A 115343-nucleotide genomic window follows, 5' to 3' on the forward strand; every position below is an offset into this window, starting at 1 on the left:
GCATCCGCCGCATCCCTCTCCTCCCGCATCGGACAGCTCAACGACCTCGTCGCAGCCTTCAGGACAGGGCAGGAGGGGGTGGGAAGCGGCGGCACGAGCCATCACAGCGTCGACGCTCATCAGTATGGCAGCGTCCGCCGCGCTGCGTGAACACAAGCGAATTCCCCACCGCGGCACCGATAGCCGCGGCGGGCTCCTTCCGCTTCGCACAACGAAAATCAAACGATAGCCAACAAATCGCTCCGGGGGCGTTGACAGTACCGCGGCGCCTCCGTAAACGAACCGCCGTTGCCCAGGTGGCGGAATTGGTAGACGCACCAGCTTCAGGTGCTGGCGCTCGCAAGGGCGTGGAGGTTCGAGTCCTCTCCTGGGCACCACTCATCTACCAGAGTGGTGGTTTGTCAGCGCCTTAGCTGATATCAAGGGTCATGCACGACGGCCGGCGCCGCGAGCGCCGATCCCGCCTCAACTGGCCGCGATCGCGGCGAGCGGTATCGCCGTTCGCACGAGCTTCGCCATCGGATCCGCCCAGCCCCGCTTCTCACGCTGAACCGGATATCGAGAAGCATGCCGGCGGCGCTGCATCGCGGCCGACGCGCTCGCCTGCTATGATGAAGTCGTCAGGGAGACTTGCAGCTTGGCCCGGGTCGATACGCGCAACAGCTCACGCTACTGGAAGGACGCCCATGTCCCGGGGCTGAGCTGTCTCGCCGCCGATTTCACCAGCCATGACTATGCACCCCACAGCCACGACGCCCTCGTCGTCGCGGTGACGGAAGACGGCGGTTCTCAATTCAAGAGCCGCGGTTCGACGGAAGAGGCAAGTACCTCCGCGCTGCTGGTGTTCAATCCGGCCGAACCGCATTCCGGCCGCATGGGCTGGAGCCGGCGCTGGCGCTATCGCGGGCTCTATCTCGACCAGCCCGCCATCGATGCGGTGGGGGCTGCGCTGGGCATCTCGGCGACACCCTACTTCACCGCCAACGCCTTCCGGGACAGGGTGCTGGTGGCGTCCTTCCTGTCGCTGCATCGCGCCCTCGACGAAGGCCGCGACCCGTTCGAGGAACGTGAGCTTCTGGTGGGCAGCTTCGGCGTGCTTTTCGGGCGCCATGGCAGCGGCGGGGAGCGAATCCTGGCAGCACCACGCGACCGTGTCCTCGCGGGCAAGGTCCAGGCGCTGATGATCGACCGGCATGCGGAGGAGCTGACGCTCGACGGCATGGGCGCGACTGTGGGCCTGACGCCGTTCCAGCTCATCGGGCTGTTCAAGCGGGCGACTGGGCTGACACCGCATGCCTATCTGACGCAAATCCGCCTGAAGGCGGCGCTGCGGGACCTGAAGGCGGGCACGCCGATCGTCGAAGCGGCCCTGGCTGCCGGATTCTGCGACCAGAGCGCGTTGAACCGGCATTTCAAGCGCTGTTTCGGGATCACGCCGCTGCAATGGCTGCGCGCGACGCAGAGCTGACAGCCGGGCTCTCGGCTTTTTGCAATTCCAGCCAATAGCGGCCGGCACCACTCTGCCATTTCTTCCTGAGAACCGCGCCGGCCTCGGCTTCGCGGTGTTTCCCCCTGTTGCAAGCCTCAGGATGACTCCGGCATGAGCCGCTACTACTGCCTCGACAACCCCGACACGCTGACGCTTTCCACCGCGATAACCGCCTCCGCGCCGGGTCGGCTGCTGCTCGCAGAGAGCCCGTTCTACCCCGGCGGCGGGGGACAACTGCCTGATCGCGGTCTTCTGCGCTGGGCGGGTGGCGAGAACATGATCACCGGCTTCGAGCTGAGGGGCGGCGAAGTTTGGCACCTGCTGGCCGAAACGGTCCAACCGCCCACAGGGCCGGTCGAGGCCGTGGTCGATCCCACGTTCCGGCAGTTGATGCGCGAACTCCATACGAGCCTGCATATCGTCAACGCGCTGGTCTACCAGTCCTTCGACGGCGCGCTCGTTACCGGCGTCCAGATGAACGAGGACGGCACCGCGCGGATCGATTTCGATCTGCCCGAGGCCGACAACGACCGCCTGAAGGCGCTCGAGCCGGCGATCAATGACGCCATCCACCAGGACCTCCCCGTCCGCGAGACCTTCGTGACGCAAGCGCAGGCCAGTGCGGAGCCCGGCCTGATCCGGTCGCGCTCCGTCGCGCCGCCTGCGACGCCCGACGGGCAGGTACGGATCGTCGAGATCGTTGGGCTCGATCGCCAGGCCTGCGGCGGGACCCATCTCGCCTCGACCGGCGCATCGCGCCCGCTGAGGATCATGAAGATCGACAACAAGGGCCGTCACAACCGTCGCCTGCGCATCGGCCTCGAAGGCCTGTGATGCGGCCGCTTCTGACGGCGCTATGGGCGCGGCCAGCGCTGCTGCTCTGGCTGCCGCCGCTGTTCTGGGCCGGCAACCTCGTGCTCGGCCGCGCGCTCGGCCCGAGCTTTCCGCCGGTATCACTTGCCGTCGGGCGCTGGCTGGTGGCGCTGTCCGTGCTTGCGCCGTTCGTCGCGCGGCAAGCTCATGAGCAGCGTCGCCTGCTGCGGCAGCATGCCATGCTCGTCTTCGGCTGCGGCGCCTTCGGCATCGCCGGCTACAATGCGCTCGGCTACCTCGCCTTGCAGACCGTCCCTGCCGCGAGCGTCGCCTTCCTGAACTCGACCCTGCCGTTGATGGTGCCGCTCGCCGCGTTCGCGCTCGGCGTCGAGCGGGTCGCGCCGCGGACGCTGTGCGGCATCGCGCTCTCCTTCGTCGGCGTCGCCTGGATCGTGTCGCGTGGCGATGTCGGCCATCTCGGGCAGCTTTCGCTCGGCGGCGGCGAGCTTCTCGTTCTCGTCGCCGTCGCCAACTACGCACTCTACTCGGTACTGCTTCGGCGCAAGCCCGCCGCACTCGACCCGCTCGTCTTCCTGGCGGCGACGATGGCGGCCGGCCTGATCGTGCTGACGCCGTTCTGGCTCGCGGAGCTAGCCCATGGCGCGACGATCCCGCACGACGCAGGCTCGCTCGCGGCCGTCGCCTATATCGGGCTCTTCGCCTCGCTGCTCGCCTTCGTGCTCTGGAACCGCTGCGTCGCCACCCTCGGCGCAACCGTCACGGGCGCCTCCTTCCATCTCGTGGCTCTGTTTACGGCCACGCTCGCCTTCCTCGTGCTCGGCGAGCCGGTCCGGCCGTTCCACCTCGTCGGCATCGCGCTGATCCTGACGGGCTTCGCGCTCGCGACCATAAGGCGAAACGCACCGCGCCCCTGAGCCGCCGACGGGAGCGCCGCGCGCATGTCTGTCCGGCACGACGATGACTGTTTTTTGTGCGCCGCGAGGGCTAGAACGCGGCACGATGTCCGATATCGCGCTTCAGACCCGAGCGGCGAGCCCCTGGTTCGTCGAGGCCAAGGCCATGCTCTCGCTGAGCTGGCCGATGGTGCTGACCAACATCGCCCAGACGGCGATGACGGCGACCGACGTGGTGATGATGGGGCATCTCAGCCCCGAGGCTCTGGCTGCCGGTGCACTCGGCGCCAATCTCTACATGGCCGTGCTCATCTTCGGCATCGGCGTGATGGCGGCGGTTTCGCCGATGATCTCGATCGAACTCGGGCGCAACCGGCACGCCGTGCGCGAGGTCCGCCGCACCGTACGGCAGGGGTTCTGGGCGGCAGCGGTCATCGTCGGGCCGATGTGGCTGTTCCTGTGGCAGGCGGAGGCGATCCTGGTCGCCATGGGTCAGGATCCGGCGCTGTCGCGCGCGGCGGCCTCCTACATGCACACGCTGCAATGGGGGCTGCTGCCGTTCTTCTGCTATCTCGTGCTGCGCGGCTTCGTCGCGGCGCTCCAGCGTCCCTTCGCGGCTTCGGTCGTCGTCGTGGTCGCGGTCGCCTTCAATGCGCTGGCAAATTGGTGCCTGATGTTCGGCGCGATGGGCTTTCCGGCGCTGGGCCTGCCCGGCTCGGGGCTGGCGACGGCGCTGTCCTCGCTCTTCATGTTCCTGGGCATGGCCGTGGTGGTGACACGTGACCGGCGGTTCCGGCGCTTTCGCCTGTTCGGACGGTTCTGGGTGGCGGACTGGCCGCGCTTCCGCGCCTTCTGGCGGCTCGGGCTGCCGATCGGCACGACGCTGGCCTTCGAGGTGGTGATCTTCAATGGCGCAGCCCTCCTGATGGGGCTGCTCGGCCCGACATCGCTGGCCGCCCACGCGATCGCGATCCAGATCGCTTCGCTGACCTTCATGGTTCCGATGGGCATCGGCCAGGCTGCGACGGTGCGGGTCGGGCGGGCCTTCGGCGCCGGAGACAAGGACGGCATCACGCGGGCCGGGGGCGTCGCGATCATGCTGGGCTTAACCTTCATGGCGCTGACGGCGCTGGTGATGCTGTTTGCGCCACAGATCCTGGTCGGCCCCTTCCTCGACCTCACCAAGCCGGGCGCGCCCGAGGTCGCGGCGCTCGCCATGTCCTTCCTGCTCTATGCCGCGATCTTCCAGATCGCCGACGGAGCGCAGGTCGTCGGCTCCAGCATCCTGCGCGGGCTCGGCGATACGCGCGTCCCGATGATCTTCGCCGGTCTCGGCTACTGGGGGATCGGCCTGCCGCTCGCGGCCGCGCTCGGCTTCTGGACACCGCTCGCCGGCATCGGCATCTGGATCGGGCTCGCGGTCGCCCTGACGATCGTCGCCATGTTGATGCTCGGGCGTTGGCGGGTCCGCGACAGGCTGGGGCTGATTGGCGCGGCCCGCTGACAAAGGCTCGATCGACGGCAATCCGCCTTGCGCGCGCCATGGCGCCATGCAAGGGGACGCCGCCTGAAACAGAAGCGCCGCTTCCCGGAGAGCACCATGTCCAACAGCAAGTACGTCTGGTCTCGCATCGACGAGAAGGCGCCTGCCTATTTCGCGCTGTCGGACCGGATCTGGGGCATGCCGGAGCTGAACTATGAGGAGGTCCGCTCCGCCGCCGAGCACCGCGCCATGCTTGAAGCCGAGGGCTTTCGCGTCACCATGGGCGCCGCCGGCCTGCCCACGGCCGTGATCGGCGAGGCCGGCGAGGATGGCCCCATCATCGCGATCATGGGCGAATACGACGCCCTGCCCGGCCTCAGCCAGGCCGAAGGCGTCGCCAAGCCCCAGCCGCTGGAATCGAGCGACAACGGCCATGGCTGCGGCCACAACATGCTGGGCTCGGCTTCGCTGCTCGCAGCCGCCGCCGTCAAGGACTGGCTCGCCGCCCAGGGGCTCAAGGGTCGCGTGCGCTACTACGGCTGCCCGGCGGAGGAAGGCGGCTCGTCGAAGGGCTTCATGGTCCGCGCCGGGCTGTTCGACGATGTCGACGTCGCGCTGTGCTGGCACCCTGCTTCCTTCAACGGCGTCAACCGTGCCTTCTCACTCGCCTGCGTCGAGGTCGAGTTCACCTTCACGGGCCGCGCCTCGCATGCCGCCGCCGCACCGCATCTCGGACGCAGCGCGCTCGACGCCGTCGAGCTGATGAATATCGGCGTCAATTACATGCGCGAGCACATGCCTTCGACGGCCCGCGTGCACTACGCGATCATCGATGCCGGCGGCATCGCGCCCAATGTCGTGCAGGCCAAGGCGACGGTACGGCACCTGATCCGCGCCCGCAATCTGGCCGAGATGTGGGAACTCGTCGGGCGCGTGAAGAAGATTGCGGAAGGCGCCGCCCTGATGAGCGAGACGCAGGTCGTCGCCCGGCAGCTCAGCGGCGATGCGAACCTCGTCGGCAACCTGCCGCTCGAACAGGCGATGCAGGCCAATCTGGAGGCGCTCGGCGGGCCCGGCTTCGACGCGGCCGACCACGCTTTCGCCGCCAAGTTCCAGGCGACGCTCAGCCAGGAGGACATCGCCTCCTCCTACGCTCGCTTCGACCTCGAGCCCAAGCCCGGCGAGGCGCTCAGCGACATCATCTACCCGCTCGGCGCCGGCAACGACAATTCGGTCGGCTCGACCGATGTCGGCACGGTCAGCTGGGTGGTTCCCACCGTGCAGTGCCGCACTGCCTGCTATGCCGTCGGCACGCCCGGCCACTCCTGGCAGCTCGTCGCGCAGGGCCGCGCGCCGGCGGCCCATAAGGGGCTGGCGCTCGCGGCGAAGGCCATGGCCGGCGTCGCCGCCGACGTCATCGAGAACCCGGCCCTGCTCCAGGCCGCGCGGGCCGAATTCGAGGCGTTCCGGGCGAAGAACCCCTTCGTCAACCCGATCACGGACGACATCGAACCACCGCTCGACATGGCCGCTCACTAGCCACCGTGACATCCCGGGCTTGCCCCGGGATCCATCGGAGGGCCCCGGAGCTCTAGGATGGATTCCGGAACTGCACCGCTTCGCGGCTTGTCGGGGATGACGGAAAGGTTCGGTGCAGAATCAGCCGCCCCTAACTCTCGCGGAAGGCGCGGGCCATGCTGTCCCTGAGAGGTTGCATCAGATACTCGAAGAAGGTCCGTTCCGTCGTACGGATATAGACCTCGGCCGGCATGCCGGGTGTCGGCTCGAAGCCACGGATCTTGTCAACGCTGGCGCCGTCCAGCCTGACGCGGACGACATAGATGTCGGGCGCGGCCGGCAACGAGCGGGTCTTGTCGTCGGGCAGGGCATCGGCGGAGATATAGATCACCTGCCCGTCGACCATCGGCGTCGTGCGCTGGTTGAGCGCGGTCAGCCTGACCATCGCCGTCTGGCTGTGCTTGATCTTGTCGATGTCCTGCGGGCGCACCCGCGCCTCGATGACAACTTCGTCCTGCAGCGAGACGATCTCCATGATGGCCTTGCCGGGCTCGATGACGCCGCCCGTCGTGTGGTAGCGCATCTTCACAACCGTTCCCTTGACCGGGGCGGTGATGCGCATGCGGTCGAGCTGGTTGCGGATGCTGCGGCCACGCTCGCGCACATCGTTCAGCTCGGCGCCGATCTCCTGGAGTTGCTCGGAGGCCGTCTTGGCCGCCAGCTTGCGGACGCCCTCGATCTGTTCGAGCGAACGCGCGATCCGCTCGCGGGAATCGCCGATGTCGCCGGTGATGCGCCCGACCTCGCCCTGGAGATTGGCAGAGGCGCGTTGCAGCGCCAGAACCTCGGGCTTGCGGATGTAACCGCGCGCGAGCAGCGCCGTCTTGGCCTCGAGCTCCTCCTTCAGCAGCTTGGACTGCTCATGGATCGCGGCGAGTTGCGTGCGACTGCCCGCGATCCGTTCCTCGAGCCCGTCGATGCTCTTCTGATAGGTGATGATGTCGCTGGTAATGCTCGCCTGCCGGGCCGCGAAGGTGGAACGCTGGCTCGACAGCAGCGTCGCGATGTCGGGATCACCCTCGGCCGCCAGAAGATGCATCGGGAACTCCAGACGCGGCTTGCTGGCAGCCTCGGCCCGCAGCCTCGTCTCGATCGCCTCGGCGCGCATCTGCCGCAGCAGGAGCCGGCGCAGTTCAGCGCGGGGCGCCACGTCGTCGAGCGTCATCAGGAGCTGCCCGCTCTCCACGACATCGCCCTCGCGCACCATGATCTTGTTGATCACGCCGCCTTCCAGATGCTGGATCGTCTTGTTCTGCCCGGTCGTCACGAAGACGCCCGTCGCGATGACCGCACCGGAAATCGGCGCGGTGTTGCCCCAGACGCCGAAGCCCATCACCGTCGCCACCACGACGACCGAGCCGAAGAGCTTGGCCTTGGCCGTGCTGCGAGGGATGCCCTCGTACCAGGGCTGGATCTTGGCGATTGAACTGGACATCGCAGGCGCCTCCGGCAGCTGGAGCATCGACCCGAAAAGTGGATTGCGGCATTTCGGAAGACGTCGATGCAAACTCGAAAATCTACGGCATCGCACCGACGCCGCAGGGCCTTCATGCGGGCTGGACACCGCCGTCGATGCTGCGCTGCCCCGTGATCAGCGGCAGGATCTCGTCGCGCAGGCCCATGACCTGCACGGCGCCGTCCTTGATCATCATGATCTTATCGACGCTGCGCAGCAGGGTCGGGCGTTGGGTCACGGCGACCACAGTCATGCCGCGCTCCTTCGCCCGCTGCAGGGCGACGGCCAGCGCCCTCTCACCGAGCACGTCGAGGTTGGAGTTCGGCTCGTCGAGCACGACCAGCTTCGGATTGCCGAAGAAGGCGCGCGCGAGCCCGATGCGCTGCTTCTGCCCGCCGGACAGGGGGCTGCCATCCATGCCGATCTGCGTCTCGTAGCCTTGCGAGAACTGCGAGATCATCTCGTGGATATCGGCGATCTCGGCCGCCTCGAAGACCTCGGCGTCGGAGGCGTCCTCGCGCATGCGTGCGATGTTGGCCTTGATCGAGGCCGGGAAGAGCTGCATGTCCTGCGGCAGATAGCCGACGTTCTCGCCGAACTGACGCGGATCCCAGTTGCGCAGATCCATCAGATCGAGCCTGACGTTCCCCGCCGTCGGATTGATCGAACCGACGAGCATGCGCGCGAGCGTCGACTTGCCGCAGCCCGAGGCGCCCACGATCGCCAGCGAGTCGCCCGGTTCCAGGGTGAAGCTGATGCCGTTGAGGATGACCTTCTTGTTGGGCGGCGGCACGTAGAGGATGCGCTCGACATCGAGCCGGCCGCTCGGGCGCGGCAGGCGCAACCGGTCGAGATTGAGCGGCGAGCTCTGCAGCAGGGCCTGCACGCGGGAATAGGCCGCGCGGGCATGGATGAAGCTGCGCCAACCCTCGATCGTGCCCTCCAGAGGTGCCAGCGCCCGTCCGGCAACGACCGACGACGCGATAACCATGCCGCCGGTGAGCTGCCCGGACAGCGACAGCCAGGCGCCCCAGCCCAACATGGCGATCTGCGTTCCCAGCCGGAAGAACTTCGACAGGCCGGTCATCATGATATTGCGGTCCTGGGCGCTGACCTGCGCCTTCAGCGACTCGGCCGTCTCGCGCCCCCAGATCATGACGCCTTCAGGGATCATGCCCATGGCGTTGATCACCTGCGCGTTGCGCGACATCGCCTCCGACTGGAGGTTGGCGCGCGTCGAATAGGCGCTTGCGCGGGCGAAGGGCACCGCCGTGACCTGCTGGTTGAGATAGGCGATCAGCACCAGGACGAGTGCTGCAACCGTGACGATGTAGCCGAGATCCGGATGGATCAGGAACACGGCGAGGAGGTAGATCGGCGCAGTCGGCGCATCGAGCATGGTCAGGATGACCGGCCCGGTCAGGAAGCTGCGAATCTGCTGGAGATCGGCAAGCACCTGGAACTCACGGCCGGAGCCCGCCTGGGCCGCCTTGGCGGCGGCGGCCAGCACCGGCGCGCCGAGCCTGCTTTCGACATCGACGGCGATACGCATGAGGATGAAGCGCCGCATCATGTCGAGCAGGACATGGGCGAGGATCGCGACCATCACGATGATCGAGAGCATGACCAGCGTGTCGAGGCTGCGGCTGGTCAGCACGCGGTCGGACATCTGGAAGAGATAGATCGGCACCGCCAGCACGAGCGTGTTCACGACGATCGAGAACACCGCGACGACGACGAGGTTGTGGCGCGCGTCCGACAGCCCCTTTCCGAGGACCTGCTTGAACTCACGATCACCGAGGCGCTGCTCGATCGGCGACCCGCCGCCACTGCCGCCGCCACCGCCGCCGTTGCCGCCGTTGCGGGGCGGCGCCGCGCCGCCGGCCTGCATGGACGGTATCTTTGGCCGAACGGTGCCGGACGCCTGCCGCGGCGCAGCGGCGGGTGTGGGGGCGACCGGCGACTCCGCATGCAGCGGCCTCACGGCCTCGACCGGCTCATTGGTGTTGGCGCTCGGCAAGCGCGCCACGCCCTGCAACCCCGGCGCACGCGGCATGGCAATGCCCGAGCGAACAGGTGGTGGCTCCTCCGTCACCGGCGGTTTGGGATTGTCCTGTGTCATGACCGCGCCGGCGCCCCTCAGCTCAGCATCTGTGACATGATGTGGTCACTCGCGCCGGAGGTTTCGGCTGGACGAGTGTCCGGCTGGCAGTTCGGCTCGAGATCCTGCTCGCCGGCGAAAGCGACGAGTTCCGGCACGAGCGTGGTCGTGTCGTGAACGACGACAGTGTCTTTCTCGGTGATGATGTTCGTCTGGATCAGGATGCTCTCCTCATAGACGTCGCCGCCGACATATTTCGACGTGGAGAGCGTACCGGGGTCGATGATGCGTGCGTCGTTCACGGCCGAATTGCCGCCACCCGAAACACCCTGGATGCTGTTGTCGGTAGCGCTCGCCTGAATGCTCTGGTCGACATCCGAGAGGACGTTCATCTGGGTGATCATGTTGACGTCGTAATAGTCGCCGTCGACATAGAGGATATTCAGCGTGCCTGTGATGCTGCCTGTCAGGTTCCAGGCGGCATCGGGCCTCAGCGCGGTGACCTGCTGGTCGAGCCCCTCGAGCAGCGACCGCTGCGCATCGTTCAGCGCCTGGAAGTCGGCGCTGTCATAGGTCGTGACGCTCGCCTCGTTGAGGAGATGGTTGAACCCGGTCGAAACCTCGGCCCCCTTGCCGTCCTCGGCATCACCGGAAAGCAGCTTCGCGACGTCGCTGTCCAGCACGATATTGTACTGGAATATCCAATCGACGCGGTGGTAGTCGCCACGGATGATGATGATGTCGTATTCGTCGAACCCGTAGACCTGCGCGAGATTGCTTTGGCCGTTGGCGCCGGCCTTTGCATCGAACAGGGTATTTTCCGTCGTCTGCACAGTCCGATCGTTGTCATCGAGTCCGTTGAACTGGACGACCGTCTTGACGTCGTAGAAGTCGCCCCTGAAGACGTCGACATGCCATTTGGGCGTCCCGGCCGCGCCGCGATGGCCTATGGTGATGTCATAGGTCACGAACTCGGCGACGTTATGCAGTTGGTTGCCGTCCGTCCTGATGTCGGGCTCCGTCCCATCCGGACGCGCGATGTCGACATGGTCGGAATCAGTGAGAATATTCACCTGGACGATGCCGCGGCTGAAGAAGTAGTCGCCGCCGACGATCAGTGAGCCGCTCGCTTCATTGGCATCGACGATGACGGCGGCGTTGACCTGCGTGTTCCGTCCTGTCTCGACCAGCGTCCCAACGCCCTGCGTGGGGGCCGGCGTGTCGATGCGGCTCTCGGCCGTGATCGCCGGCTGAGCTGCAGGAATGTACCAGGGGACGGTGTCATAGGGATCAATCACCGGCAGTGGATCTTCCGTCGCCACGCCATCGACGATGCGACCGGAAGGCGGCTGCGATGTCGCTTCGGCCTCCAGCGACTGGCCCTCGGCGCGCCAGCCGGCATCCCGGTCATGCACGAACCCGATGATCGAGGCCGAGTCACCGGTCCCGAAGCGCGGCAGGGAATCGGGGGTTTCGGCGAGGGCCCGCGCGACCATGCTCGCCATGGCTTGCGAGGTGTCGATTGCCTCGGGAACGACGATCGTTCCGTCCTGTGCCTGCTCGCCCTGGAGCACGAGCGTGTCGGACGTGAGCGTATCGCGATCCTCCATCTGGTTGACCTGTTTGATGGCGATCAGGGTCTCATAGCCGCCATCGGCATAGTCGACGGTGATGTTCTGCTGGAGGTGCAACACGATGGAGCGATGCGACAGCTCGGGCTCGGGAACGAGAGCCGTCCTGGCGGAGGCCACATGGGCCGGCGCCGCGGAGGCCTGAGGCATCGCCGTTGCCGGCATCGTCGCGCGCGAAAGATGATGCGACGGGTCGGTGAACGACGGCTCGGGCAAAAGGAGGGGGCGCGACGCCCATTCATCGAATTCGGGTCGTAAGCCGGTCTCCCGGAAAGATGCGTAGAAATCGTCCGGGCGGCGGGGGTCAAGGCCGCCATCATAGATCTCGGTCGAACGAGCGAGGGCATCTGCGATGTGAAGATAGCCTGCGAAATGCCAGATGGTTTCGGTGAAGCCAACGGCGGTCATGGCACGATCCTGCCTTCTACGACGGTCGCGTTGGGCCGTTCAGGAACTGAAGATGGTGTGAGGGCGGAAGGCCGCGCGGAAGGCCAAGCCTTCCGCGCGGTTCGATCCGGCCGTCCGGTCCGCGGACCGGAGTATCTTCAGACGCCGTCGTTGATATCGCCGCCAACCGCCTGCAGATCGATGGAGTTGAACTGGATGTTCGCGCCCATCGCGATGTGCTGGGTGAAGGCCTCCTGTGTGATCGAAGCCGCAGCGCTGGCCGCACCGATGCCGGTGAAGGTGCCGTCATCGCCAGTGATGGTGCCGACATTCGAGGTGGCGGTGCCGCCCCAGGCCGTAGCCGTCATCGAGAAGTCGCCGGCGGAACTGGCCTCGTCACAGCGACTCCAGCAGTCCGGATCGAGTCCAGCCGAATACGACACGGAGGCCCCGTTCAGCGTGTCGTTGTCCGTCAGGTTGCTGACCTGATCGATATTGAAGTTCGAGCCCGTGGTGGTCAGCTGGCTGACGGCATCGGGCATCACGATCGACTGGGTGATGTCGTCGATCTTCTCGATGTCGATCACGTCGTCGTCGTCCGGCAGGCCGCAGGCGCTCAGGTCGAGACCGAGATTGACCTCGACGTTCACGATCGAGTCGACGGTGTTGGTGACGTGGTTGTCGATCGTGTTGGTGTTCGTATTCGTGTTGGTGTTGTCGTTGGTGTTTTCGTTGCCGTTGCCGTTCAGATTGAGATTGCCGTTCAGGTTCCCGTTGCCATTCAGGTTGCCGTTGGCGTTCCCGTTGAGCGAGCTGTTCCAGACGCTCGTGTCAACGGCCTGACCGGCATACTGATACTGCCCCTGGCCTTGCCCCTGCCCCTGACCCTGGCCTTGTCCCTGACCCTGGCCCTGACCTTGTCCCTGGAGCTGCGCCTGCAGTTCCGCCTGCGCCTGAGCCTGAGCCTCGGCCTGGCCCTGAGTCTGGTCCTGATCCTGGCTCGGATCATAGGGCTTATAGTGCTTGTACGACTGACTCATGATACTCAACCTATCGACTGAGGGAGCATCGGAGAGCTGGCGCAATCGCATCTCTTCTGTGCTGCGACTGCCTTGGCGTCCGATCTCGCAATGGATATTCGTGAATTCAGGCGCGCCCTACCGCAATGTCCGCAAGCAAAAATGCGCCTCACCCCGCCGTGGCGGCGGCAATTACAATCCATCCTAAGTCATTGGGCGAACCTCCCCGCTAGCGCCATGAGAGACGGCACGAGACTTCGCTATAGAAGTCAATTCGGGACAGAAATGAAAAAGTATAGATTTAGAATAGAACGATAAAATATTAACTATAAACTATCTTCACTCACAATATATGCTTATTCCGCGAGTCAATAAGACGACGCGCAGTTATTTTCATTGACAGGGTTGGACCGAAAATTTCGATTTTCCCGTCTTATTGAAACGATAATTTAATTATGCTACCCATCCGTCAACTTTAATAAGTGCTACCCAGTATGCGTTGGCCATAGCCTTTTTCTTACCCAACGCGGGTCGGCAGCCGGGAGGGCGCGCAAATGCCGGGCTCGAGCATGTTCCGCAACGAGACTGCGGCCTATCTCTTCGTGGAGAGGCTCGCCTGGGAAGGCCGCCCGCGGTGTTCCCATTGTGGGGAACGGGCACGGCTCGGACGGCTTCAGGGCAGCAGCACCGCGATTGGCACCTGGAAATGCTATCGATGCAGGAAGCCGTTCTCCGTCCGGATCGGGACAGCCTTCCACCACAGCCATGTGCCACTGCATGTCTGGCTTCAGGCAACGTATCTGCTCGCGGACACAGACGGCGCGACCAGCGTGCTCGCGCTCGTTCAAACACTCGCGGTGTCGCAGCGCACGGCTTGGCACCTGAAGCAGAAGATCGTCGCGGCGCTGGCCGCGGTCCCCCCGGATCCGATCCCGCTCGACGAGGGGCTCGACGGCGACGGCATCGAAGCGGACGAAAGCGAGCGGGCAGGCGCCTCATTTGCGAACGCCAGTCGCTATGAGCGCTTCCTGTCCGTGGTCGGGCCGCGCAGGCGCCCGGAAACGTGGCAGCGTTTTCTGTCGGGACTGTATGGCCTGCTCGGGCGCCGGCCGCCTGCCTGCGACGGAGATCCGAACGCAGATCGAGACGAGGAATTCCAACTCGAGCTTGCGCTCGATGCCTACGAAGTCGGCCCGATTTCGCACAGGCCCGATGCGTGGTTGGGCGAAGCTGTCAACGACGTGCGCCAGCAAGCGGCTGCGTCACATGCTGATCCCACAAAGCCTGAAGATAGCGGCGCTGTTGATCTTCAGCAACCGCGTCGAATTCCGCAACGTCAGCTGGCTGCACGAAGCTCGGATCCCAGATTTGCGCCTCACTAGGAGCGGAGGCAACGTCGATGGCCTCCAGTGCATGGAAGAAGCCCAGGCCGGCCGCCGCTCCGTCGAGGAAGTCGGCATCGTCGCTGCTCGACAGCAGGCAGAGTTCCGCGCCGATCAGTTCGCCTCCCGCCCCGGTGATGGCGTTGAGCACCGATGCCTGCACGGAAGCGAGCGCATGGTCGGGCAGATGCGCCGCCCGGCGCTCGGCCATCAGCGTCACGACCGTCGACAGGAAGCCGAGCACCCGCGGATGCAGCCACTCGCCGGGAGGAACCGCAGGGGAAGGCAGGGGGGCGCCGAGTTGCACGGAAATGGCGAGGTCCTCGCGCTGGAAGGGCGCAAGCGCTGCCGCAATCGAGCGGCTCACCGATCTGGCTCTGACGAGACCGAACATGATCTGGCCCGTGGCGAGAGAGTGTCGGCTAACATCATAGAGGAAGGCGTTGGCGATGAAACGATCATCCTTGCCGCTCGCGCCGGATTTTGTCGCATTGGAGGCGGCTGCCCAGGCCGGAAATGAGGAGCGCCAGAAATTCCTGGCGCTGGTCGGGGATCTCAACTTCTCATGGTCGAACAACGAGAGCCTGTTCATCTATGTGCTGATGCTTCTCGCCGGCACCGATGAGGTCAAGGCGGCGATCATCCATGCGACGCTGAACACGACGCGGGCGCGGCTGGACCTCGTCCAGCGCCTGTCCAAGGTCGTCCTTCGCGACGGCATCGTTCGCCGGGAACTCGACGACATCGTCAATGCGTTCTCCAACAGTACGAGGCTGCGCAACGACCTCACCCATGCGACCTTCGTGCCGGCCGCGGATGGGGGGGTTTCGCATACCCAGAGCATGAAGCTGCAGGAAGGCGGCCGGAAACTGCGCTTCGGCGCGACACGCTCGCTCGACGAGGAGAGGCTCGCGGAAATCCGCGACGCGGTCCAAGAGCTAAAGACGCTCAACCGACGCATCTGGGCGTTCCTCCCGGTCCTGGAGCAGGCGATCTCCAATCCTCCCGCGCCTGCGCTGGCGAGCTGAACCCGCAGGCGCTCCGCGTTCCCGCCCCGGCGCGCCATCATGGCCACGCGCACTTCACGGCCACGCCCAAACGGCGCTAAGTCAGGCACTCTCGCGCTTGGTGCGCGTAGCTGAAGTGGCATGGCGTGAACCTCAAATTTCTCGAAACCTTCGTCTGGGTCGCCAGGCTGCGGAATTTCTCGGTCGCGGCCGACAAGCTCTGCACCACGCAGGCCGCGGTCTCGAACCGCATCGCGACGCTGGAGCGCGAGCTCGGCGTGCGTCTGTTCGAGCGTGACCTGCGCAATGTCGGGCTGACGCCGCATGGCCAGCGCGCGCTACCCCAGGCAGAGGCGATCATGCGCATGGTGGCCGAGCTCGAGCGCTCGATCGCCGATGCCGGCCAGGTTCGAGGGACGGTGCTCATCGGCACGGTCGATTCAGTCGTCTATGCCTGGCTGCCGCGCCTGATCGAGCGGGTGAAGGAGACCTATCCGAACGTCGCGATCGATCTCAACGTCGACACCAGCCTGAACCTCGCCCGCCAGATCCAGGACGGGCAGATCGATCTCGGGCTGATCATGGGGCCGGTGGTCGCGCCCCATATCCGCAACATCGAGCTCTGCGTCTTCGACTGCCTCTGGATCGGCTCGCCGAAGCTCGCACTCAAATCCGGACGGCTCGCCATCGCCGATCTCGCGGCTTATCCGATCTTCGCCTACTCGAAAGGCTCGCAGCCGCATCATTCGGTGCTGCGCGCGATCGAGTCGTCCGGTATCGATCCCGAGACGGTGAGGGTGTTCAACTCGAACTCGCTCGCCACCATCACCCGGCTGATCCGGGACGGCGTCGGCGTCGCCGTGCTGCCGCGCGCGGTGGTGCAGGAGTTCCTCGATACGGGCGAGCTGCATGTGCTCGATGTCGAGGCAAAGCTGCCGCCGCTGCATTTCCACGCCGTCTTCAACGACAATCCGGGCAACACCCTGCCGGCCCTGATCGCCGATATGGCGGCGGAAATCGCGGCGTCCTGAGCCGGCTGCCAAGACCATGACGCTCTGCCTCGCCAACAGGCAGGCCGTGGTCACGGCGCTGTCATAAGCAATTCTTGTCGGCGCGAACAAGAATTTCGCGTTTGCCGGCCCGTCGCGCCTTTGCTCTCCTGCCGCACCGACAGCGGGGAGAACGCCGATGAAGGTCTCACTCATCCAGATGAACTCGCAGGACGACAAGTCCGCGAACCTGAAGACGGCGCGGACCATGGTCGAGAAGGTCGTCGCCGAGGACCGGCCCGACCTCATCGTCCTGCCCGAGTACTACGCCTTCCTCGATGGCAGCGCGGCGGCGATGCGCGGGAGCGCCGAGACCTTCCCCAACGGCGAGAGCTACCGCCTGATGTCGGGGCTGGCGGAGAAGCACGGCGTCACCATCCATGCCGGCAGCGTCGCCGAGCGCGACGGCGACGACTACTTCAACGCGACGATCGTCTTCGGTCCCGACGGCAAACAGATCGCGCATTACCGCAAGATCCATCTCTTCGACGTCGATGCTCCCGGCGGCGTCAGCTACCGCGAGTCCAACATGGTGTCGCGCGGGCGGGAGGTCGTCACCTACAAGGTCGGCGAGACCACGGTCGGCTGTGCGATCTGCTACGACATCCGCTTCCCGGAACTGTTCAGAAAACTGCGCGACGCCGGCGCTGACGTCATCGTCCTGCCCGCCGCCTTCACGCTGATGACGGGCAAGGACCATTGGGAATTGCTCGCAAGGGCGCGAGCCTGCGAGACGCAGACCTGGTTCCTCGCCACTGGCCAGACCGGCACGCACGCCCAGGGCAAGAACGCCTGCTACGGCCATTCGATGGTGATCAACCCCTGGGGCCACATCACCGCCCAGGCCTCGGACGGCGTCGGCACGACCAGCGGCCGGCTCGATTTCGACTACACGACGAAGGTCCGCGCGGCGGTGCCGGTCGCCAACCACCACGTCATCGCCTGAGCGGAAAGCACGTCCATGTTCATCGTCAATCCCATGCCGGCCCAGATCCCGGGCGATCTCGTCTCCCTGCTGCAGCAATGCGAGGTGGCGACCATCGGCCATGTCCTGCATTCGGGCTTCGTCGATCGCGAGATCCGGGCCGTGCTGCCGACCAAGCGCATCGCCGGCACGGCCGTCACCATCCGCATTCCCCACGCGGATTCGACCGCGCTGCACTACCTGACGAAGATGGTGCGCCCGGGCGACATCGTCGTGATCGACCGTTGCGGTGACAGCAAGCATGCCTGCTGGGGCGGCGTCGTCACCCATGCGATGAAGAATGCCGGCGTCGCGGCCGGCGTGATCGACGGCCCGGCTACGGACTTCTCCGAGATCGTCAAGACCGACATGCCGATGTGGTGCCGCGGTCCCTCGCCGATCACGACCAAGATCCTTGGCACGGAAGGTGCGATCAACGTCCCCGTCAGCGTCGGCGGCCAGACGATCGAGCCCGGCGACGCGGTGCTCTGCGACGAGAGCGGCGTCGTGGTGCTGAAGGCGGCGACGGCGGAGACCTATGCGCGCAAGGCGATCGAGATGCAGCAGAACGAGCTCGTGCTGCTGGAACGTCTGCGCAAGGGCGAGAAGCTGCCCGACATCTCCGGCGCGACCGCACTCGTGGAAGGCAAGCTCGCCAAATCCTAATTGACGGAATCAATCGACCAGGCCTGACGACGGGCGGAGCACCGCCCGCGCAACAACAGAGGGGATAGACCATGCAGACATCCACCAAGCTCGCCGTCGCCTTGGCGCTGGCCACGGGCCTCACCACGCAGGGCGCGTTCGCGCAGCAGCAGACCGTCACCGTCATGGCCTATTCCGGCCTGTTCCAGGAGCGCTACACCAAGGCCGTGATCGAGCCCTTCATGAAGGCCAATCCCGGCATCAAGATCGAGTACTTCCCGATGCCGAACTCGGCCCAGATGCTCGGCAATCTGCGCGCCCAGAAGGCTGCGCCCCAGGCCGACGTCGTCATCATGGACGTGTCGGTCTCGAAGGCCGCCACCGACGAGAAGCTGCTCGTCAAGATCGACGACAAGGTCTCGAAACACGTCGCCGACCTCTATCCGAACGCCCGCATCCCCGATGTCGACGGCGTCGCCGTGACCTTCGACAACCTCGTGATGCTCTACAACACCGACGCGGTGAAGGAGGCTCCCAAGAGCTGGATGGATTTCACCAAGCCGGAGTTTAAGGGCAAGGTCGCGATCCCCGGCATGCCCGATATCCAGGGCTTGTCGCTCGTGCTGATCATGGACAAGGCGCGCGGCGGCACCGACTACCTCAAGAGCGTCGACAAGGGCATCGCGGCATTGGGCGAGATCGCGCCCAACGTGCAGACCTGGGAGCCCAAGCCCGAGGTCTACGTCACCATCATCTCCGGTCAGGCAACCGTCGGCGCCGGCTGGAACGCCCGCGCTCAGGTCAACACCGACATCTCGAACGGCAAGCTCAAGGCCGTGCTGCCGGCGGAGGGCTCGGCCTTCCAGATCAACACGATCAACTATGTCGCGGGCGGCCCCGGCAAGGATGCCGGCGCCAAGTTCATCGACTACGCGTTGTCGCCCGAGGCCCAGAAGGCCTTCACCGAGAGCATGTTCTACGCCCCGACGAACGCCAAGGCGCAGATTTCGGAGGCCGCGATCGCACGCACCGCGGTGAAGTCGATGGACAAGGTCATCCCGATCGACTGGATCGCCCTCGCCAAGGTCCGCGAGCCGATCATGGAGCAGTGGCGCCGCAAGGTGATCCCGCTGAGCCGCTGAGCCGGGAAGGACAGACCGTCATGAGCGATCCTAGCATGGCACGAGGCCAGGGCTTTCTCTCCATCCGGGGGCTGACCAAGCGCTATGCCGGCTTCACGGCGGTCGACAACTTCGATCTCGATGTTCCCAAGGGCGAGCTCGTCGCGTTTCTTGGGCCTTCGGGCTGCGGCAAGACCACCTCGCTTCGCATGATCGCCGGCCTCGTGCCGGCGACTTCGGGGCGCATCGTCGTCGGCGGGCAGGACCTCACCACGGTCCAGACCCACCGACGCGACATGGGCCTGGTGTTCCAGAGCTATGCGCTGTTCCCGCATATGAGCGTGGCGAAGAACGTCGCCTTCGGTCTCGAGATGCGCAAGGTTCCGAAGGACGAGATCGCCAGGCGCGTCAAGGAAGCGATCGCGCTGGTGCATCTGACCGGCAAGGAGGAACACCGGCCGGCGCAGCTTTCGGGCGGGCAGCAGCAGCGCGTGGCGCTGGCGCGCGCGCTCGTGATCCGGCCCTCGATCCTGCTCTTCGACGAGCCGCTCTCCAATCTCGACGCCAAGCTGCGCGACGAGATGCGCAACGAGATCCGCGACATCCAGCAGCGGCTCGGCATCACCGCGATCTTCGTGACGCATGACCAGAGCGAGGCGCTGACGATGTGCGACAAGGTCGTGGTCATGAACCAGGGCCGGCTCGAACAGTTGGGCACGCCGGTCGATCTCTATGAGCGTCCGAAGACCGCCTTCGTCGCAAGCTTCGTCGGCCGCACCAACCGCCTGAAGGCCATGGCGAAGGACGGCTTCGCCGATTTCGCCGGCCAGCGTGTCGCAGCCCCCGCCGGCCTGTCCGGCCCGGTCGAGGTGATGGTCCGGCCGCATCGCGTCGCCCTGGCCCCGGCCGGCGGCGAGGGCGTCGCTGGGACGGTCGCACGCGCGATCTTCGCGGGCGACATCCTGCAATACGACATCGACGTCGCCGGGCAGACCGTCTCGGTCGAGCTCGCGACGCGCGGCGGCGAGACCGTGCTCGCACCGGGAACGGCGGTCGCCCTGTCGTGGCGGCCGCAGGACGTCTTCGTCTATGGGGCGGCGGCGTGAGCGCGGCCATCACCATGCCGGCGCCCGTTGCCCTGCCACGCTCGAGCGGGCTTGCGCTGGTCGTCGCCCTGATCGCGCCGATCGCGCTGGTCAACGCCTTCGGCTTCCTCGCGCCGGTGCTCAATCTCGCGCGGATGTCCTTCTACGAGGTCGAGCCCACGGGTGCGATGCGCGAGGCCTTCTCGCTGGCGACCTGGGCCAAGGTCGTCGCGGACACCTTCTATGCCGAACTGATCGTCAACAGCATCACGGTCAGCCTCGGGATTACCCTGCTGACGCTGGTCTGCTCCTATCCGATCGCGCTCTATCTGCACCGCTCCAGCGGCACCTGGAAGACGATCCTGCTCGTGCTGGTGATCTCGCCGCTGCTGACCTCGGCGGTGGTGCGGACCTATGGCTGGATCGCGATCCTCTCGGAGAACGGCCTCGTCAATAACCTGGTCTCCGGCTTCGGCCTCGAGCGCCTGCGGCTGATGTTCAACAAGACCGGCGTGGTCATCGGCCTCACCGAGATCCTGATGCCCTACATGATCCTGGCGCTGCTCGCCGGCTTCGGGCGGCTCGATCCGCGCGTCGAGGAGGCGGCCTCGACGCTCGGCGCCCCGCCCCTGACCGTTTTCCGCCGCATCATCCTGCCGCTGACGCTGCCGGGTATCGCGCTCGGCTGCCTGCTCTGCTTCGTGCTGGCGGTGTCATCCTTCATCACCCCCAAGCTGCTCGGCGGCGGGCGCGTCTTCCTGCTCGCGACCGAAATCTACGACCAGGCGATCGTGACGCTGAACTGGCCGCTGGCCGCCTCGCTCTCGATCCTCGTGCTCGTGATCTTCGGCGCCGCGCTGGTGCTCTACACCCGCGCGCTGCGCGCGATCCTTTGAGGGAGGCCGATCATGGATGAACGTCCCGTCTCCCCTGCCCTGAAGCTGCTGGCGTTCCTGATGTTCGCCTTCCTGCTGGCGCCGCTGATCGTCGTCGTTCCGATCTCGTTCTCCGGCGACAGCTACATGATGTTCCCGCCTTCGAGCTGGAGCGTGAAATGGTATCCGGCGATCTTCGACGATGGGAAGATGACCGCCGCCTTCTGGACGAGCCTGCTGCTGGCCTGCGTCGTCACGGGCTTGAGCCTCGTCATCGCCTTGCCAGCGGCCTTCGCGCTGGTGCGGCTGAAGCCGCGCGGGGCGGAGGCGCTCTCCAGCCTCTTCACCGCGCCGCTGCTGCTGCCGACGATCGTGCTGGGCCTCGCCATCCTGATCGTCTTCGCCCGCTTCGGCCTGCTCGCGACCTTCCCCGGCCTCGTCGCCGCACATCTCGTGGTGACGCTGCCCTATGCGCTGCGCGTGCTGGCCACCGCCCTGTCGACGCTGCCGATCGCGGTCGAGGAGGCCGCGTCGACGCTCGGCGCCTCGCCCTTCACCGTCTTCCGCCGGATCACGCTGCCGATGATGAAGTCGGGATTGATCGGCACGACGGCGCTGTGCTTCCTCGTCTCCTTCGACGAGGTCGTGCTGTCGCTGTTCATGACCGGCCCGCGAATCCAGACGCTGCCGGTTGCGATGTATCACCATGTCGAGCAGCAGGCGGACCCGCTGGTGGCGGCGCTCTCCGTGCTCCTCGTCGTGCTCACCCTTCTCGTCGTGCTCGTGGTCGACCGGACCTCGGGCCTGGCCAAGACCTTCGTGAAATGAGCAGGCCGGACAAGCACTAGCTCGAACTGAATACTGCCTTCTGACCAACCCGACCCGCTCGCCACGCGCGAGCGGGAACACTGGAGCCTTGCCTGATGGATCAGGACATCCGCATCGCCGTCGACATCGGCGGCACCTTCACCGACATCGAGATCCTCGATGCGACCTCCGGCGCGATTCACCAGATCAAGACGCCGAGCACGCCGGCCGATCCCTCGATCGGCCTGCTGACCGGCATCAGGCAGGCCTCGGAGCGGTTCGGCTTCCCGCTGGAGGCGGTGCAGTACCTGCCGCACGGCACGACCATCGCGACCAATGCCGTGCTCGAGCGCAAGCTGCCGCTCGCCGCCATCGTGACCACGGCCGGCTTCGAGGACGTCATGCAGATCGGCCGCCATGGCCGCACCGATGTCTATGCGATCACGCTCGCCCAGCCGGAACCGCTGGTAGCGCGGCGCTTCTGCTTCGGCGTGAAGGAGCGCGTCAATGCCGCCGGCGAGATCACCGTGCCGCTCGACGAGGCCGGTGTGCGCCGCATCGCGGGCGAACTCGCCAAGGCCGGCGTGAAATCGGTCGCGGTCTGCCTGCTGCACGCCTATGCCAACCCGTCGCATGAGCGGCGGGTCGGCGCGATCCTCTCCGAGCTGCTGCCGAATGTGGCGATCACGCTCGCCTCCGATATCTCGCCGGAGATCCGCGAATATGAGCGGATGTCGACGACCGCGCTCAACGCCATGCTGGTGCCGATCGTCCAGCGCTACACCGACCGGCTCGCCGGACGGATGAAGGAGGAATTGCCGGAGGCGCAGGTCTATCTGGTCCAGTCGAATGGCGGCGTCTCCGGCCTCGCCAAGGCCGGGCGCGAGCCGGCGCGGCTCCTCCTGTCGGGCCCGAGCGGCGGCGCCGCGGCGGCGAAGCGTCTTTCGGCCGAACTCGACGAGCCCAATCTTGTTGCTGTCGACATGGGCGGCACCTCCTTTGACGTCTCGGTCGTGCATGACGGCGCGGTCTCGATGGTGAACGAAGGCGAGGTCGACGGGCTGCCCGTGCGCCTGCCGATGATCGAGATGCGGACGATCGGCGCCGGCGGCGGCTCGATCGCCTGGGTCGACGAAGGCGGACGCCTGCGCATCGGCCCGCATTCGGCCGGCGCCGATCCGGGCCCGGCCTGCTATGGCAAGGGTGGAACCAAACTCACCGTCACCGACGCCAACCTCCTGCTCGGTCGCCTCGACGGGGCGAGCTTCATGGGCGGCGCGATGCCGCTCGACCGACAAGCGGCGCAGAAGGCCGCCGAGGAGATCGCGAGCCGGCTCAACCTCTCGGTCGATCAGGTCGCGGCGGGCGTCGTCGATGTCGCCAATTCGGCGCTGGCGACAGCGACGCGGCTCTCGCTTTTCGAGAAGGGCATGGATCCCGAGGATTTCGCTCTGCTCTCCTTCGGCGGCGCCGGCGGCGTCCATGCCTGCGAGGTCGCGGAGGAGCTCGGCATCCGCCGCGTGATCTTCCCGGCCCATGCCTCGACGCTCTCGGCCTGGGGCATCCTCTGGTCCGACATCGCCCATGACCTCAGCGCCACGCAGATCGGCCTTTTCGCCGATCTCGCTCCCCGCCTCGGCGACATCGCCGCGCGCCTCGTCGCGGAAGCCCGGCAATTGCTGACCGAGGACGGCGTCGCGGAAGCCGCGCAGGGCTTCGAATGGGCGGTGGACCTGCGCTATGCCGGCCAGGCCTTCGACCTGCGCGTCGCGCTCGACGATGCCGACTTCTCGCCGGCCGGCGTCGCCAAGGCGACCGTCGGCTTCCATGCCCTGCACCGCCAGCGTTTTTCCTATGACGAGCCGGAGGTCCCGGTTGAGATCGTGGCGCTGAGGCTGAAAGCGGTCGGCCGCCTCGCCAAGCCGGTGCCGGCGCAGGACATCGAGGTTAAGGCCAATGAGACCGCGCCGACCCGGCCTGTCCATGGCCGTCATGGCGCGGTCGCCACCCCGGTGCGCGAGCGCGACGCGATCAGCCGCACGACATCTGTCGCGGGACCGGCCATCGTCGAGGAGCCCTACACCTCGATCTATCTCCCCGCCGGCTGGACGATCCTGACCCATGCGTCGGGCGCCCTCATCGCCGACCGCGCCGACAGCCACTGAGGTTTAAAGACCATGACGAAACACATGACCGATCTTCAGCCGGCCATCGACCCGATCCGCCTCGAGGTCATCCGCAACGCGCTGGTCGCGGCCTCCGAGGAGATGAGCATCACCATCTGGCGCACCAGCCGCTCGACCGTGGTGCGCGAGATCCTCGACTTCTCGACCGCCGTCTTCGACGCGGAAGGCAACAACATTGCCCAGTCGGCGCGCATCCCGGTCCATCTCAACTCGATGTCGGACTGCCTGCGCACGATCCTCGACCGGTTCATTCCGCTGGAACAGTGGAACGATGGCGACGTGATCGTCACCAACGATCCCTATTCCGGCGGCCAGCATCTGCCGGACATCCAGACCTTCCGGCCGGTGTTCGTGGATGGTCGGCGCGTCGGCATCGTCGGCACGCTCTGCCACCATGTCGATGTCGGCGGCGCGGCTGCCGGCAGCTACTACGCCGCCGCGACCGAGGTCTTCCAGGAGGGCATCCGCATCCCGCCGCTGCGCCTCGTCGACAAAGGCGTGCTCAACACCGGCGTCTTCGAGATGCTGCTGCACAATGTCCGCCAGCCCGACGAGACGCGCGGCGACCTCAATGCGCAGATCGCCGCGCTCGGCATCGGCGAGCGCGCGGTTGCGCGCATGGCCCGCAAATACGGCACGGATTCGCTGGCCGCCGCGATGGCTGCGATCCTCGACGGCTCCGAGGCGATGATGCGCACCGGGCTGAAGGCGCTGCCGGACGGCGAGGCCTCCTTCGTCGAGCTCGTCGACGATGACGGCCAGTCCGACGAGCCGATCAGGCTGGCGGTGAAGATCACCAAGACCGGCGACCGCATCGCGCTCGATTTCGAAGGCTCGAGCCGCCAAGTCAGCGGCCCGGTCAACAACACCCGCGCCATGACCTGCTCGGCGGTCTATTACGCGCTGCTCGCCGCGCTCGGCGGCGACATCCCCGCCAATTCCGGCTGCTATCGGCCAGTCACCGTGACCTTGCCCGAGGGTAGCGTCGTCGACGCGGAGTTCCCGGCTCCGGTGGCAGGCCGCATGGTGATCAACCACCGCATCGCGATCGCCGTCTTCGGGGCGCTGGCCGAGATCGCGCCGGCTCGCATCCCCGCGGCCTATTACGCGATCTCCTATGTCTATGCGCTTCAGACGGTCGGCCGGAAGGGCAAGGGCCAGGTCTATTTCGACATCGAGGTCGGCGGCTGGGGCGGCCATGCCGGCGGCGACGGCGCGAGCGCGCTCTCCTGCGGCCTGCACAACAACACCAATGCGCCGATCGAGATGGTCGAGGCGAAATATCCGGTGACCTTCACGAAGTACGGGCTGATTCCGGATTCGGGCGGAGCCGGGCAGTTCCGCGGCGGCCTCGGCCTCGTCAGGGCATGGCGGCTGGAATCGGATGCCGGCAAGCTCGGCGCGCATTTCGAGCGCTTCAAGTTCCCGCCGCATGGCGTCCATGGCGGCCAGCCGGGCTCGCTCAGCAGCATGACGATCACGCGCTCCGACGGCTCGCGGACGCCGCTACGCTCGAAGATCTCCGGTATTCCGCTGAAGCGCGGCGACGTCGTCACCATCGAGACCTCGGGCGGCGGCGGCTTCGGCGACCCGCTGAAGCGCGATCCGCAGCGCATCGCCAAGGACCTCGCCGACGGCATGATCAGCCCCGAAAAGGCCGTCTCGCTCTATGGCTACTCGGACCAGATGGGAGCCCTCGCATGAGCGATCATCGCCCAGTGGACGGCGTGCATCTGAGCCTCGCGGAGGTCGAGGCGCTGACCCGGCGGGCGCTCACCGCCTGCGGCGTCGATGCGCGCAACGAGCCCGCGATCACCGCCTCGGTGGTCGCGGCAGAAGCCGAAGGCATCCACAGCCACGGCCTCGCGAGGCTGCCGACCTATTGCGAACATGCCAAGGTCGGCAAGATCGACGGCAAGGCACGGCCGGTGCTCGACAGCCCCCGACCCGGCCTTGTCCGCGTCGACGCCAAGGGCGGCTTTGCCCATCCGGCGATCGATTTCGGGCTGCCAGCCCTGTGCGAGGCGGCCAAGGCGCAGGGGATCGCGGCGCTCGCGGTGACCAATTCCTATAATTGCGGCGTCGTCGGCTACCATGTCGAGCGGCTGGCCCGCGAAAGGCTGCTGGCGCTCGCCTTCGTCAATGCGCCGGCCTCGATCGCACCGATGGGCGGCACGAAGCCGGTCTTCGGCACGAACCCGATCGCGCTCGCGGTGCCGCGCGCCGGGGCCGATCCGCTGGTGCTCGACCAGTCGTCGAGCGTCGTCGCCAAGAGCGAGATCGTCGTCCACCAGCAGCGCGGCGAGCCGATCCCGCTCGGCTGGGCGCTGGACCGCGCCGGCAACCCGACCACCGATCCGCAAGCGGCTTTGGCGGGCGGCACGATGGTTCCCGCCGGCGGCTACAAGGGCGCGGGGCTGGCGCTGATCGTCGAGATCTTCGCGGCCTGGCTGACCGGTGCCAATCTCTCGATCGACGCCTCGTCCTTCGCCGACAATCTCGGCGGCTCGCCGCGCACGGGCCAGTTCTTCATCGCGATCGATACCGGCGCGATCGCAGGTCCGGACGCGGCCGAGCGGCTGGAGCGGCTGTTCGGCGCCATCACGGCTCAGGACGGCGCGCGCCTGCCGGGCGGGCGGCGCAGCCAGGCGAGGCAGCGAACGGCGACGGAGGGCATCACCATCCCCAAAGCCCTGCACGAAAAGCTGCTGCGCTACGCCGCCTGAGCAACGAGCGGACATGACCGTCACAAGACGGTCATCAGCCGGCCTGTATGCCACGCGGATGGCATCCTCCCCGGCTCATCGCAGCGACGGCACCCTGCCGCGCGGCCTGGCGACAGGCATCGGCGCATCCGCAAGCCCCTTGCTGGCTCTGCGGGATTTCAGCGTGGCCTTTCGGGGCCGGGACGGCCTGGTGCCGATCGTGCGCGGCATCGACCTTTCTCTCGCGCCGGGCGAGGCGCTCGGCATCGTCGGCGAATCCGGCTGCGGCAAGAGCGTGACATGGCTGGCGGCGCTGCGCCTACTCGGGCGCGGCGTGACGACGAGCGGCGAGGCGCTGCTGTCGGGGCGAGACATCACCCGCCTCTCCGAACGCGAGATCGCCGGCATCCGCGGCGGGCGCATCGGGCTGATCTTTCAGGACCCTACCAGCTCGCTGAACCCGGTGCAGCGGATCGGAACGCAGCTCGCCGAAGTGCTGCGGCTGCATCGCGGTCTGCGCGGCGAGGCGGCTCGCACCGAGTCGCTGCGCCTGCTCGATCGCGTCGGCATCGCCGATGCGCCGCGCCGGCTGAAGCAGTATCCGCACGAATTCTCCGGCGGCATGAACCAGCGCGTGATGATCGCGCTCGCGCTCGCGGGCGAGCCCGACGTCCTCGTCGCGGATGAGCCGACCACCGCGCTCGACGCGACGATCCAGGCGCAGATCCTCGACCTGATCCGCGAGATCCGCCGCGACACCGGCATGGGGCTCGTCCTGATCTCGCACGACATCGGCGTCGTCGCCGATCTCTGCGATCGCGTCTGCGTGATGTATGCCGGCCGCGTCGTCGAGACGGCGGCGACGCAGGACCTGCTGACGCGCCCGCGCCACCCCTATACGCAAGGCCTGCTCGCCGCCCTTCCGACACTCGACGGACCTCGCGTCCGGCTGACGCCGATCCCTGGCACCGTGCCAGCCCCCGACGCGATGCCCCCCGGTTGCGCCTTCGCGCCGCGCTGCCCGAACGCCCTCGAAGGCTGCGGCGCCGAAATCCCCTCGCTCGTTCTCGCCGCGCAGGACCAGCGGGCCGCCTGCCTGCGGCTCGGCGAGACCATTGCGACCTCTGGCAAGCTGTCGCCGGCTGTCCCCGCAAACTCATTCGCGGAGGCCCCAAGGTGAGCAACCTACTCGAAGTCAGCGATCTCGTGCGGCACTACCCCGTCGCGACAGCCGGCGGCCAGCGCCGCCTGCTGCATGCCGTCGACGGGGTGAGCTTCCGCCTCGCGACTGGGCGCACGCTCGGCATCGTCGGCGAATCCGGCTGCGGCAAATCCACCACCGCCAAGCTCGTGCTCGGCCTTCTGCCAGCGACGCACGGGCGGATCGAACTCGCCGGAGAGCCCGTGACCGCGACCCGCGACCGGGCCTGGCGGGCTATGCGCAAGCGGATGCAGATGGTGCATCAGGACCCGCTGGCCGCGCTCGACCGGCGCCTGCCCGTCGGCGAACAGGTGATCGAGCCCTTGACCATCCACGACATCGAGGCCGATCCAGCCACCCGCCGAGAAAAAGCACTCGCCCTGTTCGAGGCGGTCGGCCTGCGGCCCGATCTTTTCCAGCGCTATCCGCATGAGCTTTCCGGCGGCCAACGCCAGCGCGTAGTCCTGGCCCGCGCCCTCGTGCTCGGCCCTGAACTGCTCGTCTGCGACGAGCCGATCTCGGCGCTCGACGTCTCGGTCGCGGCACAGGTCATCAACCTCTTGCAGGATTTGCAGGCCCGCTTCGGCATGGCCTATCTCTTCATCAGTCACGATCTCAAGGTCGTCCGACAGATCGCCGACGAGGTCGCGGTGATGTATCTCGGGCGCATCGTCGAACAGGGGCCGCCCGAGGCGCTGTTCCATGCGCCGGCGCATCCCTACACGCAGGCGCTCGTGTCGGCCGTGTCGACGCCGCTCCGCGGCACGCGCGAGCGCATCATCCTGCAAGGCGACCCGCCCAATCCGGTCGACCGCCCGGCCGGCTGCGCCTTCCATCCGCGCTGCCCGCGCGCCATCGCGCGCTGCCGCGAGGAAGCGCCGACCTTACGCCCGACGATGGACGGACGTCTCGCCGCCTGTCATTTCGTGCCTTCGGCTGCTCCCACTGTCGCGGCCGCCGCCTGACCTTCTCTCACCGCTGGATAAAATCCCATGGCACATGACGACAAGCCCACGGCCGACCGCGTCATCGTCGCGGTCTTCGACGGCTTACGCCCCGATCTGCTGACGCCCGAGCTGACGCCGAACATCCTCCGGCTCGCCGCGCGCGGCACCTGGTTCCGGCAGGCCCGCAGCGTCTTCCCCTCGGTGACGCGCGTCGCGACGACCTCGATCGCGACCGGCGCCCCGCCCGGCGTCCACGGCATCGTCGGCAACGCCTTCTACCACCGCGCCGCCATCGCGGACCGAATCTTCGACACCAGCGACGCCTCACAGATACGCCGGGCCGAGGCCCATCACGACGGCCGACTCGTCGCGGTCGACACGCTCGGCGATGTGCTCGCGCGGGCCGGGAAGCGCCTCGCCGTGGTCCATACCGGCTCGGCAGGCTCGGCGCATTTCATCAACCCGCGCGCCCGCGCCAACGGACACTGGACCTTCTCCATGCATGGCGCAGAGGCGACGCAGACGCCCGAAGCCGTGCAAGCCGCGCTCGCCCTGCTCGGCCCGCTGCCTGAGCGCGAACTGCCGCGCATCGCCGAGCTAGGCTATGGCGGGCGGCTGATGACCGAGCATGTGCTGCCGAAGCTTGCGCCCGATGTCGCGCTGATCTGGTTCAACGAGCCCGACACCACCTTCCACTACAAGGGTCTGGGCTCGCCCGAGGCGAAGGCTGGGCTCCAAGAGGCGGACCGCGCCTTCGGGACGATCCTCGACTGGGTCGAGGCCCAGCCCGATGCCGAGCGCATAGCGGTGATCGCGGCCTCCGACCATGGCCAGATCTCGACGGGATCGATCGAGCCGCTGTTCGACGCGGCCCGGCAGGCCGCCTTCGATGTCGGCACGAGCAAGGAAATCGGCGATGCCGCCTTCATCGCGACGGGCGGAATCAGCGGCGAAATCCGGCTGCGCGAGGGCGACGGGGCCGCGATTGCCCGCATCGCGCAATGGCTGATGGAGCAGCCTTCGGTCGGCCATGTCTTCTCGCACGCAGCCAACGAGGTCGAGGGCGAGGTCGAGGGAACGCTGTCGCTCGGGCTGATGGGCAATGGCCATGCCGAGCGCCAGCCGGACCTGATGTTCATCCTCAGATCGGAGCTCGCGGCGGACCAGTACGGGCTGCCGGGCCTGGGCGCTATGACGCCGGGAGACGTGCCGCTCGGCGGCGGGATGCATGGCGGCATCAACCCGCATGAGCTGAACACGGTGCTGATCGTCGCCGATGGCGAAGGCAGTGGCGCCGTCTCGCAGGAGCCGGCCGGCATCATCGACATCACACCGACGGTACTGGGGCTGCTCGGCCTCGCCCCGGCCGCGTCGATGGTCGGCCGCAATCTGATGCACCCTGCGCGCGAGGAAGCGCGCACCAGCCGCCACTCGACCGGCGCGGGCGGCTTCACCCAGCATGTCGACATGGTCGAGCAGGACGGCCGCCGCTTCATTCTCGGAGGCGGGCAGTAGCCTCGGGCGAGGCAACCGCGGAACAGCCCTTCTCCCCTCGTGGGAGAAGGTGGCAGCGCGCAGCGCTGACGGTTGAGGGGGCGCTGTGACCTCTCCGCCGAACGCGACGCCAACGGGAAAGCGCAGCGCGCCCCCTCATCCGCCCCTGCCGGGGCACCTTCTCCCGCGAGGGGAGAAGGGAAGGCGCGGGCCGCCCTCAACCCTTCGCGAACGTCAGGTTATCCGGGCGCAGGTCCATGAAATAGAAGGTCGTCGGGCGCCAGGCGATCGACTTCTTGATCGCATAGGCCTCGCTCGGCTGGTAGAGGATCGTGGCCGGGGCCTCGTCCTCGAAGATGTCGAGCATCTGCGTGAACAGCGCCTTGCGCCTGGCCGGGTCGGTTTCGGCTTCGAGCGCAGTGCCTGCGGAGTTGAAGGCGGCAGTGGAGGTCCAGAACTTCGAGACCTGGATTTCGCCGGCCGGTCCCCAGGCCACCCAGATCGCGCCGAGCGGATCGGGCAGGCGCGTCGAGTTCGACCAGTTGAAGATCTGCACGCCCGGCCCGCGCAGCTGGGCCGAGTTTTCGACCACCTGCAGCGAGGCGTTAATGCCGACGGCCTTCCACTGCTCGACCAGGATCTGCGCGGCTTCCAGCGCATTGGTGTAGTAGTTCGCCATCGTGCGGTAGACGATCGGCTCGCCCTTGTAGCCGGCTTCCTTGAGCAGCGCCTTCGCGCGCGCCGGATCGTAGGGCAGCTTGCGACCCTCGACGAACATCTGGCCGTATTCGGGATAGTTGTGGCCCTGCGGCACCTGGGCCGTGCCCTGCCAGAGGGAGTCGACCAGCTTCTGGCGGTCGATCGCGCAGGAGAGCGCCTGGCGCACGCGCTTGTCGGCGAGCACCTTGTCCTGCTCGTTGAAGGCCAGCACATGGACGTTCGCCAGCACGACCGAACGCACGTCGATGTCCTTGTAGTCGCCGACGACGCCCATCTGGTCGGGCGGGACGTTGGTGATCAGGTCGTAGTCGCCTGCGACGAGGCCGGCGACGCGGGCGGCGAGTTCCGGCACGCGCTTGAAGGTGACGCGCCTCGCTGTCGGCTTGCCCATGAAGTAGTCTTCGAAGGCTTCGAGCACGGTCGCCTCGGCGGCGGAGTGCGAGACGACGCGATAGGGGCCGGTCGCAACGGGCTTGCGCGAATAGGCCTCGAAGCCCATCGCCTCATAGGCGCGCTTGTTGACGATCCAGGCGCACCAGGAGGCAAGGCGCTGCTCGAGCAGCACATCGGCCACTTTCGTCTTGAAGCGGACGGTATAGCGGTCGATCGGCTCGACGCTGGCGAGCACGCCGAAATAGGCCTTGCCGCCGGGGATCTGCGCCTTGTCGCCCCAGAGGCGGCCGTCGCGGAAGGTGTAGGCGACGTCCTCGGAGGTCAGCTCGTCGCCATTGTGGAACTTGACGCCCTCGCGCAGCGTGACGACGAGTTCCTGCGGCGAGACGCGCTCCCACTTCGTCGCGAGATGCGGCTTGAGTTCCGAGCCGCCGCCATCGGCGCTGCCGAGGAAGTCGCGCCGGATCAGCGTGTCGAAGATCGAGTAGGTGACGCGGGTGCCGACATTGGAGAGCTCGCGCGCCGGCTCCAGCGTCGCCGGCAGGTCGGCGACCGCGACGGTGAAGTTCGGGCGGTTCGCTTGCGCTGAGGCCTGCGGCGCCTGGGCGAAGGCCTGCGGCGCCGCGAGCAGGGCGGAGACGGCTGCGGCGCCTTCCAAGAGTTGGCGGCGGGAGATGACGGTCATGGCTGTCCTCGCAAAAGGCGGCGAACGGAGCCGGCCAAGGACCGCCCCGCGATCGTGCTGCCTTGCCTCAGCTTGACGACAGGGCCGTGACAGGGCGCGCCGCCAACAGCAGGCGCGGATCGTCGAGCATCACGGCGTCGGGACCCAGCGCCACGACCCGCTCCATCCCGTCGGCATCGATCCGGCCAACCGGGAATGGCGGATAGCCCGGCTCGGCAACGGAACGCGGCTGGCCAACCATGATCGCGACCCGTAGTCCGGCAGCGCGGGCGGCGGCGACCCGCTGGGGCGTCGCCACGCCCTGCCAGAGCCGGAACCAGCCGGCGCCGGCGGCGCGGGCCGCCTCGGCGCAATCGGGATCCGGCACCAAGGCTAGAATGGCGATGTCGGGGTTCAATGCACGCGCCGCCGCGATCAACGCGATCTCTCGCAGGCCGAGCAGGCTGCGCCCCATCGCGCCGCCTGCCTCGAAGGCTGCGAAAATCCGCGGCAGCAAGGCCGGTTCGTCAAGCTTGACGTCGAGCAGCAGGCCGAGCGGCGCCGAGGCCGCAATCGCCTCGTCGAGCGTCATCATGGCCGGAACCAGGGCCTGCAAGGTCGCAAGATCGGTCTCGGCAACGCGGCGCGGATCGCCGGCGATGCGGGCGAGATCGGCATCGTGCAGGCAAACGAGCGCTCCATCCGCACTCAGGCGCAAATCGGTCTCGACGAGGTCCGCGCCGATCGCTGCGGCGGCGCGGAAGGCTTCCGCCGTGTTCTCAGGCGCCAGCAGCGCGCCGCCGCGATGGGCGATGGCGAGGGGCAGCCGACCGATCGGCGCGCGCGGGTCGAAGGCCATCGCTTAGTTCCGCTCGCTCGTCGGGTCGAAGCGATCGCGCAGCCAGTCACCGAACAGGCTCATCGACAGCGTCGTCAGGAAGATCGCGAGGCCGGGGAAGACCGCGATCCACCAGGCGTTGAGGAGATAGCGCCGCCCCTCCCCCAGCATCAGGCCGAGCGAGGTGCCGGGCGGCTGCACGCCGAGCCCGAGGAAGGAGAGCGAGGTTTCCAGCAGGATCGTGCCAGGGAAGTTCAGCGTCGCCTGCACCACCAGCGCCGCGACGATATTGGGCAGCAGATGGCGCAGAATGACGCGCGAGGTCGATGCGCCCAAAGCCTCGACGGCGTTGATGTAGTCGCTTTCCTGCTCGGAAACGACGAGGCCGCGCGCCAGCCGCGTATAGCGGTCCCAGCCGTCGATGCTGACGAGGACGATGAAGAGCAGGATGTTGTTGCCGAAGAAGGCCAGCATGGTCAGCGCCAGGAACAGCGCCGGGATCGCCGCCTGGGCATCGACCGCCATCATGATGGTCTGATCCGTGATACCCCGGAAACGCGCCGCGACGAAGCCGAGCAGCGTGCCGAAGACCGCGCCGATCAGCGTTCCCAGCACCGCGATCAGGATCGAGGTCCGAATCGCGAAGATCAGCCGGCTCAGGATATCGCGGCCGAGCTGGTCGGTGCCGAGCCAATAGGTCGTGCCGCCGCCTTCGAACAGCGGCGGCTTCAGCCGGGCGGCCAGGTTCTGGGTGGTGTAGTGGATCGGGGCGAGCCAGTCGGCGAGCAATGCGACGAGCACGACGAAGACCAGAAAGCCGGCCGAAAGCTTCACCACGGGCGACATTGTGCCAGCGCGGTTGCGCGCCTTCGGCGCCGGCACAGAGAGAGCGTCGAGACTCGCCATCACGCGCTCTTTCCCGAAGCGCGCGCGAAGCCGCCTAGGCGCGGATCGATCAGGATATGGAGGATGTCGACCAGCAGATTGGCGCAGACCATGATCACCGTGATCGTCAGGATCACCGCCTGGACGACCGCGAGATCGCGCGTCGAAACCGAATCCACCAGAAGCCGGCCGACGCCCGGCCAGGCGAAGATCGTCTCGACCACGGCGCTGCCGGCGAGGATGCCGCCGATCTCGATGCCCAGGAACATGAGCAGCGGCACCGAGGCGTTGGGCAAGGCGTGCCGCAGGATGACCGCGAGCGGCAGCACGCCACGACCGCGTGCCGCCCGGATGAAGGGCTTGCCCAATACCTCTAGCGTCGAGGTGCGGGCGAAGCGTGCCAGACGCCCCGCCAGCGGCAGGCCGAGCGTGACCATGGGCAGGATCAGATGCCACGGCGTCTCGGAGCCGGCGGAGGGCAGGACGCGCAGCTTCAGCGCGAAGAGCAGGATCAGCAGGATGCCGAGGAAAAAAATCGGGATGGCGTAACCGAACACGGCGGAGGCCATGGCGAGCCGGTCGATCGCGCTGTTGTGGCGCAAGGCCGCGAGCACGCCGAGCGGCAGGCCGATCAGGAGCGCGAGCATCAGCGCGCTGGAGCCGAGCAGGAAGGTCTTGGGCAGCGCCTCGACAACAGCGTCGAAGGCCGGCCGGTCGTCGGCGAAGGAGAGGCCGAAATCGCCGCGGGCGACGCTGGCGAGATAGCGCCCATATTGCTCGATGAGTGGCCGGTCGAGCCCCCAGAGTTCGCGGTAATAGGCGCGCACATCCGGCGGCGTATCGATCGAGAGCATGATGTCGGCGGGATCGCCCGCCATGCGCAGCGCGACGAAGACGGCCGAGACGCAGATCAGCACGGTCAGCAAGGCGCGCGCGAAGCGAAAGGCCAGGAACTGAAACATCGACGGTCGGAATCCGCTTTGCCGTGAAAGGCTCCGCTTTTGCGGACGGATTCATGACAGGTTGATGACTTCTACCTCTTGCCGATCTGCACCGTGCCGACGGCGGGCCGGGCAGCGGCGTCGGGCTGGCCCCAGGACGGCGGCACCTCATGCGGCACATGGACCTCGCTGGTCGCGGCCCCGCTCCAGAGCGACTGCAACTGCGCGACCACGTGGCAACCGAAACTCTCATAGGGAATTCGGATCGAGGTGAGCCAGGGTGCGATCCAGGCGTTGATGGCATTGCCGTCGATGCCAACGAGCCGGCAGCGCTGCGGGATCGGCACGCCGTGCTCCACCGCCAGCCGATAGGCGCCATAGGCGATCATGTCGCTGACGCAGAGCGCGCCGCGCGGCCAGCCGCCCTCGCGCACCAGCATGCCGGCGGCGGCATAGCCGACCTCGATATGCGAGAGGCCGGGGCCGATCGCCCGCCGGATCGCATCGTCGGGTACGCCGCGCGCCGCCAGCCGCTCGATGAAGCCGGCCGCACGCTCCGCGGTGCTCGAGACGTTCTGCTGCGCCATCAGAACGGCCGGACGATCGATGCCGCAGCCGAGCAGGAAATCGGCGACATCGGCACCGGCCTTGCGGTTGTCGATGCCGACATAGGCGCCGCCGCCGAGGGGGTTGCGCCGCGCCACGAAGACGGTCGGGTCGCCGCGCCGCAGCGTCTCCTCCAGCCCCTTGCTGCTGACCGCGCTGACCATGACATAGCCGGCAACGAGTTGCGCCCGCATCGCCCGCAGATAGTCGTCCTGCAGTTCCGCCCGGTCATGGGTGTCGCAGAGGATCATGACGAAGCCGGCATCGCGCAGCGCGGACTCGACGGAGACGGCGATCGCGGCCATGGCTGGATTGTCGAGATTGGGCGCGAGCATCGCGACGACGCGGCTGGCGCGATGGCGCAACGCCCGGCCCACGGAGTTCGGCCGGTAGCTCAGCCGCGCGATCGCCTCCTCGACGCGCGCGATGGTTTCGGCCGAGGCACGCCCGGTCTTACCGTTGACGATGCGCGAGACGGTCGCGACCGAGACGCCGGCGTCCCGCGCCACCGTCGCCAGCGACGCCGCGTGCTTGCGCGATGCTCCCGATGGCGGCCTCGCCGCTTGAGGTCTTGCCGATTTGCCCGTCATCGCCGTGCCGGTTCTCCCCGGGCGCCCCTGCGGCCTGTCCGCACAAAAAGCCGGGCACCCCAGCAATGCTACCGAATGGGGGCGTTGACAAGTTAGGCAAACGTTTGCCTTAGTGCCGGCCAAGGCGTCCAGGAACGCCGGACAACATGCAGGGATGAACGCAGATGCAGAGCAGACACTGGATTTCCGCGCTCGTGCTCACGGCCGGCCTCTCGACGGGCCTCCTGGCCAGCAGCACGGCCTTCGCCCAGACCACGGTGCGCATCGCCTGGTATTCCGACGGCAATGAGGGCGAAGTCGTCTCCGACCTGCTGAAGCGCTTCGAGGCGCAGAACAAGGACATCAAGGTCGTCCTCGACCAGGTGCCCTACAAGGCGATCACCGAGAACCTGCCGGTCCAGCTCGCCTCGGGCCAGGGTCCCGACATCGCCCGCGTCGTCGATCTCGGCGGCATCGCGCGCTACGCGCTGGATCTGCGGCCGCATCTCAAGGACGCCGCCTATTGGGAGAAGAATTTCGGTCCCTTCCTGCCCTGGATGCGGACCGCCGGCGACGACAAAGCCATCACCGGCTTCATGACGCAGCTCACCGTGACCGGGCCGCTCGTCAACAAGACTCTGTTCGAGCAGGCCGGCATCGCGATGCCCGGCGCCAAGGCGAGCTGGGAAGACTGGGCGAAAGCCGTGAAGGAGGTCGCCACCAAGACGCAGGCGCCCTTCCCGCTCGCGATGGACCGCTCCGGCCACCGCTTCTTCTCGGTCGCGATTTCGGAAGGCGCCAAGGTCTTCGACGCCAAGGGGGAGCCGGCCGTCATCGACGACGGTTTCAAGCGCGGGGCGCAGCTCGTCTACGATTGGCACAAATCAGGCGTGATGGCCAAGGAGCTCTGGGGCTCGGTCTCGGGTGCGGCCTATCGCGGCGCCAATGACGAGTTCAAGAACGCCCAGGTGGTGATGTACCAGTCGGGTTCGTGGCAGATCGCCCAGTTCGACAAGACGGTCGGCAACGCGTTCGACTGGGTCGCGGTGCCCTCGCCCTGCGGCGTCGCCGCCTGCACCGGCATGCCGGGCGGCGCCGGTCTCGTCGCGATCAAGGCGACGAAGAACCCCGAAGCCGTCGCCAAGGTGATGGAATATCTCGCGAGCGAGCCCGTTCTGAGTGAGTTCTATGCCCGCTCGCTGTTCGTGCCCGGCCATCTCGGCATCGCCGCCAAGGGCGTCGACTACAAGGATGCGAGCCCGCAGGCGCGCGCAGCCCTCAAGGTCTTCTCCGACCAGGTCGCGAACCTCTCGCCGGTCGCTTTCAAGCTGCAGGGCTATGTCAACAACCGCATCATCTTCAATGCGGTGATCAGCCGCGTCGGCCAGGCGATTTCGGGCGAAACCAGCCTCGACGAGGCCTATAAGCGCATCGCCTCGGACATCGAGCAGCAGATCGCCGAGCGTAACAAGAAGTAAGGACGCATGGCTTCCGCCGAACCAGCCGCCCGGCAGGGCGAGAACGCCGGCGTCGCACGCTTCGCCGCCGCGCCGCTCGCCCTGCTGATGCGGGCCCTCGACTGGCCGATGAGCGCGCTGCAGCGCCTCATCGGCGAGCGGCGGATGGCCTATGCCTTCCTGCTGCCGAACATCGCCTTCTTCGGCCTCTTCGTCTTCCTGCCGCTGATCATCAACGTGGTCTTCTCGGTGACCGGCGGGGCGGAGCTGTTCCCGTCGCAGCGGCCGTTCGTCGGCGGCCAGCAATACGGTTACCTGTTCGACTGCGGCTCCTTCCTCGATCCCGGCTCCTGCCGCGAGGACCATTTCTGGCGCGGCGTCTACAACACCGCCCGCTTCACCCTGTTCCAGGTCACGGCGATGGTGCTGTTCTCGCTGGTGACTGCGGTGGTGCTGAACATGCGCATCAGGGCGCGCGGCTTCTTCCGCGCGGTCTACTTCTTCCCGGTGCTGCTCTCGCCGGTCGTGGTGGCGCTGACCTGGAAGTGGATCCTGCAGCGCGACGGCCTGCTCAATGCTGCGATCACCGGCCTGGGCGGCGAGCGCATCCTGTTTCTGGTCGACCCGTCATGGGCGATGTTCTGGATCGTCTTCGTCTCGATCTGGGCCCATATGGGCTTCTACACGCTGATCCTGCTCGCGGGGCTCCAGGCGATCCCCGCCGATCTCTACGAGGCCGCCGAGATGGATGCGACGCCGCGCTGGCGCGTGTTCTGGCGCATCACCCTGCCGCTGCTCTGGCCCAACATGATCGTCGTGATCGTGCTGGCGCTGATCAAGGGCGTGCAGACCTTCGACGAGGTGTTCGTGCTGACCGGCGGCGGACCGGGCACGGCCACGCTGATGGTCGTCCACTACATCTATGAGACGGCGTTCTCGAACCAGGTCCAGAATTTCGGACTGGCGGCGGCGGCCTCCGTCGTGCTCGGCATCGTGCTCTTCGCGCTGACGTTGGCGCAGCTGGCGGCCAGCAGCCGGAAGGGGTCGGCATGAGCCTCGTGACCAAGCTCGCCACCGCCCGCCGCAACCCAGGCCGCTGGCATTGGACCGACATCGCGGCCTATGCCTATCTCGCCTTCGGCGTCATTCTGATGTTCGGGCCGGTGCTGTGGCTGGCGCTGTCCTCGTTCAAGACGCAGGCGGGGCTGCTCGAGTTTCCGCCCTCGCTTTTGCCGATGTCTCAGAAGGAGGTCGTGGTTCCCGGCCATCCGCAGCCGCTGCCGCTGTTCGAGGTGACGATGCCGGACGGAACGACGCGCGTGCTCGCGCAGGTCCGGCGCATCGGCATCCAGGCGCAGATGGTCGATCCCGCCAACCCGGCGGAGACGGTTCGCGTGCCGATCGACAAGCGGACGCCCGTGCGCGGCTTCAAGCTCGCCACCGAGAACTATACCGAGCCGCTGGAGCGCTTCGCCTTCACGCGCTTCCTGTGGAACTCGGTCTTCGTCACGGTGATGGCGACGATCATCACGCTGATCATCAACTCGATGGCGGCCTATGCGCTGTCGATCTACGAATTCCGCGGCAAGAACACCGTCATGCTGATGGTGATCGGCACGCTGATGATCCCGATCACGATCATCCTCGTGCCCGTCTATCTGGTCGTCACCGAGCTCGGGCTGGTGAATTCGCTCTGGGCGGTCATCCTGCCGGGCGCTGCGACGCCGACCGGCGTCTTCCTGCTCAGGCAGTACATGCTGACGCTGCCGCGCGACCTGATCGAGGCGGCGCGCATGGACAAGGCCTCGGAGTGGCAGATCTACTGGCGCATCGTGATGCCGCTCGCCATGCCGGCGCTCGCCGTGCTCGCGATCTTCTCGGTGATGTGGCGCTGGAACGAGTTCCTCTGGCCGCTCGCCGTCCTGACCAAGACCGAATCCTACACGCTGCAGATCGGCCTCAACGCCTTCCAGGGCGAGCTCCAGACGCAGTGGCACTACCTGCTCGCGATGACGGTGGTGACGCTGCTGCCGGTCGCCCTCGTCTTCGTCTTCCTGCAGCGCTTCATCACCACCGGCATCGCCAATACGGGCATGAAATGAGCGAACTCAGCCTTTCCGGCGTCCGCAAATCCTTCGGCGGGACGCATGTCCTGCATGGCATCGACCTCACCGTCGCGGACGGCGAATTCGTCGTCTTCGTCGGCCCCTCGGGCTGCGGCAAGTCGACCCTGCTGCGGGTCATTGCCGGCCTCGAGGAGGTGACGGACGGCACGGTCGCGATCGACGGCACGGACGTGACCGGCCTGCCGGCTTCCGAGCGCGGCCTCGCCATGGTGTTCCAGTCCTATGCGCTCTATCCGCATATGAGCGTCTACAAGAACATGGCCTTCGCGCTGGAGAATATGGGCCTGGCGCGCGACGAGATCGACAAGCGGGTCCAGCGCGCGGCAGCGATGCTGCGGCTCACCGACTATCTCGAACGCAAGCCCAGGGCGCTCTCGGGCGGCCAGCGCCAGCGCGTCGCGATTGGCCGCGCCATCGTGCGCGACCCCAAGATCTTCCTGTTCGACGAGCCGCTCTCCAATCTCGATGCCGAGCTGCGCGTCGCCACACGCAAGGAACTTGCCGCGCTGCATGCCGAGCTCGGCGGCACGATGATCTACGTCACCCACGACCAGGTCGAGGCGATGACGCTGGCCGACCGGATCGTCGTGCTGCAGGGCGGCAAGATCGAGCAGATCGGGACGCCGCTCGACCTCTACAACCGGCCGGACAACCTCTTCGTCGCCGGCTTCATCGGCTCGCCGCGGATGAACCTGCTGCCGGGAACGGTGGCACGCGTCGGCTTCGTGAGGCTCGGCGAGGGCGGCCACGAGGTCGCCTGCGAAACAGGGGCGCTGGCGTCCGGCGCCGCTGTGACGCTCGGCGTCCGGCCCGAACACCTGTCGCTTTCGGAGGGCCAGGGACTGCCGCTGTCGATCGACCTCGTCGAGCGCCTCGGCGGCGAGAGCTATCTCTACGGCGCCTCGCCGGGCCTGCCGCAGGTCACGCTCAAGCTCGACGGCCAGAGCGGTCATCAGCGGGGCGAGACCGTTCCGCTCGCCTTCCCGCGGCAGAGCCTGCACCTCTTCGACGCGGCGGGCAAAGCGGTCAGGGTTTGAACATGCGCGCGGCCAGCCCGGGCGATTGAAATCTAGGCATTCGGAGACGACGTTATGAAAGCCCTCACGCAAGGCCGTTATCTCGGCCGCGATGGCGAAGCCGCCCTGTTCGATGTCGGCCTCGGCGCGACGATCGCGGTGCGCATCCTCGAAGGCGATATCGGCCGGGTGACGCTGAAGCCGCAGGACGGCTACCGGCTCGACCGCGGCTGGTCGATCGCGCCCGGCGGGCTGGAGCCCAGCTACGAAGGCCGCCCGCGCGACGATCTCTCCGGCTTCGCCGTTCCGAAAGCGGCCGTGACGGAGACGGATGGCAAGGTCGCGCTCTCGGCCGGCGATCTCACAGCCGAGGTGACGCTCTCGCCCTTCGGCATCGCCTGGCGCCGCGCCGGCGAGCACAAGCCCTTCCTGCAGGATCGCACCACCCAGGCCTACCTGATCTCGCCACACACCGGCGCGGTCGCGCATTTCATGGCCCGCGACTACACCGAGCGGCATTACGGCCTCGGCGACAAGGCCGGCCCGCTCGACCGCACCGGTCGGCGCTTCGCCATCGACGCCGTCGACCCCTGCGGCTTCGACGCGGAACTGTCCGACCCGCTCTACAAGATGCTGCCCTTCTTCATCGTCGACGGTCCGGCCGGCGCACATGGCGTCTTCTACGACAACCTCTCGACCGGCAGCGTCGATTTCGGCTGCACGCTCGACAATTACCATGGCCTGTTCCGCTCCTGGAAAGGCGATGACGGCGATCTCGACTATTACGTCATGGCCGGCCCGAGCGTGCCGGACGTGGTCAAGCGCTTCTCCTGGCTAACCGGCGGGCAGGCCTTCGCGCCGCTCTGGTCCTATGGTTTCGGCGTGACCTCGATGGCGATCGCCGACGCTCCCGATGCCGATGCGCGGATCAGCGACTTCATCGGCAAGCTCGCGACCCATCGCATCCCCTGCGACAGTTTCCATTTCGGCTCGGGCTATACGCAGATCGGCCATCGGCGCTACGCCTTCAATTGGAACCGCGACAAGTTTCCGGATCCGAAGGCGACGATGAAGCGTCTGAACGACGCCGGCATCTTCACCGTCGCCAATCTCAAGCCCTGCCTGCTCGACGACCATCCACGCCTGAAGGAGACGCTCGATGGCGGCTTCCTGGTGAAGGACGGGCAGACCGGGGAGCCGGCCGTCGCCCAGTTCTGGGACGGTCTCGGTTTCCACCTCGACTACACCAACCCGAAGGGCCGGGCCTGGTGGCGCAACGGCATCGAGACGGCGCTGCTCGACTATGGCTTCACCACCGTCTGGAACGACAACAACGAATACGAGATCTGGGACGAGGACGCGGTCTGCGACGGCGACGGCCGCCCCTTCCGGCAGGCGCTGGCGCGCCCGGCGCAGGCGCTGCTGATGACGAAGCTCTCCTATGAGGCCCAAGCCGCGCGCGAGCCCGGCAAGCGCCAGTATTCGATCACGCGCGGCGGCTGCGCCGGCATCTCGCGCTATGCCCAGACCTGGTCCGGCGACAACGAGACCGCCTGGAAGACGCTGCGCTACAACCTGACGCAAGGTCTCAATATGAGCCTGTCGGGGATGTTCAGCATCGGCCACGATGTCGGCGGCTTCCATGGCCCGACGCCCGGCCCCGAACTGTTCGTCCGCTTCAACGAGTTCTGCGCGCTCTGGCCGCGCATGGTGATGAACTCCTGGAACGACGACGGCGTCGTCAACCTGCCCTGGATGTATCCGGAGATGGTGCCGCTGGTGCGCGCCGCGCTGTCGCTGCGCTACCGGCTGATGCCCTATCTCTACACGCAGATGTGGCGTGCCAGCCGCGACGGCATCCCGGCGGTGCGCCCGCTGCTCTACGACTTTCCGCAGGATGCGACCGCGGTGAAGATCGACGACGCCTTCATGCTCGGGCCGGACGTGCTGGTCGCGCCGGTGCTGGAGGAAGGCGCGCTGGAGCGAAGCGTCTACCTGCCCGCCCATCCCGGCGGCTGGTATGACTGGCATGAGAAGAAGCATCATGCCGGCGGCGCCTTCGTGACGGTCGCTGCTCCGCTCGGGCGCCTGCCGCTCTTCGTCAGGGCCGGCGCGCTGATCCCGCTCGGTGACGAGGCCGGCATCAGCGAGTTGCGCGAACTCCTGGTCTGCGGGCTTGTCGAGGGCGCGAGCGGCGAGCTCTACGAGGACGACGGCGAGACCGCCGACTGGCGTGGCGATGGTGCGACACTCATCCGGTTCAAGGTGCTAGGCGGCGAGATCGAGATGGCGCAGGAGGGCGGCCAGCCCCTGCCCTTCGACAGGATCGCGATCCGGCAGATCCAGGACTGACGGCCGGCGAGCGCGAAAGTCGGCGGCAGCGCGCCGCCGACCACTCCGGAACAGAACCGCCGCTCAGAACCGCAGCAGGCACTCTCGCAGCGTCGTGGGTGTCTCCGGATCGGCTTCAGCCGCTTTGATCCGGAGCGTCTGGCCCGCCACGGCCGCCGCGCGGACATCGCGCGGGTTCAGCCCGAATTCCTGCTTGAAGGCACGGCTGAAGCTCGACGCGTCCTCGAAGCACAGGCCATCGGCGATGGCGTTGATGCTGGCGTTGTTGCCCGTGTCGGACAGGTCGGCATAGCCGCGCAGCAGGCGCCGGTGGCGGATATAGCGGGCGACGCCACCATCGTCATGGAAGAGCCGGTAGAGCTGCGTCCGCGACATCCCGACCTGACGGCAGAGGAGCGTGGCGTCGAGACCGGGCTCGCGCAGGTTCATGTCGATGTATTGCCGGACCTTCTCGCGCCGCGTCAGGTTGATCTGGCTGGAGGCGAGGTCGAGACGGTCCGACGACGGGCCGGCGCAGGCCAGCACCATCGCGCGGACCGCATTGGTCAGGCGCGGCATATCGGCGGCTTCGAGCTCGACGAAGCTGCGCTGAAGCAGCCCGATATAGTCGCCGAGCAAGCGGCCGAGCGGCGTGTTCAGCGCCTGGGCCTGTGCCGCGTCGAGAAGCGGGGCCAGCTCCCGGAAGCTGTCCCGCGGCAGATAAAGCTGCAGCCGCTCGTCATGGGAGCGCTGGCTGACCAGTTCGCGCCCCAGCGAGGCGACATAGGGCACCGAGGCCGGCACATCGAGCGGAATGCCCGCACCGCTCGAGCCGATCGTCCGGCGCTGGCCGAGCGTGATCACCCAATGGTCGATCGGGTTCGCGCGCAGCAGCGCCGTGTTGCGCACCGCGGTCAGTGCCGGGGCCTTGACGTGGCTCAGCCCGAATTCGTCGAGCGTCCAGACCACGCTGCTGGCCGGAAAGCCGGCTTCGCCATCGCCCAGCGTGACGTTGAAAACGCCTTCGAACCAGCCCTGCCACGCGTCGAATTGCTCCCGGATCGGAAGGTCATTCGTCGTGAAGCGAACTGGAATCATCACGCTACCGGCTGCACTGGGTGCCGCACGGTAACACGCCAGGCGGGCGCGTTGATACAAGGCAGAGCAATTGCAGCAAAACGCCCCCTCCCCGCGAGACGCATAGCGAACTCGCAGGATAGGGCCTCACTTCGCGCCGTTTTAGCCGCTCAGGCTAGGGCCGGCGCCCCACCATCCCCTCACCAGCGACGGCAGACCTGAACGCGGCGCGTCTGCCAGCGACCGCGATGGTCTCGGAAACGCCGCGTCTCCCACCAGCAGCGGCGGCGCGGACCCCACTGGGCCTGCTCGATATCGCTTTGCAACGCGATACCGGGGGTCGCTCCAACAGGAGCAGCGACGGCGCCTTCGGTCGCCAGGGTGGCGAGGGCGAGGCCGGCGGCCAGAGTGAATGCTCGAACCAGCATCTTTCGTTTTCCTTCCCTTGAACGGGACGAGACGATCGCCCCGTTCAGAAGCGCCAGATCAGCGGCACGATGAAGACCGAGACGACGAAGAACCAGATCATCAGCGGCAGGCCGAGCTTCCAGTAGTCGCTGAACTTGTACCCGCCCGGCCCCATGACCATGAGATTGGTCGGGGTCGCGATCGGCGTCAGGAAGGAGGCGGCGGCAGCGACCGCCGTGCTCATCAGCACGGGCCGCGGCGAGATGCCCATCGAGGTGGCGGCCGCGATACCGATCGGGATGATGATCAGCGCGGTCGCGGTGTTGCTGATGAGCTGGCCCATGATCGCCGTCAGGACGAAGAGGCCGGCCAGCAGGGCCGTCGGGCCGGCGTCGCCGACCATCGTGACGAGACGATCGGCCAGCATCTTGGCGGCGCCGGTTTCGATCATGGCGGTCGAGAGCGGCATCATCGCGCCGACCAGGATGACCGTCGTCCAGCCGATCGCGCGATAGGACTGCTCGACGCTCATGATGCCGCAGAGGATGATCGCGCCGGCCGCCAGCAGGCCGGCCACGGCGGAGGGTACCGCGCCCGTCGCCAGCAGCAGGACCATCGCGAACAGGATCACCACAGCCTGCTTGGCGCCCGGCCCCATCGGCACGGCCTGACGCCTCACGAGGTCCGGCGAGCTGACGACCAGCACGTCGGGATCGTCGAGATGGGTGTCCAGCGCCTTCCAGGTGCCCTGCAGCAGCATGGTGTCGCCTGCCTGCAGGACGATGCCGCCCGCGTCCTTCGTGGCATTGGCGGCGATCTCGCTGCCCGCGCGCTGCACGGCCAGCACGATCAGGTCGCCGCTCTGCGTCACCATGCCCGGAAACACGCTCTGGCCGATCAGGCCGGAGCGCGGCGGGATGACGACCTCGGCGAGGCCGGAGCGGCGGTTGAACAGGGTCTCCTCGCCGGTACCGGCGGCGGCGCTCTCGTCCCGGAAGGCGAGATGCAGGGCCGCGGCGAAGTTGGCAGCGGCCTCGGCGTCGCCGCGTAGCAGGATATGGTCGCCCTCGGCGATCGTGCCGCGGCGCAGCGGCCCGGCGCTCTCGCCTTCCTGGATCGCCACGAACTGCAGCCCGGGATAGGCCGAAAGGTCGACTGCGGAAGCCGGCTGGCCGATATAGGGGCAGGTGGTGCGCACGCGCATCTGGTAGACGCCGCTGGCGAGGCCGTATTGCTCGACGAGTGTCCTGGCGTGGCGGCTGAAATCGGTCGGCATCGTCGCGCCGTTGCGCTGTGGCAGCAGTTTCTCGCCGAAGAGGATGATGATCGCCATCGTGCCGGCGAGCAGCGGAATCCCGGCGAGCGCGAACTCGAAGAAACCGAAGCCGGCCTTGCCGGCATCGATTGCGGCCTCCGAGACCAGCACGTTCACGGGCGTTCCGGTGAGGGCCAGCATCGACCCGGCATGGCCGGCGAAGACCAGCGGCATCAGCAGTTGCGAGGAATTGCGCCTGAGCCGAACCGCGATGACGACGACGACCGGAAGCAGCGCCGCGACCGCGCCGTTGAGGCTGATCAGCGCGACGAGGAGCGCGACGAGCCCCATCATCAGCAGCAGGAGCCGCGCCCGGCTTTCCTCGCCCGCGCCCTTGATCAGGAGCTGGCCCGCCCAGGCCGTGACGCCGGTCACCTCCAGACCCGAGCTGACAACGAAGAGCGAGGCAATGAAGATCACGGCCGGATCGCCGAAGCCGCTCAGCGCCTGCGGCAGGGTCAGCACGCCCGTCGCCCAGAGCGCCAGCGAGGTGCCGATCGCGACGATCACGACGGGCACCTTGTTGGTGACGAACAGAACGACGGCAATGGCGATGATGATGCCGGTATAGGCGATCGGGCTCACGCGTCAGCTCCTTGTTGGGCCCATATCGGCCATCGCTACTTTCCCGAGGACCTCAGTCCTCGAGCGTCGCCATCAGGATGCCGAGCCGGCAGCCCTTCTCATATTCGTCGAGCTTGACGAATTCCTTGATGGTGTGGATCTCGGCCTGGCCCGCGCCGATGGTGATCGTCGGGACACCGGCCTTGTCGAGCCAGTTGGCGTCGAGCCCGCCATTCGAGAAAATATAGGTCGGCTCCAGGCCGAGCAGCCCGAGCGCCTTGGTGGCGCGCTTCACCACCTGCGTATCCTCGCCGAGCCGGAAGGGCGGATAGGCCGCCGCGCGGCGGAAGGTGACCTCGGCGGTGTCGCCTTCATGGTCGGTCACCGCGGCCTTGGCCTTGGCAAAGGCCGCCTCGTAGCCATCGACGATCTTGGTGGCGAAGCTCAGCTCGGGGCTGCGCGCCTCGCCCTTGAGGAAGGCGTAGTCGGTGACGACGTTCGTGGCGTCGCCCGCCGGCTTGCCGTTCTTGCCGCCGAAGATGCCGATGTTGCTGGTGCCGAACTCGTCGCCCTTGACGACCTTGCCGAACCAGCCGGCCGCCTTGGCCTCGGCGAGGCCGATCGCGCCGACCAGCGTCGCCGAGATGCCCTTGTCGGGCGCAACGCCGGCATGGGAGGCGCGGCCCTTGATCTCGACTTCCCAGTTCTCCTGCCCGACCGCGCCGATGATCAGCTCGGAAGCGAGCTGGCCATCGACATTGATGCACATGGCCGGCTCCTTGAGCTCCTTGGGGTCGAGCTCGCGGGCGCCGTGCAGCCCGCTTTCCTCACGCACCGTGAACAGCAGCGTGATCGGCGGATGGGGCAGCTTGTTCTTGATCAGCGTCTCGGCCAGCACGACGAGCAGCGCCACGCCCGTGCGGGCATCGCCGCCGAGCGCGGTCGTGCCGTCGGAGACGATGCGGTTGCCCTCGCGCTTCGGCTTGGCGCCGGCGCAGAGCGGCACGGTGTCGAGATGGGTCGAGAACAGCAGGCGCGGGCCGGGCTTGGTACCCGGCAGCTCGACGATCAGGTTGCCGGTCTGCGTCGGCAGCGGAATGCGCTTGTTGGCGTCGTCGAAGCGGATCGCGGAAGCCGGCACGCCGATCTTCTTCAGTGCGTCGCTGACGGCAGCGGCGATCGCTGCCTCCTCGCCGGTGACGCCCTCGACCGAGAGGAAGTTCATCAGGTGGTCGATTGCCGCTTCGACATCGAGCGGGACATTGGCAGTGCTCATGACATCCATCCGCAGTTGGCTGCATTCGAGTCTTGGCCCGCCCGTGGCGGCAGGCCGGGTTGGCAGGATCGGCGCGGCCGCTCAAAGCCCCCAGGGCAGGCCGAGCATCTTCCAGACCGCGAAGAGCGCGGTCCACAGCACGAACATCCAGACGACATAGGGCAGCATCAGCGAGACGATGGTGCCGACGCCGGCGTTGCGGTCGTATTTCTGGGCGAAGCCGACCACGAGGGCGAAATAGGCGTTGAGCGGCGTGATCGCGTTCATCGGGGAATCGCCGACGCGATAGGCCGCCAGCACGGCCTCGGGTTCGACGCCGAGCTTCATCAGCAGCGGCACGAAGACCGGCGCGAAGATCGCCCATTTCGCAATGGCGCCGGTCAGCAGCAGATCGATGATGGCGACGACGACGATGAAGCCGAGCAGCAGCGGCAGCGCGCCGATATTGGCTGATTGCAGCACGCCCGAGAGGCTGAGCGCCATCACGGTGCCCATGTTGGTATAGGTGAAATAGGCGACGAACTGGCTGAGCACGAAGAACAGGAAGATCGTGCCGCCGAGATTCTTGATCGACTTCTCGATCGCCGCGATGACCTCGGTCAACGTCCTGAGCGTGCCCGCGCCGATGCCGTAGCACCAGCCGGTGGTCAGGAACATCAGCATGATCAGCGCGATCAACCCGTTCATGAAGGGCGAGTTGCCGATCAATTCTCCCGAAACGGGATTGCGCAGCGGGGCTCCCGACGGAAGGGTGAGCAGCAGGAAGACGGCGATGAGGCCGAGCAGGCCGAAACCCGCGAAGCGCAGGCCGCGCGATTCCTGATCGGACAGAACGGTGCTCTGCTCTGTTGTCGTGCCTTCGGCGGCGAGCTTGGGATCGTAGGGGCCGAGCCGCGGCGCGATCATCTTGTCGGTGATGAAGGCGATGATGACCGTCAGGAACAGGACCGAAGCGATCGAGAACCAGACATTCGAGGCCAGCCCGATCGAGCGGTTGGGGTCGACGAGATGGGCGGCGTCGTTGGTAAACTCGACCAGGACCGCATCGAGCGGCTTGATCAGCATGTTGACGGTGAAGGCGCCCGCCACGGCCGCGAAGCCGAGCGCGAGGCCGGCCAGCGGATTGCGACCGACCGCGAGGTAGGCGATGCCCGCCAGCGGGATCAGCACAAGGTAACCGGCATCCGCTGCGATGCTGGCGAGGATGCCGACGAAGGCGAGGATGTAGGTCAGCGCCCAGTGCGGCGAGACGATCACGAGCTTGCGGATCAGCGCCGTGACCAGCCCGGATTCCTCGGCGACGCCGGCGCCGATCATCGCGACGATCATCAGCCCGACCGCGGTGAAGCTCATGAAGTTCGGGATCAGCGACGAATAGATGAAGCGGATGCCTTCGACATTGAGCAGGCTGCGGATTGCCGTCGTCGCCGTCTCGACCTTGTGGGTGTCGGGATTGATGCGCTCGAATGTGACGGCCGCGCCAAAGATACTGAGCACGGCCGAAAGCACGATCACGATGCCGATCAGGATCAGGAAGATCACGACCGGGTGCGGCACCATGTTGCCGACCTTCTCGACACCGTCGAGGAAGCGCTGCATCGCCGTCTTCGGAGCGGTGCTTTCAATGGTGGACATCTCGGCCTCCCCTCAGGCCGGGACGACGCCCGGCGCGAAACGAACAAGCCGCCGCGAAGTGATCGCAGCGGAGATGTTCCGCCGAACTTAGTAGCCTGTGCCCGGAGAGCATCTGCACAGAATCCCAAAGCTTGGGCCGGCTGTCCCAAACTTGGCGGGAATGCGGCAGGCCCGGTGCAGCCTCCCAAGGGGTACCCCCGCGCCGTGTCTGCTTGCTGCCGAGACGGCGCTTCATTATCCTGCCAGCATCTTCGGAGGGGGCTCCGATCTGGCTGTCCCATCCGGGACGACTTCGGAGCTAGCGCTGATGCGCGCATGTGAATGCAGCAGGGTCCTACAAGGCCGCCGCGCGCCGGCTCGCGCCGTGCGTCATCGACGGGCCGGCTGATGAGGATCGGCGCGAGAGCGGCATCGCGCCTGAGCCTGCCGACAGCCTTAGCTTTGCTGCTGGCGGCCTGCGCCTCGACGCCCAGCGGATTGCTGCAGCCCGTTGCGTCGGTTCCCGGCGCCGAAAAGGTCGACATGCTTACCGCGACGACGCGCGCGGCATCCGCGGAACCGGGCGTTCTCTACAGCGGCGATCGCGGCCGAGGCGTCTCCTTCAGCAACATCGTCGTCTCGATCCCGCCCGGCCGGGACGCCGGCACGATCCAGCTGCCTCGCGCCGTTCCCGGCAATCCTGCCACGGATTTCACCGTCAGCTCGGCCAGGGCGCTGAGCCGGGCCGAGCTGCCGCGCTGGTTCGCTTCCGCCGGCGGGCGCAAGCGCCGGGCTTTCGTCTTCGTCCACGGCTTCAACACCCAGTTCGACCGCGCGGTGTTCCGCTTCGCCCAGCTCGCCCATGATGCGGATGCGAAGGCGGCGCCGGTTCTGTTCTCGTGGCCGTCCCGCGGGCAGTTGTTCGACTACAGGCTGGATCTCGACAACGCGTCGTTTTCGCGCTCCGATCTCGCCGACCTCCTGTTGATGGCGGCGAGCAGCCCCGCCGTCGGCGAGGTCGTCGTCCTCGCGCATTCGATGGGCGCCTGGGTCGCGGTCGAGGCGCTGAAGCATGTCGCCCTGAAGAAGGGAGGCATCCCGCCCAAGATCGGCAATCTGATCCTGGCATCGCCCGATCTCGATATCGGCGTCTTCCGGCGCCAGGTCGAGGAGATGGGGCAGCGCCGCCCGCAGATCACGATCTTCGCCTCGCAGCAGGACCGGGCGTTGCAGCTCTCGCAGTTCATTGCCCGCGGCGCGACGCGGCTGGGCGCGATCGACCTGTCCCGCGAGGAATACCAGGAACAACTGGGCGGCCTCAGCGGCATCACCGTAATCGACATCAGCGCCGTCCGCGCGAACGACCGCATCAACCACGACACCTACGCGTCCAGCCCCGAAATCGTCCGGCTGATCGGGAACAGGTTGCTCGAAGGCCAGGTCATCACCGATTCGGACGTGACAGGCACGTCGATGGCGGTGGAGACGCTCGGCTCGGCAGCCGGCCTGCTGATCTCCGCCCCGATCCGCGTCTTCGACGCGGCCACCACCGCCAGATAGGAGACGCCGTTCCGCAATTGAACCGAATACAAGAACGATATTGATCGAAATCAAGGCCGAGTATCACAACAAATACGATCTCTATTTTTGGTAACAGCAGCACGATTTTTTGATCTAGACTTGATGAGATGCAGCCGACGGAGGAGACTATGTCAACTCACGCAAGCGTCCCGCGACAACAACTATCGGGAAGTCTTTTCCCTTCGGTCACGATCCAGCAAGGCAATCCCGGCCATCGGATCGACGAGTGGATTCTCGCCACCTCCGCAATGCTCGCCCCGCGTCCTGCCCCGAGGATCGCGGACGAGCGCCCGGGGCCCCTTTCGGAATGGCGCCTCGGCGATCTCACCCTGATCCGCGAGGTGCGTCGCGCCGGGCAGTACGGACCCTGGCCGCGACAGCCACGCCACACCCGGCGCCATGGTAGCGTCGCCCTGCTTCGCACCGACGACGAGCACGGGCCATCGACACTGATCGTGTCGACGACGCGCGCTGATCTCGCGATGCCAGCGCTCGCATGGCCACACCATCACCCTGGCCAGGACTGCGAGGTGCTCACGCTGTTTCTGCCCATCGACGCATTCCACGGCAGGGCGCCGGAGGCGGCCCCGCCTGTACGCCGGATTGACACCGCTGCGGGCTCCGGCGCCCTCCTGGCGCATTTCATGCGGCAGCTCGCGACACAGCTCGACCATATTCCAGATGATCGAGCGAGCCTGCTGGCGGTCGCGGCCCGCGCGCTGGTCGCCGCCTGCACCGTCCCGGAAAGTGCGCATGTCGCGCCCTCCGTGCCCTGCAGCGCTTCCGGCGTCGTCGAGCGCACTCGCCTCGTCGTGCAGCGGCACATGGCCTCGCCCGATTTCGGCCCACCCCAGCTCGCCCGCCTGCTGGCGATGTCGCGCTCGAAGCTCTACCGCCTGCTCGACGGCGACGGCGGCGTCGCGCATTTCATCAACCGCGAAAGACTGGCCCAGGCCTGGCGCGAGCTCACGGCACCGGGAGAAGCGGTTTCGGTGCATGCGATCGCCAACCAGGTCGGCTTCCGCGATCACTCGACCTTCAGCCGGGCCTTTCGCCGGGAATATGGCTGCAGCCCGACCGAGGCACGCGAGCGGGCCTTGCGCGTCCGGCCCGACGCCGGTCGCGAGGGCCTGCGGGAGAATGGGATGAACAGCCCAGTTTTGGGATTCTGAGCTGATCCGGCTGCGGCGGAGTGTTGCTAGCCTTCCGACAGCCGCCTGAAAAATGGGCGCGATGACGCATGCCCGTTTCACCCATCCGGTGATGCAGGGCTGCGACGCCTGGGACAGCCGCGATGCGAGCGAATGATTGATGCGCAAGCCAGCACGCCATGACGGCGCCGATGGCCGGAATTCCGGCGGGAGCGGCCCGCGCTTCACGAACGGCTGTGGCGTCGCCATGCCGGCGCACTTCCGTATCGCGGGCTGCCTCGCTGCGATAATGCTCGTCGTCGGCGGCTGCCAGCGCGAAGCCGAGAAGGCCCCGGAGCCGCAGGTCCGCACCGTCCGCACGACCACAGTCGAAGCGCCGCGACAGATCGCCGACCTCGGTTTCACCGGCCATGTCGAGGCGCAGGACCAGGCGTCGCTGTCCTTCCGCATCGGGGGGCGGCTCGCCGAGCGCCTGGTCGGCGTCGGCGCCACGGTGGCCGAAGGCGAGGTCGTCGCGCGGCTCGATCCGGAGAACGAGCTCAACGATCTGCGCGCCGCCCGCGCGGCGCTGACCGCCGCCGAGGGGGCTCTGCGCAAGGCCGAGAACCAGCATCAGCGGCAGGAGCATCTGCTCGCGCGCAACGTCACCAGCCAGGCCGATTTCGAAGCCGCCGAACAGGGGCGCGTCGCGGCACGCGCGCAGGTCGAGGCGGCGCGGGCCCGCGTCCGGACGGCGCGGGACATCGTCGCCTTCACCACGCTCAAGGCCGATGCACCGGGCATCGTGACGAGGATCGGGGCCGAGCCGGCCGAGGTCGTCGCAGCCGGGCGCATGATCATCCAGCTCGCCCGGCGCGACGGGCGCGACGCCGTTTTCGAGCTGCCGGCCGAGACGATCCGCGCCATTCCCGCCGACGCCAATGTCTATGTCTCGCTCTCCAGCGATCCATCCGTGAGCGTGCGCGGCCATGTCCGCGAGGTCGCGCCGCAGGCCGATCCGGTGACGCGCACCTTCCGTGTCCGGGTGGGGCTCACAAACCCGCCACCCTCCTTCCGGCTCGGCACCGCGGTTTCCGGCAGCATCCGCGGCGGCGAGACCTCGGGCATCGCCATCCCCGCCACGGCTCTGGCCAAGAGCGGCCAAGACACCGGCGTCTGGATCGTCGATCCGAACGCGCTGACCGTCTCGTTGCGCAAGCTCGAACTTTTGTCGCGCGATCCCGCCACCGCCATCGTCGGCAAGGGACTGGCGCTGGGCGACATCGTCGTCACCGCTGGCGCGAATCTCCTGAAGGAAGGGCAGCGCGTGCGCCTGTCCGGAGCCGAGGCACGATGAGTTTCAACCTGTCTGCATGGGCCCTGAAGAGCCGCTCGGTCGTGATCTATCTCATGATCGTGGCGGTCGCGGCCGGCATCTTCGCCTTCGTCAAGCTCGGCCGCAACGAAGATCCCTCCTTCGTCATCAAGTCGATGGTCGTCGCCGCCGTATGGCCTGGCGCGACGATGGAAGACACGCTCAAGCAGGTCACCGAGCGGCTGGAGCGCCAGATCGAGGAGACGCCGGGGCTCGACTTCGTGCGCAGCTTCACGACGCCAGGCCGGACGACGATCTTCGTCAACCTGAAGCAGTCGGTGCCGGCGCGAGACGTGCAGGAGACCTGGTTCAAGGTCCGCAACCTGGTCGCAGACATCCGCCATACGCTGCCGGCCGGAACCCAAGGGCCGTTCTTCAACGACCGTTTCGGCGACACCTTCGGCATCATCTACGGCTTCACCGCCGACGGCTTCACCGGCCGTGAGCTGCGCGACCATGTCGAGGCCGCCCGCTCGCGGCTGCTGCTGGTGCCGGACGTCTCCAAGATCGAGATCATCGGCGCGCAGGACGAACACGTCTTCATCGAGTTCTCCGTGCGAGAACTCGCCAATCTCGGGATCGACCGCACGGCGCTGCTCGGCGCGCTGCAGAGCCAGAATCTGGTGCGGCCGGCCGGCGTCGTCCAGACCCAGGACGAGACCTTCTCGCTGCGGGTCTCCGGTGCCTTCCAGTCCGAGGCCGACCTGCTCGATGTCAATTTCCCGGTCGGAGACCGCATGGTCCGCCTCGCCGACATCGCGACCGTCAGGCGCGGCTTCGCCGATCCGCCGCAGCCAATGTTCCGCGTCAACGGACAGGAGGCGATCGGGCTCGGCATCGCCATGCGGGACGGCGGCGACATCCTGGCGCTCGGACGCAACCTCAAGGCCGCGATGGCCAAGATCACGGCGGACATGCCTGTCGGCATCGAATCCCGATTGGTCGCCGACCAGTCGGTGACGGTTGACGAGGCCATCGACGATTTCATGACCTCGCTCTGGCAGGCCGTGGCGATCATCCTGGTCGTCAGCTTCATCAGCCTCGGCGTGCGTCCGGGCCTCGTGGTGGCGCTCGCGATCCCGCTGACGCTCGCGGTGGTCTTCGCGATCATGAACGTCGTCAATATCGACATGCAGCGCATCTCGCTCGGCGCGTTGATCATCGCGCTGGCGCTGCTCGTCGACGATGCGATGACGACGACGGATGCGATGGTGACGCGGCTCGCGGCCGGCGATCCAAAGGAGAAGGCCGCGACCTTCGCCTTCGAGAAATACGCGGTCGCCATGTTCGCCGGCACACTGGTGACGATCGCAGGCTTCGTGCCGATCGGCTTCGCGGCGAGCTCCGCGGGCGAGTATACCTTCTCGCTCTTTGCGGTGGTGAGCATCGCGCTCGTCGTATCCTGGTTCGTCGCGGTGATCTTCGCTCCGGTCCTCGGCATGGCGCTCTTGAAGGCGCCGGCTCGCTCCACCAATGCGGCGGGACCGGGGCGTGTCGAGAAGGGCTTCCGGCAGATGCTTTTGGGCGCGATCAGGGTGCGCTGGCTGACCATTGCCGTCACCCTCGGCCTCTTCGCGGCCTCGATCCTGGCCCTGCCGCTGGTGCCGCGGCAGTTCTTCCCGGCCTCGGACCGAACCGAGCTGCTGGTCGACATGACGCTGCCGCAGAACGCCTCGATCTATGCCAGCGAGGCACTGGTGCAGCGCTTCGATGCGGCGCTGAAGGACGACCCCGACGTCGCGCGCTGGAGCACCTATGTCGGGCGCGGCGCGATCCGCTTCTACCTGCCGCTCAACGCGCAATTGCCGAACGACTTCTTCAACCAGGCGGTGATCGTCGCCAAGGACGTCGCCGCCCGCGACCGGCTGCAGAAGCGGCTGGAGGCGCGGCTCGCCACCGAGTTCCCGAATCTCGTCGCCCGCGTCTATCCGCTCGAGCTCGGCCCGCCCGTCGGCTGGCCCGTGCAGTATCGCGTCACGGGCCCAGACATCGCCGAGGTCCGCACCATCGCGATGAAGCTCGCCCAGGTCGTCGCAGGGAACGCGAACACCGATCAGGTCAATTTCGACTGGATCGAGCCCTCCCGCGAATTGCGGTTGCGCGTCGACCAGGACGAGGCGCGACGGCTCGGCTTGAGTTCGGCGGCGCTGGCCAGCATCGTCAACACGGTCGTGTCCGGCACGGTCGTGACGCAACTGCGCGACGACATCTATCTCGTCGACGTCGTGGTGCGCGCTCAAGGGTCGGACCGGATCTCGCTCGACACGCTGCGCACCATGCAGGTCGCGCTGCCCGGCGGGCGCTCGGTGCCGCTCTCGCAATTCGTCACCTTCAGCTACGATCTCGACGCGCCGCTGATCTGGCGCCGCGACCGGGTGCCGACGCTGACGGTCGCCTCCGACATCAAGCCGGGCGTGCTGCCGGAGACCGTCGTCACTGCTCTGGCGCCTGCCATCGAGGAATTGCGCAAGACGTTGCCGTCCCCCTACGACATCGCGACCGGCGGCACGGTCGAAGAGAGCGCGACCTCCCAAGCCTCGGTGATCGCGGTCGTGCCGGTGATGCTGCTGATCATGTTCACGGTGCTGATGGCGGAGCTGCGCAGCTTCAAGCTCTTCGCCATCGTGATCAGCATCGCGCCGCTCGGCATGATCGGCGTCGTTGGCGCGCTGCTGCTCTCGGGCAAGCCACTCGGCTTCGTCGCGCTGCTCGGCGTGCTCGCGCTGATCGGCATCATCACCAAGAACGCGGTGATCCTGATCGGCCAGATCGAATCCGAGCGGGCAGCCGGCAAGAGCATCACGGACGCCGCGCTCGACGCCGCCTCGACGCGCTTCCGGCCGATCATGCTGACGGCGGTCTCGACCGTGCTGGGCATGATCCCGATCGCGCCGACCGTGTTCTGGGGGCCGATGGCCTTCGCGATCATGGGCGGCCTGCTGGTCGCGACCGTGCTGACCCTGATCCTGCTGCCGGTGCTCTATGTCACGGTGTTCGGCGGCGCCTCGCCTGGCGCCGACAAGCCGCAGCCTCTCGGCAAGGGCCCGGGCACCGGCCAGGGAAGAGCCAGGGGCAAGCCCTCTCGAACCGCGGGAGCGACTGCACGATGACCGCTCGTCCCGTCCACGCCATGAGGCCGCATCGTCTGTCTCCGTTCGGCCGTGCATCCGGCCGACCTCTCTTGGGCAAACCGTTGCTCGGCCTGGCGTTCCTGCTCGCGCTCGCTGCCTGCGACCGTGCCGAGAAGGCTGCGCCAACGGCCGGCCGCCCGGTGCAGATCGTCAAGGTCGAGGCCAGCAAGCTCGCCGGCGGTCTCGATCTCAGCGGCGAGATCCAGGCCGAGAAGACCGTGTCGCTCGCCTTCCGCATCGCGGGGCGGATCACCGAGCGCCCGGTCAATGTCGGCGACAAGGTCGCGCCCGGCCAGATCGTCGCCCGGCTCGACCGAACGATCGAGACCAATGCCGTCACCGCGGCGCGGGCCGCGCTGGAGGCGGCACGCGGCGAGGTCGTGACCGCGCGCAACACCTTCGAGCGGCAGGAACGGCTGATGGGCCAGGGCTTCACCACCCGGCCGCGCTTCGACGCCGCCCTGAAGGCGCAGGAAGCCGCCCAGGCCGCGCTCGAAAATGCAGAGGCCCAGCTCGATCTGGCGCAGGACAGGCTCGGCTTCACCGATCTGCGCGCCGGTGTCGGCGGCGTGGTGACGGTGCGCAGCGCCGAGCCCGGCGAGGTTGTGCAGCCCGGGCAGGCGATCGTGCAGATCGCGCGCGAGGATGGCCGCGATGCCGTCTTCAGCGTGCCGGCCAGGCTTTTGGAAGCGAAGGCCGGCGAGCAGCTCGTCCGGGTGACGCTGGCGGAGGCGCCCGGCGTCAGCGCCGTCGGGCGGATTCGCGAGGTCTCGCCGCAGGCTGATCCGGTGACGCGAACCTTCCAGGTCAGGGTCGGGCTGCAGGACCCGCCGGAGGCGATGCGGCTGGGCTCGACGGTGGTGGGGTCGATCGAGACCGCATCCGCCGTGATCATGTCGATCCCCGCGACGGCCCTGACCCAGTCCGGCACCTCGCCGGCGGTCTGGATCGTCGATCCCGCCACATCGACCGTCAGCCTGCGCCCGATCGACATCCTGCGTTTCGACCCCGACCACGTCATCGTCTCGCAGGGCCTCGCGGCGGGCGACACCATCGTCGCGGGCGGCGTCCAGGCGCTGCATCCCGGCCAGAAGGTGGCGCCGCTGCCGGCGGCGGGGGCGCGCAGCGCGGCAGCCGCCGCGGTCAAGGCGCCGGGCTGACCGGATCAAGAAGCGGGCCAGTGCCCGCGAAGACTGCCGAAACCTCAACCGAAGGAGCCGAGAACATGAGCGATCTGGTCTTCATCGCATTCCCGACCGAGGAAACGGCCGAGGAGGTCCGCAAGAAGGTGCTCGCGATGCAGCGCGAATACCTGATCGAACTCGGCGACGCCGTCGTCGTGGTCAAGGACCAGGCCGGACACATCAAGCTGAACCAGCTGATGAACCTGACCACGACCGGCGCGGCCTCGGGCGCGCTCTGGGGCACGCTGATCGGCTTCATCTTCATGGCGCCGCTGCTCGGCACCGCGCTCGGAGCGGCGTCGGGGGCGCTCGGTGGCCGGCTGACCGATGTCGGCATCAACGATCAGTTCATGAAGGATACGGCCGAGGCGCTCCAGCCGGGCGCAGCCGGACTGTTCCTGCTGATCCGCAAGATGACGACGGACAAGGTGCTGGCCGATCTGCGGGGCAGCGGTGGCACGCTGATGAGCACCTCCTTCGACGAGACCAAGGAAGCGGCCCTGCGCGAGGCGCTGGCGGCGGCTGCGCCTGGCGGGACGGCTACCGATACTTCGCAGGCCCCTGCCGCGACATGACCGGAGCCGGGGCAGCCGGGCCCTTGGGGGAGCGGGCGCAATGGGCGCTCGCGACCGCCCGGCTCGACGACTTCCAGCCGCTGTTGCCGGCGGAAGCGGAGGTCGTCGCCCGGCTGCTCAGTGGCAACTATGACCGGCTCGGCGACGGCACGAGGCCCGAAAGTCCTGATCCGAGCCGCGTCATCCGCGCCGCCTTCCTGCGCTTCCTGATGCTGGGCGGGCAGGAGGGATGTCGCCCGCATGAGAAGGGCGTCCGGATCACCGGAGCCTGGATCAGCGAGACGCTCGACCTCGAGGCCTGCCACGTCTTCCGCGACATCGGGTTGATCGACTGCCATTTCGAGGCGACGCCGGTCCTGCGCGCCGCGATCATCAACCGGCTGTTCCTGGACGGCTCGTCCCTGCCCGGCCTCGAGGCCGAGCGGCTGGAAGCGCGCGGCGGCGTCTATCTGCGCGGCGCGCAGATCCAGGGCGAGGTCAACATCGCCCAGTCCCGCCTCGGCGGGAACCTCGAATGCGACGGCGCGACGATCCGGGTGCCGAGCGGGCATACAATCGACGCCGCGGCGATCGAGCTGCGTAACCTGCTGCTGCGGGGCGCGACGCTGCGCGGTGGCGTCACAGTCGCCGGCGCCCGCATCGGGGCCGATCTCGATTGCGCCGGCGCGGTCATCGAAGGTGCCGACAGCGTCGCGATCGATGCGACAGAGGTCGAGAACGGCGGCAGCGTCGTGCTACGCAAGGCCGAGATTGCCGGCGAGGTCCGGCTCGTCGCGGCGGTAATCGGCGGCGATCTCGACCTCAGCGGCACGGAGCTGAAGCAACCGGGCGAGATGGCGCTCGATCTTAGCCGCGCCCAGATCAAGGGCGCCTTCTTCCTGCGCAACGAGGCCCGGATCGGCGGCGCGCTCGCCATGACCGGAGCCTCGGTCGGCACCATCCATGACGAAGCCGCATGCTGGCCGGCGCCCGGCGATCTCCTGCTCAACCGCTGCCGCTACGGCGCCTTCATCGCCGCTCCTGTCGATGCGCAAAGCCGGCTCGACTGGCTATCCCGTCAGGCCCCCGAGCGCTGGGGCGAGGATTTCTGGCCGCAGCCCTATGAGCAGCTCGCCTCTGTCTTCCGCGAGATGGGCCATGGCGAGGATGCGCGCAGCGTCCTGATCGTGAAGGAGAAGCTGCAGCGGCGTGCTCGGCGGCAGCGCGCTCGCAACCCGCTCTGGCGCGCCCTGCTGCGGCTGAACGACAATTTCCTCGCCGTGACCGTCCGCTATGGCCGCCAGCCGCTCCTGGCCTTTCTCTGGCTAACGCTGTTCTGGGTCACCGGCGTCGCCGTCTTCGGCGTAGCGGAGGCCGCAGGGGCCTTCAAGCCCAACAGCGCCGTCGTGCTGCGCTCGCCGGAATGGACGCTCTGCGGCGTCACGGCTGCCGAGCAACGCCTCGTCGGCGCGCCGCCGCAGCCGATGAGTGGGCGGGCCGCGCCGGGACAGACGCAACTCGACTGCTATCGCGAGCAAGGGGAGGCTTCGAGCTACCCCGCCTTCAACCCGTGGTTCTATTCGCTGGATACGCTGCTGCCCGTTCTCGATCTCGGCCAGAAGTCGTTCTGGCGCCCGAATCCGAACGGGCTGACCGGCCGGATCGCGATCAACTACTTCTACTTCCAGGCGATCGTCGGCTGGGCTCTCAGCCTGCTGGCGGTCGCGGGTTTCTCGGGGCTGGTGAAATCGACATGATGGAGCCTGCCGGCGACCATGCGAGGGGGTGAGAGTTGAGCAAGGCTCCAAAGGAACAACAGGGCGCGGCGGCTGCGACGCGCAGCGACGGCCGCACGCCGCTGATCATCGATCTCGCGCTACAGGGCGGCGGCGCGCATGGCGCCTTCACCTGGGGCGTGCTCGACCGCATCCTCGAAGAGGACTGGCTGACGATCGAGGCGATCTCGGGCACCTCGGCCGGGGCGATGAACGCCGCCGTGCTGGCCTCCGGCTTCGCCAAGGGCGGCCGGGAGGGCGCGAGGCTGGCGCTGGAGGCATTCTGGCGCAAGACCTCGGAGGCGGCGCGGTTCAGCCCGTTCCAGCGCAGCCCGCTCGACATCCTGCTCGGGCGCTGGACGCTCGACAATTCGCCGCTCTTCGTCGCGATGGACCTGATGTCCCGCGTCGTCTCGCCCTATAGCCTCAACCCCGGCGGCTCAAACCCGCTGGCCGACATCCTGACGGAGGTGATCGATTTCGAGGCGCTGGCGGCCGGCCCGATCAAGCTCTTCGTCACGGCCACCAATGTCCGCACCGGGCGCGGCCGCGTCTTCCGCAACGCCGAGATCACGCCGCAGGTGCTGCTCGCCTCGGCCTGCCTGCCGACGCTGTTCCAGGCGATCGAGATCGACGGCGAGAGCTATTGGGACGGCGGCTACTCCGGCAACCCGACGATGACGCCGCTGATCCGCGAGAGCAGTGCGCTCGACACGATCCTGGTCCAGATCAACCCGGTCGAGCGGCCGGGCACACCGACGACGGCGCGCGACATCCTCAACCGGCTGAACGAGGTGTCGTTCAATGGCGTGCTGCTCAAGGAACTCAGGATGATGGCGATGCTGCGCAACAATGCCAATCCGAAGGACGGCGAGGGCGCGCGCTGGGCCGGGATGCGGGTCCACCGCATCACCAGCGACAGGATGGCCGAGCTCGGCTACTCCTCGAAGCTCAATGCGGAATGGGAATTCCTGACGATGCTGCGGGCGGAAGGGCGGCAATCGGCCGAGCTGTTCTACCGGACGCATAAGGATCACATCGGCCAGCGCTCGACGCTCGACCTCGACGAATTGACCGAGGGCGTTTGAACGCATTGGCGCTTGATGGATTCGTGTCCAAACACGCCGTCATCCTGGGCGACCGCAGGTCGTCTCGGGATCCATCATAGAGCGCAGCGCGCGTCGATGGATCCCGGCGCTCCGCTTCGCTACGGCCGGGATGACGTGCCGGATCGTCCATCCTTCGACATATAAACCGCAGCAGCCGACAGGAATGCAGATGACGAGCGGCAAGATCCACCAAGGCGCACAGGTGCTGATCGCGATCATCCTGGTGGTCGCGGCGCTGTCGGTGGCGAGTTCCGTCTTTGCACCGGTCGCCTTCGCGCTGTTCATCATCGCGCTGGTCTGGCCGCTGCAGCGGGCCCTGCAGGGTTTCCTGCCGCGCATGCTGGCGCTGTTCATCAGCATCGTCGTGATGGTGCTCGCCTTCTTCGCCTTCGGCTCGCTGATCGTCTGGGCCTTCGGGCGGGTCGGGCGCTGGATCGCCAGCGACGCCGCGCGCTTCCAGCAGTTTTACGACCAGGCCACCATCTGGCTGGAGGGGCACGGCATCGCGGTGACCGGGCTCTGGGCCGAGAACTTCAACGTCGCGTGGATGCTGCGCATGGCGCAGACGATCAGCGGTCGTCTCAACACGACGATGAGCTTCTGGCTGGTGGTGCTGGTCTACGTCATCCTCGGCCTGCTCGAGGTCGAGGATTTCGCCCGCAAGCTGAAGAGCATGCGCAACCGCCTGATCGGCGGCGTATTGCTCGGTGGCAGCACGCAGACCGCCGCCAAGCTGCATCGCTACATGCTGGTGCGGACAGCGATGAGCCTGATCACTGGCGTCCTCGTCTGGGCCTTCGCCACGGCCGTCGGCCTGCCGCTGGCGGCGGAATGGGGCTTCATCGCCTTCTCGCTGAACTACATCCCCTTCCTCGGGCCGCTGGTCGCGACCGTCTTCCCGACGCTGTTCGCGATGACGCAGTTCGGCTCCTGGCAGGCGGTGGTGTCGGTCTTCGCCTGCCTGAACCTGATACAGTTCGTCGTCGGCAGCTATATCGAGCCGCGCGTCTCCGGCAGCGCGCTGTCGATGTCGCCGGCGCTCGTCCTGTTCTCGGTGTTCTTCTGGAGCTATCTCTGGGGCATCTTCGGCGCCTTCATCGGCGTACCGATCACCATCGCTCTGCTGACCTTCTGCGCCCAGCATCCGTCGAGCCTATGGGTGGCGGAACTGCTCGGCTCCTCGCCACGCGAGCCGGTGCCGGCGAACGACGTCGTCAGGGCGTGACGCCGTCGCGTTCCGGCATGATCTCGATCCGCTCCGGCGCCAGCAGCGCAAGCCCGCCATCGGAAGCCGCGCCGAGCTGGTGGATATAGAAGGCGGTCGGCTCGTCATTCGTCGCCTCCATGACCGGCGACGGCGCCGAGACGATCCGCAGCGGGCCGCAGCGACCGATCCAGTCGACATGGCGGTGTCCGTGCATCGCCACGAGCCGATGCGCATGCGGCTTGAGCTGGCGCACGAAGCGGCTGCCATTGATCAGCGCCGTGCCGATCCGCTCGGAAAAGGCCTTGGCGCGCTGCGGATATTCGACCGGGTGGTGATGCAGCGCGATGATCCAGCGCGCTTGCGGGTACTGCGCCAGCGCCGCCAGCATCGCCCGCATATCCTCCTCCGCGACGAGGCCGAGCGCGTTGGTGAAGGAGAAATGCGTCTCCGCATTCGAGTTCAGCAGCACGACGCCGAGCCCATCGGCTTTCGCCGGAGGCAGCACCAGCGGGAAGACCTCTTCCCAGATCGCCGAGAGCCCCCTGGAGAGGCGCAGGCCGCCCGCATCGGCGAAGGCCGCGATCGCCTGCCGATGCGGTTCGAGACGTTCCGACAGGGTCTTGCCGATCTCGCCGGCGGTCTTGTCCACGACATGGACGCGTCCGCCCTGCAGTGCCTCCATGGCCGAGAGCGTCCGCATCTGCCGCAGGCGCTTGCCCGGGCTGGTCGGCAGTTCGAGCCGGGCCGGATTGGCCCGGTCGACGATGTTGACGTCGTGATTGCCGGGCAGGATCAGCGTCAACGCGGCGAGTTCCGGATGGCGCGCGAGCGCGTCGAGGAACTCGGCCCATTCGGCCGAGCGGCCGGCATCGGTCATATCGCCGGTGATCAGCACCGCGTCGAACGGTTCGCTGGCATGGATCGCCGCCAGCCGCTCCAGCACGAGACCGAGCCGGTCGTTGCCGCGCGGACCGGCGCGCCCGCTCTCGATGCGAAAGCCATAGCGCTCACCGACGACATGGATGTCGGAAAGATGGGCGACGCGCCAGCTTTGGCCGACCGGGACGGCCTCATCGAAACCGGCCAGATCGCGCGGCTGGTCCATGGTCGCGTCGGCAATGCCCCAGATCAGCGCGGCCGCGGCGAGATAGGCGCTCATCACGGCCACCGTATTGGCCAGCGCCGGCCAGAACAGGCGCAGGGGCTGCGCGAGATCGGCGATCTCGCCCGACCAGCGCGTCGCCGGCCAGACCGAGACCGTCAGCGCGCTAGCGGCCAGCGCCGCGACGAGCCCGGCGGCCAGGGCCGTCAGCGCCCGCAGCCCAGCGCGAGCCTCCTCACTCGCGCCGGCGGGGAGGAAACGCTCCACGAAATGGCGCAAGCCTTCGCGGGCGAGCACATAGCCCGGCTGCACGGCCAGCGAATTGAGCGACCAGAAGCTGCGCTCCGCCGCACGGAACAAGGGCCGCAACCCGAACCAGCCGATGGCGCCGACGGCGACAAGGATCAGCAGCGGCCCGATGCCGGCCAAGGCCATGATGCGGCTGGAGATGTTGCCGAACCAGGCGGTGACGACGAGCGGCGCGACGCCGAGCAGGATGCCCGGCACCAAGGCGAGAATGACCCAGGCCAGGACGAGCTTCGGCAGGTTGATCTCGCCCAGAAGCGTACCGGCAATGGCGATCAGCGAATGCGTCTTGGTGCTGCTGGCGTCGTCCTCCGCGTCGCCTCCGCGCGGTTCGATCAGCATCCGAGAACTGACGCCCGGCGCGATGCGATGCCGGATCGACCGCGGCGCTCCGACAATACGGGCATGATCAGACGTCTCGCAGGAACCATCGACGCGACTCGCAACGGCCCGCCCGCAAAATGGGACGGAGGGCACAGAACTGAGACAGATGGCAGATGCCCGGCCCCAGGGCGAATGCTAGCTTGATCTTCACAAGCAAATCAAGATGACATTCGTCAATCGAAGCAGAGATTCCACTAGAGAATGAAACTGGAAAGACATCATCCTTCCAGAATGGAATTTTTTCCGAGATTGCGGATCACTTTTGCTTGTCTGCGCCTAATCAGTCCGAATGCGACCGATAGGTCGACCGACGCCAACAAGGGCATCGCTCGATGAATGCCCTCGCAACGACATTCGGAGGCGCCCCGATACCGACCCTTTTGGGGCGCGGCTTCGGCTTCTTCGCCGTCTGGCTGGCCCTGATCGGCACCGCGCCCAAGGATATGCCGTTCGGGCTTATGGCTGCCGCAGCGGCGACATGGGCGAGCGGCCAGCTCTGGCCCCCGGATAGCAGGCTGTCGCTGTCCGGCCTCATCCGCTTCGTCCTGCGCTTCCTGCCGCAATCCGTGGTCGCGGGGGTCGATGTCGCCCGGCGCGCGATGGCGCCACGCATCGTGCTCCGGCCCGGGCTGGTCGACTATCGCGCGACGCTGCCGCCGAGCCTCGCACAGGGCGCGATGTGTGCGGTGATGAGCCTCCAGCCGGGCAAGTTGCCGGTTTCCTACCAGGCCAGCGGCGACATGCTGGTCCATTGCCTCGACACCGAGGCGCCGGTGGCGGCCGAACTCGCCGCCGACGAAGCGGCCTTCCTGCGCATCCTGTACGCGGCGCACGACCCAAACGGGGCGAGGCAAGGAGGGCGCGATCTTGGCTGAAAGCCTGACCGCTGCGGCCCTGTTCGTCCTGCTGACCAGCGCAGCGGGGCTGGTGGCGGTGCTGCGCTCGCGCATCGCGATCGAGAAGATGATGGCGGTCCAACTGCTCGGTACGGGTGGCGCGGCCACGCTGCTCCTGCTCGGAGCGGCCTCCGCCGAACCGGCCCTGACCGATGTCGCGCTCCTGCTCGTGCTGCTCTCGGCCTTCTCCTGCGCCGCCTTCACGCTCGGCGAAGATGCGGCGGACGGGCCGGACGAACCGTCATGATCTCGCTGGCGAACGGCTTCACGCTGGTCTTCGTGGCGGCCGGCGCCATCCTCTTCCTGGCAGGGACACTGGGACTGCTGCGCTTTCCCGATACACTGAGCCGCCTGCATGCGCTGAGCAAGGCCGATAATCTCGGCCTCGGCCTGATCGTCATCGGCCTGCTGCCGCAGATGCCGAGCGTCGCCGCCGGGTTCAAGCTCGTCTGCATCTGGCTGCTGGCGCAATTGTCGGCGGCCACCGCGAGCCAGTTGATCGCCGGCATCGCCGCGCGGCGGAAGCCGGACGCATGAGCCTCGTCTTCGATATCGCGCTCGTGGCGGGGCTGATCGCGCTCGCGCTGCACATCGTCGTCAGCCGCGACGGCAAGGGCGCCATCATCGCCTTCATCGCCTTCGGAATGCTGCTCGGCCTCGGCTGGGCGCGCCTCTCCGCGATCGATGTCGCGCTGACGGAAGCCGCGATCGGCGGCGGTCTGACCGGCATGCTGCTGTTGAAGGCGCACTCTCATCTCGCAAGCCGGGTCTCGCGCCGCGCGCCCGCGACCGAGCCGAACTGGCATGTCCCGGCGCTGTTCTGCGGCACCGTCACGCTCGGTCTCGGCTATGTCGTGCTGGCCTTCCCGCACCCTGCCCCGAGCCTCGCGCGCGAGGCGATCGCAGCGATCGACGCCACCGGCCTCGGCAACCCGGTGACGGCCGTGCTGCTCGCCTATCGCGCCATCGACACGCTGCTGGAAAAGATCGTGCTGATCCTGGCGCTGATCGCGGTCTGGTCGCTGAGCAGTGATGCCGCCTGGGGTGGGTCCTCGCATCTGCGCCCGACGATGGTGCCGGCGCCGCTCGTCTTCCTCGCCCGCGTCCTGCCGCCCTTCGGCGTGCTGATCGCGGTCTATCAGGTCTGGGTCGGGGCCGACGCACCGGGCGGGACCTTCCAGGCCGGCACCATCCTGGCCGCGATGTGGCTGCTCGTCATGCTGGCGGGCCTACGCCCCGCGCCGCAGACGCGGCGGCAGGCGTTGCTGGTGACGCTGGCCGCCGGGCCTGCAATGTTCATACTCGTCGGCCTGCTCGGCCTCGTCATCGCCCAGGGGTTCCTGTCCTATCCGGAGGCGATCGCCAAGCCGCTGATCGTCGCGATCGAGGTGGCGCTGACGCTCTCCGTTGGCGGTACGCTCGCTTTGCTCGTCGCCGGCCCGCCCGACAGGGCATCCGAGCCATGAGCGCGATCGCCCTCACATCCGCGTCACTGTTCGGGCTCTGCGGCGCGGCGCTCGTCGGCATCGGCCTGTTCTGCGTGATCACCCATCCGGAACTGCTGCGTCGGATCGTCGGCTTCAACATCCTCGGCGCCGGCATCTTCATCGTCTTCGGCTCCGTCTCGCGCCGCGGCGCGGCGATGGGACTGGGCGGCGATCCCGTGCCGCAGGCGATGGTGATCACCGGCATCGTCGTCGCCTTTGCCGCGACGGCGCTGGCGATCGCGCTGCTGCGGCGGCTCGCATCGCTGACCGGCACAGCCACGCTCGACGCGCCCTCGCCCGAGACGCCGCCAGAGACACCATCGGGGAGCGAAGCGTGACGCCGCTCTACGCCGCGACGCCGGGCGGGCTGCTGCTGGTGCTCGCCGTCATGCTGCCGGCTGCCGCCGTGCTGGCGATGCTGGTGCTCGGCCCGCGCCACAGCCGGCGTGTCGCGCTCGCCACGATGGCGCTCGGGCTCGCCGTCGCGCTCGCCATCGGCGTCGAGCTCGTCCGCAGCGGCGCGGCGCTGATCTACATCGTCGGCAACTGGCAGCCGCCGCTCGGTATCGCGCTGCGCGCCGATGGGTTGTCGGTGATGATGCTGGCCGTGACGGCCGCCGTCATGATGGCGACAGGGCTCTTCGCCCGCGACCTGTTCGGGCTCGATAAGACGACCTGCGACGGCCGGCTGGCGACGAGCTTCTGGATGCTGCTGATGGGGCTGTGGAGCGGGCTCAACCTCGTTTTCATCTCGCAGGACCTGTTCAACCTTTATGTCGCGCTCGAACTCCTGACCTTCGCGGCGGTGCCACTGGTCTGCCTCGACGGGCGCGGCGAGACGGTCGCGGCGGCCTTGCGCTACCTGATGTTCGCGCTGCTCGGCTCGCTGCTCTATCTGCTGGGAGCGGGCCTGCTCTATGGCGCCTATGGCACGCTCGACATCCGGCTGATCGCGGGCGCCAGCCAGCATGGCCCGGCGATCCATGTCGCGCTCGCCCTGATGGTCCCGGGGCTCATCGCCAAGGCCGCTTTGTTCCCGCTGCATCTGTGGCTGCCGCCGGCCCATGCCGGGGCGCCGGCCGCAGCCAGCGCCGTGCTCTCGGCGCTGGTGATCAAGGCGCCAGTCTTCCTGATCCTGCGCCTCGTCGTAGACATCGCCCCGCCTGAGGCCGCCGCCATCGCCGGGCAGGTGCTCGCCGTGATGGGGGCCGCCTCGATCCTGCTCTGCAGCGTGATGGCGCTGCGGCAGGAGCGGCTGAAGCTGATGATCGCCTATTCAACGGTGGCGCAGATCGGCTATCTCTTCATCGTCTTCCCGCTCGCTGGCACCGGTGACGGCTCGGCACCCTTCGGCACGATCGCCTGGACCGGCGGGGCGCTGCAACTCACCTCGCATGCGCTGGCCAAGGCCGCGATGTTCATGGCGGCCGGCATCGTGGCGGAGGCGATCGGGCATGACCGCATCCGCGATCTCGGCGGCTTCGGCCGGGTGCTGCCGCTGAGCGCCACGACCTTCGGCCTCGCGGGCCTGTCGCTGATGGGCATCCCGCCGAGCGGCGGCTTCATCGCGAAATGTCTGCTGCTGACGGCCGCAGCCGTCGGCGGCCAGCTCTGGCTGGCGCTGACCATCCTCGCGGGCGGACTACTGGCCGGCGGCTACGTCTTCCGCGTGGTCGACCGGGCGCTGGCGACGCCGGCCGAACCTCTGGTACTGCGCAAGCCGATCCCACTGGGGCTCGAGATCGTGCCGCTGATCCTGGCCGTGCTGGCGGTCGCGCTCGGCTTCCTGCCGCTCGAACCCTTCGGCCTGCTGCAGATCGGCCGGCCCGACATCGCGGGTTCGCCATGAGCGTCGCGGGCCTCGTCCTTGCCGCCTGCCTGCTGGTGCCGCTGGCGATGGCGGCCGGCTGCCGTTCGCATCGCTTCCGGGCATTGGCGCCGGGGCTGCTCTGGCTCGCCCCCGTTCCAGCGATGCTGGCTGCCTGGCTGCTGCCAGCGGGCGCGGCCGCCTCCTTCCCGGTGCCGTTCCGGATGACGCTGGCGCTCGACCAGCCCGGGGCGATCCTGCTCGGCGGCGCGGCGCTTTTGTGGAGCGCGGCCGGGGCCTATGCCGCCTCCTATATGAGCGGCAAGCCCGGCCTAACGGCTTTCAGCGTCTGGTGGCTGCTGACGCTCGCGGGCAGCCTCGGCGTCTTCATCGTCTCCGACATCGCGAGCTTCTATCTGCTCTTCACGCTGGCGAGCCTCTCGGCATATGGGCTGGTCGCGCATGAGCAGACCGTGGCGGCGAAGCGTGCCGGCGTCGTCTACATGGTGCTCGCCTTGCTCGGCGAGGCCTTCATCCTCTTCGCCTTCGTGATGCTGGCCGCCGGCAATCCCGATCCGAACCCGCTGATCCGGGACGCGGTCGCGAACCTGCCGGTCTCCCCGATGCGCGACGGCGTCGTGCTGATGGTGGTCCTCGGCTTCGCGCTGAAGATGGGGCTGGTGCCGCTGCATGTCTGGCTACCGCTGGCGCATCCGGCCGCGCCGATGCCGGCCTCGGCCGTGCTCAGCGGCGTACTGGTCAAGGCCGGCGTGATCGGGCTGATCCGCTTCCTGCCCTTCGACACCGCCCTGCCGCTCTGGGGGGCCGTGCTCGCGACCGCCGGCATCCTGACCGCCTATTGCGGCGTCGCGCTCGGCCTGGCGCAGCGGCGGCCCAAGACGATCCTCGCCTATTCCACCGTCAGCCAGATGGGCCTCGTCGCCGCGATCATGGGGGCAGGGCTGGCGGCCGGCGACCCTTCCGCGCCGGGTCTCGCGGCCTATTACGGCCTGCATCACACGCTGGTCAAAGGTGGGCTCTTCCTTGCGATCGGCGTCGCCATGGCTTCAGGCGGGGCAGGCTTGCGGCCAGTACTGCTGCTGACCGGCCTGCTCGCGCTCAGCCTCGCCGGCCTGCCGCTGACCAGCGGCGCGCTGGCCAAGCTCGCGGTCAAGCCAATGCTCGGCTATGGCGTGCTCAGCTTCGCCATCTCGCTCGCGGCTGCCGGCAGCACGATGCTGATGCTGCACTTCATCGCGGTGATGCTGCGAGAAACCGCCGGCAAACCCGACGCGGCCGCGCCGCAAGGCGAGGTCATCCCCTTCCTCGCAGTCGCCATCGCCTCGCTCGCGATCCCGTGGTGGCTCTACCCAGCCCTGTCTGGCGAGGCCCTCGCGAGCGCCTGGACGATCGGCTCGCTCTGGAAGCTCGTCTGGCCGATGCTGCTGGGTGGGGCGGTCTTCGTGCTCGCGCGGCGGTTCGAAGCCTTCGCCGGGCGCGTGCCGGAAGGCGACATCCTGGTCCTGGCAGAGCGACAGGCGCCGCTCTTCGCACGCCTGCCGGCCGCGATTGCGCGGCTCGATGCGGGCTTGCGCCTCTGGCCTCTCGCCGGGCTCGTGCTCGTCGGCCTCGTGATCCTGCTTGGCGGTCGCTTCCTACTGCCCTCATAAAGCAGGGCCGGCGCCCGACTGCCGGCCCCCTCGGTCTCCTCACCTCGCAATCCTGGACGGCCCGACAGTGAACGCCATCGAAAGCACAGCCCTCGTCGTCGCCGTGACGATCGCGCTGTTCGCCTGGAACCGGCTGCCGGTGGTGGTGGTCGCGGTCGGTGCGGCGCTGTCGCTCTGGGCGCTGGGCGTCGTCACGCTGGAGCAGGCGCTGGCGGGCTTCGGCGATCGCGCCGTGATGTTCGTCGCCAGTCTGTTCATCGTCAGCGCCGCGCTGGAGAAAACCGGCGTCACCGCCTGGGCCGGCCAGGTCCTGATCGCGCGTGCCGGCGAAAGCCGCTCGCGGCTGCTCGTGATCATCATGGCGGTGGCCGGCTGCCTGAGCGCGCTGATCAGTGGCGGCGGCGCGGTCGCCGCGCTGATGCCGGTGGTGGTCATCGCCGCGATCCGGCTCCGGCAATCGCCCTCGCTGCTGCTGATGCCGCTGGCCTTTTCCGCCCATGCCGGCGCCAACATCCTGCTGACCGGCGCACCGAAGAACATCCTCGTCTCGGAGGCGCTGGAGGATAGCGGCCTGCCGGGTTTCGCTTTCGCCGAATTCGCGCTGGTCGGCGTGCCCCTGCTCGCCGGCACGATGCTGATCATCCTGCTGCTCGGCAAGCGCCTGCTGCCCGCGCAGGGAAATGCGCGCCTGCCCGCCGATTTCAGCCGCCACGCCCAGACGCTGGTCGAGCACTACGGGCTCACCGACGGCTTCTTCCATCTGCGCGTGCGCTCGACCTCGGACCTGATCGGCATGCTTCCTTCGGCCGTCGACCTGACGCAGCAAGAGGGCCGGATCGAGCTCGTCACCGTCCAGGCGGACGGGTCGGGCGTCTCGCGTGGGGCTCATCCGATCCGCGAGGGCGATTACCTGCTGGTCCGGGGCGAGGCCGAGGCGGTGGCACGGCTCTGCGCCTCCCGGCATCTCGCCCCGCGCGACGAAGCCGATGACGGAAATGCTGCCGACGCATTGCTGAACCGCCGCACCGGACTCGCCGAAGTCGTGATCCCGCCGCGCTCCGCCTTCATCGGGCGCGCCGTCCACCCCGGCATGACCACGCAGGGCGGCGATCTGATCGTGCTCGCGGTCCAGCGCGCCGGCGTCGACCTCGACCCGGCCAGTCCTGTCCTGCAGGCCGGCGACACGGTTCTGCTCAAGGGCAGCTGGAAGGCGCTCGACCTCAGGCTCGCCGATGCCGATGTGCTCGTCGTCAACTCACCCGATCTGGTGCGGCGCCAGGCCGTGCCGATGGGTGCCGGCGCCTCCGTCGCGATCGCCGCCCTCGCCGGACTCGTTCTCCTGCTGGCGACCGGCGTCGTGCCGCCAGCTGCGGCAGCGCTGCTCTGTGCGCTCGCGCTGATCGGCGCGGGCATCATCTCGGTCGAGGAATCCTACCGCGCCATCCACTGGACGACGATCATCCTGATCGGCGCGATGATGCCGCTGTCGATCGCGATGGTGCAGTCGGGCGCGGCCGATCTGGTCGCGCGCCATCTCGTCGCGGCTACGGGCGGCGGCGGGCCGATCGTCTTCCTCGCCGGGCTGTTCCTGCTCACCGCCTGCCTTGGCCAGATCATGAGCAATACGGCGACGACGATGCTGGTGATTCCGATCGCGATGGCGGCTGCGACGAGCATGGGCGTCTCGCCCCGGCCGATCCTGATGAGCCTGTGCATCGCGGGCTCGGCCTCCTTCATGACGCCGATCGCGACCTCGACCAACCTGATGGTGATGGGGCCGGGCGGCTACGCCTTCGGCGACTACTGGAAGCTCGGCCTGCCGCTGATGATCTGGTTCTTCATCATGGCGGTGTTCTACGTGCCGCTGATCTGGCGGTTCTGACGCTCCCGCTCCTGGCCGCAAGGAAAGGGCCTGTCATCCCGGGCGACCGAAGGGAGATCCGGGATCCATTCCGGAACCTCTCCGGCCAGCGCTCCGGCATGGATCCCGGATCTCCGCTTCGCTGCGTCCGGGATGACCCGAGTCTGGGGTGGAAAGGTTGGTCCTACCCAGGCGTTTTCTCCGCCGCCGTCCCCACCGGCGGCCCGAGCCGCTCGTCGATCCTCTCCAGCAGATAGGGATAGAACGGGTTCGAGGACATCCGCAGCAGCGCGTCGAGATTGACGATCAGCGTGCCGCGCTCGCCGCGCGCGGCGACCGAGCCCAGCTCGATGCCGAAATCGTCCTTCGGATCGGGCGTCATGCCGTAGAGCCCGTCCGTCAGCGGGAAGGGCAGTGCGACATGCGACAGTGAGAAGACGTCGCGCGGATAGGACAGGCCGAGCGCGCGCTCGCTCTCCTCGGTGGCACCGGCTTCCGTCACCCGCTCGACGACCTCGCTCGAATCCGGGCTCGCATTGGTGATGACCGAGAGCCGGAAATTGCGCGGCGCCGGGGGCAGCATCCGGGACAGCAATGTATCGGCCGAGGTGTTCAGCAGGGGGCCGAACTTGGCGCTGCGGTTGAGATCGAACAGCACGAGTTCGCTGCCATTGGCCGGCAGATGGGCATAGAGCGAGGTGATGATCGCGCGCGTCGAGACGGTGAAGTCCATCACCGACTGGAAGGTGATCAGCGGCGGCAAATCCTTCAGCCGCCCGGCGCGGGCCTGCTTCAGGATCTCCTGCTGCAAGGCGGCGGTCAGGAGATGCGACTGGCGCGCGCCATTGACCGGAAAGGAGTTGTACTTGAACGGGTTGAACTCGGGCAGGACGCTGAGCCAGGCCGCCTTGGCGAAGGCCGGCAGGACTGCCGGCAGCGCGGCGAGCCCCGCGAAGCGGGCGAAGGCGGTGATGCCGACCATCGGCGAGATCAGCACGACACGGTCGGCCCGTACGAGCCTCGTATCGTTGAGCGCTTCCAGCGCATACATCAGCGCGAGCGCGCCGCCATTCGAGAAGCCGACCAGGTGCAGCGGCGCGGACGGGCCCGCGAGGCGGCGTGCCTCGCGGACGGCGAGCCTCGTCGCGGCGAGCCAGTCTTCCCATTCGATCTCGGTCAGGCCGGCGGGCACCGTGCCGTGGCCGGGCAGGCGGATCGCCACCGACACGAAGCCGCGCTCGCGATATTGCCGCGCGATATGGCGCAGGCTGTAGGGCGAATCCGTCAGCCCGTGCAGGAAGACGGCCGCGCCCTTCGGAGGCCCGTCCGGCTGCAGCACATAGGAGCGGTTCCAGTCCTGCGCGAAGCGCGCCGGGTAGATCGGGCTGCCGTCGAAATAGCGGTTGACCGGCACGCGCTCGTCGGGGCCGAGCTTCTGCGTGACCTCGGCGCGCACGGCCGCAAAGGCCTCGCCCTCGGCCTTGAGGTAGGCCTGCCAGCCGCTGCGATCGAGCTCGGCGATCGAGAGCTCCTTGGGGATATAGGTGTGCCAGGGCTCGAGCGGCGCGCCGCGCTGGGTATCGTAGATGCGCAGGCCCAGCAGCGAGACGGTGGCGATCGCGATGACGATGGCCGTGCGCTTCAAGGCCTTCTTGAGGAATACCCGCATCTCGCAACGTCCCGCCCGGCCGCATCCATATCTCTGCGCCCGTTATGTCGCTCCGCGCCAGTGCTGGGGAGTGCGCCGCATCCCAAAATCGTTCCTGCCGTCCCCATTTTGTAGGATCGACGGGACGAAGTCTTGCCGCCGATGCGTTCAGGACAGCACCGGGTTCACTCGGAACCACGGCGTCATCCCGGGCCTGCCCCGGAATCCATCGAAGGGCGCCAGAGCTCTACGATGGATCCCGGAGCAGCGCTGCTTCGCAGCTTGTCCGGATGACGCGGCGGTTCTGCAAGAGACAAGGCAGTCCGGTCAGGTGAACATGTCGGCGGTGATGGCGGCATACCAGTCGATGTTCTCGGCCTGGGTCTGCTTGCGAAGCGCGTCGCTTTCGCCCGGCGCGGAGACGAATGTATCAGTCGCGGCGATGCGGCCGTCCTTCGGCTCGTAGCGGCCGCCGACCTTGATCGCGTCGTCGGTGTCGACCAGGCTCCAGCAGGTGTTGATGAAGCGAGCCGGGAAGGCACGGCTGCCGATCAGTTCGCTGCGGATCACCATCGCCGCGACCTTGGCCTGGCTGTTGGCCGAGAAGGCGGATTTCGGCATGTCGCCGGCGATGCAGGCATCGCCGAGCACGAAGATGTTGGGGTCCGCGACGGATTTCATCGTCGCCGGGTCGATCGTGCAGTAGTCGCCCGCCGGGGCGAGCCCCGCGCTGCGCGCGATCTCGCCAGCCATCTGGGCGGGGATGACGTTGACGAAGGCGCAGCCGCTATAGGTCTCGAAGCCGGTGACGACGCTGTTCGTCTTCGGATCGACCGATGTGACGCCGTCATGCACCTTGGGGCCGAGCCATTCGATCATGCCGCCATAGCGCTTCTCCCAATCGGCCAGGAAGGCGGCCTGCTTGGAGAAGCTCTCCTTCGCGTCGAGGATGACGATCCGGGCGTTGCTCTTGCCGGCCTTCTTCAGCGCATGGGCGAACATCGAGGCGCGCTCATAGGGCCCCGGCGGGCAGCGATAGGGATTAGGCGGCGCGATCATCACGATGACGCCGCCATCCGGCACGGCGTCGAGCCGCTGCCGGATCAGTTGCGTCTGGCGGCCGGGTTTCCAGCCATGCGGCATCGCCTCCTCCGCCTCTTTCGACCAGCCCGGGACGGAATCGTATTTCAGGTCGATGCCGGGCGAGACGACGAGCCGGTCATAGGGCAGGCGATGGCCGGTCGAGAGCGCGACCTCCCTGCGGTCGCGATCGATCGCCGTGGCGCGGGCCCGCGCCAGCGTGACGCCATGGTTCGCGGCCAGCGCATCGTAGCGATGCAGTATCTCCTCATAGCTCTTGAAGCCGCCGATAAAGAGGTTCGAATGGAAGCAGGTCTGGTAGGTCTCGTTCTCCTCGACCAGCGTGACGGCAACCGCGCCCTGGCTGTCCCGGGCGATGTATTTCGCGGCCGTCGCGCCCCCTGCCCCGCCGCCGATGACGACGACGCGCGGCCTGGCCTGGCCGAGCACGGCCGGCGCGCCGAGGGCGGGCACGGCCAGCGCGGAAGCGAGGAAACTCCGGCGATCGATCGGCATGGCGCTCTCCAGCTGTTCGCGTCTCTCAATCGGCAGGTTTGAGGCTGCCGTAATAGGCGGCGAGCGCCTCGACCTCGTCGGGCGAGAGGCGTGCGGCGATCGCCTGCATCACCGGGTTATCGCGCTGCTTGTCGCCATAGGCGCGCAGCAGCGCGACGAACTGATCGGCCGGAAGGCCCGAGATGGCGGGAATACCGCCCTGCCCCCTCGCGCCGGGCCGATGGCAGGTGGCGCATTCGGATGAGAGGTGCTGCCCCAGTTCCCGGTCGGCCGCAGTCGCCTGCGTCGCGAAAGCGAGCACGGCCGGCAGCGCTATTGCGAACAGGGCACGCATCAGCGCCTTATCCCCGGCGTCTCGATCGGCAACCCCCTGCCCCGCGCCGCGAGATAGAGTTCCAGCGCCAGATACTCCGGCGAGCCATAGTCGAACTGGGTCGCGCGCACGCCGAGCGAGCAGGCACGCAGGCGCCGTTGCAGCGAGCCGACATCGTTCCATTCGAGGCGATAGGCCGGATAGCCGGTGCCGGCGCCATGAGAGATCGTGTCGCCGCGCAGCTTCTGGCCGACGAGATCGACATGGCATTGCCGGCAGGAGAGGTTGAGCTGGCCCTGCCTGCGCTCGAAGAAGGCCTTGCCTGCTTCATAATAGGGCTTGGCCGCGCCATCCGTCCGCACATCGACAGGCAACCCTCGCGAGAGCGAGGCGACATAGGCCGTCATCGAAAGAAGCTCCGGCGTCTCATGGCCGAAGGCTGGCTCGCCCTGCCGCTCGACCCGGCACTGCTCGATGCGGCCCTCAAGGTTGAGCAGCTTGCCGGTCGCGGCATCGACCTGCGGGTAGCGCGCCGCCGCGCCGCGCAGGCTCTGCTGCGGCTCGGCATGGCAGCCATTGCAGGCCGGCTTGTCCGAAGCGGGCTTGCGGCTGAAGAGTTCGCGGCCCTGTTCGACCCAGAAGAAGGCCGGGTTGCGTGTCTCGTCCGCCTGTTGCCGACGCATCTCCGGTGAGAGGAAGTCGCTGCCGGATTTGATCTGGGCCGTGGCGGGGCCCTGCTGGACGGCGAGACATGCGAGCGCGGCGACAAGCCGGATTACCCCTGAAACACGCGGGTCATCCCGGACGGAGCGCAGCGGAGATCCGGGATCCATTCCGGAACCTTTCGGGGCAGGCGTTCCGGCATGGATCCCGGGTCTCCCTTCGGTCGCCCGGGATGACGCGCGCGTGATCATGGCCGCAAGCCCGATCGACCTCACGTCACGATCAACCTGGCCGTCCGCGTATAGGTCGCGCCGCCGTCCTCGCGCCATTCGAAGACGATGTCGCCGGTCGCGACCGCCCGCGTGGTGAATGAGACGAAGGGGTTGGCGGAGACGCCGGTATGCATGTCGAAGCGGAAGATCGGTTCGCCGGCATAGGTCGCGGTGAGCCGGTTGAGGATCTTGCGTGGCACGATGCCGCCTTTGCCGTCGGACTGGCCGCCGCGGTCCATCGGATGGCGGGTCAGCACCTTGATCTCGACGATCTCCCCGGCGCGGGCCTGGGCCGGAAGGGTAATGCGGGCATTGAAGGACATGATGCGTTCAGCCTCCGTCGATACAGGCGCTCAACGTCACGACGATGTTCGCATCCGTCATGACGAAGCGGCCGTCGCTCAACGCCGCCACCGCCGTCACCGTCTGCGATTGCGCCAGCCGCAATGTCGTCGCGACCTCGGCGCGGCCGGCCCGCGGGCCGAGATGGAAGCGCGCCATGTCAGGAAACGGGTTCTTCTCGGCGATCACATGAATCCAGCGGACATGATCGGCCTCCGTCATCGGGCTCTCGACGGCAATCTTCGTATCGACCGAATTACCGTTCTCGACGAGGGCCGGAATCTCCAGCGTGATGCGGCCGCGCTCCGCCAGCGTGCCTTCGGTGACGCGCGAAATCAGCTGCGCGAGTTCGGCCGAGGTCTCGGCGACGGCACGCCCCGGCAAGGCCGCGACCAGCAGGCCGGCCGCAGCGCCCGCGACGACGCGCCTGCGGTCGACGGGGGCCTCAGAACGTCTTGAGCGAGGCGAGATAGCTGACGACATCCTCGATCTCCTGGGCCGACAGGGCCGGCTTGCCCCGATAGGCCGGGGCGACATCACGCAGGTCTTCCGTCCTGAAATAGGGCGGCATCACGGTCTGCGGGTTCAGCAGCGAGGCATCGACCAGCCGCAGCCGAATCTGGCCGGTGTCGAGCCGAACTCCGACGCCGGCGAGCGGCGGGCCGATCGTGCCCTGGAAGGGCTCGGAGGGGTCCGCGCCCCGATGGCAGATCAGGCAGTTGCCACGCTCGCGGTCGCGCACCAGCGCCTCGCCGCGCGCGACGTTGCCGACAAGGCCGCCAAGGGGATGCACAATCGCGTCGCCGGTGACCGCATAGGCTTCGAGCGCGCTGACCGGCGCAACGCCACCGGCAGCCAGAATGGCCCCGGCGAACGCCATGCGCGACAGCATCCTTGCCCGCCTCACGCCTTCTTCAGATCGGCGTTTTTGAGCGGCAGATTGCGGATGCGCTTGCCCGTCGCGGCGAAGATCGCGTTCAGGACGGCAGGCGCCGCGACCGCGATCGTCGGCTCGCCGACGCCGCCCCAGAAGCCGCCCGAGGGCACGATCACCGTCTCGACCGCCGGCATCGCCTCGAGGCGCATCACCTCGTAGGTGTCGAAGTTCTCCTGCTCGACGCGGCCGTCCTTGATGGTGATCTCGCCATAGAGCGAGGCCGAGAGACCGTAGACGAAGGAACCCTCGACCTGGCGCTCGATCTGCGCCGGATTGACCGCATGGCCCGGATCGGTCGCAGCGACGATGCGATGGATCTTGAGCTTGCCATCGGCGCTGACCGACACCTCGGCGACCGCCGCGACATAGGAGCCGAAGCCCATGGTCTGGCAGATGCCGCGGAAGACACCGTCGGGCAAAGGCTTGCCCCAGCCGGCCTTCTCGGCGACGGCGTTGAGCACGGCGAGGTGCTTGGGATGGTTTTTCATTAAAGCGCGCCTGAATTCCAGCGGGTCCTTGCCCGCCGCATGCGCCAGCTCATCCATGAAGGATTCGAGATAGATCGTGTTCTGGTTCAGGTTGACGCCGCGCCAGAAGCCCGGCGGCACATGCGGGTTGCGCATGGCGTGGTCGATCAGCAGGTTCGGCACCGAATAGCCGATCGAGGCCTCCGGTCCCGGCGGGTTAAGGCCCTGGAAGATGGCCGGGTCGCGCCCGTTCTGGATGTTCTGCGGGAAGATGCCGGCGACGATCGACTGGCCGGAGATGCGCATGTGCAGCCCGGTCAGATTGCCGTCCTTGTCGAGCGCGCCGGTCATCTTGCACTGCGTCAGCGGGTGGAAGCGGCCATGCAGCATATCCTCCTCGCGCGACCAGATCAGCTTCACCGGTGTGCCGGGGATCTGCTTGGCGATGGCGACGACCTGGCGGACCCAGTCATGCACCGCGCCACGCCGGCCGAAGCCGCCGCCGAGGTCGATCTTGTAGGCCTCGCATTTGGCGATCGGCAGGCCCGAGGCCTCGGCCGTGGCGGCGAGCGCCGCCTCGCCATTCTGCGTCGGCGTCCAGACCTCGCATTTCTCCGGCGTGTAGAGCGCCGTCGCGTTCATCACCTCCATGCAGGCATGGTTCTGGAAGGGATAGGAATAGACCGCCTCGATCGTGCGCGCGGCACCGGCGATCGCTGCCTTGACGTCGCCGTTCTGGTTCCCGACGACGGCGGTGGGAGCGTCGAGCCCTTCCTTCAGCCAGGCCGCCAGGCTCTCGCTCGAGACCTTGGCGTGCTCGCCCTCGTCCCAGACGATCGGCAGCGCGTCGAGCGCGCTCTTTGCCTGCCACCAGGTGTCCGCGACGACTGTGACCGCGCTGTCGCCGACCGGCAGCACATGCCGGACGCCGGGCATGGCCTTGATTGCGGCAGCGTCGAAGCTCTTCACCTTGCCGCCGAAGACCGGGCAGTCCTTGATCGCGGCATTGAGCATCCCCGGCATCTTGAAGTCCATGCCGTATATCTTCTTGCCGTTGGTCTTGTCGGCCGTGTCGAGCCGCGGCAGCGGCTTGCCGGCGATGGTCCAGTCCTTCGGGTCCTTGAGCGCGATGTCCTTGGGCGCTTCCAGCTTCGCGGCGGCGGCCGCGACCTGGCCGTAGCGCAGCGAGCGGCCGGACGCCTTGTGGGTGATCACGCCCTTGTCGGCCGAGCACTCGGCAGCCGGCACCTTCCACTCGTTCGCGGCCGCCTGGATCAGCATCATCCGCGCCGCCGCGCCGCCCTTGCGGACATAGTCATGCGACTCGCGAATGCCGCGGCTGCCGCCGGTCGAGAAATTGCCCCAGATGCGATTGCGGGCGACGTTCTGGCCGGGCGTCGGGTATTCGGTCGTGACCTTCGCCCAGTCGCAGTTCAGCTCCTCGGCGACGAGCTGTGCGAGGCCGGTCAGCGTGCCCTGCCCCATCTCGGAGCGGGCGATGCGGATCACCACCTTGTCGTCGGGATGGACCACGACCCAGGCGTTGATCTCAGGGTTGGCGCCCTGCGCCTGCGCCTCGCTTGCGAAGGGGATCGCGAAGCCGAAGCTGAAGGCGCCGGCCGCGGCGGCTGAGCCTGCGAGCAGGCCGCGGCGGGACAGGCCGGCGCTGGAAGAGCGGGCCTTGGAAGAAGCAGTCGAGGCAGATGTCATGTCGTCCTCCGGATATGGCGTGAAAGCGAGGGAGGCGGCGGTACCTGAGACCAGTCGCGTTCGAACCTCGCGCAACGAATGCGAAAAAGCAGGCGTGACCTCAGCCGCGACCGAGCGTGCCGCCGGCGACGACGTCGAGGATCGCGGTCTTGACCCGGGCGTAGGTGCCGCAGCGGCAGATATTGGTGATCTCGGCGGCAATGTCGGCTTCCGTCGCCTTCGGATTGGCCTGCAGCAGCGCCGCGGTCGCCATGATCATGCCGCTCTGGCAGAAGCCGCATTGCGGCACGTCGTGCTTGATCCAGGCCTGCTGGACGGGGTGCGTGCCGTCGGGCGAGAGACCCTCGATCGTGACGATCTTCTGCTCCGCCGTCACCGCATCGAGCGGGAGCGCGCAGGAGCGCGTCGCGACGCCGTCTATATGCACCGTGCAGGCGCCGCATTGCGCGACGCCGCAGCCATATTTCGTGCCGGTCAGGCCGATCTGTTCGCGGATCACCCAGAGCAGCGGCGTATCGCCCGCCGCGTCGATGTCGATCACCCTGCCGTTCACATTGAGCTTCGCCACCGCAGACCTCCCGGTTCGGGTCAAGAAGGACGGCGAGAGAGCCCACGCGCCTCGCCGGAGTGCCGGGCAGCCGTGCAGGCGCGCCGGTCGTTTTGAATTGGAGGGGATTGAAACTCAGGCGACGCTATCCGCCAACGCCCGAAAATCGGCCGATCACGCGGCGTGAGAGACGCTCATGATGATCGTTTCCGCGCTGAAACGGGTGATTTTCGAGGATTTCCTGCCTGTTGCCACTCGATTGCCGGCATTCCCAGCCTGCCCCAATGCGAGGCCCGCTTCACAGCAAAGTGATGGCGATCGCGTCGGCGTCGTGCGCCTGTCACGCGAAGCTGCGCAAATTCCGGAGAAGAGCCCAGAGCGCCCTTGAAGAAGCGCAGTCCCAATACCTAGATTCAGCGCAGAGGGGCAGCCGAGACACGGACCGGCGCCATGGACAGAAGCCGCATAGCGACGGGCAGCCGCACGGGTGCGGGAGCGACCTTCCCCGTCGATCTTCCGCTTGATCCCGGCACTCTGAACGAACGCCTGTTCGATATCAGCGTCTGGCTGATCGAGCACGACATCCCTCATCAGGCCCGCGTCCTCATGGAGCCAAGGGACGGCCGCATTCGTGTCAGCTTCCCCGACGCGGATGACGCCAGGGCCTTTCGCGCACGGTTCGGGCAGCGCCTCCTTTCATAGCGGGAACCGCCATTCGCACGGCACCGGCCGGTTCGGCGGCATAGCCTTCCGGCGAGGCAACTCCGTGAAGGCCGCATGGCGAGTTGCCTCGGCAACTGACCAATTCTGACTTTCCCCGGCTGCTTGCGCCCAATGCTCAAATTGTGCTGATCGCGTTAGAAACCTCTTATGTCTCCGGCGGTAGCCCATTCCGCATGGGGATGTTTCTCGGACAGAAAAAGCGGTCCTCGGCTCTTCCGCCGGCCATCGAGATCGAGATCATCTCGCGGCTCTTCGGGGCGACGCCGCAGATCATCTGCATCGCGCTCGGCCTGATCATCGGCTCAGCCATCATGGCCGTGCAGACCAGCGATCCGCTGTTCACCGTCCTGACCGCCGCCGGCATCATCACCTCGGCCCTGCGGCTGCTCAACATCGCGGCTTTCCTGCGCCGCGACCCGCGTGTCCCGCTCTCGCTCGCCGAGGCGCGCAACTGGGAAAAGGGTTACGCCTTTACGGCCTTCGCCTTCACGCTTGTCCTGGCCGTGCTGGTGGTGGCGACCTTCCGCTCGGATCATCAGGGCGGCCATGTGCTGAGCATCGGCCTCGTCATGGCGCTGACGGCCGGCTCCTGTCTACGCACGCTGCGCTACTGGATCTGCGTCACGCTCTCGACCCTGGCGATCGGGACGCTGGCGGCCTCCTTCCTGCTCTTCGGGGATCCACTCTACCAGGCGCTGAGCATCCTGCTCGTGGTCTATCTCGTCTCGATCTATGAAGGCTCCGACTACATGGTCGGGCAGATCGAGGAGTTGCTTATCGCGCGGCGCGAACTCGACCTGGCCTCGCGGCACGATCCGCTGACCGGGCTGCTGAACCGGCGCGGGATCGACCGCATCCTGGCCGAGGCCTGCCAGAGCGGCGAGCCGCTCACCGTGCTGATGCTCGATCTCGACGGCTTCAAGCAAGTGAATGACAAGCTCGGCCATGCCGCGGGGGACGATCTGTTGCGACAGGTCGGCAATCGCCTCAGCAGCCTGATGCGGCCCGAGGATGTCGCCGGGCGCGTCGGCGGCGACGAGTTCACGATCGTCATCCGTGGCGAAATCGGCCCGGGCTTCGCCAACTCGGTCGCGACGCGCGCCGTCGCCGCCGTGAGCGCGCCGTTCGAGGTCATGGGCCAGCCGGTCCGCATCGGCACCAGCGTCGGCATCGCGACGCTCGACGGCCCTGTCGCGGACACGGACGATCTGGTGAGCGCCCTGCTGCGCCAGGCGGATGCAGCGCTCTATGAAGCCAAGCGCGCCGGCCGGGGACAGTTCCGCCAGGCCGGCATGCTCTACTCGGTCGGCTGAAACCGCCCGGCCGGGACCATCACGAGCCCCCTAAACATTTGGCCACAAGAGGCGTATCACTTGCAGGGTTTGGATCGCTTCCAAACGATGGAGGTGCGAGCCTTGCCTGCCAGCCACCCTCCCCTTTCCCTGCCGAACCGGATCGCGGATGCCTGCCTCGCGGCGGGCGTCGCGCGCCTGCGACCAGCTGAGGAGCGACCCCACCGATGCACCCCGCCAATCTGCAGATCGAAGGCCTTCTCGCACTCGTCTCCGAACTGACGAGCCAATTGGTCAAGGCCGGCGTGCTGACGCCGGAAGCCGTCAAGGAAATGCTCGCCCAGGCGGAAGGCGCGGTCACGACCGACAAGCAGCGCCGCGACCAGCTCGGCGACAGCCATCGCGACGCGATGCTGTTTCCCGTGCGCTATGTCGGGCGTGCGCTGGCCGCTACCGAAGGGGCGACACCCTGCGTCTCGGCGGTGACGGCGGCTGTCGGGCGCAACAAGAACCGGCACGATTCCGCGCCGCGGCCATAGCGCCGGGCGACGGCCTCAGCGTCCCGATCGCAGGCTCTGCCCGCCCCGGCCAGCGCCCTGCGCCGCCTTCGCATGGCCCGGCAGTCCCTGGGCCTCGCCCCGGTCACGCTGCTGTGTATCCTCGCCGCTGTGCCGGAAGGCCCAGATTTCCTTGGCCGTATCCCAGTGCCGCCGGTCCTGCCCCTCGGGCCTGCCTTCCTGCTCCCAGAGACCGTGAGCAATCTTCCTGATCTCGCTCAGCTCTTTCTCTTTCATCCCTTTCATCGCACGTCCTCCATTTCGTGCTTCTCGCCCACCAGCGCATCCTGAGCAGGCCACAGAACTGTGGCCGCAATGCCGGGCCCGGATATCCAACTCTCACGACGCGTCGGCGTTCCTCCCAGGGAGCTGTCGCCGCCGGACGCAGCAGGTGGCCCCGAACGCCGCGGACCTTCAGGGCCTCAGGCTGGACACGGCCTTCTCCACCGACAGGGAGACGACGCGCAGCGCCGTGTCGTCGGGATCGATCGTGATCTCGAAGCCGAGTTGGCGGCAGAGCGCCAGCATGCGGGTGTTCTCCGCCAGCACCTGGCTGCGGATCGTGCGAAGGCCCTCGGCCCTGGCCCATTCGATGATCAGGTTCATCAACGTCCAGCCGAGCCCGACGCCCTTGAGGTCGGAGCGCAGGAGGATCGCGTATTCGGCCTGGTCATGCCCGGGGTCGGCATGCAACCTGACGACGCCGGCGGCCTCGCCCGTGGCGTCCTCGAAGGCGACGAAGGCCATGGCGCGGGCATAGTCTAGCTGGGTGAGATGGGCGAGAAAGGCGTGGCTGAAAGTCTTCAGCGGCGCGAAGAAGCGCAAGCGCAGATCCTCCGGCGTCACCTTCTGCAGCATGACGCCGATCGCCGCCTCGTCCTCGGGCCGGATTGGCCGGAGCTGGAAGCGCTGCCCGCCGCGCAGCGCAACCTCGCGGCGCCAGCTCGCAGGATAGGGCCGGATCGCCGGCCGGCGGCGGCGCTCCGGCACGCGCTCCAGCATCATGCGCGCATCGACCGCGATGACGCCGGTTTCGTCCGCCAGCAGCGGGTTGAGGTCGAGTTCCCGGATTTCGGGCAGATCGACCGCCATCTGGCCGACCGCGACGAGGATGGCGGCGACCGCATCGAGCCTTGCGGCGGGCACGTCGCGATAGGCCACGAGGATGCGCGAGACGCGGGTTCTGGCGATCAGGCGGCCGGCCAGGCCGAGATCCAGCGGCGGAAGCGCAGCATGGCTGTCGCCGATCAGATCGGCGGCAATGCCGCCGCGGCCGAAGACGACGACCGGGCCGAAGCAGGGATCGGTCGCGAAGCCGACGATCAGCTCGCGCGCCTTGGCGCGCTGCGCCATCGGCTGCACGCTAAGCCCGGTGATCCGGGCCTTCGGGCGGTCGCTCCGCACCCGCGCCAGCATGCGCTCGGCCGCCTCGCGGATCGACGCCTCGGTCGCGAGATCGAGCGCGACGCCGCCGACATCGGATTTGTGGACGATGTCGGGCGAGACGATCTTGAGCGCGATGGGGCGGCCGCGCGCGAGCAGGGGCCTTGCGGCGGCCAGGGCGCCCTCAATATCGGCGGCCACCACCGGCTTCAGCTCTGGAATGCGGTAGATCGCCAGCAGCGTCGAAACCTCGTCGGGGTCGAGCCAGTCGCGCTGCTCGGCCAGGGCCCTGGCCACGATCGCGCGCGCCTGCGCGAGATCGGGCGGCGGCATCTCCTCGGCCGAGGGCGGCGTCGCCATCAGTTCGGCCTGCAGGCGGGCATGGCGCAGCAAATGCTGGAAGCCGAGCACAGCCTCGGCCCCGGTCGCAAAGGACGGCAGCCCGGCCGTCGCAAAGCGCGCGGCGATGGCGTCGTCGCCTCCGATCCAAGCCGCCAGCACTGGCTTGGAGCGGCCCGCGTCCCGGGCCGCCTCGACCACCGCATCGGCGCAAGCTCCGGCCTCGGCGAGCAAATGGGGTGCATTGACCGCCAGAACCGCATCGACGCCGGAATCCGCGAGCAGCCCGGCGACCGCCCTACCGTACTCTACCGGCGTCTGGACCTCGACAATCGCCTCCTCGCCCGAGCCCTCGCCGGCACGCGTCGCGAGCGCGCCACCGAGTTGGCGCAAGCGCCCCTCCGCGAGCGCCGCAAGGCCTGCCCCGTTGCTGACGATCGCCAACCTGCCACCGGCGAGCGGGCGCGTGCGCCCGAGCGTCTCTGCGGCCGCGAACAGTTCGTCGAGATCATTGACCCGCAGCAGGCCGGCGCGATGGAAGGCGGCGCCATGCGCGCGGTCGCCGGTGACGATCAGCCCCGCATGGGTCAGGCCGGGAGCACCTGCCGGCGTTCGCCAGGGCTTCAGCACCAGGACCGGCTTCAGCCGAGCGGCCGCACGGGCCGAGGACAGGAAGCGCGCGGCATCCTCGACCTCGTCCAGCGCCAGCAGGATCGAGCGCGTGCGACCGTCGAGGCCGAAATGATCGAGGCAGTCGGCGAGATCGACATCGGCGGCGGCGCCCAGCGCGACGGCGCCGGAGAAGCCGACATCGCGGCGCGCGGCCCAAGCCAGTATGCCGGCGGCGACCGAGCTGGATTGGGCGATCAGAGCGATAACCCCCGCCTTGGGCACGGCCGGCGCAAAGCTTGCGTTGAGACGCAGGCACGGCGCGACCAGCCCGATCGAATCAGGGCCGATGAGCCGGATGCCGGCCGCACGAGCGGCTTCACCGAGTGCCGCGGCATCGGCCGCGTCGCCATCGGCGATCAGGATTCCGGCACAGCCTCGCCGCCCGGCAGCCGTGATCGTCGCGGTCGCCTGCAAGGCAGGAGCAATCACCAGATCGACCGGCTCAGGCAGGTCATCGATCGTGTCCGGCTCGAAAAGCCGGCCGGCATATCCGCCAGCCCGAATGCCGGTCAGCAACGGTTCCGTCGAAGTGCCCGGCTGCGCCAATACGGCGACGGAGTCGGGTTCGAGCATGCGTTTCAGTCGGTCGGGCGCCATGACGGCATCGTATCAGAAAGCGACAGAGCTACGGGCATGGCTTCGGCGCCGCAGGTCGATCATCGAACGCGGCTTCGCCGTCTTTACCCGAACCGGCACATCAGGCCTGCACCGGCACGTAATAATCCATCGTCGCCCCCGGTTCAGTCGGCGGCTTTCGCCCATTGTAGCATTCGAAATCGGGGGCTCCCGTCGGCGTCAGGCCTGACTCTGGCATGAGTCGCCCCCAGACCTGCCTTAGGCCTTCAGCGATCTGCAGATGGACCGGCCCGCCATCGAAGCTCAGCCGGAACACGACGTAGGTGGCAGGTTCGATCACCCGTCGTTCAAATCCCTCCGGGAGGCTGGCATTCTCATGCACCTCGACGCCAGCCATGTAGCCGAGCGTGCATTCGTGACGATCGATACCTGACACCACGCCGTAGCTCGTCCAGCTCCTGACCTGCCCCTCGATGGGCAGCGCTCCCATCAGGCGTGACCAGAGCTGCGGAATCTCGTCCTTGTTGGTCTCGTCGAAACGCCTTGCCGGTCCGGCCACGACGAAGCGATCGCGTGTGACGAGCTCGGGCAAACGCTCGACGGCGGTTCGGGTCTCAGCGACTGAGGTCATGGGGTACTGTCCTTCCATGGGTTCGACGGCAAAACCCTCGCGGAAGCGAGCGGGAGTCGTGCCGAACATGCGCTTGAAGGCGCGCGTGAAAGCTTCCTGCGACTCGAAACGGCAGTCGAAGGCGAGATCAACGAGCCGCAGTTCCGGCTCGGCGAGCAGGCGCCTGGCCCCCTTCACCAGTCTCCTGCCGCGGACATACTCGACGACCGTGCGCCGCGTATGGGCGAGGAACATCCGGGAAAAGTAATACGGCGAATATCCCGCCTTCCCTGCGATGACTTCAAGGCTCAGATCGTCATCGAGGTGATCTTCCAGCCAGGCGATGATCTGCTTGACGGTATGCGCGGGTCCGGTCTCCATGATCCGCACTATCGGCGGAAGGGCGCCGGCCGTCTTGATCGATCTTGCGGTCAGCCCATCTCGACGTCGCCCAAAGCCATGGTATCGCAGACGCCGAAGCACCATCTGACTGCGAAGAGCGGTTTGCACCGACGCTCCAGCCCCGGACCACCCATGCCTATCGCCTTTGACAACAGCTATGCCCGGCTGCCCGAGCGCTTCTTCGCCCTGACGCCGCCCACGCCGGTCTCCGCGCCGCGTCTGGTGCGCCTGAACGATGCTCTGGCCGAGGAGCTGGGGCTCGACCGCGGCTGGCTGGCGAGCCCCGAAGGCGTCGCAATGCTCGCCGGCAACGCCGTTGCCGCGGGCTCGACGCCGATCGCCACCGCCTATGCCGGCCACCAGTTCGGGCAATTCGTGCCGCAGCTCGGCGACGGGCGGGCGATCCTGCTCGGAGAGGTCGTGGATCGTTCCGGCACGCGCCGCGACATCCAGCTCAAGGGCTCGGGGCGCACGCGCTTCTCGCGCGGCGGCGACGGGCGGGCGGCGCTCGGGCCGGTGATGCGCGAATACATCGTCAGCGAGGCGATGGTGGCGCTCGGCATCCCGACGACGCGGGCGCTCGCCTTCGTGCTGACCGGCGAGCCGGTGATGCGCGAGGAGGCCCTGCCGGGCGCGATCCTGACGCGCGTCGCCAAGAGCCATATCCGGGTCGGCACCTTCCAGTTCTTCGCCGTGCGGCAGGATGTCGAGGGGTTGCGCGCGCTCGCCGACCATGTCGTCGCCAGGCACTATCCGCAGGCGGCGCAGGCGGCCAATCCCTGTCTCGCGCTGTTCGAGGCGGTCATCGCGGCGCAGGCCGATCTCATCGTGCGCTGGCTTTCCGTCGGCTTCATCCACGGCGTGATGAATACCGACAATTGCTCGATCGCGGGCGAGACGATCGATTATGGTCCCTGCGCCTTCCTCGACGCCTACGACCCCGCGACCGTGTTCAGCTCGATCGATGTCGCGGGTCGCTATGCCTATGGCAACCAGCCAAGCATCGCGCTGTGGAACCTGACGCGGCTGGCTGAAGCGCTGCTGCCCTTGCTGGACGCAGATGCCGATGCGGCTGTCGCCCTCGCCCAGACCGCGCTCGGCGCCTTCGCGCCGCGCTTTCAGGCGGGCTATGACGCGGCCATAGCAAGCAAGCTCGGTCTGCCCGGCGACAACGAGGCGGATACCGCGCTCGGCGCCGCGTTTCTCGAAATGCTGGCCAGGCACGGAGGTGACTTCACGCTGAGCTTCCGCCACATCGCCCGGCTGCGTGCCGGGACGGCCGGAGAGGAACCATTGCGCGCGGCGCTCGGGAACGACCCTGCGCTCGATGGCTGGCTGGAGCGCTGGCGCGAACGCAGCGCCGGCACGGCGCCGGGCGCGATGCTCGCGGTCAACCCGGCCTATATTCCGCGCAACCACCGCATCGCCGCCGCGATCCAGGCGGCCGAGGATCACGACGACTTCGCACCCTTCGAAGAGCTGATGGCTGTATTGGCGCAGCCCTTCGAGGAGCGGGCGGAATTCGCGGAGTACGAAAATCCGCCAAGACCGGCGGAGCGTGTCAGAGCAACCTTCTGCGGGACGTGAGGCGTCAGAGCGAACGCAGCGAAGCCTTCCAGGGGCGTGGCGCGCTGCCGCCACTGGATTGCTTCGTCGCTTCGCTCCTCGCAATGACGGGTATCCGCCATGCGCGCAACGCCAACCGCGCTCCGCGAAATGCAGCCCTGACGCCCTGTCCCCACCGGCTCTCTCCATGCTCTGATCGCACCGGCTAACCGATGCCTGACTGCGAGGATGACCGACGATGCATGGCCGCCGCCCGACGATCTATTCCCGCCACGGCATGGTCGCCGCGGCGCATCCCCTCGCCGCCCAGGCCGGGGCGAGGCTACTGATCCAGGGCGGCAACGCTTTCGACGCGATTGCGGCGACGGCTGCGGCGCTCAACGTCGTCGAACCGTTCATGTCGAGCCTGTCGGGCATGGGCTCGGCGACGCTGTGGTCGGCTACCGAGGGCCGCGTGCGCGTGCTCGACTTCGTCCCGCCGATCCAGAAGAGCTTTCCGGCGGAACGCTTCTCGCAGCGCTCCGATCTCGAGCGCGGCCCGCATGCCGTCGCCATGCCTGGCAATCTCGCCGGCTGGTGCGAACTCGCCTCGCGCTATGGCCGCAAGCCGCTCGCCGACATTCTCGCCCCGGCGATCGCACTGGCTCAGGACGGATTCGCCCTCTCGGAATTCGGCGTCGCCGAGCTCAACGAGCAGGCGCCGCTGCTGGAAGTCTGGCCGGAGATCTATCCGGCCTTCGCCGCCACCTATCTTCCCGATGGCGGGCCGGTGAAGCTCGGCCAGGTGCTGCGCCAGTCCGATCTGGCGCGCACCCTGTCGGAGATCGCGGCGAAGGGGCCGGACCATCTCTATCGCGGCGAACTCGGCGAGCGCATCGTCGCGCATCTGCGCTCGCTGGGCGGGCTGATGACGACGGATGATCTGGCGGGGGTGGCGCCGCGCTGGCGCGAGCCCTTCACGGCTTCCTATCGCGGGCTCGAGATCCATGTGCCACCGCCGCCCTGCGAAGCCTTCCAATTCCTGCTCAGTCTCAGGATCCTCGAAGGGTTCGAGCTGGCCAGCCTGGCCAAGGACGGGCCGGAGCATCTCGACCTCGTCTATCGCACGATCCGGCTGGCCGCCGGCGTCCGCATCGCCGCGAACAACCCCTCGCCCGAGGCGCTGGCCGAGATCTTCTCGGCAGCCTCGCTCGCGAAGCTGCGCGGGCGCGTCAGCGACGGCGTGCCGGTCGAGGGGCCGACCGAGCAATGGACCCCGCAGCCAGGCGAGGACCCGGCGCACACCACCTCCTTCTCGGTGGCGGATGCCGAAGGCAACCTCGTCTGCATCACCAACAGCCTCGGCAGCCCCTTCGGCAGCGGCATCGTGGTGCCGGGCACGGGCCTCTGCCTGAACAACTTCCTGTACTGGTCGGATGTCCAGACCGGCAGCCCGAACCGCTCCAAGCCCGGCGACGAATTGCCGATGTGCATGTCGCCGAGCATCTCGACGCGCGCCGGCAAGCCGGTGCTCGCGCTCGGCACGCCCGGCAGCTACGGCATCATGCAGACGCAAGTTCAGGCCATGGTGCAGCATCTCGATTTCGGATTGCCTCTGCAGGAGGCGATCGAGGCGCCGCGCTCGCGACTCTGGGATGGGCGCCTGATCGAGGCGGAAAACCGGATCGCGCCGGAGACGCTGGCCGAATTGCGCCGGCGTGGCCACGACATCGTGCCCTTCGATGTCGGCTGGACGATGCGTTGCGGCGGCATGCAGGCGGTGGCGGTCGATCCTGCCACCGGTATCATGACTGGCGCGGCGGACCCGCGCCGGGATGGCTATGTCGTGGCGGTGTGAGAGCTGCCCGCACTTCCCAAGGGAAACGCCGTCATCCCGGACAAGCCGCGCCAGCGGCGCTGATCCGGGATGACCCGCGCTCTTTAGCAGGCGATCGCTTAGCCGCGGCTGGCCGTGACCACGACTTCGATCATCGCGCCGCCGCCGAGATCGGCGACGCCGACGGTCGCGCGGGTGGGCAGGTCGTCGCCGAAGAAGCCGGTCCAGGCGGCGTCCATCTCCTTCTTCTGGGAGAGGTCGGTGACGTAGATCTGCGCGGCGACGATCGCCTTGCGGTCGAGCCCGACCTCGCCGAGATAGCCCTCGATCTTGCCGAGGATGTTGCTGGTCTGCGGGCCCATCGACTGGGTGGTGTCGTCGGCGATGCAGCCGCCGACGAAGACGAGGTTGCCGGTCTCGACGACGCGGTTCTGGATCGGGGTCTTGATGCTGCGCTTGATGGCCATGTGGTCTTCTCCTTCGGATTGAAGTCAGTGTTGCGCCGCGAAGCGCTCGATGCCGAGGCCGTCGATCGGTACGTTCGAGCGGCCGGTGGCGATGATCTCCGCCATCACGGCGCCGGCGCCGGGGCCGAGCTGGAAGCCGTGCAGCGAGAAGCCGAACTGGTGATAGACGCCGTCATGCTTGCCGCTCTTGCCGAAAACCGGCAGGTCATCGGCGATCTTGCCCTCGATGCCCGCCCAGGCGCGCACGATTTGGGCGCCGCGCATGATCGGGAACAGCTCCCAGACGGTCTTCAGGTTCGACGCCAGCTTGGTCCAGTCGAGGATGGTGCGGTTCTCGTCGCGAATGGCGCGGCCGAGATAGCCGCCGCCGATCAGCACTGTGCCGTTTCCGAACTGCTTGAAGGAGAGCTTCCGCCCGCGCAGGATCACCACCGGCTTGATGAAGGCTGGCAGCGGCGCGGTGATGGACAGCATCGGCGCGACCGCCTCGAGCGGCACGGGCTCGCCGAGATCGGCGGCGATGCGGTCGCCCCAGGCGCCGGCCGCATTGACGATGCGGGGTGCGAGAAAAGCGCCGGCATCGGTGACGACGCGCCAGTTCGCGCCGTCGCGTTCGACGTTCGTGACGCGCACGCCCTCGCGGACATCGACGCCGAGCCGCTGCGCCTTGAGCTTGAAGGCCTGCGTCGCGCGAAGCGGGATGGCCGCGCCGTCGCGCCGCGAGATCACGCCGCCCGGGCAATCCTCGGAGACGGCGGGGACGATCTCGCGCAGCTCCTCGATGCCGATCATCTCCTCATGATGGAAACCGCGCAGATTGAGGTCCTCGACGCGGGCGCGGCACTCGGCGAGGTCGGCCTCGTTCTCCGCGACCAGCACCTGCCCGTCCGAAGTGAAGCCGCAATCGTCGTCGACCAGTTCCTCGATGCGATGCCAGATCTCCATCGAGGCGTTGGAGAGCGGGATCTCGGCGACATGGCGGGCGAGCTGACGCACGCCGCCGGCATTGACGCCCGAGGCGTGACGCCCGGCATGGTCCTTCTCGATCAGGATGACCGAGAGCCCGCGCAGCGCGCAGTGCAGGGCCGTCGAGCAGCCATGGATGCCGCCGCCGATGACGATGACATCGGCGCTGTCGCGGCCCGTCCTCACCGGGCGACCGCCTTGACCGCGGCCTCCGTCGCCGGCAGTGCCGCGAGTTCGGCCAGCGTCACCGGCTTTACCGGCGGGCGCAGGCGATAGTAGCCGGTCTCGGCCGGCGAAACGCCGCGCGCCTGCGCGATCAACTCGACGACCGTCGGCCCGCAGAGCCTGCCCTGGCAGGGGCCCATGCCGCAGCGCAGGAAGGCCTTCATCTGGTTGGGGCCGTTCACGCCGAGGCGGGTCGCGGCGTCGCGGATTTGACCGGCGGTGACCTCCTCGCAGCGGCAGACGATCGTGTCATCCTGCGGCGGGGCGAGGAATTGCGTGGCGGGCTTGTAGAGCAGGTCGAGGAAGCGGCGGCCGCGCAGGCGGCGCAACAGCTCCGTCCGGACCGGAGCGGCCTGCGCATCGCGCTGCCCCTCGCCCAGCTTGCCCAGGCGGAAGGCAGCACCGAAGGCCGCGATCTCGCCGCGCAGCGCCGCGCTCTCGGCGCCGCCGATGCCGGCACCGTCGCCCGCGATCGCGATGCCCGCGACCGAGGAGGCATACCAGTCGTCGAGACGCGGCAACCAGGCATGCTGCTCCTCGTCGAAATAGTGCTCGCAGCCGGCGGCGTTGGAGAAGTTGACGCTCGGCAGAACGCCCTGATGCAGCAGCAGGGTGTCGCAGGCGATGGTTTCGGTCCGGGAGCCGCGCTCGACGCGGATGCCTCCGAGCTGCTTCTCGCCCTGCGCGGCGAGGCCGGTGACGCCGGTGAGGAAGCGCAGCTTGCTCCGCGTCGCCGCCATCAGCTTCAGCCCCTTGGCGAGATAGGGCGATCGCAGGAAGTCCGGCAGCGCAGCCAGCGCCTTGCCCCAGTTGGACCTGGGTGTGGTGTCGAGCACCGCGACGATCTCGGTTCCGGCGGCGGCGAGTTGGCTCGCCAGCAGATAGAGCAGCGGGCCGCAGCCGGCGATCACGGTGCGGCCGGACGGCACGATGCCGGAGCCTTTCAGTGCAATCTGGGCGGCGCCGGCGGTCATCACGCCGGGCAGCGTCCAGCCGGGGATCGGGAAGGGCCGCTCCTGCGCGCCGGTCGCGAGGATGACCTGGGCGGCGCTGATCATGCGGGCCTTGCCGCCGAGCGACAGGCCGAGCTCGAAGCTGCCGGGCGCAGCCTCGTCGGGGCCGATCGACCAGACCGTGCAGCCCGGCGCATAGGTCGCCGTGCTGGCGTCGAAGCGGCCGACGATGCCGCTGCCGCGCCAGTAATCCTCGCCGAGGATGCTGCGATCGGTGACGGGCGTCGTGGTGATCGCACGGTAGATTTGCCCACCGGGGGCTGGGTTCTCGTCGGCGAGCAGCACGGCCAGACCAAGCTCGGCGGCGCGGGAGGCCGCCGAGAGGCCGGCCGGGCCGGCCCCGACGACGACGAGATCGTAGCGTTCAGCGACGGTGGCGATGTCTTTGACGGGCGTCACGAGAGCGCCTCCCCGAACTGGCGGCGGCCGTGCTGCGTCTCGATCCGCATGCCCTCGCTGAGCGGGATCAGGCAGCCCTGGCGGTTGCCGACGCCGTCGATCACGACGAGGCATTCGAAGCAGACGCCCATTAGGCAATAGGGCGCGCGGGGTGCGTCGGACACCGGCGTCTCGCGGCAGGCGACGATGCCGTTGGCGAGCAGCGAGGCGGCGACCGTGTCGCCGGCCCGGCCGGTCATCGGCCTGCCGTCGAAGGTGAAGTTGAGCGCGGCGGCAGCCGCGCGCTCACGCATGGGCCGGAACATGGAATCTCCTCGCGGTAAAGGTCGAGACCGCATCCGGCAGCGTGCCGGAGAGGATGGCGGGCGCGAGCGTCAGGACGTGGTTGGCGGCGAGCGTCACGCCGGAATGGCAGGTGACGACGAAGGCGCCGGGATGGCTCAGCGACTGGTCGTAGATCGGGAAGCCGTCCGGGCTCATCACGCGCAGCGCCGACCAGGTGCGCACGACGTTGAGCCCGGCGAGCCGGGGGAACATTCTGACCGCGCGCTCGGCCATCACCGACAGGATCGGCTGGCGCACGACGGTGTCGAAGCCGCGATCCTCCTGGCTGTCGCCGATCATGACGCCGCCCTCGTCGGTCTGGCGAACCGTGACCATCGGATTTTGCAGGAAAGCTTCCGTCTTCTCGGTGACGATGATCTGGCCCTTGCTCGGCTTGACCGGCGCATCGAGCCCGACCATCGGCGCGAGGCGGGCATTGCCGAGGCCGGCGCAGAGCACGACACGCCCGGTCCGAATCTCGCCCCAGGGGCCGCGGATCGAAAAGCCGCCCTCGCGGGGCTCGATCGTCTCGACGCCATGGCTCGGGCGGTAGTCGACGCCGCGCCGCACGCAGGCCTCGCGCAGCGCCCGGAACAGCTTGAGCGAATTCACATGGCCGTCATGGGGCGAATAGAGCGCGCCGACGACGTCCTTGCCGATCGCCGGCAGGCGGCGCCTGGTCTCGGCATGGTCGAGCACCTCGTAGGTGAAGTTCGTCATCGTCTCCTGGTTGTGGAGGCGGCGCATCATGTCGACGCGCTTCTGCAGCTCGTCGTCCGACAGGCAGAGCATGAAGCCGCCGGGCTGGCTGTGGGCGACATCGATACCACTCTCGGCCTTCAGGATGCCGGCGAGACCGTTCCAGTCATCGGCCGAACGCCGCGACCAGATGGCATATTCGGGCATGCCGAAGCCCTTGGACTGGACCCAGACGAGGGCGAAATTGCCGCGCGAGGCCCGGAAGGCATCGTCGCCCTCATCGAGAATGGCGACGCCGGCGCCGCTGCGGGCGAGCCCCAGAGCGATCGCGCCGCCGACGACTCCGCCGCCGATGACGACCGCATCGGGCTCCTTGATGACAGGGGTGGACACGGTTTTCTCAGCCTTTTCCGGTTCCGACGAACAGCCGGTCGAGCCCGAACAGCCTGTCGAGCGCGAACAGCATCACCGCGGTCAGCGCGATCAGGCAGGCCGAGATCGCGGCGATCAGCGGGTCGATATTGTCCTGGATGTAGAGGAACATCCGGACTGGAAGCGTGGTGGTCTGCGGCGAGGCGATGAACACGGTCATCGTGACCTCGTCGAAGGAGTTGATCGCCGCCAAGAGCCAGCCGGAGACGACGCCGGGCAGGATCAGCGGCAGCGTCACGCGGCGGAAGACCGTCGCCGTTCCGGCTCCGAGCGAGGTCGCCGCGTGCTCGATGCGCTGGTCGATGCCGTAGGAGGAGGCCAGCACGAGCCTGAGCGCAAAGGGCAGGATGACGATGACGTGGCTGAGCACCAGCCCGGTGAAGGTGCCGGACAGGCCGATCTGCGTGAAGAAGCGCAGGAAGGCGATGCCGAGCACGACATGCGGCACCATCAGCGGCGACATGAACAACGCCGTCATCGCCTCGCGGCCGGGGAAGCGATGGCGCGCGATGGCGAGCGCGGCGGGCACCGCGAGGGTGATCGCGATGGTCGAGGACAGCGCCGCGAGCCAGAGCGAGTCGCGGAAAGCCCGCATGAACTCGGGGTAGTCGAAGATCGCCTTGAACCAGCGCAGGCTCGGACCGCGCGTCGGAAGGGAGAGATAGCCCTCGGGCGTGAAGGCGACGATGCAGACGATCAGCAGCGGCGCCAGCATGAAGATGATGAAGAGCGCGTGGAAGACCAGCGCGAGAGGGCCGTTGCGCTTCATTCGAACGACCTCCTCATTCGAACACCTGTGCGTAGCGGCGTTCGACCAGCCGGTTCGAACCGACGATGATCAGCACCAGCGCGACCAGAAGCAGTGTCGCGACGGCAGCGCCGAGCGGCCAGTTCAGGGTGTTCAGGAATTCGTCATAGGCCAGCGTCGAGGCGACCTTGAGCCGGCGACCGCCGATGATCGCCGGCGAGGCGAAGGCGCTGGCGGCCAGCGCGAAGACGATGATCGAGCCCGAGAGGATGCCCGGCACGATCTGCGGCAGGATGACCCGGCGCCAGGTCGTGAGGGAACCGGCGCCGAGCGAGGCGGCCGCGTTCTCGACCTGAGGGTCGAGCCGCTGCAGCGAAGCCCAGACGGCGAGGATCATGAAGGGGATCAGCACATGGGTGAGCGCGATGACGACGCCGGTCTCGGTGAACATGAATTCGAGCGGCGTGGTGATCAGGCCGAGCGCGATCAGTCCCTGGTTGACGAGCCCGGTCGAGCCCAGCAGCAGGGCCCAGCCGAGCGTCCGCGCCACCACCGAGACCAGCAGCGGGCCGATGACCACGAGCAGGAAGGCGCTGCGCCAGGCCGGCGACATCCGGTTCAGGATATAGGCCTCGGGCACGCCGATCAGGATCGTCGCCAGCGTCACCAGCACGGAGATGCGGAAGGTCCGCATGAAGATCTCGAAGAAATAGGAATCCGTCGCGATCTCGAACCAGTTCTTCAGCGTGAACTCCGGCACGATGCCCTTGTACTGCCCCCAATCGTAGAAGGAGAGCAGCACGGTCATGCCGAGCGGGATGATGACGAGCCCGAGGAAGACGGCGAGCGCCGGCCCGGTCAGCGCGTAGGGTGTCGCCCGCGGCGAGACGGCGAACGTCATCGCGCCGCCTCCTCTGGCAGGATGGCGACATCGCCCGCCGCGAAGGCGAGGCGCACGCTCTCGCCTTCGGCCGGCACCGCCGCTCCGTCGTTGTTGCGGATGATGGTGAGGGCGCCTGCCGCGCTCTGCGCGCCGAGCAGCCAATGCGCACCCTGGAAGACGCGCGTGGTGATCTTCGCCTCGAAGCCCGGCTTGTCCGGCGTGGCGAAGACGAGCCGCTCCGGCCGCACGGCGATACGGATCGGGCCGCGCGGTGCTTTCGCCAGAGGCAGCGCGAGCGAATCGATAGCGATTCCGCCGGCGCCGTCTCCGTTCGCGGTCAGGACATTGGTCTTGCCGAGGAAATGCGCGACGAAGGAGGTCGAGGGCGCACCATAGACGGCATCCGGCGCGCCGATCTGCTCGACGCGGCCGTGGTTCATCAGGACGATGCGGTCGGAGAGCGCCATCGCCTCGTGCTGGTCATGGGTGACGAGGATGGTGGTGGTGCCGACCGAGCGCTGGATCTGGCGCAGTTCCCCTTGCATCTCCTCGCGCAGCTTGGCGTCGAGATTGGAGAGCGGCTCGTCGAGCAGGAGCAGCGCCGGCTTGATGACGAGCGCACGGGCCAGGGCGACGCGCTGCTGCTGGCCGCCGGACATGCGCCGGGGATAGCGGTCGGAGAAGCCCTTGAGGCCGACCAGCGCCATGGCTTCGAGCGTGCGCTTCTCGCGCTCGGCCTTGTCGATGCCGCGCATCTCGAGCCCGAAGGCGATGTTCTCGGCGACCGTCATATGCGGGAAGAGCGCGTAGCTCTGGAAGACGATGCCGAGGCCGCGCTTGCTCGGCGGCACGTGGCCGAGGTCCTGCCCGTCGAGCAGGATGCGGCCGCGATCGATCGCGACGAAGCCGGCGATCATCTGCAGCGTCGTGGTCTTGCCGCAGCCGGAGGGGCCGAGCAGCGAGACGAATTCGCCGCGCTCCACGGCGAGGTCGAGCCCGTCGACGGCGACGGCGCTGCCATAGGTCTTGCCGAGGCCTTCGAGAACGAGATGGGACATGGGCGAATGGTCTTCTTGTGCAAGCGGACGACACGCGACCGTCATCCCGGGCTTGCCCCGGGATCCATCATGGAGCGCATCGCCCTTTGATGGATCCCGGGGCTCCGCTTCGCTACGGCCGGGATGACGAGAGGTTCCCGTGGAAAGCGACCGAGGTCTTACCGCTCGACCTCGCGGTTCCAGCGCTTCGTCCATTCCTCGCGCTTGGCGTTGACGATGTCCCAGTCGACCGCCTTGAGGTTCTTCACCGCCTCGCCATAGGGCAGGCCCTTCTGCTCGTCGGGCGTCAGCGTCACGGTCGTGTTGGCGGGGCCGAAGCCGGCGCCGGTCGCCATCACCTTCTGGATCGCGGGCGAGAGCATGAACTGGATGAAGGCGTTGGCCTCGGCCGCGTTCTTCGAGCCCTCGACCGGGCAGGCGGCGACGCCGAGCGCGAAACCGCCCTCCTTCGGGTAGACGAACTCGACCGGGAAGCCGGTGTCGGCGAAGGCCTTGACGCGGCCCGAGCCCCAGACGCCGAGCACGGCCTGGCCGTTCTGGAACAGCTCCGTCATCTTGGCCGGCGAGGGCTCATAGGCGACGATGTTCGGGTTGATGTCCTTCTTGAAGGCCTCGAAGCCCGGCTCGATATTGTTCTCGCCGCCGCCGCCGAGCTGGGCGAACGCGATCAGCGCATGCAGGCCGTAGGTGTTGTTGATCGGTGGCGTGACGATCTTCTTGCCGTAGGTCTTGGACTTGAGGTCGTTCCAGGAGGTCGGGGCCGGCCACTTGTTCTCGTCGAAGACCTTCTTGTTGTAGAATAGGCCGGTGCCGACGAGGCCTAAGCCCACGCCCTTGTTGGACTTGAACTTCATCACCGGCGCCACGTCCTTGTAGACGGGCCCGTCGGTGAGCGTGCCGCAGAAGCCGAGCGCCACAGCCTGATAGGCCGGGCCGTCGTCGACGATGGCGACGTCGATCTGCTGGTTGCCCTTCTGCGCCTGCAGCTTGGCGAGGGTGTCGGTCGAGTTGCCGGCGACGTATTCGATCTTGACGTTGGCCTGCTTCTCGAAGGCCGGAATGACCTCCTTGCGCATGGTCTGCTCGTAGGAGCCACCATAGCCGGCGACGAACATCGTCTTCTGCTGGGCGGTGGCGGCGGACGCAGCGAGCGCTGTGCTGGCGACCAGAGCGAATGTGACGGCAATCTTCACGGGATCCCCTCCTCGTTTTCGAGTGATCCATGAAGGTTCTGCGACAGGCTGGAACTGGTCAAATCGAATGATTCGCGTAAGCCATGCGGGAATGTTATGTCTGGTTTTCCCGAGCCGGAAACCATGCTGAACCCCCGACAGATCGAAGCGTTTCGCACCGTCATCGTCACCGGAGGCATCACTTCGGCCGCCCGCGCGCTTCATATCAGCCAACCGGCCGTGACGCGGTTGATCCACGATCTCCAGTACACTCTCGGGCTGACGCTGTTCGAACGGCGCGGAACGAGGCTCGTGCCCACCAACGAGGCGCTTTCGTTATACCGCGAGGTCGAACGGCAATTCGTCGGGCTGGACCGCATCGAGAGTGCGGCCCGCAAACTGCGCGAGGGCGAGTCCGGCCGGCTCCGGATCGCGGCGCTGCCGACCTTCAATGTCGGCTTCCTGCCACGCATCGTCGGCGCCTTCCTGAAGGAGAAGCCGGGTCTCGAAGTCTCGATCTACGGAAGCATCTCGTCGCAGGTGATGGAATGGGTCGCCAGCGGATTCTGCGATGTCGGCTTCGCCCAGTCCCCGCTCGACTTCCCGAACATCGAGGTCGAGGCGATGGCGCCGGTTCCCGGCCTCGCGGTCGTGCCCGAAGGCCATCGACTGGCCGGAAAGGCCGTGCTGGAGCCGCAGGATTTCGCCGATGACCCCTTCGTGCTGCTCGAGCAGTCGACGCCGATGCGCTACTATACCGACGCCGTCTTCGCGGCAGCACGTATCAGCCGCCGGTCGCGCGTCGAGACGCCGCTGTCGATGATTGCCTGTTCGCTCGTCGCGGCCGGCGCCGGGCTTTCGATCGTCGATCCGTTCACGGCGGCGGAGTATCATGGCCGCGGCGTCGTCGCGCGGCGCTTCCGACCCTCGATCCATTATGATGTCGGCGTCGTCTGGGGCGCCGGACGCCTGCGTTCGACGCTGGCGCTCGGCTTCGTCGAGAAGGTGAAGGCCGCGGTCGAAGCGATGGCTGACCGCGACGCGATTGCAGCAGGGTCGTCAGGCGGCCTGCCTGTCCCATGACGGGAACGGGTCTTCTAGCGCGAGCAGTCCCTGTGTCATGCTCGTCGCAGGGCTGCCGGTCAGGCAGGCATCGAGCGCCGCGCGGATCGCAGCCTCGTCCATCTCCGCCGTGCCGATGAAGACGAGCTCCTGGCGGCGGTCGCCCCAAATCTGCGACCAGTGCTTGCGCATCAGCGCGGCGAACTCCCCCAACCTCGCCGTTATCGGCGTGAGCGCCTTCGTCAGCGACCCGACGAACAGCCGAATCCGGGAGTACAGCCTCGACAGCCTGCAGCAGGCTCTCGACCTTCCCGTCGAAGGCAAGCCGACGGTGATCGCGGGAGGCGCCTCGGGCGGCTGACTTCGGACGCTAATACGCCGCGCGCAGATGCGGGCCGGTCTTCGCATCGACCACGCGCGGCGTCTCGACGTCGACCGGCTTATCCCAGCCGCCGCCGAGCGCCTTGTTGAGCGAGACGAAATAGCTCGTCGCCAGCACGCGGCTCTGCAGCAGCGTGTCCTCGGCGCTGTAGAGCGAGCGCTCGGCGTCGAGCACGTCGAGAAAACTCGCCGAGCCCGACTGGTAGAGCGAGCGTGAGAGCCGCGTCGCCTCGCGATAGGAGCCGGCGGAAGAGGAGAGCTTGCCGGTGCGGACGCGCTCCTTGGCGAGGTTGACCAGCGCGTTCTCGACATCCTGCAGCGCCGTCAGAACCGCCAGGCGAAGCGCGGAATCGGACTGGTCGCGCTGGGCCTGCGCCACTTCGACGGCCGCCCGCAACTCGCCGCCGTTGAAGATCGGCACGCTCAGGCTCGGCCCGAACGACCAGCTGATCGAGGAATTCTTGGCGAGGTCGCCGGATTTCAGCGCCGCGGTGCCGATCTGGCCGGTGAGACTGACCGAGGGGTAGAGAGCAGCCTCCGCCTGGCCGATCTTCGCGGTCGACTGCGCGAGTTGTCGCTCGGCCTTCCGCACATCGGGGCGGTTGCGCAGGACATCGGCCGGGATCCCCGCTGGTGGCGTGCTGCGCGCGGCCGGAATCGGCCCGCCGCGGGCGAGCCGCTGGGCGAGCGCGGCCGGCGGCTGCCCGAGCAGGATGCCGAGCTGATGTAGGCTCTGCGCATAGGACGCCTCGAGGCTCGGAACGGCGGCCTCGGTCGAGCTGGCGAGCGCCGAGGCCTTGGCGACATCGACGGCAGAGGCGGTGCCGGCGTTGAACCGCGTGCGCGTCAGCCCCTCGGTCTCGCGCTGCGAGACGCCGGTGCGCTTGGCCAGCGCGATCCGCGCCTGATAGCCGCGCGCCTCGACATAGGTGGTGGTGACATCGCCGATCAGCGTGAGCAGGACCGCCCGCAGATCCTCGTCGGCGGCGTCGGCGCCGTAGGTCGCTGCCTCGACCGAGCGGTAGTTCGCGCCAAAGAGATCGAGTTCCCAGCTCGCATCCAGCCCGGCCTGATAGTTGTTGTAGGTCGTGTTGGCGGTCTCGGTCGCGGTTCCGCCGACCGAATTGGAGCTCGAACGCGAGCGGGTGAAGGAGCCCGAGCCGTCGAGTTGAGGCAGGAGCGCGCCGATCGCCTGGCGGCGGCTGGCGCGGGCCTCGCGGATGCGCGCCTTGGCCGAGGCGACGTCGAGATTGCCGGCCACCGCCTCCTCGACGAGGCCGTTCAAGGTGCCGTCGCCGAGCTTCTTCCACCATTGCGAAAGCTGGCGCGCCTCGAGCGGCTTCTTCGTCTTCGGCGCATTGCCCCAGCTTGCCGGCAGGAGTTGTCCCGAGACCGCATAGTCCGGCCCGACGGCGCAGCCGGCGAGCGCGAGCACGACGATACTGACGCCGGCCATGCGCGACAGGCGGGCAGCGGTCTCGGCGCCGAGGTTCACGAGCGCAAGGTTCTTGGCGAGAGCTGACTTCGTCATCCGCATCATGTTCTCAATGGGCCTCGACCGGGGCCGCAGCGGGAGTCGCGTCCGGCGTCTTGCGCCAACGCCGGACCGTCCGCGCCACGAGCACATAGAGCAGCGGCACGAAGAACACGCCGAGCACGGTTGCGGCGATCATGCCGCCCATCACGCCGATGCCGATCGAGTTCTGGCTGCCTGAGCCTGCGCCTGTCGCGATCGCCAGCGGCAGCACGCCGAGGATGAAGGCGAAGGAGGTCATCAGGATCGGGCGCAGGCGCTGGCGCGCCGCTTCCAGCGTCGCCTCGACCAGGTTCCTGCCGGCGGCCTCCTGCTCGATCGCGAACTCGACGATCAGGATCGCGTTCTTGGCGGCGAGACCGATCGTCGTCAGCAGCCCGACCTTGAAATAGACGTCATTGGTCTGGCCGAAGAGCGTCGCGGCGGCGAGCGCGCCGAAGATGCCGATCGGGACCGACAGCATGACCGCGAAGGGGATCGACCAGCTCTCGTAGAGCGCCGCCAGGCAAAGGAAGACCACCAGCATGGCAAGCGCGTAGAGCGCCGTCGCCTGGCTGCCCGACAGCCGCTCCTGATAGGACAGGCCCGTCCATTCATGGTTGAAGCCGGCCGGCAGCTTCTGCGCCAACGCGTCGATCTGGTTCATCGCGTCGCCCGAACTGACACCGGCGGCGGCGGCGCCCTGGATGTTGACGGCGGAGGCGCCGTTATAGCGTTCGAGCCGCGGCGAACCGAACGTCCAGTGACCCGAGGCGAAGGCCGAGAAGGGCACCATCGCGCCGCCGCCATTGCGAACGAACCAGCGGCCGATATCCTCCGGCTGCATCCGGAACGGCGCATCGGCCTGCACATAGACCGTCTTCACGCGGCCGCGGTCGATGAAGTCATTGACATAGGCCGAGCCCCAGGCCGTCGAGAGCGTCGTGTTGATGTCTCCCAGCGACAGGGTCAGCGCGCTGGCCTTCTCCTGGTCGATCTCGACGGCGAATTGTGGCGTGTCCTCCTGGCCGTTGGGGCGTGTGCCCGAGAGCACGGGACTCTGAGCCGCCATTCCGAGGAGCTGGTTGCGCACCTCCATCAGCCGGGCATGGCCCGCGCCGGCGACGTCCTGCAGGTAGAACTCGAAGCCCGCGCTGTTGCCGAAGCCCTGGATCGCCGGCGGGGCGAGCGCGAAGACCATTCCGTCCTTGATGCCGCGGAAGGAGGCCATGGCGCGGCCCGCCACGGCCTGCGCCGAAGCCTGCCTGCCGACGCGCTCCTCGAAAGGCTTGAGGCGGACGAAGGCGATGCCGACATTCTGGCCCGAGCCGCTAAAGCTGAAACCGGTGACGGTGAGCACGCCCTCGACGAGGTCCTTCTCCTGTTCCTGGTAATGCCGCCGAACCTGATCCAAAACGGCCAGAGTCCGGTCCTGCGTCGCGCCGACAGGCAACTGCACGATGGTGAAGAGAACGCCCTGGTCCTCGTCCGGCAGGAAGGAACTCGGCAGCCTTGCGAAGAGATAGGCCATGCCGCCGCCGATCAGGAGAAAGACCAGCATGAACCGCATCGGCCGCGCGATCATGCCCGCGACGCTGCCGGCATAGCCGTTCAGCGTCCGGTCGAAGCCGCGGTTGAACCAGCCGAAGGGGCCGGTTCGCGCCACATGGTCGCCAGCGGGCTTCAGCATCGTCGCGCAGAGCGCCGGCGTCAGGATCAACGCCGTGACGACAGACAACGCCATGGCCGTGACGATGGTAATGGAGAACTGCCGGTAGATGATGCCGACCGAGCCGCCGAAGAAGGCCATCGGCACGAACACGGCCGAAAGCACGGTCGCGATGCCGACCAGCGCGCCGGTGATCTCGCCCATCGACTTGATGGTCGCCTCCTTGGGGGAGAGTTTCTCCTCCTGCATCACGCGCTCGACATTCTCGACGACGACGATGGCGTCGTCGACGAGCAGGCCGATCGCGAGGACCATCGCGAACATCGTCAGCGTGTTGACGGAGTAGCCGGCGACCGCGAGCACGCCGAAGGTGCCGAGCAGCACGACGGGCACTGTGATCATCGGGATCAGGGTCGCGCGGAGGTTCTGCAGGAAGACGTACATCACGATGAAGACGAGGATGATCGCCTCGAACAGCGTGTGGACGACCTTCTCGATCGAGACCTGCACGAAGGGCGTGGTGTCGAAGGGATAGACCACGTCGACGCCCTCGGGCAGTGTCGGCTTGAGGCGGTCGATCGTCCCCTTCACCGCCGCCGCCGTGTTCAGCGCGTTGGCGCCGGTCGCGAGATTGACCGCGAGGCCGGCCGCCGGCGCGCCGTTGTAGCGGGTCGCGGTCGTGTAATCCTTCGCGCCGAGTTCGACGCGGGCGACGTCGTTCAGCCGGACGATCGAGCCGGACGAGCCGCTCTTGAGGATGATGTTCTCGAACTGGCCGACGGTCTGCAGGCGGCTGACGGCGGTCACCGTCGCGTTGAGCTGCTGCCCCTTGGCCTGCGGCAGGCCGCCGAGCTGGCCGGCCGAGACTTGGACGTTCTGCGCCTGGATCGCCGTGACGATGTCGCTCGGCATCAGCGCGTATTTCTGCAGCTTGTCGGGGTCGAGCCAGATCCGCATTGCGTAGCCCGCGCCGAAGAGCTGGGTCGAGCCGACGCCCGCAACGCGCTTCAGCGTATCGTTGAGCGTCGAGTCGACATAATCGGCGAGGTCGGTGGTGGTCATCCGCCCGTCGCGCGAGACGAAGGCTGCGACCATCAGGAAGCCGCTCGAGGCCTTGGCGACGGTGATGCCGGTGTTCTGCACCGTCTGCGGCAGCTGGGCGGTGACGAGTTGCAGCTTGTTCTGCACCTGCATCTGCGCGACGTCGGGATCGGCGGCGCTGGTGAAGGTCAGCGTGATCGTCGCCTGGCCCGAGGAGGTCGAGGTCGCCGACATGTATTGCAGGTTGTCGACGCCGGTCATGCCCTGCTCGATGACCTTGGTCACCGAGTTCTCGACCGTCTGCGCGTCCGCGCCCGGATAGCTCGCGCTGACGCTGACCGTGGTAGGGGCGATCTGCGGATATTGCGAGACCGGCAGCGTGCGCAAGGCGAGCAGGCCGGCCAGCATGATGACGATGGCCACGACCCAGGCGAAGATCGGGCGCTCGATGAAAAAACGCGACATGGCGATCAGTTCTTTACGGTCTGGCCAGGGGCCTGCCCGGGGGACGACGCGGCCTGCCGGTTGGCGGCCTTGAGCTCGCCGCTGGCCTCGTCGATCGTGACCTCGTTGCCGGTGACGGTCTGGCCTGCGCGCACGAGCTGAGCGCCCTCGACGATGACGCGGTCGCCGTCCTTGATCCCTCGCTCGACCAGCCAGTTGTTGCCGACATTGCGCGAGGTCGCCATCACGCGCTCCTCGACCTTGCCGTCAGCGCCTACGAATTTGGCGGTCGCCTCACCCTTCGTGTTGCGACCGACTGCACGCTGCGGCAGCAGGAAGCTGTTCTCGGCGACGCCTTCCTGAACCACGGCGCGCACGAACATGCCGGGCAGCAGCAGCCGCTCGGGATTGGGGAACTCGGCCCTGACCGTGAAGGTGCCGGTGGTCTCGTCGACATTGGCCTCGGCGAATTCGAGCTTGCCGGACTGGGCGTATTCCGCCCCGGTGTCGAGCTTCAGCCTGACCGCGACATTGGGGCCCGTCAGCTTCAGCCGCCCTTCCGAAACGGCGCTGCGGAACTTCAGCAGGTTGGTGCTGGACTGGATGACGTCGACATTGATCGGTTGGAGCTGGCGGATCGTGGTCAGCGCCGTGGTCTGGCTGGCCGTCACCAGCGCGCCCGGCGTCAGCGTCGAGCGGTCGACCCGGCCGCCGATCGGCGCGGTGACCTTGGTGAAGCCAAGGTTGATCCGCGCCGTCTCGAGGCTCGCCTTGGCGGAAGCGACATCGGCCAGCGCCTGCGCGAGGGCGGCGTTGGCGTCGTCGTTGTCCTGCTTGCTGATGGCGTTCTGGCGGATCAGGTCGCGATAGCGATCGACCTTGGCCTGGGCGCTGGGCACCGCCGCCTCGGCCTTGGCCAGTGCGGCGACGGCACTGTCGAGCGCCGCCTGATAGGGCGCCGGATCGATCTCGTAGAGCAGGTCGCCGGCCTTGACCTCGCTGCCCTCGCGGAACAGGCGCGACTTGACGAGGCCGCCGACCTGCGGGCGCACCTCGGCGACGAGGCTGGCCGAGACACGGCCCGGCAATTCGGCGCTGATCGCGACCGATTGCGGACGCAGCACCACGACGCTGACCTGCGCCTGCTGCTGTGGCGGGGGCGCCGCCGCCTTTTCGCTGTTGCAGCCAGCCAGAGCCACGCCGAGCAGGGCGCCTCCCGTCAGGAGAAGGCGCTGTGTCGTGTCTGCTGGTATGATCGGCATTGGCTGCCCCATTAGGAAACTATCGAGTTTCTTATCTCTTGATTTCTGCCGCTGTCAAACGCCATTATGTTTCCAGGGGTGACTGGCGATGATCGACAATCAGACTGAAGCGGCGGCGGCGACGCTGCCGCGCGTCCGCGGGCGACCGAAGCAGCGATCCGACCAGGAGGAGCGCCGGCGCATCATCGCGATCGCGCGCGAGCTGTTCCTCGATGTCGGCTATGGAGGCACGACGATGGATGCGGTGGCGGCGCGCTGCGGCGTCTCGAAGAAGACGCTCTACCGCCTCTTCCCGGCCAAGACGGACCTGTTCGGCGCCATGGTCGCGGATCATCGCCGAACGATGCTGGCACTGCCGCGGCCAGATGACGATTTGCCCCCGGCCGAGGCACTGGCCGCGATCTTCCATCTCGACATCGGCGAGGCTGAGAATCGCGAGCGACTGGCCTTCATCCGGCTCGCCACCGCCGATGCGGACCGTTTCCCGGAGATCGGCGAGGCGATCACGCTCGAGGGGGCGGAGCCCGCACGGCGGCTGCTCGCCGACTGGCTCGCCCGGCAGCAGGAGCGTGGCGCGCTACGGCCCTTCCCGCCCGAGGCGGCCTCGCGGATGCTGATGGATATGATCTTTGCCGTGCTGGTGAAGCGTTACCCGGGCGACCAGTTGCTGACGCGCGAGAACCGCTTCGCCCATGCGCGGCGATGCATCGACGTCTTCCTGAACGGACTGGCCCGCGCCGGCGAGCCCGGCTGAATTTAGCAGCAGCCGAGGCGCGAGAGGTAATGCTGTCGCACCGCCGCCTCCAATGGCGGCAGCGCGGCGGCGAGGCCAGCGCGCTCGCCGATGCCGGAGCGATAGATGCCGCGCAGTTCGTCATGGGCGGCGTCGAGATCGACGCCCTGCACGCGGCCATGGCTGACGATGCTGCGGCCAGCGACGATCAGTTCGCGGATGTGGCGGCGGCTGGCGCGCGCGAACAGCAGATCGAGCGGGTCGACCGGCATCAGCGCGTCCTCGTCGAGCGCGGCCCGATCGAGAATCAGGAGGTCGGCTGCCTGCCCTTCCGCAACCTGACCGCCCGCTGGGGCGCCGAGCGCAATGCGGCCGTTCTCCAGCGCCATGGCGAGCACGTCGCGGGGCGCGAGTTCGACGTCGAAGCCCCAGCCTCCATGTAGCGACCAGAGCAGGCGCAGCTCGCGCAAAGCGTCGTCGTCCTCGTCGAAGGCCTGACCGTCGACGCCGAGCGCGACCTTGCAGCCGCGCCGGTGCATCTCGGCCACGGGCGCGAGGCCGGACCGCAGCGCGAGGTTCGAGGAGGTGTTGCTGGCTATCACGCAGCCGGCCTCGGCGATCATCTCCAGCTCGTCCGGTCGCGCCCAGACGCAATGGGCAAGCGTCAGGCGCGGCGAGAGCAGGCCGATCTCCTTCCAGCGCTTGACCAGCCCGTCCGGATAGGTCCGGTCCGCCCATTCGCGCTGGTATTTCGTCTCGAAGAGATGGGTGGTGACGCGCCGGCCGGTCCGGGCCGAGGCCTCGGCGACCGCCTGCCAGAGCGCGTCCGAACCCCATTGCGGGCCGTTCGGGGCATATTGGACATCGACCATCGGGCCGGCGATCGCATCGGCGACCGCATCGACGCGGGCGATCTGCTCGGCGATGGGCAGCATCGGCGCGAGATAGCGGCTCTCGATCTCGGCGCGGGTGACGGGATCCAGCGCATCGAGGACGGGGCCGTGATCGCCATAGAGCAGCGGGTTCTGGTCGCGCATGCCGACGCCGAAGGCGATGCGCACGCCGACATCGCGCGCGGCGCGCGCCATGGCCATGGCCTCGGTCGGTAGGTCGGTCAAACCGAACGGCCTGACATGGTGAATCATCACCGCGCCCTGCCCACCGAGCGCGGCGCGGCCGAGCGGGGCCAGCGTCGCGAGATAGGGATCGACGGGGGCAAACAGCGCCAGCCGGTGCAGCCAGAGTTCAAGCGGCTTGCCGAAGCCTCCGACCGAGCTCGTGCGGATCGGACGGGCATGGTCATGCGCGTTGACGAGGGCGGGCAGCACGACGACGTCGTCCTGTGGCGCGTCAGCGGACGGCGCGATGCCGGCGATGCGCCCGTCGTCGAGCGTGAGCGTTACGTCCGACAGGCTCCTGCGCGCGTCGAAGGCGTGTCCGGCTGTGATCTGGCGCAAGCTGGTGTCTCCGTCGGACGAGCTGGCTTGGAGATGCCGGAAGCAAAGCCCCACTTCAAGGCGCATGGCAGCAAGAAGCGCGCCGGTCCGGCGACGGGCCGCGCAAATTTGCACTCGACAGGCCAAGGACCCGCAGCCCATCCTGAGACCATACCGGCCCCGGAGCGCGCAAACGAGCCCCCTATGCCCCATCATCTGCAAGCCTCGCCCGAAACCTGCCATTGGGGCTATTTCGACGCCCGCGTTCCACCCGCCCTGACGATCGCCAGCGGCGAGACGGTGACGATCGAATCCGTCAGCGGGACGGCCGAGGTGCTGCCGCCGGCGGGCTTCCATATTCCCCCTGAGCTGCATGCGATTCACGCCGCGCAGAAGGGGCCGCCGTTTGGGCCGCACATCCTGACCGGCGCCGTCGCGGTCGAAGGCGCCTGGCCCGGCGACGTACTGCAGATTGACATCGAGCAGATCTCGCTCAGGCAGGACTGGGGCTACAACCTCAACCGGCCGCTCGCCGGCACGCTGCCGGACGATTTCCCGAACTTCCACCTGATGAACATCCCGCTCGACTCCGCCCGTATGGTCGGGACGATGCCCTGGGGGCTGGAACTGCCGCTGGCGCCGTTCTTCGGGGTGATGGGCGTGGCGCCGCCGTTCGAATGGGGTCGCTGCACCTCGATCATCCCGCGCGCCTTCGGCGGCAATCTCGACAACAAGGAACTGGTCGCCGGCACGACGCTCTACCTGCCGGTCTTCGTGCCTGGCGCGCTGTTCTCGGTCGGCGATGGCCATGGCGTGCAGGGTGACGGCGAGGTCAACGTCACCGCCATCGAGACGGCGCTGTCAGGCACCTTCCGGCTGACCGTGCGCAAGGATCTGCGCTTCACCTATCCGCGCGCGGAGACGCCGACCCATGTCATCACCTGCGGCATGGACCCGGATCTCGATCGCTGCGCCGAGAGGGCCCTTCGCGACATGATCGTGCTGGTCGTCGAGCGCACCGGCATCACCCGCGAGCAGGCCTATGGCCTGTGTTCGATGGCCGCCGACCTGCGCGTCACCCAGACGGTGAACCAGCACAAGGGCGTGCACTGCATGCTGCGGAAAGAGCTGCTCGCAGCGCACTGACGACACGCCTGCCTGGAACCGCCGTCGTCATCCCGGGGGCAGGCCGCAGGCCTGAGCCAGAAGCGATGCCGATCATCGCAGGGACGCTGACGCCGGAGAGCTTTTCTGGAGCCCGCATCGGTTCTGGGTTCCGGGCCCATCGCTGCGCGATGTCCCGGAATGGCTGCGGAGGTCCGTCTCAAAGCAAAAGCGCCCGGCCGGAGCCGGGCGCTTCGTGTCTCTCAGATCCTGCTCGTCGGGCCGTACTTGCGTCAGGCCGTACCTGCGTCAGGCCTTGGCGCGGGCCGCACGCTTGGGCTTGGCCGGGACGACCGGCGTGGCGGCCTTGCGGCCGAGACCCATCGACTTGGCCAGCGCCGAACGCGCCTCGGCATAGGCCGGGGCGACCATGGGATAATCGGCCGGCAGACCCCATTTCGTGCGGTACTGTTCGGGCGTCAGATCATATTTGCTGCTGAGGTGGCGCTTCAACGACTTGAAGGCCTTGCCGTCCTCGAGACAGATGATCGCATCCGGCGTGACCGACTTGCGGATCGACACTGCTGGAACCAGCGGCGCCGCAGCCGGTGCTTCGGGCTCGCCGCCAAGCTTCGCGAGTGAAGCGTGGACGCTCGCGATCAGATCAGCGAGGTCCGCACGCGGGACATTGTTGCGGGCGACATAAGCGGAAACGATCGAGGTGGTCAGATCGAGAAGCTCTTCGTTGTTGTCTGCCATGGGACATTCCGATCGCGAGAAGAAAATGACATTGCTGTTGAACACTGTACCGGGATTACGGCGAAGATCGGTCTATGTCTATCGTAAACACACCGAATTTCGGCCCGACATCTGCTCAATCACTACTCACTCGATGAATTTCAACCCACATGCTCGCATTGCGCGCATTCTTGACAGGACCTTCTCTGCTCAGAACAGGATATCGTCGAGGTCATCCGCAGCCTGAACGACGACGGCCGGCGCAGCGGCACCCGCTCCATCCGGCAGGAGCAGCCCGACGACGGCCTGGTGAATATTGCGCTCGCCCACCATCGTGTAGCTGGGCCAGACATGCGCATCGATCAGCCCGCGCACGCGCTCGGCCACGCCAGCCCGCTCCGGCATCTCCCGATCGGCAACCGAACGCGCGAGTTCTACCGCGCCCGATGCGATCAGATCGCTCATCGCGCCGGCATTGGAGAAGGACAGGCGGGCCCGCGCGACGACCTCGCCGAAGCCGCCGCCCTCGCGGCTGAGCTGGCCCAGCGTCACGCCGAGGCGGTCGCCGGTCTGGCGCATGGCGGCCAGCGAGTCGCGCATCGCGCTGTCCAGCGCGGCGAAATGCGCCGCGTCGAGACGCCCACCGCTCTTCAGCGCACTCGACGTCTGCTGCATCTGGGCGAAGGTCGGCGTCAGCGCCGCGGCATCGCTGGCCACCTGGTCGGCCGCGAATTTCAGCTCCTGGGCGATGACGACGAGGCTGCGCCCGCCGGTGCCGATCCGTGCCGCCCGCAGGCCGGCATTCATGCCGATCAGCACGATGCTGGAGACCGTGTCGGCGAGAGCCGCGACGGTTTCCTGGCAGGTTTCCAGAACGGTCGAGAGCGCGTCGGTGACACGGTCGACGCCGGAACGCGCGCGATCGCATTTGGCGAGCAGATCGGCTGCCTGGGCCAGCTCCGCTTCCAGCTCGGCCAGAAACGAGCCGGACTTGCCGCCGTCGCCCTGATAGAGCGAGTGAACCAAATCGAGCAGGCCTGCCGTGTCGCCCGCGAGCAGGGCAAGCGCAGATTCGATTGCGTCCGCATCCTGCGACAGCGTCAGCGCGCTCTCGTCGAGCTGGGCAGCCTGCAGCCGGCGCAACACCAGCGTAGCGGCGCTTCGCTCCTGCGCATCGAGTTCCGCACCCGGCCCGTCCCCCGCCGCGATAGCGCCGAGCAGACGCAAGGCCTTGATCGCATGCTCCAGGCGCTGGCGGATGCTGTCGCCCGATTGCAGGGCGATGATCGCGCCGCCGGCGGCCATGGCGATCTTGCCGGAATGCAGCGCCGCATCACTGGTCAGCGAGACGCTGCGCTGCTGGCGCTGCGCGACCTCGGCCAGGGTCTGCTCGAGACTGCCGGCGAGCGCCGACAGCGCCTGGCTATAGCGCCCCTCGAAATCACGCTGGGCCGTCAGCGCCGTGCCGAGCAAGGCGCTGAGCTGGTCATGGTCGCGGGCGCAGTTCTGGATGGTGCGCTGGGCCTGCGTGGTGAGGGCGACGATCTCGCTGGTGAAATCGCCGAAATCGCGGCCGGCGGCCTGAACCGAGACGGCCTCGATGCGGGCGCTGCGGGCCAGGATGGTAATCAGCCGCATATGCTCGAGCAGACGGTCGAGGGCTTGCGAAGCGTCCTTGCTGTGCGTGGCGAGTTCCTGAAGCACGCCGGTCTCGTCATGCAGGCCGTCATTGATGGCGCGCAGTTCGCCGGCGAGGCCGGAGAGGGTGCGGCCCGCCTCGGCGATCTCATCGCCCGAGAGCTCCGCCGAAAGCGTCGAAAGCTTGTCCTTCAGGCCCTCAAATAGGCTCAAGCCCTCGCCGAGCTGGCTGCCGGCCCTGGCGAAGGTGACGTCGATCTCGCGCGCGCTGCCTTCAAGCGCCTGGATCAGTCTCGGCAAGGCCGGATCGTTGCCGTCCATCGCCATTCCGCCCCCACCGCCACCGATCTCAGACGCCGCGCGCATTCTCGCCCCCTGCACCCGTCCCTGCCCCTGTCGTCGCCTGCGGCCACGCCATGATCTCCTGCGGTACACGCGAGAGCTTGACGATCCGTTCGGCCGCGCCAAGATCGATCGCCTCCTTCGGCATGCCGAAGACGACGCAGCTCTCGGCGTCCTGCGCCAGAGTGCGGGCGCCGGCCTTGCGCATCTCGAGCAGGCCGCGGGCGCCGTCGTCGCCCATGCCGGTCATGATGATGCCGAGCGCATTGGCGCCGGCATATTGCGCGGCCGACCGGAACAGCACGTCGACGGAGGGACGGTGACGCGAGACATGCGGCCCGTCCTTGATCGCGATGCGATATTGCTGGCCGACGCGCTGCAGCAGCATGTGGCGATTGCCGGGCGCGATCAAGACGCGCCCGGTGGAAACCTCGTCGCCATCCTCGGCTTCCTTGATCTCCATCGCGCAGATGCCGTTCAGCCGCCGCGCGAAGGCGAGCGTGAACTTCTCCGGCATATGCTGGACGATGGCGATGCCGGGGCAGTTTGCCGGCAATTGCTCGAGCACCTCGCGCAGGGTTTCGGTGCCACCGGTCGAGATGCCGATGCAGACGATCCGATCCGTCGCATGCCGGACGCGGCCGAGAACCGGCGGCGGCAGGATCGCGTCCGCCGTCAGCTTCTTCTCGACCTGCATGCGCGGCTCGCGCGGCCGCAGCCTCGCCTGCGAGGCGGCACGGACGGCATGGCGCAGCCGGTCGGCCGTCTCCATCAGCGCAAGGCGCGTATCGATGCGCGGCTTGGGCAGGACGTCGACGGCCCCGGCTTCCAGCGCATCGAACAGGGCGCGCGATCCAGCCTCGGTCAAGGTCGAGCAGATAATGACGGGAATAGGCCGCTGCGCCATGATCTTGCGCAGGAAGGTCAGGCCGTCCATGCCAGGCATCTCGATGTCGAGGATCATGACATCGGGCAGCTCGTTCTGCAGGCGGCGGGCGGCGGCGAAGGCGTCCGCCGCCGTGCCCATGACCTCGATGCCGGGGTCCTCACCGAGGATCGAACTGAGGACCTGACGCACCGAGGCGGAGTCGTCGACGATGAGGACTCGGATGGGCTTGCGGCTCATGCTGCCGACCTCCCGCTGACGCGCCCGCCCGCCTGGTAGATGGTGGGCACGACGGAACGCAATTCGTCGATGCCACTCCCTGCCATCGATTCCGAATGGCCGAGCATCAGATAGCCGCCTGGACGCAAATGCGAGGCGAGGCGCGACAGCACCGCCTGCTGCGTCGGCCGGTCGAAATAGATCAGCACATTGCGGCAGAAGATCACGTCGACGTCGCGGTCGAAGGGGTAGCTCTCGTCCATCAGGTTCAGCCGCTCGAAATGAACCTGGCGGCGGAGTTCGGGGGTGACCCTGACGACGTCGTCGCGCGGATCCTTCGAGCGCATCAGATAGCGCTGCTGCATCGGCGAGGGCACCGGCGCCACGAAGGCGCGCGGGTAGATCGCCGAACGCGCCTCCTTGAGCACCTCGGTCGAGATGTCCGTGCCCAGGATCGAGAAGCGCGCGACTTTGCCGGCGGTGACCAGATCCTGCAGGACCATCGCGGCGGTATAGGCCTCCGCCCCGGTCGAGGCGGCAGCGCTCCAGACCTTCAGGTTCGGCGGACGCCCGCCATGGCGCTGCGTCAGCTGTGGCACGGCGATGTCGCGCAGGAACTCGAAATGGCTCGGCTCGCGGAAGAAGTCGGTCTTGTTCGTGGTGACGCAGTCGATCAGGTGGATGAGCTCGTCGTCGAGCCCGCCGCGCTCGAACAGATGCGCTCCATAGGCGTGAAGCCCCGACAGGCCGAGCACCCGCACGCGCTTGCGCAGGCGGCCTTCGACCATGGTCCGCTTGGTCTGCGGCAGCTTGATGCCGACGCGCGACTCGATGACGTTGGCGATCGCATTGAAATGCTTGTCGGTGAGATGATCGAGGATCTCGGAAGCAGACGGCTTCATGGGGTCAGGCGGCCTTTTCCGGAGCGACAGCAGCCAGCGCCGGCAGATCGCCGGACTCCATGAGGCGTTCGAGGTCGAACACCACGATGAAGGCCTCGCCCTTGCGCCCGATGCCGGCGATGTAGTTCGACTGCCAGCGGCCGCCGACATCGGGGGCCGCCTCGGTGTGGTCGTCGTCGAGACCGGTCACCTCGAAGACGCGGTCGGCGACGAAGCCGACGCCCAGCGTGCGTCCCTTGACGGGCACGTCTAGGATGATGATCCGGGTGGCGTCGGTCGGCTCGGCGCGGGGCAGCCCGAGCTTGGTGCGCAGATCGACGATCGGGTAGCCCGCGCCGCGGACATCGATCATGCCGAGCAGGAAATTCGGCGCATGCGGCAGCTTCGAGATCGGCCGCATGTCGAGGATTTCCCGGACATTGCGGATATCGATGCCGAACAGCTCCTGGTCGATGCCGAGCGTCAGATATTGGGCGGTATCAGCCATGGTGACCTCGCGGTGAAAAGGGGCAGGCCGCTGCCTGGACCGAAGCAGCCCGGCCCCGCTCCTCGCGGAACCGGGCGCCCGGTCAGTTGCGGTGGAAGGCGGCGTCGTCCTGGTCCTCGCCGCCATCCATGTCGAAGGCGAAGCCGCCATTGGCGACCTTCTTGGCGGGGCGGGCCGGCGCCTTCTTTGGCTGGATCGCCGCGGCCATGCTGGCCGCCTTGCCGCGGAGCTGCTTGACCGCCTTGTCGACGACGATCGGCTGGGCCGCCGGCTGATGACCGGCACGATCGTCGAGACGGAAGAAGGCGATGGTGGACTGCAACTGCTCAGCCTGGGCGGCGAGTTCCTCGGAGGTGGCCGAGACCTGCTCGGAGGCCGCGGCGTTCTGCTGGGTGACCTTGTCGAGCTGCTGGATCGCCTGGTTGATCTGGGTCGAGCCGACATCCTGCTCGCGGCAGGCCGCCGTGATCTCCTCGACCAGTTCGGCGGTCTTCTTGATGTCCGGCACCAGCTTCGCCAGCATCGCACCGGCCTCCTGCGCGACCTTCACCGTGTCGGTCGAAAGCGTGCCGATCTCGGCCGCCGCCGCCTGGCTGCGCTCGGCGAGCTTGCGCACCTCGGAGGCCACCACCGCGAAGCCCTTGCCGTGCTCGCCCGCACGGGCCGCTTCCACCGCCGCGTTGAGCGCCAGCAGATCGGTCTGGCGGGCGATCTCCTGGACGATGTTGATCTTCGCCGCGATCGTCTGCATCGCGTCGACCGCCTTGCCGACCGCAACGCCCGAGGCCTCGGCGTCCTTGGCCGACTGGCCCGCCATCTTCTCGGTCGTCGCCGCGTTCTCGGCGTTCTGCTTCACATTCGCCGCCATCTCCTCCATCGAGGACGAGGCTTCCTCCGTCGACGAGGCCTGCTCGGTCGAGCCCTGCGACAACTGCTCCGCGCTCGCCGACAACTCCTGCGAACCCGACGAG

At 67.6% G+C, this 115343-nt stretch carries 99 protein-coding genes, 1 tRNA gene and 1 pseudogene (1 of these 101 running past the window's edge); 53 read left to right on the plus strand and 48 right to left on the minus strand.

What is annotated here, in order from left to right; translation table 11 throughout:
* The first annotated feature begins 290 nt into the window (after positions 1-290).
* The 6 genes from AC1RMY_RS19170 (at position 291) to AC1RMY_RS19195 (ending at position 6238) form a co-directional block, all read left to right on the plus strand.
* Positions 291-377 (plus strand) — tRNA-Leu (locus tag AC1RMY_RS19170).
* A 260-nt stretch (positions 378-637) separates the two neighbouring features.
* Entirely contained in the window at positions 638-1468 is an 831-nt protein-coding gene (locus tag AC1RMY_RS19175) for an AraC family transcriptional regulator (RefSeq protein ID WP_492867218.1), read from the plus strand.
* 132 nt (positions 1469-1600) lie between these two features.
* Entirely contained in the window at positions 1601-2323 is a 723-nt protein-coding gene (locus tag AC1RMY_RS19180; RefSeq protein ID WP_492867220.1) for an alanyl-tRNA editing protein, read from the plus strand.
* Positions 2323-3237, plus strand: coding sequence for a DMT family transporter (locus AC1RMY_RS19185; protein ID WP_492867221.1), 915 nt, complete (start codon positions 2323-2325; stop codon positions 3235-3237). Before AC1RMY_RS19180 ends, AC1RMY_RS19185 begins: the two co-directional genes overlap by 1 nt.
* Before the next feature lie 85 nt (positions 3238-3322).
* Complete coding sequence (locus AC1RMY_RS19190; RefSeq protein WP_492867222.1) at positions 3323-4720, plus strand: MATE family efflux transporter; 1398 nt, start codon at positions 3323-3325, stop codon at positions 4718-4720.
* A gap of 96 nt (positions 4721-4816) precedes the next feature.
* Entirely contained in the window at positions 4817-6238 is a 1422-nt protein-coding gene (locus tag AC1RMY_RS19195) for a M20 family metallopeptidase (protein WP_492867224.1), read from the plus strand.
* A 130-nt stretch (positions 6239-6368) separates the two neighbouring features.
* On the opposite strand, the gene AC1RMY_RS19200 is transcribed toward AC1RMY_RS19195, so the two are convergent.
* From AC1RMY_RS19200 to AC1RMY_RS19215, 4 genes are all read right to left on the minus strand, one after another.
* The gene (locus AC1RMY_RS19200; protein WP_492867225.1) at positions 6369-7712 is read right to left on the minus strand and encodes an HlyD family type I secretion periplasmic adaptor subunit; all 1344 of its coding nucleotides are present in this window, start codon (positions 7710-7712) and stop codon (positions 6369-6371) included.
* A 112-nt stretch (positions 7713-7824) separates the two neighbouring features.
* Positions 7825-9624 carry a type I secretion system permease/ATPase gene (locus AC1RMY_RS19205; RefSeq protein ID WP_492867540.1) on the minus strand — a complete coding sequence of 600 codons (1800 nt, stop codon included), beginning with the start codon at positions 9622-9624 and terminating at the stop codon, positions 7825-7827.
* Between the two features lie 248 nt (positions 9625-9872).
* A complete protein-coding gene (locus AC1RMY_RS19210) occupies positions 9873-11873 on the minus strand; it encodes a hypothetical protein (protein ID WP_492867226.1) in 2001 nt (666 codons plus the stop codon).
* Between the two features lie 137 nt (positions 11874-12010).
* Complete coding sequence (locus AC1RMY_RS19215) at positions 12011-12892, minus strand: hypothetical protein (protein ID WP_492867228.1); 882 nt, start codon at positions 12890-12892, stop codon at positions 12011-12013.
* Positions 12893-13440: 548 nt separating this feature from the next.
* Here AC1RMY_RS19215 and AC1RMY_RS19220 point away from each other — a divergent pair.
* Positions 13441-13584: pseudogene (locus AC1RMY_RS19220) on the plus strand (transposase); the annotation flags it as partial.
* A 520-nt stretch (positions 13585-14104) separates the two neighbouring features.
* Here AC1RMY_RS19220 and AC1RMY_RS19225 read toward each other — a convergent pair.
* Positions 14105-14647: a hypothetical protein gene (locus tag AC1RMY_RS19225; protein ID WP_492867229.1), complete on the minus strand. Its 543-nt coding sequence runs from the start codon at positions 14645-14647 to the stop codon at positions 14105-14107.
* 55 nt (positions 14648-14702) lie between these two features.
* Between AC1RMY_RS19225 and AC1RMY_RS19230 the strand changes: the two genes are divergently transcribed.
* The 14 genes from AC1RMY_RS19230 to AC1RMY_RS19295 all read left to right on the plus strand — a co-directional run bounded on the left by AC1RMY_RS19230 (position 14703) and on the right by AC1RMY_RS19295 (position 30360).
* The gene (locus AC1RMY_RS19230) at positions 14703-15281 is read left to right on the plus strand and encodes a hypothetical protein (protein ID WP_492867231.1); all 579 of its coding nucleotides are present in this window, start codon (positions 14703-14705) and stop codon (positions 15279-15281) included.
* A gap of 125 nt (positions 15282-15406) precedes the next feature.
* Positions 15407-16291 carry a LysR family transcriptional regulator gene (locus AC1RMY_RS19235; protein WP_492867232.1) on the plus strand — a complete coding sequence of 295 codons (885 nt, stop codon included), beginning with the start codon at positions 15407-15409 and terminating at the stop codon, positions 16289-16291.
* 157 nt (positions 16292-16448) lie between these two features.
* A complete protein-coding gene (locus AC1RMY_RS19240) occupies positions 16449-17255 on the plus strand; it encodes a carbon-nitrogen hydrolase family protein (RefSeq protein ID WP_492867234.1) in 807 nt (268 codons plus the stop codon).
* Between the two features lie 15 nt (positions 17256-17270).
* A complete protein-coding gene (locus AC1RMY_RS19245; protein ID WP_492867236.1) occupies positions 17271-17939 on the plus strand; it encodes an RraA family protein in 669 nt (222 codons plus the stop codon).
* Positions 17940-18010: 71 nt separating this feature from the next.
* On the plus strand, positions 18011-19060 hold the full coding sequence (locus tag AC1RMY_RS19250; RefSeq protein WP_492867238.1) for an ABC transporter substrate-binding protein: 1050 nt from the start codon (positions 18011-18013) through the stop codon (positions 19058-19060).
* Between the two features lie 20 nt (positions 19061-19080).
* A complete protein-coding gene (locus AC1RMY_RS19255) occupies positions 19081-20145 on the plus strand; it encodes an ABC transporter ATP-binding protein (RefSeq protein ID WP_492867240.1) in 1065 nt (354 codons plus the stop codon).
* Positions 20142-21020 carry an ABC transporter permease gene (locus AC1RMY_RS19260; RefSeq protein ID WP_492867241.1) on the plus strand — a complete coding sequence of 293 codons (879 nt, stop codon included), beginning with the start codon at positions 20142-20144 and terminating at the stop codon, positions 21018-21020. Before AC1RMY_RS19255 ends, AC1RMY_RS19260 begins: the two co-directional genes overlap by 4 nt.
* A gap of 12 nt (positions 21021-21032) precedes the next feature.
* Positions 21033-21827, plus strand: coding sequence for an ABC transporter permease (locus AC1RMY_RS19265; RefSeq protein WP_492867243.1), 795 nt, complete (start codon positions 21033-21035; stop codon positions 21825-21827).
* 95 nt (positions 21828-21922) lie between these two features.
* The gene (locus AC1RMY_RS19270; protein ID WP_492867245.1) at positions 21923-23971 is read left to right on the plus strand and encodes a hydantoinase/oxoprolinase family protein; all 2049 of its coding nucleotides are present in this window, start codon (positions 21923-21925) and stop codon (positions 23969-23971) included.
* A gap of 24 nt (positions 23972-23995) precedes the next feature.
* Complete coding sequence (locus AC1RMY_RS19275) at positions 23996-25696, plus strand: hydantoinase B/oxoprolinase family protein (RefSeq protein ID WP_492867247.1); 1701 nt, start codon at positions 23996-23998, stop codon at positions 25694-25696.
* Complete coding sequence (locus AC1RMY_RS19280) at positions 25693-26718, plus strand: Ldh family oxidoreductase (protein WP_492867249.1); 1026 nt, start codon at positions 25693-25695, stop codon at positions 26716-26718. The genes AC1RMY_RS19275 and AC1RMY_RS19280 overlap by 4 nt, the downstream gene beginning before the upstream one ends.
* A 118-nt stretch (positions 26719-26836) precedes the next feature.
* Positions 26837-27877, plus strand: coding sequence for an ABC transporter ATP-binding protein (locus tag AC1RMY_RS19285; RefSeq protein ID WP_492867542.1), 1041 nt, complete (start codon positions 26837-26839; stop codon positions 27875-27877).
* A complete protein-coding gene (locus tag AC1RMY_RS19290) occupies positions 27874-28863 on the plus strand; it encodes an ABC transporter ATP-binding protein (RefSeq protein WP_492867250.1) in 990 nt (329 codons plus the stop codon). Before AC1RMY_RS19285 ends, AC1RMY_RS19290 begins: the two co-directional genes overlap by 4 nt.
* Before the next feature lie 27 nt (positions 28864-28890).
* On the plus strand, positions 28891-30360 hold the full coding sequence (locus AC1RMY_RS19295) for an alkaline phosphatase family protein (RefSeq protein ID WP_492867252.1): 1470 nt from the start codon (positions 28891-28893) through the stop codon (positions 30358-30360).
* A 196-nt stretch (positions 30361-30556) separates the two neighbouring features.
* Here AC1RMY_RS19295 and AC1RMY_RS19300 read toward each other — a convergent pair whose 3' ends face one another.
* The 5 genes from AC1RMY_RS19300 to AC1RMY_RS19320 all read right to left on the minus strand — a co-directional run bounded on the left by AC1RMY_RS19300 (position 30557) and on the right by AC1RMY_RS19320 (position 35976).
* Entirely contained in the window at positions 30557-32137 is a 1581-nt protein-coding gene (locus AC1RMY_RS19300; RefSeq protein WP_492867253.1) for an ABC transporter substrate-binding protein, read from the minus strand.
* A gap of 67 nt (positions 32138-32204) precedes the next feature.
* Entirely contained in the window at positions 32205-32975 is a 771-nt protein-coding gene (locus tag AC1RMY_RS19305; protein ID WP_492867254.1) for a glycerophosphodiester phosphodiesterase, read from the minus strand.
* A gap of 3 nt (positions 32976-32978) precedes the next feature.
* Positions 32979-33860 (minus strand): ABC transporter permease, encoded by an 882-nt coding sequence (locus tag AC1RMY_RS19310; RefSeq protein ID WP_492867256.1) that lies wholly within the window; start codon positions 33858-33860, stop codon positions 32979-32981.
* Positions 33860-34801: an ABC transporter permease gene (locus AC1RMY_RS19315; RefSeq protein WP_492867258.1), complete on the minus strand. Its 942-nt coding sequence runs from the start codon at positions 34799-34801 to the stop codon at positions 33860-33862. Before AC1RMY_RS19315 ends, AC1RMY_RS19310 begins: the two co-directional genes overlap by 1 nt.
* A 71-nt stretch (positions 34802-34872) precedes the next feature.
* Positions 34873-35976 (minus strand): LacI family DNA-binding transcriptional regulator, encoded by a 1104-nt coding sequence (locus AC1RMY_RS19320; protein WP_492867260.1) that lies wholly within the window; start codon positions 35974-35976, stop codon positions 34873-34875.
* A 164-nt stretch (positions 35977-36140) separates the two neighbouring features.
* On the opposite strand from AC1RMY_RS19320, the gene AC1RMY_RS19325 reads away from it, so the two are divergent.
* From AC1RMY_RS19325 to AC1RMY_RS19345, 5 genes are read left to right on the plus strand one after another with little or no spacing between them, the layout of a single operon-like run.
* A complete protein-coding gene (locus tag AC1RMY_RS19325; protein WP_492867261.1) occupies positions 36141-37433 on the plus strand; it encodes an ABC transporter substrate-binding protein in 1293 nt (430 codons plus the stop codon).
* 6 nt (positions 37434-37439) lie between these two features.
* The gene (locus tag AC1RMY_RS19330; RefSeq protein WP_492867262.1) at positions 37440-38465 is read left to right on the plus strand and encodes a carbohydrate ABC transporter permease; all 1026 of its coding nucleotides are present in this window, start codon (positions 37440-37442) and stop codon (positions 38463-38465) included.
* On the plus strand, positions 38462-39514 hold the full coding sequence (locus AC1RMY_RS19335; protein WP_492867264.1) for a carbohydrate ABC transporter permease: 1053 nt from the start codon (positions 38462-38464) through the stop codon (positions 39512-39514). The genes AC1RMY_RS19330 and AC1RMY_RS19335 overlap by 4 nt, the downstream gene beginning before the upstream one ends.
* Positions 39511-40575, plus strand: coding sequence for an ABC transporter ATP-binding protein (locus tag AC1RMY_RS19340; RefSeq protein ID WP_492867266.1), 1065 nt, complete (start codon positions 39511-39513; stop codon positions 40573-40575). The genes AC1RMY_RS19335 and AC1RMY_RS19340 overlap by 4 nt, the downstream gene beginning before the upstream one ends.
* 54 nt (positions 40576-40629) lie before the next feature.
* Positions 40630-42906, plus strand: coding sequence for a glycoside hydrolase family 31 protein (locus AC1RMY_RS19345; protein WP_492867268.1), 2277 nt, complete (start codon positions 40630-40632; stop codon positions 42904-42906).
* Between the two features lie 63 nt (positions 42907-42969).
* Here AC1RMY_RS19345 and AC1RMY_RS19350 read toward each other — a convergent pair whose 3' ends face one another.
* From AC1RMY_RS19350 to AC1RMY_RS19370, 5 genes are all read right to left on the minus strand, one after another.
* The gene (locus AC1RMY_RS19350) at positions 42970-43983 is read right to left on the minus strand and encodes a helix-turn-helix domain-containing protein (RefSeq protein ID WP_492867543.1); all 1014 of its coding nucleotides are present in this window, start codon (positions 43981-43983) and stop codon (positions 42970-42972) included.
* Between the two features lie 179 nt (positions 43984-44162).
* Positions 44163-44390, minus strand: a complete 228-nt coding sequence (locus tag AC1RMY_RS19355; RefSeq protein ID WP_492867269.1) for a hypothetical protein — start codon at positions 44388-44390, stop codon at positions 44163-44165.
* Between the two features lie 44 nt (positions 44391-44434).
* A complete protein-coding gene (locus AC1RMY_RS19360; protein ID WP_492867271.1) occupies positions 44435-46270 on the minus strand; it encodes an SLC13 family permease in 1836 nt (611 codons plus the stop codon).
* A gap of 52 nt (positions 46271-46322) precedes the next feature.
* Complete coding sequence (locus tag AC1RMY_RS19365; protein WP_492867273.1) at positions 46323-47534, minus strand: M20/M25/M40 family metallo-hydrolase; 1212 nt, start codon at positions 47532-47534, stop codon at positions 46323-46325.
* Between the two features lie 72 nt (positions 47535-47606).
* Positions 47607-49160, minus strand: a complete 1554-nt coding sequence (locus AC1RMY_RS19370; RefSeq protein ID WP_492867274.1) for an AbgT family transporter — start codon at positions 49158-49160, stop codon at positions 47607-47609.
* Between the two features lie 522 nt (positions 49161-49682).
* Here AC1RMY_RS19370 and AC1RMY_RS19375 point away from each other — a divergent pair.
* From AC1RMY_RS19375 to AC1RMY_RS19415, 9 genes are all read left to right on the plus strand, one after another.
* Positions 49683-50699: an alpha/beta hydrolase gene (locus AC1RMY_RS19375; protein ID WP_492867276.1), complete on the plus strand. Its 1017-nt coding sequence runs from the start codon at positions 49683-49685 to the stop codon at positions 50697-50699.
* Positions 50700-51250: 551 nt separating this feature from the next.
* A complete protein-coding gene (locus AC1RMY_RS19380) occupies positions 51251-51892 on the plus strand; it encodes a helix-turn-helix transcriptional regulator (RefSeq protein ID WP_492867278.1) in 642 nt (213 codons plus the stop codon).
* Positions 51893-52031: 139 nt separating this feature from the next.
* The gene (locus AC1RMY_RS19385) at positions 52032-53207 is read left to right on the plus strand and encodes an efflux RND transporter periplasmic adaptor subunit (RefSeq protein WP_492867280.1); all 1176 of its coding nucleotides are present in this window, start codon (positions 52032-52034) and stop codon (positions 53205-53207) included.
* Positions 53204-56335 (plus strand): efflux RND transporter permease subunit, encoded by a 3132-nt coding sequence (locus AC1RMY_RS19390; RefSeq protein WP_492867282.1) that lies wholly within the window; start codon positions 53204-53206, stop codon positions 56333-56335. The genes AC1RMY_RS19385 and AC1RMY_RS19390 overlap by 4 nt, the downstream gene beginning before the upstream one ends.
* A gap of 71 nt (positions 56336-56406) precedes the next feature.
* Complete coding sequence (locus AC1RMY_RS19395) at positions 56407-57516, plus strand: efflux RND transporter periplasmic adaptor subunit (protein WP_492867284.1); 1110 nt, start codon at positions 56407-56409, stop codon at positions 57514-57516.
* A gap of 65 nt (positions 57517-57581) precedes the next feature.
* Positions 57582-58115: a DUF1269 domain-containing protein gene (locus tag AC1RMY_RS19400; RefSeq protein WP_492867286.1), complete on the plus strand. Its 534-nt coding sequence runs from the start codon at positions 57582-57584 to the stop codon at positions 58113-58115.
* Complete coding sequence (locus AC1RMY_RS19405) at positions 58112-59851, plus strand: hypothetical protein (protein ID WP_492867288.1); 1740 nt, start codon at positions 58112-58114, stop codon at positions 59849-59851. Before AC1RMY_RS19400 ends, AC1RMY_RS19405 begins: the two co-directional genes overlap by 4 nt.
* Positions 59852-59886: 35 nt before the next feature.
* A complete protein-coding gene (locus AC1RMY_RS19410) occupies positions 59887-60957 on the plus strand; it encodes a patatin-like phospholipase family protein (RefSeq protein ID WP_492867290.1) in 1071 nt (356 codons plus the stop codon).
* A gap of 190 nt (positions 60958-61147) precedes the next feature.
* On the plus strand, positions 61148-62203 hold the full coding sequence (locus tag AC1RMY_RS19415; RefSeq protein ID WP_492867291.1) for an AI-2E family transporter: 1056 nt from the start codon (positions 61148-61150) through the stop codon (positions 62201-62203).
* Here the strand turns inward: AC1RMY_RS19415 and AC1RMY_RS19420 are convergent.
* Entirely contained in the window at positions 62193-63935 is a 1743-nt protein-coding gene (locus AC1RMY_RS19420; RefSeq protein ID WP_492867293.1) for a metallophosphoesterase family protein, read from the minus strand. The genes AC1RMY_RS19415 and AC1RMY_RS19420 overlap by 11 nt on opposite strands.
* A 374-nt stretch (positions 63936-64309) precedes the next feature.
* Here AC1RMY_RS19420 and AC1RMY_RS19425 point away from each other — a divergent pair, with 374 nt between their 5' ends.
* The 8 genes from AC1RMY_RS19425 to AC1RMY_RS19460 all read left to right on the plus strand — a co-directional run bounded on the left by AC1RMY_RS19425 (position 64310) and on the right by AC1RMY_RS19460 (position 71719).
* On the plus strand, positions 64310-64852 hold the full coding sequence (locus AC1RMY_RS19425) for a Na+/H+ antiporter subunit E (protein ID WP_492867295.1): 543 nt from the start codon (positions 64310-64312) through the stop codon (positions 64850-64852).
* Positions 64845-65120 (plus strand): monovalent cation/H+ antiporter complex subunit F, encoded by a 276-nt coding sequence (locus AC1RMY_RS19430; protein ID WP_492867296.1) that lies wholly within the window; start codon positions 64845-64847, stop codon positions 65118-65120. The genes AC1RMY_RS19425 and AC1RMY_RS19430 overlap by 8 nt, the downstream gene beginning before the upstream one ends.
* Positions 65117-65410: a cation:proton antiporter gene (locus AC1RMY_RS19435; protein ID WP_492867297.1), complete on the plus strand. Its 294-nt coding sequence runs from the start codon at positions 65117-65119 to the stop codon at positions 65408-65410. The genes AC1RMY_RS19430 and AC1RMY_RS19435 overlap by 4 nt, the downstream gene beginning before the upstream one ends.
* On the plus strand, positions 65407-66339 hold the full coding sequence (locus AC1RMY_RS19440; RefSeq protein WP_492867299.1) for a hydrogenase subunit MbhD domain-containing protein: 933 nt from the start codon (positions 65407-65409) through the stop codon (positions 66337-66339). The genes AC1RMY_RS19435 and AC1RMY_RS19440 overlap by 4 nt, the downstream gene beginning before the upstream one ends.
* Entirely contained in the window at positions 66336-66698 is a 363-nt protein-coding gene (locus AC1RMY_RS19445; protein WP_492867301.1) for an NADH-quinone oxidoreductase subunit K, read from the plus strand. Before AC1RMY_RS19440 ends, AC1RMY_RS19445 begins: the two co-directional genes overlap by 4 nt.
* Positions 66695-68209 carry a complex I subunit 5 family protein gene (locus tag AC1RMY_RS19450; RefSeq protein ID WP_492867303.1) on the plus strand — a complete coding sequence of 505 codons (1515 nt, stop codon included), beginning with the start codon at positions 66695-66697 and terminating at the stop codon, positions 68207-68209. Before AC1RMY_RS19445 ends, AC1RMY_RS19450 begins: the two co-directional genes overlap by 4 nt.
* A complete protein-coding gene (locus tag AC1RMY_RS19455) occupies positions 68206-69837 on the plus strand; it encodes a complex I subunit 5 family protein (RefSeq protein WP_492867305.1) in 1632 nt (543 codons plus the stop codon). The genes AC1RMY_RS19450 and AC1RMY_RS19455 overlap by 4 nt, the downstream gene beginning before the upstream one ends.
* A 67-nt stretch (positions 69838-69904) precedes the next feature.
* Complete coding sequence (locus AC1RMY_RS19460) at positions 69905-71719, plus strand: SLC13 family permease (protein ID WP_492867307.1); 1815 nt, start codon at positions 69905-69907, stop codon at positions 71717-71719.
* Positions 71720-71882: 163 nt separating this feature from the next.
* On the opposite strand, the gene AC1RMY_RS19465 is transcribed toward AC1RMY_RS19460, so the two are convergent.
* From AC1RMY_RS19465 to AC1RMY_RS19505, 9 genes are all read right to left on the minus strand, one after another.
* Entirely contained in the window at positions 71883-73367 is a 1485-nt protein-coding gene (locus tag AC1RMY_RS19465; RefSeq protein WP_492867309.1) for an alpha/beta hydrolase, read from the minus strand.
* A 306-nt stretch (positions 73368-73673) separates the two neighbouring features.
* A complete protein-coding gene (locus AC1RMY_RS19470) occupies positions 73674-74942 on the minus strand; it encodes an FCSD flavin-binding domain-containing protein (RefSeq protein ID WP_492867311.1) in 1269 nt (422 codons plus the stop codon).
* Positions 74943-74967: 25 nt separating this feature from the next.
* On the minus strand, positions 74968-75276 hold the full coding sequence (locus AC1RMY_RS19475) for a c-type cytochrome (RefSeq protein WP_492867312.1): 309 nt from the start codon (positions 75274-75276) through the stop codon (positions 74968-74970).
* Positions 75276-76088, minus strand: coding sequence for a sulfur oxidation c-type cytochrome SoxA (soxA, locus tag AC1RMY_RS19480; RefSeq protein ID WP_492867314.1), 813 nt, complete (start codon positions 76086-76088; stop codon positions 75276-75278). The genes AC1RMY_RS19475 and soxA overlap by 1 nt, the downstream gene beginning before the upstream one ends.
* A 101-nt stretch (positions 76089-76189) precedes the next feature.
* Positions 76190-76513: a thiosulfate oxidation carrier complex protein SoxZ gene (gene soxZ, locus AC1RMY_RS19485; protein WP_492867316.1), complete on the minus strand. Its 324-nt coding sequence runs from the start codon at positions 76511-76513 to the stop codon at positions 76190-76192.
* Positions 76514-76520: 7 nt separating this feature from the next.
* A complete protein-coding gene (locus tag AC1RMY_RS19490; protein ID WP_492867318.1) occupies positions 76521-77015 on the minus strand; it encodes a thiosulfate oxidation carrier protein SoxY in 495 nt (164 codons plus the stop codon).
* A complete protein-coding gene (gene soxX, locus AC1RMY_RS19495) occupies positions 76978-77412 on the minus strand; it encodes a sulfur oxidation c-type cytochrome SoxX (RefSeq protein ID WP_492867320.1) in 435 nt (144 codons plus the stop codon). Before soxX ends, AC1RMY_RS19490 begins: the two co-directional genes overlap by 38 nt.
* A 23-nt stretch (positions 77413-77435) precedes the next feature.
* Positions 77436-79646 carry a xanthine dehydrogenase family protein molybdopterin-binding subunit gene (locus AC1RMY_RS19500; protein WP_492867322.1) on the minus strand — a complete coding sequence of 737 codons (2211 nt, stop codon included), beginning with the start codon at positions 79644-79646 and terminating at the stop codon, positions 77436-77438.
* 100 nt (positions 79647-79746) lie between these two features.
* Positions 79747-80214, minus strand: coding sequence for a (2Fe-2S)-binding protein (locus tag AC1RMY_RS19505; RefSeq protein WP_492867323.1), 468 nt, complete (start codon positions 80212-80214; stop codon positions 79747-79749).
* 175 nt (positions 80215-80389) lie between these two features.
* On the opposite strand from AC1RMY_RS19505, the gene AC1RMY_RS19510 reads away from it, so the two are divergent.
* The 4 genes from AC1RMY_RS19510 (at position 80390) to AC1RMY_RS19525 (ending at position 82747) form a co-directional block, all read left to right on the plus strand.
* Positions 80390-80581, plus strand: coding sequence for a hypothetical protein (locus AC1RMY_RS19510; RefSeq protein WP_492867325.1), 192 nt, complete (start codon positions 80390-80392; stop codon positions 80579-80581).
* A gap of 62 nt (positions 80582-80643) precedes the next feature.
* A complete protein-coding gene (locus tag AC1RMY_RS19515; protein ID WP_492867327.1) occupies positions 80644-80895 on the plus strand; it encodes a hypothetical protein in 252 nt (83 codons plus the stop codon).
* 194 nt (positions 80896-81089) lie between these two features.
* Positions 81090-82229: a diguanylate cyclase domain-containing protein gene (locus tag AC1RMY_RS19520; protein ID WP_492867328.1), complete on the plus strand. Its 1140-nt coding sequence runs from the start codon at positions 81090-81092 to the stop codon at positions 82227-82229.
* A gap of 206 nt (positions 82230-82435) precedes the next feature.
* Positions 82436-82747 (plus strand): hypothetical protein, encoded by a 312-nt coding sequence (locus AC1RMY_RS19525; protein WP_492867329.1) that lies wholly within the window; start codon positions 82436-82438, stop codon positions 82745-82747.
* A 15-nt stretch (positions 82748-82762) separates the two neighbouring features.
* On the opposite strand, the gene AC1RMY_RS19530 is transcribed toward AC1RMY_RS19525, so the two are convergent.
* From AC1RMY_RS19530 to AC1RMY_RS19540, 3 genes are all read right to left on the minus strand, one after another.
* Positions 82763-83002 (minus strand): DUF2934 domain-containing protein, encoded by a 240-nt coding sequence (locus AC1RMY_RS19530; protein ID WP_492867331.1) that lies wholly within the window; start codon positions 83000-83002, stop codon positions 82763-82765.
* 177 nt (positions 83003-83179) lie between these two features.
* Positions 83180-85756, minus strand: a complete 2577-nt coding sequence (locus tag AC1RMY_RS19535; protein ID WP_492867333.1) for a bifunctional acetate--CoA ligase family protein/GNAT family N-acetyltransferase — start codon at positions 85754-85756, stop codon at positions 83180-83182.
* A 100-nt stretch (positions 85757-85856) separates the two neighbouring features.
* Positions 85857-86726 carry an AraC family transcriptional regulator gene (locus tag AC1RMY_RS19540; RefSeq protein WP_492867334.1) on the minus strand — a complete coding sequence of 290 codons (870 nt, stop codon included), beginning with the start codon at positions 86724-86726 and terminating at the stop codon, positions 85857-85859.
* 153 nt (positions 86727-86879) lie between these two features.
* Here AC1RMY_RS19540 and AC1RMY_RS19545 point away from each other — a divergent pair, with 153 nt between their 5' ends.
* Positions 86880-88334 carry a protein adenylyltransferase SelO gene (locus AC1RMY_RS19545; protein WP_492867336.1) on the plus strand — a complete coding sequence of 485 codons (1455 nt, stop codon included), beginning with the start codon at positions 86880-86882 and terminating at the stop codon, positions 88332-88334.
* A 217-nt stretch (positions 88335-88551) separates the two neighbouring features.
* Positions 88552-90150 carry a gamma-glutamyltransferase family protein gene (locus AC1RMY_RS19550; protein WP_492867338.1) on the plus strand — a complete coding sequence of 533 codons (1599 nt, stop codon included), beginning with the start codon at positions 88552-88554 and terminating at the stop codon, positions 90148-90150.
* A 98-nt stretch (positions 90151-90248) separates the two neighbouring features.
* Here the strand turns inward: AC1RMY_RS19550 and AC1RMY_RS19555 are convergent, their stop codons facing one another.
* The 9 genes from AC1RMY_RS19555 to AC1RMY_RS19595 all read right to left on the minus strand — a co-directional run bounded on the left by AC1RMY_RS19555 (position 90249) and on the right by AC1RMY_RS19595 (position 98536).
* A complete protein-coding gene (locus tag AC1RMY_RS19555; protein ID WP_492867340.1) occupies positions 90249-90596 on the minus strand; it encodes a Rid family hydrolase in 348 nt (115 codons plus the stop codon).
* Positions 90597-90620: 24 nt separating this feature from the next.
* Entirely contained in the window at positions 90621-91748 is a 1128-nt protein-coding gene (locus tag AC1RMY_RS19560) for an NAD(P)/FAD-dependent oxidoreductase (protein ID WP_492867341.1), read from the minus strand.
* Entirely contained in the window at positions 91745-93199 is a 1455-nt protein-coding gene (locus AC1RMY_RS19565) for an FAD-dependent oxidoreductase (RefSeq protein WP_492867343.1), read from the minus strand. The genes AC1RMY_RS19560 and AC1RMY_RS19565 overlap by 4 nt, the downstream gene beginning before the upstream one ends.
* Entirely contained in the window at positions 93196-93504 is a 309-nt protein-coding gene (locus tag AC1RMY_RS19570; RefSeq protein ID WP_492867345.1) for a (2Fe-2S)-binding protein, read from the minus strand. The genes AC1RMY_RS19565 and AC1RMY_RS19570 overlap by 4 nt, the downstream gene beginning before the upstream one ends.
* A complete protein-coding gene (locus AC1RMY_RS19575) occupies positions 93485-94615 on the minus strand; it encodes an NAD(P)/FAD-dependent oxidoreductase (RefSeq protein ID WP_492867346.1) in 1131 nt (376 codons plus the stop codon). Before AC1RMY_RS19575 ends, AC1RMY_RS19570 begins: the two co-directional genes overlap by 20 nt.
* Positions 94616-94622: 7 nt before the next feature.
* Positions 94623-95423, minus strand: a complete 801-nt coding sequence (locus tag AC1RMY_RS19580) for an ABC transporter permease (RefSeq protein WP_492867348.1) — start codon at positions 95421-95423, stop codon at positions 94623-94625.
* A 13-nt stretch (positions 95424-95436) separates the two neighbouring features.
* Entirely contained in the window at positions 95437-96303 is an 867-nt protein-coding gene (locus AC1RMY_RS19585; RefSeq protein ID WP_492867349.1) for an ABC transporter permease, read from the minus strand.
* On the minus strand, positions 96300-97343 hold the full coding sequence (locus AC1RMY_RS19590) for an ABC transporter ATP-binding protein (RefSeq protein ID WP_492867351.1): 1044 nt from the start codon (positions 97341-97343) through the stop codon (positions 96300-96302). The genes AC1RMY_RS19585 and AC1RMY_RS19590 overlap by 4 nt, the downstream gene beginning before the upstream one ends.
* A gap of 158 nt (positions 97344-97501) precedes the next feature.
* Positions 97502-98536, minus strand: a complete 1035-nt coding sequence (locus AC1RMY_RS19595) for an ABC transporter substrate-binding protein (protein ID WP_492867353.1) — start codon at positions 98534-98536, stop codon at positions 97502-97504.
* A gap of 123 nt (positions 98537-98659) precedes the next feature.
* Here AC1RMY_RS19595 and AC1RMY_RS19600 point away from each other — a divergent pair, with 123 nt between their 5' ends.
* A complete protein-coding gene (locus AC1RMY_RS19600; protein WP_492867355.1) occupies positions 98660-99598 on the plus strand; it encodes a LysR substrate-binding domain-containing protein in 939 nt (312 codons plus the stop codon).
* Here AC1RMY_RS19600 and AC1RMY_RS19605 read toward each other — a convergent pair.
* The gene (locus AC1RMY_RS19605) at positions 99575-99769 is read right to left on the minus strand and encodes a GTP-binding protein (RefSeq protein WP_492867357.1); all 195 of its coding nucleotides are present in this window, start codon (positions 99767-99769) and stop codon (positions 99575-99577) included. The genes AC1RMY_RS19600 and AC1RMY_RS19605 overlap by 24 nt on opposite strands.
* Between AC1RMY_RS19605 and AC1RMY_RS19610 the strand changes: the two genes are divergently transcribed.
* Complete coding sequence (locus AC1RMY_RS19610; protein ID WP_492867358.1) at positions 99762-99938, plus strand: hypothetical protein; 177 nt, start codon at positions 99762-99764, stop codon at positions 99936-99938. The two genes, AC1RMY_RS19605 and AC1RMY_RS19610, sit on opposite strands and share 8 nt — an antisense overlap.
* A 9-nt stretch (positions 99939-99947) precedes the next feature.
* Here the strand turns inward: AC1RMY_RS19610 and AC1RMY_RS19615 are convergent, their stop codons facing one another.
* From AC1RMY_RS19615 to AC1RMY_RS19625, 3 genes are all read right to left on the minus strand, one after another.
* Positions 99948-101414, minus strand: coding sequence for an efflux transporter outer membrane subunit (locus AC1RMY_RS19615; RefSeq protein ID WP_492867544.1), 1467 nt, complete (start codon positions 101412-101414; stop codon positions 99948-99950).
* 88 nt (positions 101415-101502) lie between these two features.
* On the minus strand, positions 101503-104646 hold the full coding sequence (locus tag AC1RMY_RS19620; protein ID WP_492867360.1) for an efflux RND transporter permease subunit: 3144 nt from the start codon (positions 104644-104646) through the stop codon (positions 101503-101505).
* Between the two features lie 5 nt (positions 104647-104651).
* Entirely contained in the window at positions 104652-105887 is a 1236-nt protein-coding gene (locus AC1RMY_RS19625; protein WP_492867361.1) for an efflux RND transporter periplasmic adaptor subunit, read from the minus strand.
* Positions 105888-105975: 88 nt separating this feature from the next.
* Between AC1RMY_RS19625 and AC1RMY_RS19630 the strand changes: the two genes are divergently transcribed.
* Complete coding sequence (locus tag AC1RMY_RS19630; protein WP_492867362.1) at positions 105976-106641, plus strand: TetR/AcrR family transcriptional regulator; 666 nt, start codon at positions 105976-105978, stop codon at positions 106639-106641.
* 2 nt (positions 106642-106643) lie between these two features.
* On the opposite strand, the gene AC1RMY_RS19635 is transcribed toward AC1RMY_RS19630, so the two are convergent.
* Positions 106644-108077, minus strand: a complete 1434-nt coding sequence (locus tag AC1RMY_RS19635) for an amidohydrolase family protein (protein ID WP_492867364.1) — start codon at positions 108075-108077, stop codon at positions 106644-106646.
* Between the two features lie 183 nt (positions 108078-108260).
* Between AC1RMY_RS19635 and AC1RMY_RS19640 the strand changes: the two genes are divergently transcribed.
* Positions 108261-109202, plus strand: coding sequence for an acetamidase/formamidase family protein (locus tag AC1RMY_RS19640; RefSeq protein WP_492867366.1), 942 nt, complete (start codon positions 108261-108263; stop codon positions 109200-109202).
* 267 nt (positions 109203-109469) lie between these two features.
* Here the strand turns inward: AC1RMY_RS19640 and AC1RMY_RS19645 are convergent, their stop codons facing one another.
* The 6 genes from AC1RMY_RS19645 to AC1RMY_RS19670 form a co-directional block, all read right to left on the minus strand.
* Positions 109470-109919, minus strand: a complete 450-nt coding sequence (locus AC1RMY_RS19645; protein ID WP_492867367.1) for a Ros/MucR family transcriptional regulator — start codon at positions 109917-109919, stop codon at positions 109470-109472.
* Between the two features lie 189 nt (positions 109920-110108).
* Entirely contained in the window at positions 110109-111902 is a 1794-nt protein-coding gene (locus AC1RMY_RS19650; protein ID WP_492867369.1) for a coiled-coil domain-containing protein, read from the minus strand.
* Positions 111886-113004, minus strand: coding sequence for a protein-glutamate methylesterase/protein-glutamine glutaminase (locus tag AC1RMY_RS19655; RefSeq protein ID WP_492867371.1), 1119 nt, complete (start codon positions 113002-113004; stop codon positions 111886-111888). Before AC1RMY_RS19655 ends, AC1RMY_RS19650 begins: the two co-directional genes overlap by 17 nt.
* The gene (locus AC1RMY_RS19660) at positions 113001-113885 is read right to left on the minus strand and encodes a CheR family methyltransferase (protein ID WP_492867373.1); all 885 of its coding nucleotides are present in this window, start codon (positions 113883-113885) and stop codon (positions 113001-113003) included. The genes AC1RMY_RS19655 and AC1RMY_RS19660 overlap by 4 nt, the downstream gene beginning before the upstream one ends.
* A gap of 4 nt (positions 113886-113889) precedes the next feature.
* Positions 113890-114372 carry a chemotaxis protein CheW gene (locus AC1RMY_RS19665; RefSeq protein ID WP_492867375.1) on the minus strand — a complete coding sequence of 161 codons (483 nt, stop codon included), beginning with the start codon at positions 114370-114372 and terminating at the stop codon, positions 113890-113892.
* A gap of 82 nt (positions 114373-114454) precedes the next feature.
* A protein-coding gene (locus tag AC1RMY_RS19670) for a HAMP domain-containing methyl-accepting chemotaxis protein (protein WP_492867376.1) crosses the window boundary here: on the minus strand, positions 114455-115343 show its 3' end. It continues 1307 nt past the right edge of the window; the window shows 889 of its 2196 coding nt (coding positions 1308-2196); its start codon lies off the right edge, out of view; the stop codon is at positions 114455-114457.

It is taken from the genome of Allobosea sp. GW822-FHT03F07 (assembly GCF_058801345.1).

Bases quoted from the DNA above. Each gene is read 5' to 3' on its own strand.
- AC1RMY_RS19180 (WP_492867220.1), top strand. From the start codon at position 1,601: ATGAGCCGCTACTACTGCCTCGACAACCCCGACACGCTGACGCTTTCC.
- AC1RMY_RS19185 (WP_492867221.1), top strand. From the start codon at position 2,323: ATGCGGCCGCTTCTGACGGCGCTATGGGCGCGGCCAGCGCTGCTGCTC.
- AC1RMY_RS19190 (WP_492867222.1), top strand. From the start codon at position 3,323: ATGTCCGATATCGCGCTTCAGACCCGAGCGGCGAGCCCCTGGTTCGTC.
- AC1RMY_RS19195 (WP_492867224.1), top strand. From the start codon at position 4,817: ATGTCCAACAGCAAGTACGTCTGGTCTCGCATCGACGAGAAGGCGCCT.
- AC1RMY_RS19200 (WP_492867225.1), bottom strand. From the start codon at position 7,712: ATGTCCAGTTCAATCGCCAAGATCCAGCCCTGGTACGAGGGCATCCCT.
- AC1RMY_RS19205 (WP_492867540.1), bottom strand. From the start codon at position 9,624: ATGCAGGCCGGCGGCGCGGCGCCGCCCCGCAACGGCGGCAACGGCGGC.
- AC1RMY_RS19210 (WP_492867226.1), bottom strand. From the start codon at position 11,873: ATGACCGCCGTTGGCTTCACCGAAACCATCTGGCATTTCGCAGGCTAT.
- AC1RMY_RS19215 (WP_492867228.1), bottom strand. From the start codon at position 12,892: ATGAGTCAGTCGTACAAGCACTATAAGCCCTATGATCCGAGCCAGGAT.
- AC1RMY_RS19225 (WP_492867229.1), bottom strand. From the start codon at position 14,647: ATGTTCGGTCTCGTCAGAGCCAGATCGGTGAGCCGCTCGATTGCGGCA.
- AC1RMY_RS19230 (WP_492867231.1), top strand. From the start codon at position 14,703: ATGAAACGATCATCCTTGCCGCTCGCGCCGGATTTTGTCGCATTGGAG.
- AC1RMY_RS19240 (WP_492867234.1), top strand. From the start codon at position 16,449: ATGAAGGTCTCACTCATCCAGATGAACTCGCAGGACGACAAGTCCGCG.
- AC1RMY_RS19245 (WP_492867236.1), top strand. From the start codon at position 17,271: ATGTTCATCGTCAATCCCATGCCGGCCCAGATCCCGGGCGATCTCGTC.
- AC1RMY_RS19250 (WP_492867238.1), top strand. From the start codon at position 18,011: ATGCAGACATCCACCAAGCTCGCCGTCGCCTTGGCGCTGGCCACGGGC.
- AC1RMY_RS19255 (WP_492867240.1), top strand. From the start codon at position 19,081: ATGAGCGATCCTAGCATGGCACGAGGCCAGGGCTTTCTCTCCATCCGG.
- AC1RMY_RS19265 (WP_492867243.1), top strand. From the start codon at position 21,033: ATGGATGAACGTCCCGTCTCCCCTGCCCTGAAGCTGCTGGCGTTCCTG.
- AC1RMY_RS19270 (WP_492867245.1), top strand. From the start codon at position 21,923: ATGGATCAGGACATCCGCATCGCCGTCGACATCGGCGGCACCTTCACC.
- AC1RMY_RS19275 (WP_492867247.1), top strand. From the start codon at position 23,996: ATGACCGATCTTCAGCCGGCCATCGACCCGATCCGCCTCGAGGTCATC.
- AC1RMY_RS19280 (WP_492867249.1), top strand. From the start codon at position 25,693: ATGAGCGATCATCGCCCAGTGGACGGCGTGCATCTGAGCCTCGCGGAG.
- AC1RMY_RS19295 (WP_492867252.1), top strand. From the start codon at position 28,891: ATGGCACATGACGACAAGCCCACGGCCGACCGCGTCATCGTCGCGGTC.
- AC1RMY_RS19300 (WP_492867253.1), bottom strand. From the start codon at position 32,137: ATGACCGTCATCTCCCGCCGCCAACTCTTGGAAGGCGCCGCAGCCGTC.
- AC1RMY_RS19305 (WP_492867254.1), bottom strand. From the start codon at position 32,975: ATGGCCTTCGACCCGCGCGCGCCGATCGGTCGGCTGCCCCTCGCCATC.
- AC1RMY_RS19310 (WP_492867256.1), bottom strand. From the start codon at position 33,860: ATGGCGAGTCTCGACGCTCTCTCTGTGCCGGCGCCGAAGGCGCGCAAC.
- AC1RMY_RS19315 (WP_492867258.1), bottom strand. From the start codon at position 34,801: ATGTTTCAGTTCCTGGCCTTTCGCTTCGCGCGCGCCTTGCTGACCGTG.
- AC1RMY_RS19320 (WP_492867260.1), bottom strand. From the start codon at position 35,976: ATGACGGGCAAATCGGCAAGACCTCAAGCGGCGAGGCCGCCATCGGGA.
- AC1RMY_RS19325 (WP_492867261.1), top strand. From the start codon at position 36,141: ATGCAGAGCAGACACTGGATTTCCGCGCTCGTGCTCACGGCCGGCCTC.
- AC1RMY_RS19330 (WP_492867262.1), top strand. From the start codon at position 37,440: ATGGCTTCCGCCGAACCAGCCGCCCGGCAGGGCGAGAACGCCGGCGTC.
- AC1RMY_RS19335 (WP_492867264.1), top strand. From the start codon at position 38,462: ATGAGCCTCGTGACCAAGCTCGCCACCGCCCGCCGCAACCCAGGCCGC.
- AC1RMY_RS19340 (WP_492867266.1), top strand. From the start codon at position 39,511: ATGAGCGAACTCAGCCTTTCCGGCGTCCGCAAATCCTTCGGCGGGACG.
- AC1RMY_RS19345 (WP_492867268.1), top strand. From the start codon at position 40,630: ATGAAAGCCCTCACGCAAGGCCGTTATCTCGGCCGCGATGGCGAAGCC.
- AC1RMY_RS19350 (WP_492867543.1), bottom strand. From the start codon at position 43,983: ATGATTCCAGTTCGCTTCACGACGAATGACCTTCCGATCCGGGAGCAA.
- AC1RMY_RS19355 (WP_492867269.1), bottom strand. From the start codon at position 44,390: ATGCTGGTTCGAGCATTCACTCTGGCCGCCGGCCTCGCCCTCGCCACC.
- AC1RMY_RS19365 (WP_492867273.1), bottom strand. From the start codon at position 47,534: ATGGATGTCATGAGCACTGCCAATGTCCCGCTCGATGTCGAAGCGGCA.
- AC1RMY_RS19370 (WP_492867274.1), bottom strand. From the start codon at position 49,160: ATGTCCACCATTGAAAGCACCGCTCCGAAGACGGCGATGCAGCGCTTC.
- AC1RMY_RS19375 (WP_492867276.1), top strand. From the start codon at position 49,683: ATGCTTACCGCGACGACGCGCGCGGCATCCGCGGAACCGGGCGTTCTC.
- AC1RMY_RS19385 (WP_492867280.1), top strand. From the start codon at position 52,032: ATGCGCAAGCCAGCACGCCATGACGGCGCCGATGGCCGGAATTCCGGC.
- AC1RMY_RS19390 (WP_492867282.1), top strand. From the start codon at position 53,204: ATGAGTTTCAACCTGTCTGCATGGGCCCTGAAGAGCCGCTCGGTCGTG.
- AC1RMY_RS19400 (WP_492867286.1), top strand. From the start codon at position 57,582: ATGAGCGATCTGGTCTTCATCGCATTCCCGACCGAGGAAACGGCCGAG.
- AC1RMY_RS19405 (WP_492867288.1), top strand. From the start codon at position 58,112: ATGACCGGAGCCGGGGCAGCCGGGCCCTTGGGGGAGCGGGCGCAATGG.
- AC1RMY_RS19415 (WP_492867291.1), top strand. From the start codon at position 61,148: ATGACGAGCGGCAAGATCCACCAAGGCGCACAGGTGCTGATCGCGATC.
- AC1RMY_RS19420 (WP_492867293.1), bottom strand. From the start codon at position 63,935: ATGCTGATCGAACCGCGCGGAGGCGACGCGGAGGACGACGCCAGCAGC.
- AC1RMY_RS19425 (WP_492867295.1), top strand. From the start codon at position 64,310: ATGAATGCCCTCGCAACGACATTCGGAGGCGCCCCGATACCGACCCTT.
- AC1RMY_RS19435 (WP_492867297.1), top strand. From the start codon at position 65,117: ATGATCTCGCTGGCGAACGGCTTCACGCTGGTCTTCGTGGCGGCCGGC.
- AC1RMY_RS19440 (WP_492867299.1), top strand. From the start codon at position 65,407: ATGAGCCTCGTCTTCGATATCGCGCTCGTGGCGGGGCTGATCGCGCTC.
- AC1RMY_RS19445 (WP_492867301.1), top strand. From the start codon at position 66,336: ATGAGCGCGATCGCCCTCACATCCGCGTCACTGTTCGGGCTCTGCGGC.
- AC1RMY_RS19455 (WP_492867305.1), top strand. From the start codon at position 68,206: ATGAGCGTCGCGGGCCTCGTCCTTGCCGCCTGCCTGCTGGTGCCGCTG.
- AC1RMY_RS19465 (WP_492867309.1), bottom strand. From the start codon at position 73,367: ATGCGGGTATTCCTCAAGAAGGCCTTGAAGCGCACGGCCATCGTCATC.
- AC1RMY_RS19470 (WP_492867311.1), bottom strand. From the start codon at position 74,942: ATGCCGATCGATCGCCGGAGTTTCCTCGCTTCCGCGCTGGCCGTGCCC.
- AC1RMY_RS19475 (WP_492867312.1), bottom strand. From the start codon at position 75,276: ATGCGTGCCCTGTTCGCAATAGCGCTGCCGGCCGTGCTCGCTTTCGCG.
- soxA (WP_492867314.1), bottom strand. From the start codon at position 76,088: ATGGATCCCGGATCTCCGCTGCGCTCCGTCCGGGATGACCCGCGTGTT.
- soxZ (WP_492867316.1), bottom strand. From the start codon at position 76,513: ATGTCCTTCAATGCCCGCATTACCCTTCCGGCCCAGGCCCGCGCCGGG.
- AC1RMY_RS19490 (WP_492867318.1), bottom strand. From the start codon at position 77,015: ATGTCGTCAGCTATCTCGCCTCGCTCAAGACGTTCTGAGGCCCCCGTC.
- soxX (WP_492867320.1), bottom strand. From the start codon at position 77,412: ATGGCGTTCGCCGGGGCCATTCTGGCTGCCGGTGGCGTTGCGCCGGTC.
- AC1RMY_RS19500 (WP_492867322.1), bottom strand. From the start codon at position 79,646: ATGACATCTGCCTCGACTGCTTCTTCCAAGGCCCGCTCTTCCAGCGCC.
- AC1RMY_RS19510 (WP_492867325.1), top strand. From the start codon at position 80,390: ATGATGATCGTTTCCGCGCTGAAACGGGTGATTTTCGAGGATTTCCTG.
- AC1RMY_RS19515 (WP_492867327.1), top strand. From the start codon at position 80,644: ATGGACAGAAGCCGCATAGCGACGGGCAGCCGCACGGGTGCGGGAGCG.
- AC1RMY_RS19520 (WP_492867328.1), top strand. From the start codon at position 81,090: ATGGGGATGTTTCTCGGACAGAAAAAGCGGTCCTCGGCTCTTCCGCCG.
- AC1RMY_RS19525 (WP_492867329.1), top strand. From the start codon at position 82,436: ATGCACCCCGCCAATCTGCAGATCGAAGGCCTTCTCGCACTCGTCTCC.
- AC1RMY_RS19530 (WP_492867331.1), bottom strand. From the start codon at position 83,002: ATGAAAGAGAAAGAGCTGAGCGAGATCAGGAAGATTGCTCACGGTCTC.
- AC1RMY_RS19535 (WP_492867333.1), bottom strand. From the start codon at position 85,756: ATGGCGCCCGACCGACTGAAACGCATGCTCGAACCCGACTCCGTCGCC.
- AC1RMY_RS19540 (WP_492867334.1), bottom strand. From the start codon at position 86,726: ATGGAGACCGGACCCGCGCATACCGTCAAGCAGATCATCGCCTGGCTG.
- AC1RMY_RS19545 (WP_492867336.1), top strand. From the start codon at position 86,880: ATGCCTATCGCCTTTGACAACAGCTATGCCCGGCTGCCCGAGCGCTTC.
- AC1RMY_RS19550 (WP_492867338.1), top strand. From the start codon at position 88,552: ATGCATGGCCGCCGCCCGACGATCTATTCCCGCCACGGCATGGTCGCC.
- AC1RMY_RS19555 (WP_492867340.1), bottom strand. From the start codon at position 90,596: ATGGCCATCAAGCGCAGCATCAAGACCCCGATCCAGAACCGCGTCGTC.
- AC1RMY_RS19570 (WP_492867345.1), bottom strand. From the start codon at position 93,504: ATGTTCCGGCCCATGCGTGAGCGCGCGGCTGCCGCCGCGCTCAACTTC.
- AC1RMY_RS19580 (WP_492867348.1), bottom strand. From the start codon at position 95,423: ATGAAGCGCAACGGCCCTCTCGCGCTGGTCTTCCACGCGCTCTTCATC.
- AC1RMY_RS19585 (WP_492867349.1), bottom strand. From the start codon at position 96,303: ATGACGTTCGCCGTCTCGCCGCGGGCGACACCCTACGCGCTGACCGGG.
- AC1RMY_RS19590 (WP_492867351.1), bottom strand. From the start codon at position 97,343: ATGTCCCATCTCGTTCTCGAAGGCCTCGGCAAGACCTATGGCAGCGCC.
- AC1RMY_RS19600 (WP_492867355.1), top strand. From the start codon at position 98,660: ATGCTGAACCCCCGACAGATCGAAGCGTTTCGCACCGTCATCGTCACC.
- AC1RMY_RS19605 (WP_492867357.1), bottom strand. From the start codon at position 99,769: ATGCGCAAGCACTGGTCGCAGATTTGGGGCGACCGCCGCCAGGAGCTC.
- AC1RMY_RS19615 (WP_492867544.1), bottom strand. From the start codon at position 101,414: ATGGCCGGCGTCAGTATCGTCGTGCTCGCGCTCGCCGGCTGCGCCGTC.
- AC1RMY_RS19620 (WP_492867360.1), bottom strand. From the start codon at position 104,646: ATGTCGCGTTTTTTCATCGAGCGCCCGATCTTCGCCTGGGTCGTGGCC.
- AC1RMY_RS19625 (WP_492867361.1), bottom strand. From the start codon at position 105,887: ATGCCGATCATACCAGCAGACACGACACAGCGCCTTCTCCTGACGGGA.
- AC1RMY_RS19630 (WP_492867362.1), top strand. From the start codon at position 105,976: ATGATCGACAATCAGACTGAAGCGGCGGCGGCGACGCTGCCGCGCGTC.
- AC1RMY_RS19640 (WP_492867366.1), top strand. From the start codon at position 108,261: ATGCCCCATCATCTGCAAGCCTCGCCCGAAACCTGCCATTGGGGCTAT.
- AC1RMY_RS19645 (WP_492867367.1), bottom strand. From the start codon at position 109,919: ATGGCAGACAACAACGAAGAGCTTCTCGATCTGACCACCTCGATCGTT.
- AC1RMY_RS19650 (WP_492867369.1), bottom strand. From the start codon at position 111,902: ATGCGCGCGGCGTCTGAGATCGGTGGCGGTGGGGGCGGAATGGCGATG.
- AC1RMY_RS19655 (WP_492867371.1), bottom strand. From the start codon at position 113,004: ATGAGCCGCAAGCCCATCCGAGTCCTCATCGTCGACGACTCCGCCTCG.
- AC1RMY_RS19660 (WP_492867373.1), bottom strand. From the start codon at position 113,885: ATGAAGCCGTCTGCTTCCGAGATCCTCGATCATCTCACCGACAAGCAT.
- AC1RMY_RS19665 (WP_492867375.1), bottom strand. From the start codon at position 114,372: ATGGCTGATACCGCCCAATATCTGACGCTCGGCATCGACCAGGAGCTG.